Raw genomic sequence first — 114,392 nt, forward strand, 5'->3', positions numbered from 1 at the left:
ATAATGCCTTTGTTGGGGGCTTATCCTCAGAGGCGCTTATCCGCATTGAATTTAATGGCAACAGGACATATGAGGCTGAACGCTTTGATATGGGCGCACGTATTCGTGAAGTAGAACAAGGCCCGGATGGGTCAATCTGGTTGCTGGAAGATGGGCCAAATGCCAACTTACTGCAACTCCAGCCTAAAACATAGCGGCTTAAGTTTGATGGGCCGCTACCCTGCATTAGTCTGATTGAGTGTGGCGGCTTAAAAATATCGTTAAAGCTGGTTTAAGCAGTTGCTTTCACATGCTGCAAGAACTGCTGGGTTGGGGTTTGAAAATAAATATCAAAACTGGCACTCACTGTTTGATCTGCCTGACTGAATTTTTTAAAAATGGTCGTGAGCGGCGCAATATAAGTATTCATCCACTCACTTGTAGAGCGACATTGCTGCGGATTGCGTAAACTTTGCTGCAAATGTATAAGCTCCTGATAAATTGGGCTGATGTCCTCATTAAATACGAATAATTCCATGGTCATCGGGTCGATTGCATTGACCACAATATCTTCTGCAAATCTGCCCACCGTCTTTAGGCGAATGCCTGAACCAGTAAAACAAGAATAAAGCAGCCGGGTTTTTTCAAGTTGTGCATGCTCACCAATCTCCAGACGCCTTGCATCACAGGCATCACGCAATAATGCAGGTAATTGCTGAGGATTATTACTTTGTTGAAAAGATTTAAAAATTCGTTCAAGTGTAAGGCTTTCACCCGTACCAGTTATTATGCCCTGCTGCCAGAAACGGATTTTTTGTAAGGTATCGGCATGGCGACTCTCAGCCAAACTGTTTTCAATTGTCATGCGATTGTCGGCAGCCACTACTACACTGTCTTCAAGCTGGATTGCAATAATAAAAGTCATTTGGTAAAAATTCAGAGTTTGGTTAGAATGCGAACTAATTTGAATAATGCATCATAATTAAAGATAAGGCCAATAAGATGAATCAACAGCCAGCCTTCAATAGTTTGGAGATTGCCACGCCTGTATTAAGTGCAGGCGGCTCACAAGTCAAAATCAGTGCTAAAGGCATTGAAGTGATTACTGGCGGCAAGTTTGAAGCCAAAGCCGGGCAGCATCAGTTTTTGGGCGGGGAGAAAATTGATATTAGCGTACCAGTATTACCGAAATTTCAGAATAAAAACTGGATTGCTCTGGAGCATCTGGATGCAGATAACCGGCCATTTGCTAATCTGGGCTATAAAATATTCTTTGAAAATAATCAGACGATAGAGGGCAAACTTGATCAGCAAGGTAAGGCTTATCATGAAAATGTGCCGGAGCAAGCCATAAAAGTAGAATATGAGGAAAATACCACAATTAAAGATGAGCCTTGGGATACTTATGATTCTGTACTGGCTCAACTGAATAAGTTTGAAAAATAAAATGATTAGTAAAGTGATTACAAAATGACAGATTTTTTACCCTCAAAGAAAGACTTATTAAATGCATTAGCTTCTATTGCCGCACCTGTTAATAAAGCAATTCAAAAAGGTCAGGAAACGCTTGAGGATATTGCTGAATGGTTATGGGTAGTTATTCAGGGAGATTTTGCCGAGGAACAAAGCACTGCACAAATTGCCACAGGGACAGTTATTTCAATGATTCCCTTTGTGGATCAGATCTGTGATGTACGTGATCTTTGTGCGAATTGCATGAAAATTAAGGAAGATATTAATAATCCTTGGGTATGGGTTGGTTTAATCCTCACCTTAATTGGTTTATTTCCTGTTTTGGGTTCACTGTTTAAAGGCATTTTTAAAGTCATTCTGGCACCTGTGCGCCGTTTTATGCTGCGGCCTGCTACCAAAGCGCTTCAGTTTACAGGGGGCAATATTTATAAAATGGCTGAACCCGCCATTGAAAGCGGAATTACCGAGCTAAATAAATTTCTAGCCCGTCCAGCTGTTAAAAAAGCTATTAAAAGTAAAGGCATTACGAATATTTATAAATCCATTGCAACTAAAATTCGTGAAGTAAAAGCAGTTATTTCTACAAAAGAGTTGCTAAGTGTTTTTGACAAATTACTGGGTTATCTTAAGGAAACCGTTAATTTTATAGATAAATATGCCAGTCGCGGGGTGGGGATTAAAGCAAAAAATATGCTGAAAGACGTGGTTGAGATAAGAAATCTAGCCAATCAAAAGCTGGGTACATTTTTAAAACCAATACAAGATTTTTTAGAAAAGCTGGCAATCAGAATAGATAGGGAAAGTGATCAGGCTTTTAAAGCAACGACGAACGTGAGGAATTTGACGCAGTTTAGAAGAGTTTCCGAAGCCGAAGAGTTAGCAGCATTTAGAAAGAATAAACCAAATTGGGTATATAAAAAGGTGAAAGGACGTACGTTACCTTTTGAACCCGCAAAAGTAAATCCTAAAACAGCAGTGACACCTTTTCATCCTGATCTTAGTGATACGCAGCCTGCTTTAAAAAGCGGTTATGAGCATCCTTTAAAAAGCAAGTACAACACCTTTGCTGAAGGTTTAATTAAGGATAGAGTGTTTCACGAAGGTGAAGTTTTGGTAAGAGTTGTAGCACCAGGAAATTTAGATAACAGTATTTGCTGGATGAGAAAATCCGAGTTTTTAAAATTAAAAAGTCGTGAAGAATGGCGTGATAAATTTGCGGTTTGGGCGAAGTGGAACACGAATGGTGAGTACCTTGAATACACGGTACCTAAAGGAAAAAAGCTTTATGCATGGGAAGGCCCCGCTGCCTCTCAGCAAGAGGCTGAATTTTATTTAAGAGGTGGTGGCATACAAATTGTTTTAGACCCAGATGACCTTATTTCATCGGGCTTAAGTAAACGTAAATTAACCGGTTGGGGCTATGGTACAGACTCGTCGATTGGTGAATTCTCCGTGGTTGGTGTGCCTACATTACAGACCAATCTAGGAGATTATAGTTTGGCTCCGCGCTTAGAGCATAAACCTCAGACTACAGGACATTAAAAACAATGAAAAATTATAGCATTAACCCGAAAGAAGCCTATTTATTAGAGCAGTTTAGTTCCCTACAGTTTTTTGAAACCATGCGAAATAACTATCATCTTTTTTTAGATGGTTTGGAAGAGTTATTTGAAATTTATATGCATAACTTACCTTATAATTTACGAGATTTACCATTACCAGAACAGGCTGATATTAACTGGGGTGGGACTGTCTTGCCGAATTTGCGCGGTACTATGGATCGGATTAATTATGCGTATGCCAAAATCAAAGCAGGCGATTTTACTTATTTAGATTGTGTTGGAGAGATTCGTTCCAATGATAAAGGTTTAAGTGAGTTTTCTCCGCACTGGATGGATGATTTACCCACAGATAAGGTTTGGCAAACTTTTGATTATTATTCGAAAGCAAAGCAGTATGCTTCGATTATTGAATATACATATCCCACATCTTGGAAGAAAGACTTCCTTGCTAAAGAATTCCCCAGTTTAAGTCTATTTAGTAATATTGATATAGAGTTGCCAGCCTCCTATCCAATTTATCGCATTAATCCTGAGATAAAAATTAAAACAGGAGAAAAAGTAGTTCAAAAAGGTATATATATCTGTGAAGAATTAGACATGGGCTTAACATTTATTGCATTTAGTCCGGAGAAAGATAATGGTTTAGCACCTGAATACACTCGTCGAAATTCTGAGACGGGTGAAAATATGTACTTTGAAACTATGTGGACTTTGGTTGAACGAATTGCCGATGAAGGGGGATCTACTGAAACTATTCAGGCTGAAAACTTAAAAGGTTTTGGCGGAGAGATTTGCCCATACTCAGGCCAGTGGTGGAGTCCTGCTAATCAATCAGAAAAACGTTATTTTGAGCAAGGTGATACTTTTCCTAAACTGAAAAACAATTTCTGGGGTAAAACCATTTGGTATCTGGAAGTGACCAATCAGATTAAAGATTAAAGAGCAGAATATCCAACTATCTCAAAAACTAATAAAAGGAATATCATGACCAATATCGCATTGTTTGATTTTGATGGCACCATCACGCAGAGCGATACATTTACACCGTTTATTTATACAGTGGTCAATCCCAAGCGACTCAGATGGGGCAAGCTAGTATTATTGCCTTATATCTTGGGATACAAACTGGGACTTTTATCAGGTTCAGTAATCAGGTCAAAAATCTTTAAATTTGGATTTCAGGGAGCTGATGCTGCGCTGTTACGCAAAGCCGGCCTTGAGTATAGCCAGAATGATCTGCCACAAGTGCTTCGCCCGAATGCTATGCAGCAGATTAACTGGCACTTGGCGCAAGGCGATAAAATTGTAGTGGTTTCTGCGTCAATGGATGTGTATTTAAAGCCTTGGTGTAAATTACATGGGCTGGATTTGATTTGCAGCGAAATAGAAGAAAACCACGGTATGTTGACAGGGATGTATAAGCATCAAGATTGTAGTGGCATCATCAAGAAAAACAGAATACTTGAAAAATATGACCTCTCTGATTTTGAAGAGGTCTATGTTTATGGCGATACCATTGAGGACAGGGAAATGCTGTCACTGGGCAGCAAACGGTTTTATCAATGGCAAGAAGTAGGCAATGATTTTTTTGTCTGAAATATAGAATAAACGCAGGCTGGGCATTGTACCCAGCAGGTTCATGCGTAACTTACTTCACCAGTCGCATTGACAAATCAATGGCTTTCACATCCTTGGTCAAGGCACCCATGGAAATATAATCCACGCCAGTTTGCGCCACTTCACGCAGGTTATGCTTGCCAATATTGCCTGAGGCCTCCAGCTTGCAGCGCCCAGCCACGTGCTTGACAGCATCTGTCATTTGCTGGTTGCTAAAGTTATCCAGCATTACAATGTCAGCACCCGCAGTAAGCGCCTGATCCAGCTCATCAAAGGTTTCTACTTCCACCTCCACGGGCTTGCCGGGTGCAATCTGATGTGCAGCCGCGATTGCCTGCGCAATACCACCCGCGGCCATGATGTGGTTTTCCTTAATCAAAAACGCATCAAACAGGCCAATGCGGTGATTTTGTCCACCGCCAATCGCCACGGCATATTTTTGTGCAATCCGCAGGCCGGGCAGGGTTTTGCGGGTATCCAGCAATTTGGTATGCAGGCCATCAAGCAGCACCACATATTCAGCCACCTTGGTTGCCACAGCAGATAAGGTCTGGATAAAGTTCAGGGCCGGGCGCTCGCCAGTCAGCAGGCTACGGGCATTGCCTTCTAGCTCTAGAAAAGCCTCGTTGGCCTTAAGCTGCGCGCCTTCAGCATGCAGCCAGTTGAGTTTAACCGCTGGATCAAGCTGTTCAAACAGGGCATTGACCCAAGGCTGGCCTGCCAGCACCATGTCTTCCCGGGTGATTACGACAGCCCGCGCCTGTTCATGTTCGGGGATCAAACAGGCAGTAATATCACCCGTGCCGATATCTTCATTTAAGGCCTGATTAATATTATGTGAAATCGCGCATGCAAGCAGCTCAGAAGAGATCATATCGCCAACCAGAAATTTGAATAAACTAAGATAAAACAACAAATATTCGTGTAAAATCGTGACCGATTATACATAATTCAAGCGTTAAAAAACTCGCCAAGAATCGCCAAACAAGTATATAGTAAGCGTTCAAGGATCGATAACTGTATTAGTGTGTATGGCCATGAGTAGTCAAAATCAGATACCGAGCGGATCTGCAATATTGCTGCGCTTTAGTGACATATTGCGCCCTCAAGTGCTTGCATATTTTCAAACCAGATTTCAGTCGTTTCTTGCTGAGCTGCCTTCCTATCTGATGACAGCATGTGAAGGAATACCTGATGGTCAGCAACAGGCCTATCTGGACATTATTGTATTATTGCGCCATCGCCGTGATGAGATCAATAGTCAGGTTACCGGGCTGTTCAATGAAAAATGGCAAAACTTCCAGCAACTGGCGCATCAGCCTCAGGAGCAAGGCACGCCTGCGCCTGTCATGTCGCTGGATTCCATTGCACTGGTAGGTTCTGACGAGCTTGAACTGAATGTTGTTATCGAAACCTTATCCACCCGTTTGCTGCATCAGGCCGATCAGGTTATTACTGATGCCTTTAACCGCCTGAGCGCTTTGCTGCCTGCCCTGAAATATGCTGACCAGTTGCCTTTTCATCCCAAGGTCTTATTACACTTGGTGCCGGAGTGCTTTGGTGACAATAACCTGACCATCCTGCAAAAAACTGTCTTGCTGCGGCAGTTTGCCACGCTGTTGGACATGCGCGAAGTAACTGCCCTGGTGAGTAATGCACTGGAGCAGGCGCAAATACCTGTGCCGGTTGTTGCTACCCGGGTGAGTGATGACAGTAGCTTTATTGAGGAAGAAGAACCCGATCTGGTGGATGTGCTACGTGATATCCGTGACCTGAACCAGAAAAATGCAGGTAGCGGCTCGGCAGATGGCAGTGGTAATGGCAATACCAGCGGGCAGGTGACTGAACTTAATACCGATCCGAATTCACCGTTGCTGCAAACCACCACCACAGGTGGCATTGTGGTTGATCCGGCGCGTCTGGTGCAACAGGCTCAGCATTTTGCCCAGATTAGCCAAAGTGTGGCCAGTGTACCCTTAATGCCACAAAACATTTTTCCGCTGGCGCAGGAACAACTAATTGCCACCACCGAGCTGATGACCCGCCTGAGCAAGTTGCAGGACATCCAGCCGCTCACGCCAGTGGCCGTGAATGCCGATATTCCTTCCGTGGCTGAAGTACGTGAGCACATTCGCGGACAATTGCAAAATGATGAAGACACCGTTGAGCTGATTGGCCAGAAAGACACCGATATCATCAATCTGGTATCGGCCATGTTTGACTATATTCTGGATGATCAGGATTTGCCGACGGCCATGAAGGCACTGATCGGTCGCTTGCAGATTCCCATGCTGAAAGTTGCCTTGCTGGATGACCAGTTTTTCAAGACTGAAAAACATCCGGCCCGCTTGCTGCTCAATAGTCTGGCCAAGGCCGGGGTAGGCTGGGATGAAAAAGCACCCGCATCGGACATTCTCTATAAGAAAATTGAAGAAACCGTTTTTAAGATCCTGACTGATTTTACCAGCGACATGAGCGTGTTTACCGAGTTGCTGGAAGACTTCAACAAGTTTTATGAAGAACAGCAGGCACGCATTGCCCTGATAGACCAGCGTACCCGTGAGGCAGAAGAGCGCCGCGCCAAGGCTGAACTGGCGCGCAGTGAAGTGCAACTGGTGTTAAACCAGAAGCTGACTGGCCGCCGCCTGCCCATGGCAGTGATTCGCCTGTTGCAGGAAGGCTGGCGTCATGTGCTGTATTTGTCCTTCTTGAAGGATGGCAAGGATGCAGAATCATGGCGGCAGGCGGTGAAGGTGGTGGACGCGTTAATCTGGTCGATGATGCCGGTTAAAGAAGATCCGGCATGGCTGGAACGCTTAAAAAGTGTGGCGCCCAAGCTGAGCAACAGTTTAAAAAAAGGACTGTCTTCGGTCAATTTTGATCCCATCAAGTCTGAAAGCCTGCTGCGTGAAATTGACCGGGTGCATCAGGAAACCATTGATGGCCTTGAAACACCCGTGGTTGAAGTGCTGACCGAAGATCAGGATGTGCGGGCTGATGGCGTAGATCGGATTGCAGTCGATCAGGCAGTGAGCGGCTCAGCCAGTGACTTCAAGAGTGTGGTGTTGCCCAAATCGGAACTGGTGGATTTGTACCAAGGCGAAACTCTGCCTGCCAGTGACAAGTATGTACAAATGGTCAAGCACCTGAAAGTGGGGGCATGGATTGAGTTTAGTGCCACCGATCAGCTGGAACGTCACAAGCTGGTGGCGCGTATCCGCAGTATGGAAAAGCTGATTTTTGCCAATCGGCGCGGTATTAAAGTGGCTGAAATGTCACAAATGCATCTGGCGGTTGAGCTGAGTCAGGGCCGTGCCCGTCTGGTCGATGACCAGCCACAGATTATTGACCGTGCCCTGCAATCAGTGGTGGGCGGCCTTAAACAACTCACCGCCTAACCTGTAAAGTCATTCTTACTTTTATTTTAATCAATGAGGTATTGCATCAATGGACACTGGCACTGACCATGACGCATTACCTTTTCCTGCTTGGTCACCCTTGACGATTAATCCGGATGGCTGGTTGCAAGCTTCCTGCCCTGATAGCGGCTGCCCGATTTCAATCCGGCATGTGGTCTCTCCCAATTTTAACCCACGCCCTGAGCAGGCCAGCGTCCGCCTGATTGTGCTGCACAATATCAGCCTGCCGCCTGCCCAGTTTGGTGGCGGTTATATTGAGCAGTTTTTTCAAAATCAGCTTGATGCCAATGCCCATCCGTATTTTCAAACCATCCATGAACTGAAAGTATCAGCGCATGTGCTAATTCTGCGTACCGGTGAAATTATCCAGTTTGTGTCATGCAATGACCGGGCCTGGCATGCGGGACGCTCCAGCTATCTGGGCGTGCCGGAATGTAATGATTATTCGATCGGAATTGAGCTGGAAGGCACCGATGATCAGCCATTTACTGATGAACAATATGTGGCTGTGATTGCCGTTATTCTTGGTATTCAGCAGGCTTATCCCCACACCCGGCAGCATCTGGCAGGGCATTCTGATATTGCACCCGGCCGCAAGACTGATCCGGGCCAGCATCTGGACTGGCAGCGGATTCGTCGGTCCATCGCCACTTATTATGCGGATGCCTTATAGGAAAAAGCCAAGGGGCAGCTATAGCTACTATCCAGTCAGCTACTGTCCAGTTTGAAATTTGAAAAATAGACGTTTAAAACGAAAAACACCACACCGGTAAAGTGTCAGGTAAAGCCATTAACGTTAATGGGTTATGCTCACTGTACTGGGCTGTTTTAGCAAGGAAGTTATTTTGGAAAAGAAGCTATTTTAGAAAGGAAGCAATGCGATGCTCTATGCCTGCCAGCGATTGCCCGTACCCGGTGTTGCACCGGAAGATGTGGCTATTTTACCCAGTGGCGAGTTGGTGACTGGCCTTGCTGATGGCCGAATTTTCCGGATTAATGCCACCACAGGGGCCAGCCAGTTAATTACTACGCTGCAAGGGCGGCCTCTTGGCATTGAAGTGCAAAATGAAAACCATCTGATTGTGTGTGACGGCCAGTTGGGTCAGTTACTGCGGGTCAACATCTCCACGAGTGCAGTGCGGGTACTGGTGGATCAGATTAATGGCAAACGGATACGGCTGTGCAACAATGCCAGCATTGCCCGTGATGGCCGGATTTTCTTTAGTACTTCATCACAGCATCATGCCGTAGATGAATGGCAAATGGATCTGATTCAGCATCCCATGAGCGGGGCGCTGCATTGCCTATACCCGGATGGTCATGTGGAAACCCTGCTAGACAAGCTAGCTTTCGCCAATGGTGTGACCCTGTCGTCCGATGAATCCATGGTGCTGGTGGCAGAAACCGGAAACAATCAGGTGATGCAGATGAATATTGTGTCAAAGCATGCCAGCCTGTTTAGTGCACTGCCCGGCGTGCCCGACAATATGTCCACGGGTCAGTCCGGCATCATCTGGATTGCAATTCCCAGTGCCGCTGACTGGCGCCTGCACTGGCTAAAAAAATTGCCTTATGGCATGCGGACAGGCTTGGCTCATACGATTGGCCGCCTGAACATGCCAGTGAAGCGACATGCACAGGTGCTGGGTTATAACGCTCATGGCAGGCTGGTGCATAATATTGAAATCAACCCAGCTGACTATCACATGATTACGGGCGTGCGCGAACATGCAGGCAAGCTATTTTTAAGCAGTTTGCATGAAGATGCCATTGGAATTGTGCAGTTATAATCCCGAATTGCTGCAGGCAGGTGATTGGCCAGTCACTGGTAAATAGTCACCTGCAAGGTTAGCGTGAATTAAAACACTGCCAGCGCAGCGATATTACAACGGCTGCTGTTAATTTCATCTACAATAGCGCATTTTTAGTCAGCAGTTGCTTGGGGATATGGCTTTGTGGCGCTCGACCTTTATTTTTAGTGCAATGACCATGCTGTCGCGTATTCTGGGCCTGGTCCGGGATATGGTCTTGCTGAATGTATTTGGCGCAGGCGGGGTATTTGATACTTTTGTGGTGGCCTTTCGCATTCCTAATTTTTTCCGTCGCCTGTTTGCCGAAGGGGCATTTTCACAAGCCTTTATTCCGGTACTCACCGAATATAAAACCCAGCGCGCCCATGCCGAAGTTCAATTGCTGATCAGTAGTGTGTCCGGTACGCTGCTCACCATTTTAATGCCGCTGACCATTATTGCGCTGTTTGCAGCTCCCGCCATCATGTATGTGTATGCGCCGGGCTTCCATGACAACCCGGAAAAATTTGGCATTGCGGTTGAGCTGTTCCGGCTGACCTTTCCCTATTTGCTGTTTATGTCGCTGACGGCTTTTTCCAGCAGTATTCTGAACAGTTATGGTTCATTTGCCAGCACGGCATTTGCCCCGGTTTTGCTCAACATTACCCAGATTGCAGCAGCGTGGTGGTTTGTTGATTTTTTTGAAGGCAAGCAGCAAATCATGGTGCTGGGCTGGGCGGTGCTGGTGGCAGGTATGCTGCAACTGGCGCTGCAAATTCCCGAGCTATGGCGTAAAAAATTGCTGGTGCCACCCAAGGTAGACTTTAAGCATGAAGGCGTAGAGCGTATTTTACGCCTAATGCTGCCCGCCCTGTTTGGCGTATCGGTGACGCAAATTAACCTGCTGCTCAACACCATCTGGGCATCTTTTATGCAGGATGGTTCGGTGTCGTGGCTTTATACTGCCGAGCGTATGACTGAACTGCCGCTGGGCCTGATTGGCATTGCCATTGCCAGTGTAATTTTGCCGTCACTGTCAGCCCAGCATGCTGAAAAGAACCATGAAAAATTCCGCAACATGATTGACTGGGCGGCGCGGGTGATCATGCTGGTGGGCATTCCATCCAGCCTAGCCATGACTGTGCTGGCCGAACCCATGATTCAGGCGCTGTTCCAGCATGGGGCGTTTAGCGTGCGTGATGTAGAAATGACGGCATGGGCCTTACGCGGCATGTCGGGTGGGATTCTGGCCTTTATGCTGATTAAAATCTTTGCGCCCGGTTTTTACGCCCGGCAGGACAGCAAGACCCCGGTAAAAATCGGCCTGATTTCAGTGTTTGCCAATATGCTGCTTAACGTGGTACTGATTGGAACATTTAAACTGATGCACTGGGATGCTGCCCATATTGCACTGGCCATTTCTTCAACGGGATCAGCGTTTGTCAATGCAGGCCTGCTGTACTGGTACTTGCATAAACAGCAGGTGTATCGCTTTGGCAGCCACTGGAAAAAGATCTTTGTGCAGTACGGATTTGCGAATGCTGCCATGGTGGCTGCCCTGCTGGCAACGATACAATTTTACAATGGCGATGTGTCGCAATGGATGCGCATTATTGAGCTGCTGGCCTTGTGTGCGCTGGGTGCGCTGGTGTATGGCATTGCGCTGTTGCTGGCCGGATTTAGACCGCGCCAGCTGCGCCATGACTAGATTCATGACTCACTTTTGCCAAACTTTATTTTTAACAGGATGAGGTAGCCATGACCTTACAAACCGAACTTGAGCAGCGCTTGCAGGCTTTATCCCCTACGGAATTGCTGATTGAAAACGAGTCACATGGGCATGGTGGCTATTTTCCTGGCAAGGAATCACACTTTAAGGTGGTGGTGGTGAGCAGCCAGTTTGAAGGCTTGCGGCTGGTACAACGGCACCAGAAAGTGTATGGCGCGGTGGGTGATCTGATTGCACCCAGCCGCATTCATGCACTGGCCATTCACGCCTATAGTCCGGATGAATGGACGGGTGATGCACCAGACAGCCCGCAATGTGCGCATCAGCCTAAATCCTAAATTTAAACAGCATATTCAGGCAATTGCTTTAAAAAACCTTTACTTTAAATAGCCAAAGCGCGACCTATCACGCAATGAAATAAGAGGACATGGGGTGGATTCACACTTAATTTTAAAAATTATTCACATGACCTTCGGCAGTCTGGCGCTGATTACCTTTTTAATCCGTGCTGCCTTGCTGTTCCGTGTACCGCAAAACCAGCCCGGAAAAGCAGGCCGTATTGTGCTGGTGGCCTTGCAGCATCTGTCCTTTACCGTGCTGATTATTACCGGCATGGTATTGTTATACCAGAACCAGTTTGTGGTGCAGCCATGGTTTTATGGCAAGATCATTTTATTTGTGGTGATTTTATCGGCTATCATCAAGGCGTTTAGCAAACGGGACATGAGTCTGGCCCAGCGTAAGGCGGGTGCTTTTGTGGCGGCGGTTGCCTTTGCCGGGTTGCTTACGCTGGTGGTGTTGAAACCTGATTTTTCCGGTAACGCGGCTTCCCAGCAAATTGCTCAGTCCGCTGCTGTTGACCCGCAAATTCAACCAATGCAGCAAAATCAGTTAACCAGCACGACTGTTAGACAGTCTGCAACAAATTAGCCTGACAAATAAACTAATCTCAGAATCAGGCAGGCCAGCTTTCATTTAAGGGGAAAACAAATGCGTCGTGTAGTATTTAATCAAAAAGGTGGTGTGGGCAAGTCCAGTATTACTGTCAATCTGGCAGCGATTAGTGCAGCCCGTGGCAAGCGCACACTGGTGATTGACCTGGATTCGCAAAGCAATTCCAGCCAATATTTGCTCGGTGAAAAAGCCACCTATGGCCAGAATAATCCGGTGCTGGAACCCAATATTGAAACTTTTTTTGATGAAGTATTAAATGCCTCGCAAGGCAAGGGCCTGATTGGCTCGGCGCTGGGTTCCATTCTGAAAAACAAGGAACGCGGTCTGGATGCAGTGATTCACAGCACGCCATTTGACAACCTGTTTGTGATTCCTTCCAGCCCGAATCTGGGCGCGCTGGAGCATCCGCTACAAAGCAAGCACAAGATTTTTAAACTGCGCGATGCCTTAAATGAACTGGCTGGCCAGTACGATGAAATTTTTATTGATACGCCGCCCGCCTTTAACTTTTTTACCCTGTCGGCATTAATTGCAGCGGAAAAAGTGATTATTCCATTTGACTGTGATGTGTTTTCCCGCCGTGCCCTGCAAACCCTGCTGGAAAATGTGGTGGAAACCCGCAGTGACCATAATCCGGCGCTTGAAGTAGAAGGCATCGTGGTGAATCAGTTCCAGAGTCAGGCCAAGCTGCCACAGCAGGTGGTACAGGAACTCAAAGACGAAGGGCTGCCGGTGTTTGATACCATGCTGCCAACCTCGGTGGTGATGAAGGAATCGCACCAGAAAAACCAGCCACTGATTCATTTAAATGTAGATCATAAACTCACACAGGCTTATGTGAACCTGTTTGATGAAATCAGCAAGGCTTAACGTGAGCTGTTTAAACTAATGGGAAGGAGTGTGCCATCGTGGCTTTAAAACATCGGGCTTTACCACATCATGTTTTATCTTTGGGCGTGCTGATGGCCAGTGTGCTGGTGATGACTGGCTGTGCCTCTAGCGTAAAGCCCATGTATGTGTCACCTACCCAGTATCAGGCGCTCAACTGCGCCCAACTGCATGCTGAATATGGCCGCATTGCGCAATATATCCAGCGTGGCGTGAGCAGTCCTAAAACGACAGGTGTTGGGGTAGGCTTGGGTGTGGGCGGTATTTTTGGCCGTGGCGGTGGCTGGGGTATTGGCCCCAGTGTGTCCGTGAATATGGGCCAGTCGCAGCGCACGCAAAATTCCGAGCTGTCCCGTGTGCTGGGAGAGCAGGATGCCATTGCACAGGCGGCACAGTTTAAGGGTTGCCCGATTATGGCCGCCATTAAAAAGTAACAGGATAAAAGATTTAAATTATAAGAAGCCGGGTAAATTGTCCGGTTTTTTTCAACCCTGATGCAGACACAGCCTGTCGCGCTGAATTTCCCCTGCCTTTTAACCCTGCTTTAAATCTTGTTAAGCTAAAAATCATCATTACTGCCCAGCAAAATTATCATCATGTCTGAACGCATCCGCGAAAAACTGCAAATTCTGGCCGATGCCGCCAAATATGATGTGTCCTGTTCATCCAGTGGCAGTAACCGCAAAAACACTAGCAAGGGCGGTGGCCAAAAAGGTGTGGGGGACACGGGTTCCGGTATTTGCCATACCTATACCGAAGATGGCCGCTGTGTGTCGCTGCTGAAAATCCTGTTTACCAACGTGTGTATTTTTGACTGTGCCTATTGTGTGTCACGCCGCAGCAATGACATCAAGCGCGCTTCGTTTACCGTAGATGAAGTGGTGCAGCTCACCATGAATTTTTACCGGCGCAATTATATTGAAGGCTTGTTTTTAAGCTCGGGTATTTTTAAAAACGCTGATTACACCATGGAACGCATGCTTCAGGTGGTGAAAAAACTGCGGCTGGAAGAACATTACAACGGCTATATTCATTTAAAAACCATTCCCGGCGCTAGTGAGGCTTTGATTCAGGAAGCCGGACTGTATGCTGATCGCATGAGCATTAATCTGGAAATGCCCACCGAAGCCGGGCTTAAATTGCTGGCACCGGAAAAATCGCATGCCGAGGTGAAGCATGATCTGGGCATCGTGCACCGCAATATTGTGCAGTTTAAACAGGATCGCAAGCTCATTCGCAGTACACCAAAGTTTGTTCCCGCAGGTCAAAGCACGCAAATGGTGGTAGGTGCAACCGCAGATACGGATAAGGATGTGCTGTTGCTGGCTGATCAGTACTACAGAAATTTTCAGCTTCGGCGCGTGTATTATTCGGGCTACATTCCCATCAGTCACGACCAGCGCATGCCTGCCATTGGCACACTGCCGCCCTTAATCCGGGAAAACCGCCTGTACCAGACCGATTGGCTGCTACGTTTTTATGGTTTTGGCGTGCAGGAAATTGTCAATGAACAGCATCCCAACCTTGAGCTGGAAATTGATCCCAAGCTGGCTTGGGCCTTGCGTAATCCGCATTTATTCCCCATTGACATCAACCGGGCCGATTACCCGATGATTTTGCGGGTGCCGGGCATTGGGGTGAAATCAGCGCGCAAGATTGTACAGGCGCGGCGTTTTGGCAAGTTGCATAGCGATCAGCTGCAGCGCATGGGCGTGGCCTATAACCGGGCACGACATTTTATCCGCTGTGCAGATACGCCATTTAGCCTGCGCAATCCTACGCCTGAACAAATCCGCAGTAGCATTCTGGCGGTGGCCAATTCCAAGTATGCCGCCACCCTGTCACCACAGTTGCAGCTTGGCTTTTAAGTCATGTGTTTTCAAGTGCTAGCATGATTAGCTATATTTTTGATGGCAGTTTTGCCGGATTGTTATGCTGTATCTTTCGCGCCTATGCCTTTAAGGAAAAACAACGGCTTAAGAACGGGCAGCTGCGGATTTATTGTGAAAAAGACTTTCAGCCAGAACTGTTTGCACAGAGCTTAGGTGCATGGGGTTCGGATGAACGAGGCCTAGAAGAACAAGGCAGGCTGGCCGAAGAAATTACCATTATCAGTAATGACGCCAATGCCAAACGGGTGTGGACGGCCTTGTGCCAGAAAACCAATAGCAATTTTAGCCGGCAGTTTTATTTTAGCTATTTGTCCGAGCAGGCCACCACCTTTCAGCATCTGTTTGAGCTGGCCTGCTATGTATTTGACCATCAGGATGCGGTGCATGCGAATTATGGTCATCCGGCGGTATTGAGCGTTACGCAAATGGCCAAAAGTGTTAGCCGGGAAAAACATCGCATGGAAGCATTTGTGCGCTTTAAAAAAACCAGCGAGGGCATTTATTTTGCGGTGATTAGCCCGGATTTTAATGTGCTGCCGTTGATTGCGCCGCATTTTAAACGGCGTTACGCCGACCAGCACTGGCTGATTTATGATGAAAAACGGCACTATGGCCTGTTTTATGATTTAAAGCAGGTGCATGAAGTGCGGCTCTCCAGTGAAGCCAATAAATCCATGATTGAGCAGGCCCGGCTCACTACCAGCAGCATTACCCTGGATGCACAGGAAGCGCTGTATGACCAGCTGTGGAAGGATTATTTTAAAAGCACCAACATTGTTGAGCGCAAAAACCTGAAACTGCATATTCAGCAAGTGCCGCGACGCTACTGGAAATACTTGAGTGAAAAAAACTAGACAAAGTGCATCAACCCACAATAAACCAGCAGCCATTAGTCAATGGTTTTAAGCCAGTAAGCAGGTTTAATCCAATTGCTTTAAGCAAAATTTAAGCTGGCGCTTTTACCGTTTGCGCACCCCAAGATATGGCATTAAACGGCAATGGCAATCACCGCAACCCAATATTCCAAAACATTCTGGCTGTTTAATACTGCTGGATTGCTGGCCTATGCGCTGCTGCTCATTCAATTTTTTCCGGTCAATGGCGTGCTGGATCACTGGTTAATTGCCCCGTGGGTGGATAGCACAGGCCGCTTTTTTGAGCGTGATAACTGGTGGCTGACTCATATTGCCCATCATGGGGTCAAGAATGTGATTATTGGCCTGATTGTTATACTGCTGATTCAGTTTATAGGCAGTTTTTACCGGGCAGGTTGGCGTCATTATCGCTTGCCAAGCGGCTACGTGCTGATATCGGCCTTATGCACCACCACACTGGTCGGACTGCTTAAATCACAGTCTGGGCATGCCTGTCCGTGGAGTCTGGTGCAAGTACAACAGCATCATCTGGTCTGGCTGGATCATTTATCCAAGGCCGGTCATTGCTTTCCCGGTGGGCATGCGTCTGCCGGATTTGCCCTGATTGCGCTATTTTTTGCGTATTGGCAGTCGCAGCCGCATAAGGCACGCTATTATTTGCTGGCGGCGCTGCTGCTGGGTTTTGCCATGGGCTGGGGGCAAATGATGCGTGGTGCGCATTTTTTAAGCCATAATTTATGGACACTATGGGTGGCATGGGCCGTAAATCTGGGCTTATGCGCTATTATTCAAATGTATGCATGGTACGCTCAGCAAAGGCAGAACCCTCAGTTAATAGGGCAGGCTCACCTTAACCATTAAGCCACCCAGCCGTGTTGACCGACAAAATTCCAGCGAGCCGCCCAGATGCTGTACCGCGTTTTTTACAATGGCCAGCCCTAGCCCGCTACCGACAATGTCCTGATGGGCCTGTGGCAGGCGCACGAAGCGTTCAGTCAGTTTGGGGTAATCGGTGGTTGCCACCCCCGGGCCACTGTCCTCCACACTTAAATAAACCCGGTGTGCATCTTGAGTTAAGCAAATGGCAATTTCACCATCTACTGGCGTGTACTTGATGGCATTGTCGATAATGTTAAACAGGATGGATTGCAGTTGCACCGGATCGGCGGCAACCTGAAGCTGGGTAATACGGGTATCCAGACCCAGCTCAATCTGTTTTTTGCGGGCACTCAGCATTAATTGTTCAATCACAAAATGAACCTGTACCACCATATCTGTTAGCGGTTGCGGGCTGGCAGGCTGGGCTTCCTGATGCGCCAGTGTCATCATTTGTAGCACCAGATGCTGAATGCGCTGTAGACCCTGCGTTAAACTGGAAAAGTTGCGATCCTGCGTTAATTCAGCTGGCAGGGTTTTTTGCAGGACTTTAAGTTGCAGATTGAGGGCAGTAATGGGTGAGCGCAGTTCATGGGCTGCATCGGCAATAAACTGCTGCTGTTGCTGCTGTGCCTGTTCAATGCGCGCAAACAACTGGTTAAATTCATCAATGGCCGGCTTGATTTCCAGCGGTAAATGCCGGGTATCAATCTGGGTTAAATCACCATGGCTGCGTGAGGCAATGGTACGTTGCAAGGCATCGACTGGCCTAAACAGGCGGCGAATCAGCAAGCCCAGTCCCAGCACCAGAAAAGGCACCAGCAGTACATAGGGAATCAGCATGCTCAAGGCCAGTTCCTGTGCCAGATGACGCCGCACTTTAAGCTGCTGGCTAATCTGGATTTGCCGGTCTCGGAGCGGCAACACAAAGACTTTCAGTTCCCCGCGCGATGAATGCACAAGCTGAAAATGCGCAGTAGTCTGACGGGACAGGCGAATATGATCCGGGTCTTCGCTCAGGGTCTGCCTATGCTGGACTGGCTGGTCAGACAGCGGATAAGTCCAGATATCAATAAAGACATCGGTTTCATCATAGCGGTGGTTGGGCCGAAAAGCAGAATCCAGATGGTCAATGGAGGTTTCGGCCAGAAAATAAGCCATTTCCTTCATTTGCTGATCCAGAATTTCCTGGGTTTCTTCCAGCGCAATCCGGTAGGCTGAATAGCCCAGCAGCAAAAACAGCAATACACTAAAGGCCGTCAGGCTAATCAGCAGCTTTTGCCGTAGCGAGCGCTGCTGGGGTGACAGGATGCGAAAGGCAGGCAGCACTAGGGGCATAACGATTAATCCGGCTTAATCAGAGGGCTGGTCAATACAATAGCCGATTCCACGCACGGTACGGATAAAATCCTTGCCCAGTTTTTGCCTTAAATGATGAATGTAGACTTCAATGGTGTTGCTGCTGACGTCACTTTGCCAGTCATACAGTTTTTGTTCCAGATGGCTTTTGGAAAAAATCTGGTGCGGATGCATCATCATGGGTTCCAGAATGGCCCATTCCTTGTTGGACAGCTCAATTTCCTGTTCACCCTTAAACAGGCGATGCGTGGCCGGATACAGGCGAATCCCGCCAATCTGGTAATAATCCTGCATGGCTGCCGGGCTGGTACGCCGCAACAAGGCATGAATGCGGGCAATCAGTTCCTCAAAGTCATAGGGCTTGACCAGATAGTCGTCTGCCCCCTGATTCAGGCCGCGTACCCGGTCTTTTAGGGTATCGCGTGCGGTAATGATCAGCACGGCAATCTGGCTGTCACTATGAATACTGTCACTGCGAATACTGTCATTACGAATACGACGCAGCACCTCCATGCCTTCCAGCTCAGGCAGGCCCAGATCCAGCAGTACCAATTGATAATCATGCCGTGCCAAGGCATCCATGGCGGCCAGCCCGCTACGCACCCAGTCGACGTTAAAGCCTTCATGCTGAAGCAGAATCTGGGTGGATTCGCCAATCATGGGGTCATCTTCAACAAACAGTAATTTAATCATCAGCGAACCTATGCGTGGCACAGTGACAGCATGTTGAACTGCGGATCAATGACCCGGGTATTAATATGTAGCACAGACAGCAGGGTGGGGAACAGATTATCCTGACTACGCGGCAGGCCTAACTGCTGTTGCAGGCAGGGCACCAGTGTGGGCTGTTGCTGCTGCCACGCCTTGGAAAACCACAAAATCATGGGAACGTGGGTTTGCTGGCTGGGTGCCAGTACATACGGTGCGCCGTGCAGGTACAGGCCATGTTCACCAGTTGATTCGCCATGATCGGAAACATACCACATGCCGGTTTGAAAGCCAGTTTGCTGTTTTAAACGGGAAATCAGGCCAGCCAGAATGTGATCGGTATAGACAATGGTATTGTCATAGCTGTTGATCAGGCTGGCATGGTTGCAATTCTGGATGGCATTGGTATCGCAGGTGGGCACAAATTTCTGGAATGCCGCTGGATAGCGCTTGTAATAGGCTGGGCCATGGCTGCCCATCTGGTGCAGCACAATGAGCTGGTTTGCTGGATGCAGCTTATTTGCCAACTGCTTAAGATAAGCATCCATACTGGCCAGCAGGATGTCATCATAGCACTCGCCATTATTGCACCAATGCTCCTTGTCTGACAGTGGCAGGCCAAAGCGGCTTACCCGGTCACAGGTTCGCTTGCAGCCCGAATTGTTGTCAATCCAGGTGACTTCATAGCCTGCACGCTTGGCAATATCCAGTAGACCCTCGCGATGGCTGGCCAGTGAGGCATCATAATGCTGGCGCGGCATGCCAGAAAACATGCAGGGCACCGACACGGCTGTTTCAGTGCCACAGGACGCCACGCTGGAAAAGTTCAGCACATCCAGCTTGGCCAGTTCGGGGTTGGTGTCCCTGTGATAGCCATTCAAGCTAAAACTTTCAGCCCGCCCGGTTTCTCCCACCACCAGCACCATAAGGCGCGGCAAGTCAGTGGCAGTGCCTGTCATTGTAGTGCCCGTCATTTTGGCATCAGTGCCATAATGCAACAGTGGCTTGTCTTCCAGCCTGAAGTAGTGCTTGCCGTAACTCAGCAGCCCGCTAATGCTATTATTGGGATTGAGTTTTTCCTTTAAATTGCGGTGTTCGCGGAACATCGGCGCATACTGGCCATAATAGGTAAATACCAGCCCTGCAATAATTGCCAGTGTGGCCACGCAGGTCAGCAGCTTTTGCAGCAGCACAGTTTTAATAGAAGCTTTGGGCAACCTGACCTGCCAGATCACCAGCAGGGGCAAAATAATGGTCAGCACGGTAAGTTGGGCAGCACGCCAGGACACCAGATCCAGCATCTCATGCAGATCGGTTTGCATCATGTTCAGGATTTGGCCCTGATTAATATCAATGCCCAGTTCCGACACAAAATAATTGCCCATGGCACTGATCACCACCAAAACACCTGCCACCCACTTGGCATTAAAGCGCCAGCTCAGCAATTGCAGCGCAAACAGGTAATAGGCAAAGATAATCAGGCCGGTTGCCAGCAGGAAAATGGCAGCCGCACGCCCATGATAGGACGTTAAGCCAGCAATCGCCTGATAAAATGGAATATTCACTACACTGGCCAGCCAGAAAGCCACCAATGCATTGAATTGCAAGACGCTGAGAGCAACCGAAAGCTTGAACGTGCGGGAGCGGTGATAAGGAAAATCAACAAACATGGCCAGATCATAAGTGTCACAAGAATGGCCTGCACAGTAAGCAGCCTAGCTTAAATTTAGCTTAAGGAATTTTGCCCACGCAGCCCTGAACATAGATTAATGGTCGATATAAAGCTGCAACAACGCGCAGATTTTTTAAATGGCCTGCCTGATCATTCTATTGATGCAATGCGTCGTCATTATTTTTGCAGTAGGAAGAACAGGCCTGATTTTATACAGTGTGTGCACCAACCATAAATACCTATTAAACCTGATTCTGGAGCACTATATGTTTAATCCCAATGTTTTGCTGGCAAACCTTATTCGTCAACCTGCACTGGCAGCTATCATTCAATTGCTGGCACGCCTTGCGCTTGCCGCCATTTTTGTGAGTTCGGGCTGGAGTAAACTCAGTGATTATGCAGGTACTGTGGCCTATATGGAGGCCATGCAGGTGAGTGGCAGCCTGTTGCCGCTGGTGATTTTTGCTGAACTGGGCGGTGGGCTTGCCATTTTACTGGGTTTTCAAACCCGCGTGGCTGCACTGGGTCTGGCGGTGTTTAGTATACTGACGGCTTTGCTGTTTCATGTCGGGGGCAGTGATGCCGCCCAGCAATACAACAACAGTATCCATTTTATGAAAAATATTGGGCTGGCAGGTGGTTTTCTGGCGCTGATGCTGCTGGGTGCAGGCCGCCTGAGCCTTGACCATTGGCTTGAAAGAAAATAACACCATTGATAGCAGCGATGATTTTGGTAATACAGCGGCTTGGAGTAAGTGGGTAGCGTCGCTGATTTAGTGTTTGGGTTGATGTGTTTTAACACCCAGCCAACTAACCTGATAGCCGGCCTGCTGTAATGCTCGCGTTGCTTTCATCGTTAAATACAGCAAAATCAGGGTATTAATAACAGGAACAAACTGGGCAATCACGCTAACAAACGTGGTGATGCTATTAAAGCGCAAGCCACGTGCCATTAAAAAAATACCAAAAATGGATAGCATAAAGGCAAGGCAATACAGGTACAGCACAACATCCTGCAATAGACCGGTAGTTTGGGTCAGTCCTCTGCTCAGCAACAGTGCCAGTTGCAGCCCAATGGCATACATCGCCAGCTTCCGGCCACGGCCTGCAAATTGAAGCTGTGCCTGTTGGGCTTCCTCACGCGCTTTGCTCAAACTTCTGGCTGCCGGATTGGTTATTGATGCACTAGACACAGGATGGACAGCTTGATCTGGAGCAGGGACGGATGCCGGTGGGTTAATTGCAGCCTGCTTGTCTGTAGCGCGTTTGTTTGCAGAGCGCTGGCTTGCAGCGCTGTTATTTACAGAATCGTCAGTTGACATGCTTCATTCCTGCGCTGGAGCAGCCGGACAATGCTGCGGGTTAAATGCCTCGGACAACAGCACAAACTGATTGCGGTTTTGCAAAATCAGCCGGAATGAAATGTATTTTTGCACAAAAATCTGGCGGATTTCCGGGGTATAGGTGTTGCAGATAATGTCCTGAAAATGACGTGATACATAATTGGCCGTATTGTTGCCATCGGCATACTGAAAATCGTTAAGCTGGTTATCGGTATAGGTAAAGCTGATCTGATTGTGGCCATGCTTGGCAATGTCCGGCAGATTAACGTCTTTGGCATCCGTCATTTTTGCCAGTGCCTTATGCTGGTTTAAATACGCCAGAATGTCTTCAAAAGAAGCTGGCAAAGCAGAGGCTACATTCGGATTGCTGGCATTGGCCTTTGATGCAGTTGCGCTGTCCACAGGGTCCACCGGGACAGGAGACACAGCCTGTTTATGAGAAGAGCTGGCCATTGGCCAAAATGCCTTGAGCAGTGCAAAGGGAATCAAGGCAAGCACTGCCGCCACCAGCACATAGCGCCGAACATCCATATTCTTAACGGTTTGCAGCATAATCAGGCTGCCCTGTAGGAAGATGGCTTAACATGACAAAATTACAGCACGCCGTCCAGTAGGCGAGCCTTAATTTTTTAATCCATTGATTAAAAGCTATTTTTTAGTGGGCGTTGCACCCTGCCAGCGACTGTCCTGCAAGCGGGCAGTTTCCTGTTCACGCGCATTTTGTGCCGGGTTATAAAACCGCTTGCCCTGCAATTCAGGGGGTAAATAAGTTTGCGCTACAAAATGATTGGGGAAATCATGCGCATATTTATAACCCGCGCCATAACCCTGCTGCTTCATCATTTTGGTTGGGGCATTGCGCAAATGCAGCGGTACAGGTAAATGTGAGGTTTTTTCAGCAGCAGCCAGCGCTGCATCAATGGCCAGATAGGTGCTATTACTTTTGGCACTGGTGGCCAGATACACTGCCGTTTGCCCCAGAATAATCCGGCATTCGGGATAACCGATGGCCTGCACTGCGCGAAAGCATTCACCGGCCAGCAACAGGGCATTCGGATTGGCATTGCCAATGTCTTCACTGGCCAGAATCAGCATACGGCGTGCAATAAATACCGGGTCTTCACCACCCTTGATCATGCGTGCCATCCAGTACAGTGCGCCATCTGGGTCACTACCGCGCATGGATTTAATAAACGCCGACACAATGTCATAGTGCTGCTCGCCACTTTTGTCATAGCGGGCAATATTTTGCTGGGCGCTGTTAATCACCAAATCATTGTCAATAATAATCGGTTCAACCGCCTGTGTGCTAATCACCAGTTCCAGCAGATTCAGCAGCTTGCGCGCATCCCCAGCCGCCAGTTGCAGCAGGGCATCAGTTTGTTTTAGCTCGATGGTTTTTTCTTTTAAAAAGGCATCCTGTGTGAGTGCCCGCTGGATCACCTGCAATTGTTCTTCAACCGTTAGCGATTCCAGCACATAGACCTGACAGCGCGACAGCAATGCACTATTTACTTCAAATGACGGATTTTCAGTGGTGGCGCCAATTAAGGTAATCTTGCCTTTTTCCACCGCCGCCAGCAGCGCATCCTGCTGTGACTTGTTAAAGCGATGGATTTCATCAATAAACACCACTGGCGTGCTGAGTTCGCCACCCTGACCAATCAGCTCGCGCAATTCCTTCACGCCGGTACTAATGGCGGACAGGCTAATAAATGGCCGGTCTACCGCTTCGGCCAGCAATAAAGCCAGCGTGGTTTTGCCGACGCCCGGTGGCCCCCAGAAAATCATGGACGGCAGGTTGCCCTGATCAATCATCTTGCGCAAGGGCGCCTGTTCGCTTAGCAGGTGTTGCTGGCCAATCACTTCAGACAACTGGCGAGGACGGATGCGTTCGGGCAGGGGAATAGCTGGGTTCATAATGGTAATTTGAATTAATTTATAGTCAATCATAACCAATTTTAAAGGGCTGTCAGCCAAAGCCCGCTAAAAATGATGATGAGTTGCGTAGAATTTAAGTATCTGGTTTTAAAAAGAAGTAAATGGTCAGAGAATTTAAGGATGCTGAATCCGATACAATTTTAGGGCAATGAGGGTGAGCGCCAGCCAGAAAATATAGGAAATAATAAAATTAGTTAAAACAAACTCATCCAGATGAATAAACAAAAGATTAAATGGATTCATTGACACACTGCCCACTGGAGAAATAATACCATCCACGACATACGGCATGGGAAAACCTGCTGCTGCAACCTGACAGCCCTGTTCACAGTCCATTGTACCGGGACGGCTAATTTGTACTTGTGTAGGAACCAGCAGGGACAAATAGGTGAGTAATAATGCAACCAGCATCTGTAGAATGAGTTTAAATTTTTTCATGTGGTCTCTATATTAATTAGGCTAAACATAGCAACTATTATTGCGCTGTGCTGATAAATCAACAGGATAAATATTTCTTAAGATATACTGGGTAAAATATTAAAACGAATCGTTAAAATAAAAATCACAATCAAGAATTAAGCCCAATTTTGCTAATCGTTCAATGGTCTGTGCCGGAAAAAAACGTTTATGTGGATTGCTCATATAACCTGAGGCTGTAATGCCAAATTCAATATGATAATCCTGCGCCATTTGCCAAAGTTGTGCCTGCTGGCTTTCTAATAAATTTAATAAGGCTTCTACATGCTCAACAATGCAGGCAGTTGCTGGCAGACCGGATTTAATTTCAATTCTACTGATGGTTTGATAGATCGGTTGCTGGCGCACAGGATCATAGCGTTTGATATCCCCTTTGCTATATTGTTTTTCACTGGGCAGGTTAATCAGGGCTTGCAACTGTTCACTGTGATATAAGGCAGAGCTAATGTAAAAACTGGCTTGTTCACCGGCCTGATGCGGGATTAAAGCAGGTGTCAAAACTCTGGTATAGGGAAAGTCATGACCATCATCCGCATCTTGGTAACCATGCACATGCAATGCTGTATTTAACCGTGCCAAAAGCCGGATATTTTCACGGCTTAGATAAAAGCCTGCATTCTGGGAGTTTGCACCATGCGTCACCACATGCAGGGTACGCTGTAAGGTAGCAGGCATAGTGTTGAGTGTGACCGTAAGATGTTTTAGGGAAGCCCACCAGAATTCAGCGTTATCCAGTTCCAGCAAACCCAGATTAATCCGGATACACATGCACTCAAACTGATAACGGTCTTCGGCAATTTCTCCAGCATTCCATCCTTCTGCCCGTCGTAATTGATAGTGTTCAATCAGTTGTAAGGCATCCCCTTCGCCCGTAATCGTGAGGTAACCATATTGATAAGCCAGCTGATTGTCTGACATCTTATTATCCTTAAGGAAATTATTGTTTTTTATGAGTGATGCAAAAACTAGCGTACCCAGCGCACGACATATTCCTCAATGTCATCGGGGTCAATATCGTGTTCGGAAATACAGCGCCCAGCCGCAGACTTTTTGGCAGGAATATCCGATTGCGCCTTGCCGGTAATTAGCGGATGCCAGTCCGGCAAATCCAGCCCCAGTTGCACGCGCTTATAACCACAGCTTGCCGGTAGCCAGTTCAGTTGCGGCACCAGTTCAGGGGTGAGTTGCAGGCAATCCGGCACGAACTGCTTACGGTTGGCGTAGTTGCTGCACTGCGCCGTTTTTGTATCCAGTAGCTGGCAGGCCACTTTGGTATACACCACTTGTCCGCTGTCTTCATCTTCCAGCTTGACCAGGCAGCATAATCCACAGCCATCACACAGTGCTTCCCACTCGGCAGCATTTAACTGCTCAAGCGAATAATGCTTCCAGAACTGCGAACGAAGTAGGGACATGGCTGGTGCTAAAAAACAAGTGATAGGATGAAAGCACAGTATAACATAGCCTTAATTGGGCCAACTTACCTCTCTTATTTAATCACGCAGCACTTGCCCGGTAACAATATCCCTGATTTTGCTGGGGGCAGTACTTTGACCCAGTGGCCCATCTAGCACAGCCAGTTGCTCACCAAAATAATTTACAATCTCTGTGCGGTTTTTGGCAGGTTGCAACCCTGCCGGATTGGCACTAGTGGAGACAATGGCCCCGCCAAAGCCATTGCAAAGTTGACGTACCACTGGATGCGTGGTTACGCGAATAGCCACACGGTCATGCTGGCCGCTGATCCATGCAGGTACGGCTTGCGTTAACGGCACCAGCCAGGTGCTGGCCTGCTCTTGTTCAGTAATATCCCAGGATTGCTGCATTTGGGCAATTTGTGCTGCACTCAAACCTGTCAAAAACGGTTCAGCCTGTTCAAGGCTGGCCGCAATCAAAATTACGCCTTTTTCGATAGGACGATTTTTCAGCTGTAGAATTTGCTCAAAGGCTTGCTGGTTATAGGGATCACAGCCCAGTCCCCATACGGCTTCAGTGGGATAAGCCAGCACCTGCCCGTTATTAAGGGTTTGAATCGCCTGTGAGAGATCAAGCTGCATGATAAGTACCTTGCTTATTTTAATATTGGCTATTTTAAATAAGACTGGTTATAAAAGATAAGATGGCGCTTGCAGAATTTAAAGCGGTTCTCGTTGGTGTATCACCTTTTTTTATAGAAGCGTGCAAAGACGCTACACAGATATTACTCAATATAAAATATTAGCTTAAAAATCTATTGGCGACAGCGCTGGTATAAGCCGCCTTGCTGCACTGCAAAACCCAGCAATTCCATTTCCATCAGGTGGCTGGTGAGTGTAGCCACATCAATACTGCTGCTATCGACCAGATCATCCAGACTGATGCCCACCCAGTCCAGTGCCTGATAAACCGGTTGTAAATGCGCTGGAAGCTCCAGGGTAGACGGAGCGGTAGACAAAACAGCACGGGACGCCATTGACGTAACTGGCTCAATGCTACTGTCTGGAAAGAGGGCGTTGGAATCATTTTGTGCAGGATTGTTGTCAGTGAGCGTCGTGGTTTGCTGATTTTGAACGTGATGTTGTTCCTGGCCCTGTTCCTGATGATGCCAGCGGCGTGGCAAATCCAGTTCATCTACAATTTGCTGCGGATCATCAACCAGCAGGGCGCCTTCACGGATAAGCTGATGGCAGCCCCGGCTTTGTTCATTATAAATATGGCCGGGAATGGCAAACACCTGTCGGTTTTGTTCCAGTGCGTTTTGTGCGGTAATTAATGAGCCGCTTTTCAGTGCAGCCTCAACCACCAGCACACCCAGTGATAAACCGCTGACAATTCGATTACGCTTTGGAAAATGATAGTCACGGGCTGGGGTGTTGGGCATGAGTTCAGAAATCACCGCCCCGCCAGATTCTATAATTTGCCAGTACAAGGCCTGATTGGCGCTGGGATAACACAGATTAATACCCGTACCCATTACGGCAATGGTCTGGCCCTGACCTGCCTGCAATGCACCCCGATGCGCACTGGCATCAATGCCGTGTGCCAAACCACTGGTGATCACAAAACCCTGCTGTGCCAGCGCATGGGCAAACTGGGCCGCAATCTGGTGGCCAGTTTGGCTGGGTTTGCGACTGCCCACCATGGCGATTTGCGGCTGATTCAGCTGGTGAATATTGCCGCGCACAAACAAAAAAGCTGGTGGGTCAGGAATATGCTTGAGTTGCTTGGGATAATGAAGATCATTTAGTGCTAAGACATGATCCTGCACATGATTCAGGCTGCGAATGGCTTGTTCAAATTGGGTGGCAAACGCGGGATTTTGCTGCCATTCCTGTAGCTTTTTGGGATGGGCATGATGCAGCCGTAAGGATTGCCATGTGGTTGTAGCAGCACGCAAGGCTTTATCGGCACTACCAAAATGTAGCATGAGCGCCTTAAAGGCGCTCACGGAATGCTGAACCACAAACCACAGGGCCAGCTCATCAACCAGTCGCTGCGACCAGTGAATTGCCATGATTTAGCCCTGTTTAAAGCTGGTCGCTAATATCGCCCAGTGGCGAGCGAATTTCATCATCTGCCTTAATGGGCAGCTCGCTTTCCAGCACAATCGCATAGCTCACCCGGTTAAACGAGCGGAAAATCATGGCCAGGCCAGTGCGTTCACTGGGGAGCTGGATTTTTTCACCGGTTTTGGGATCAGTCGTAATCTCACCACGCTTGTACACGGCAAATACCTGACCCGGCGCAGCCCCATCGGCTGTTCCACGGTCAAGCGCAATCACACTGTTTTTGCCAGCAGAACTAATGGAATCCAGAACGCGGATGACCCGGCCACCGCTGGCGACCTGATCCGGCTGAATCGGATAAAATGTATTAGGCAGTGGCGTGGTGTCTTCCAGCATCACCCGGTCGCCCTTGCGTACTTCACCATCAAAGCTGCGGGTTAGTTCAATGGTGGCAATATCACCATTAATGGCCGTAATCGTACCGGAAGCCACCTGACTCAGCTCACGCCCCAGATTTTCGACCACTTTATTGTTGCGGGTGACCACATAATCGGTGCCTTCGCGATAGACACCATACTGCTGGCCAATCACCAGGCCTTGTCCACGTACATAAACCGACTGGCCAACGGCTGCAATCACGCGATTATCGCGGTTGCCCAGAACATATGGCGTGCCTTCAATCTCGTCAAGGGTGACCACACGGCTGTGCTTAAGCCAGTGTTGAATGCTGGACAGGGAAATAATTGGGATCGCCAGATCCAGTGATTGCACGCGAATCTGTGGTTCCAGCTTGACTACCGGCAGGCCAGTATCGCTCATGCGGCGTTCAATTCCGGCACAGCCATCCCCTTCATCACGGCCCACCACGGTACGGCCATTGATCAGGCAGATTAGCAGGCGGTCACCCGGATAAATCCAGTGCGGATTTTTAACATGACGGTTCACGGCCCAGATTTCCGGCCAGCGCCATGGCTTGCTTAAATAACGGCCAGCAATATCCCACAGGGTATCGCCTTTTTTGACAATATAAACACTGGGTGCATTAACGCGCAGGCTAGGCGGTGTGCGATTGGGTGAATCAGCAAAAGCAAAATTCGGGATTGCAAAGGCAACACCAACGGCCAAGGAAAGCGCCAGTAATCTACTTGTGATTTTGCCAGTAGTTTCGGCAATTTGATGCTGAGTGGCAGCAGGTTGTTGTGATGTTTTCATGTGCTTGTTAGAGGCCATATTCATGAACAATACTGTTCTCATTATGATAATCCCTAATACTGAGCGATGTACTTTGCGCTATACTATAATACTGCAAGCATAGCCCAATGAAGCGCTCCCCCCGTGACTGGTTTACAATAAGCGTTTATTGAAGCGAAGTCCAGCCGCTTTAACCTGAGAATGAGTACTGCATGGCACTTTTACCAATTTTAAATTTTCCGGATCCGCGTTTGCGCACCAAGGCCAAGCCGGTTGATGTGGTTGACGACCAGATCCGCACACTTGCTGCCGACATGCTGGAAACCATGTATGCGGCGCCGGGTATTGGACTGGCGGCCTCACAGGTAGACCGTCATATCCAGCTGATTGTGATGGACCTGTCGGAAGAAAAAAACCAGCCGATGGTGTTTATCAATCCCAAAATTACGCCGCTGACCGAAGACACCCAGCCGTATGAGGAAGGTTGTCTGTCGGTGCCGCAGATTTTTGACAAGGTTGAACGTCCGGCGCGGGTAAAAATTGAGGCGCTGGATCTGGATGGCAAAACTTTTACACTGGAAGCTGATGGCTTGCTGGCGGTATGTATTCAGCATGAAATGGATCATCTGGATGGCAAGCTGTTTGTGGATTACCTGTCGCCCTTAAAACGCCAGCGCATCCGTGAAAAAATTGCCAAGGCTGAGCGCATTCGTGAAAAAGAAAAAGTAAAGGTGCGCCGCTAGCGCTTCCTCTGGTTTAAACAACATTTAAAACAAGCGCTGCTTTATAGATAGGTTTATAGAGTAGCGCTTTTTAATGTATAAATTTTCATTTTTATAACTACAATAAAATCACCTGTAACCTGTTTTCATCAGCTTAATCCATCATCTAATCACTGTTAAATCAACTTATTAAGTACCAGTTAAGCCCTGCCATATAGCCGCTTGCGCTAAAATGCTATAGTGCTTGCAGCTATAACAGGGGCTGGCTTATCCCTTCACCGCCATCAGAAGCATGCTATGAAAAAGAAACGCTATGAAAAACTGGCTGAAGACATTGCCGCACTCATCCATAGTGGCGTGCTTCAGGCGGGTGAGCGCGCACCTTCCATACGCAGTGCCTGTGCCTCATGGAATGTCAGCCCGGCTACGGTGTTTAAAGCATATTATTTGCTGGAAAGCCGGGGCTTGATTCAGGCGCGGGCAAAGTCGGGCTATTATGTACTAGCCCAGCCAAAAGTCGTAGTGTTAACTTCTAATACAGTGACTACGCTATCCAAAAAAAGCGCTGTGGCTGTAAATACCCCAACCATTGTGCAAGTCAGTGATCTGGTGTTTTCACTACTGGAATCGGTGCGTGACCGCAGTATTGTGCCACTGGGTTCGGCATTTCCCGACCCGGTGCTGTTTCCGGTACAACGGCTGGCCAAGTCGGCTGCGCATGCCTTGCGCTTTGTGCAGCCAGAAACTCTGGTAACTGACATGCCGCTTGGGGTGCTGGACTTGCGGCGGCAAATTGCACAGCGTTATGCCTTGGCGGATGTGTTGCTTTCGCCGGATGAGGTCATGATTACGACCGGAGCGATGGAAGCATTAAATTTATGTTTGCAGGCCGTGACCAAGCCCGGTGATTACGTGGCGATAGAATCGCCTGCGTTTTATGCCAGCTTGCAGGTGCTGGAACGCTTGCAGCTTAAGGCCGTGGAAATTCCAGTGGATGTACAAGGCATGGATATTGATTTGCTGCAACAGGCCTTGACGCAGTATCCGGTTAAAGCCTGCTGGTTGATGAGCAGCTTTCAAAATCCTACGGGTGCCAGCCTAAGTGATGCCAAAAAACAGCAACTGGTAGAACTGCTCACCGCGCAGCAAATTCCTTTAATTGAAGATGATGTCTATCACGAATTGTATTTTGGCAATGTTGCGCCCAAACCCGTTAAGGCTTTTGACCTTGAGGGCTGGGTGATGCACTGTTCGTCATTTTCCAAATGTCTGGCACCGGGTTATCGGGTAGGCTGGGTGAGCGCCGGGCGCTTTAGCCAGCAGGTACAGCGCTTAAAACTGATGACCACCATTTCGCCGTCTATTCCAGCGCAAGCTGCACTGGCGGATTATTTACAGCATGGCGGTTATGATCGCCATTTGCGCAAATTGCGCCAGCATTTACAGCAGCAGTATCAGGCCATGGTTGAGGCGATTCAACGTCATTTTCCGGCAGATACGCAAATTTCTGCACCTGACGGTGGCTATTTTTTGTGGCTCACCTTAAATCCGGCCATCAATAGCTTAAGCCTGTTTCAGCAGGCACTGGCAGCGGGAATCAGCATTGCGCCGGGGCCAATGTTCTCAGCCAGCCAGCAGTTTGGTCATTGTCTGCGGCTTAATTATGGGGCACTGGCGCTTGAAGACATTGAGCCTGCGATTAAAAGGTTGGCTGGATTGATTGAAAGTAAAAAATTAGCAGGAGCTTTCAATTGACCTATGTATCTGAGGTATAAAGCCAGCTTTTAGTATATTTACAACAGACCGAGGTGTAATAAGCTGAATTTCATCTCCAAGCCTTAAATTGCCCTCAATTCTGGTATAACCATCAGCTGTCCATAGATAATATCCGTTATGCCAGTTTAGAAGCGGCCGATTTTCATGTTCAAAGAAAGCACCAACTGGCAGTTCGACAAATGGATAAAACTGATTTTTGCCTATTCTTTCCTGATGCAGCCACTTATCAATTTCCGAAATAGAAATACGGGTCAATTCAGGATGAGGCCAATTTACCTTAAGCCATAATTGCTTAAACACATTAAACCTTTCTCTTTGGCATTCCGCACAAGGTCGATGCCCAGCAGCCAGCGCAGTAGCTTCATCCAGAAAAAATAATTCTGAATAATGATTTGGAGAAAAGACTTTGCGTTGTCGACCTTTAAAATCGAGTTGACAAATTACCCAAGCCTTATGCGCATGGGTACGAATAATTTGCTGTTGATCATTATGTAAAATGCCGCGATTACCCAGCCAAAAACCACGTGTATTAATAGCCAGTAAGTTACCCCAAGGATCTACACGATTTTGCAAAGGCATGCTGTACTCTTGATTTTATTAATCAGTGATTTAAATGATGGGTTTAAAGATTTACTTCCGATTCCGTCCATATGCATCATGGCTGGATACCCATTCATTCGACACAATGGCCGAAGCCAATGACAGCTCACCACACAATACCGTAGCAGCAATAATTTCGGCCAGCTTATATGCCTTGCCAGCGCCGTAGCAATCCATGGCTTGCAGACATTCGCGCTGGGTGGGCAAGCCAGTGCCACCACCATAAGTGGCGACAATCAGCGATGGAATAGTCACCGACATATAATAATCGCCATTGTCCTTGAGTTCGGTGTAAACAAAACCGGCACTGGATTCGGCCACATTGGCAATATCCTGCCCGCAGGCCAGAAACACCGCTGCCACGCCATTGGCAAAGTGCGCGCCATTACTCACTGAACCACACATGAATGCACCCAGATTGGACAAGCCGCGCTGATACATTAAATCCTCAGCCGTACAGTGCATGATCGGTTGAAACAGTTCGGCAGGAATAGTGATTTCCGCCACCACGCGCTTGCCACGACTATGCAGGTTGTTTACCGCCGAGTGTTTTTTGTCCGTATCAAAGTTGGCTGCCAGCGTAAAGTGCTCTAAACCGGGTGGTTGCTGCGCCAGAATCCACTGGCAGGCGGCATGGGTGGCCTTGGATACCATATTTTGCCCGGCGGCATCACCCGTGGTCATGTTAAAGCGCAACCAGCGCATCTTGCTGGCGGCATATTGTTCAATATCGCGCAGCTTGCCGCTGCTAGTAGTGGTTTCGGAAGCGGCTTTGATCTCTGCAAAATGGGCATCGACCCACTGGCCAAAATCGCGGGCGGCACGGGCATCCTTAAACACAAATACGGGCGCACGCTGCATGGCATCATCAATCACGGTGGTGGTAATGCCACCTGCTGCACGGGTCAGGCTCATGCCGCGGCTATAACTGGCCACCAGTGTGCCTTCGGTAGTGGCCATGGGCACATAAAACTCGCCTTGCGCATATTCGCCATGTACGAGCAATGGCCCAGCAAAACCCATTGGCACCTGTACAATACCGCTAAAACCTTCAATATTGCCGGGCAGGGCTTCGGGTAGAATGGAGTATTGTCCGGTATGATACAGCGAGTGACCGCTGTTGTTTTCAACCACAGTACGGCGTGCAGCAGCCATGTCATGCGTGTAATCATTGCTTTTATTGCGTGGCAGTTTTTCCAGTGCCATGTTTTTGTCCTTAATTTTTAATCAGTGGCTCAATGCATAAACCCGGTTATAAGTGATCTCAGCGAGCCTGACAAGCTTTGATTTCGTGATCAAGGTTGCATTCTATTCAGTTTTAAAATTTTCATTAATTTTTTTAATTGTCGTCATTAAAACTGTTGTAACAATGAACCATAGGCTAATGGCGATTATTCCTAAATGAACGGATGTGGTTTTTGACGAATCTAATGCTTGCATATCGCTGTAAGTGAATATGGTCAGTCCTAGAAGCAATGCGGCAGATACAGCAGTTAAAGCAATATCAGGGCGACGACTTAGCAGGATAAAGGCTATAAACAAACATGGATTGGCAAGCCATGCAAAATTTCCATCCAGTATAGTAAGCCATCCTAGCAAAACAAATATCCAGCCCTGTTCAAAGCTTTCGTGTTTAGGATAAATAAATAGAGGCAAGTCGCTTATGAGTACATAGGGAATCATCAAGAAATAGCAAAACAGGAGATGGTGATTGCGGGTTTGTAATAAGCCAAATGTCCTTTTCATTATTATGATATCTCAACTTTATTAAATGAAATCAAAGATGACAATACAGTCACCTTTGATTTTACATCGTTTTAGTATTAATTACTGATAGGCAAACTGGGCAAAAAAGCGGAATGCTCCGGCAATTGCACCCATCGCCAGCACGCCCAGTACCCACAAGCCCACAAACCATAACAGTTGGCGTACTTTGCCTTGTGCCGGAGCAGGCTTGGTTTCAGGAACTTGCTTACCTGGATTCATGGCGTACTCCTCATTGCGCATTAATGATAGCCTTCGCTGCCCACATGGATTTTGCCGCGAAATACCCAGTACGACAGCGCGGTATAGGCCAGAATAATCGGAATTAAAATTGCTGCGCCTACCAGTGTAAACGCCTGACTGCTACGCGGTGCCGCGGCATCCCAGATGGTAATGTTGGGTGGAATAATCATTGGCCACAAACTAATGATAAAACCGCTAAAGGCAATGAAAAACATGAGCAGGGCATAAATAAATGGTCTGGCCTGTTGCTGTTTCTGGCAGGCACGCCAGATGGCATAGGTACACCATAGCACTAGAATAGGCACAGGCAGGAAGTAAAAAAATTGCGGCATGCTAAACCAGCGTTCGGCAATGGTGGGATTATTGAGTGGCGTCCACAGGCTGACAATCCCAAAAATCACCAGTAGCGTCAGTCCTAGCTTGGGCATCAGGTGGTACATCTCCTGTTGCAAGTCATGACTGGTTTTCAGGATCAGCCAGCCACAGCCCAGCGCGGCATAGGCTACCAGCACCCCAATGCCGGTAAACACGGAAAATGGGGTGAGCCAGTCAAACGCGCCGCCAGCAAAACGCTGGTCAACAATGGTAATGCCCTGAATATAAGCACCCAGAATGATGCCTTGCAGCAGTGCAGTGGCAATGGAACCGCCAATAAAGGCCATGTCCCATAAATGCTTGGTACGGTTGGCCTTAAAGCGGATTTCAAAGGCAACACCACGGAAAATCAGTGCCACCACCATTAAAATAATGGGCAGGTATAGCGCCGACAGCACCGCTGAATACACCAGTGGAAATGCAGCAAACAAGCCAGCACCGCCCAGCACCATCCAGGTTTCATTGCCATCCCACACCGGAGCCACGGTGTTCATCATGACATCGCGTTCCGGCTGCTGGGGAAAAAATGGAAACAGGATGCCAATACCCAGATCGAAGCCATCCATCACCACATACATCAGCACGCCAAAGGCAATAATGCCAGCCCAGACCAGTGATAAATCCAGCATGATTAGCGCTCCTCATCTGATGGCAGTTTGCGGGGGTCAGTGTTGTCGGTACTGTTGTTAGCCTCTGTTGAGGCGTCAGGTGCTGAGGGACGCGGGGAGGGATTGTCAACCGGTGCCTCATCGGCAGCAGTCACCGGACGCATCGGCGTTTTGAACTGGCCGGGGCCGCCGGTTTGCTGATCCTGCGCCAATGGCTGCGGCCCTTGGTTGAGCAATTTCAGCATGTAATAAATACCCACGCCAAATACCACACAATACACCACCACAAAAATGATCAGGGTCAGGCCCACTTGTTCGGCACTAACCGGAGATAGCGCATCCTTGGTCCGCAGCACGCCATACACCACCCATGGCTGGCGCCCAACTTCGGTGGTGATCCAGCCAGCCAGCAGGCTCACAAAACCGCTGCCGCCCATCAAAAAGGCAAACCTATGGAAATTCCGGCTGTCATACAGGCGATTCTTGAGGCGTAAATACAGGCTAATAAACCCGAGCAAAATCATCAGCAGGCCAACACCCACCATGATTCGGAAACTCCAGAACACAATCAGGCTGTTGGGGCGATCTTCGGGGGCAAATTCTTTTAAACCTTTGATCTCGCCTTCTAAGGAGTGCGCCAGCAGCAAACTGCCCAGATAAGGCACACCGATGGCATATCTGGTTTCTTCAGCCTGCATATCCGGAATGCCAAACAGCAGCAATTCCATCGGTTCATGCTTGTTGGTTTCCCAATGTCCTTCAATGGCTGCCAGTTTGGCCGGTTGGTGCTCAAGGGTATTTAAGCCATGCTGGTCACCAATTACAGCCTGCAAGGGCGCAAGCACCGCAATCAGCCACAACGCCATGGAAAAGGTTTTTTTAATCAGCGCATCACGGCGGCCCTTGAGCAAATGCCAGCCGCCCGCACCGGCCACCAGTAACGCAGCAACCAGAAAAGCCGCCACCACCATGTGCGCCAGCCGGTACGGGAAGGAGGGATTAAACACAATAGCCCACCAGTCCACCGGAACAATCCGGCCACCTTCAATGGCAAAGCCCTGCGGTGTTTGCATCCAGCTATTACTGGACAAGATCCAGAAGGTGGAAATACAGGTGCCAATAGCCACCATCAGTGTGGCAAAAAAATGCAGCTTTGGCCCCACCTTGTTCCAGCCAAACAGCATGATGCCCAGAAAGCCGGCTTCCAGAAAAAAGGCGGTCATCACTTCATAGGTCAGCAAAGGACCAGTAACTGCCCCGGCAAAGCGGGAAAACTCGCTCCAGTTGGTGCCAAACTGGTAACTCATCACCACCCCGGACACCACGCCCATGCCAAAGGCCACGGCAAAAATCTTGATCCAGAAAAAATACAGATCACGATAGACCGGATTTTTGGTTCTCAGCCACGAGGCTTCCAGCACTGCCAGAAAACTGGCCAGTCCAATGGAAATGGCCGGAAAGATAATATGAAAGGATACGGTAAAGGCAAACTGTATCCGCGCCAGCTCAAGCGCCGTTAGGCCTAAAGTCATGCTGCCTCCGCAATGCTAAAAATCAATTCATCAAGACCAGAATATAAAAGTCAAAAAATACAGATTGAAATAAAAATTACAGTATTTGTATTTCAATCCATACCGCACACTAAAATAATCAGGCTGGCGTGTCCTGACTATTTAAACCATGCCTGTTTAAATGATGTTTAACCGATTTATTAAAATCAGGCTGTTAATTTTTGTTTTGCATTATTTAATTATATAAGTGGGCTGATGAATAAACAGGATCAGCTGGTATAAATAAAAGCAGATCAGTTTAAATTGATTAAATTAAAACTGTTTAAAAATAGACAAATTTTTTTTTGCGGTTAAACTAGGCTCACTTGATAAATCATGAGATGGTCGTGCAGCGACAACAGGTCGGCTTAATACTGGGTTTAATGGCCTGGTGTATGCAGCTGGTGGTTTTTGTCCAGCCATTTTTACCGGGTCATAGCGTACCTGGTTTTGGCGTTTGCCAGATCATTATCGATGCGTTTAGATACTCTCCTTCTGAACAGGCTGCTTCCCACACGCAAGGCCAGTCGCATAGCCAATCCGGACATATGCTGGCTGTTCAAGCTCAGCAATCTCAACAGCATCAGTCCCAACAGCGCCAGTCAGCTCAGCATTATTTACTTCAACATCATTCGCCTCAACATCAGCATACAATGGCTGATGCGATGGCTGGGCCAGCAACGCCAGTCCATACGGTAGATCATCACTTTAGCCATTTGTCCTGTGGCTTTTGCACGCTGTATGGGCACGCTATTCCACCGCCTGATTTGCAGCCCTTCTGGTCTGCTGCTGCCCTAACGGTTTATGTCACTTTACCGCGCTTTTACTATGCTGCGATTCCAGCCTTAACACCTGATTATATTAATCCGCAAAGTCGTGCCCCGCCGCCTGATTATATTGCCTAGCGGTATCACTAAAATTTTATTTAAATAAACTGCCTTTTATAATGAATATAAAAGGCATGGGTTTTATTGATTAAATTTTAGGACTCAAGATTATTGGTTAATATATTCTGGATTAATGATGACTCATTTTAATCAGCCGAGCAGCGCTATATCTTTATCAAATGTGACAGTTTTAAATAGCCCTGCTTTAAAACTGTCAACCATGACATTATCAGTGGCCTGTATTGTTTATGCAGGATTTCATGGCAATCTGGCTCATGCTGACACCTCACCTGCGGCTACAGATAATGTGGTCACACTGCCATCTGATCAGGTTGCAGCATCGGACGAACTAGGCAGCCCTACGTCATCTTCAGCCATTCCAGATTGCCATCACGAAAGTGTGCACAGCGGGCATACAGGTCAAAACTGCGAGCTGGCCCCAATTGTGGTGACGGCCAGCAATCCGCAAAACACGCAGGCGTATCTGATTCAGGCTGATCCCAAGCAGCCGATTCAGCCCGTGCCTGCCACCGATGGTGCTGATTATCTCAAGCACATTGCCGGTTTTAATGCCATTCGCAATGGCGGCACCAATGGCGATGCGGTGTTTCGCGGCATGTTTGGCTCACGCCTGAAAATACTAACCAACGGCAGCGAAATGCTGGGTGCCTGTCCCAACCGGATGGACGCGCCAACCTCGTATATTGCACCGCAAAACTTTGATGAAATTACCGTGGTTAAAGGCCCACAAACGGTACTGTTCGGTGCGGCATCAGCAGCCACTGTAAACTTTGCCCGTACGCCTGAACGCCTTGAGCAAGACACCATTACGGGGCAGGCCAGTGCCACCGTCGCATCCAACCAGCGCTTTGACAATGACATTGAAACCATTTTGGGCAACCAGCAGGGTTCCATTCGCCTGAATGCCAATACTTCACGGTCGGATGATTACAAGGATGGCAATGGTAAAAAAGTACCAGCCAAGTGGCGCAAGTGGAATGCAGACCTGAGCGCCACCTATACGCCAACCGAGGACAGCTGGATTGAACTAAGCGCGGGCAAGGGCGATGGCGAAGCCCGATATGCAGGCCGTAGCATGGATGGCAGCCAGTTTTTACGCGAAAGTGTGGGCGTGCGCTTTGCCCAGAACAACCTGTTGCCGTGGCTGCAAAAACTGGAAGGGCAGGTTAACTACAACAATGCCGACCACATCATGGACAATTTTACCTTGCGCACACCCAGCCCAATGGATATGGGCGGTGAACACGATCACGATTCTGGTGCAATGGACGGTATGGACGATTCGGAGGACATGAGCATGGGCAGTATGGATTCGGCCATGGCAATGGAACTGGCACGCAAAACCATCAGTGGCCGTCTGGCAGCTACCCTGAACTGGCTGGATTACACCCTGGTGAGCGGGCTTGATGCCAGTCACAGCGAACACAAGGGTCGTATGGGCGGGCAATATACCTATAAGGATGCAGTATGGGACAAGGATGCCGAATTTGAACAAACCGGAATTTTTGCCGAACTCAGCAAGCCATTAAGTGATAACCGCAAAATCATTACTGGCCTGCGCATTGACCAGCATGAGGTCAAATATCTGGCCCATGATGCTGCCACCAATGCCTATCCTACACCTTATGGCAAAACCCGTCGTGAAACTCTGCCCAGCGGGTTTGTCCGGCTGGAAAACCGTTGGCCTGACCAAAACCTGAATGGCTATGTGGGTGTGGGTCATGTAGCGCGCATGCCGGATTACTGGGAGCTGTTTAGCCCGGTGCATAGTGGTAGTTCCAGTGCCTTTCTGGGTATCAAGCCGGAACAGACCACCCAGCTGGATCTGGGCTTAACCCATCATGCCGGGCCGTGGAATAGCTGGATTTCTGCCTACGCGGGCCAGATCAATAACTTTATCCTGATCAGCTATCACCAGCATGCAGGCCACGCAGGCAATAGTGCTGGGGCCAAAAATATTGATGCCAGCATTGCCGGTGCAGAAGCCGGAACAAGTTATCAATTCACGGATAACCTGACTGCCGACCTCAACGTGGCCTATGGCTGGGGCCGTAATGAGACTGACAACCAGCCATTGCCGCAGATTGCGCCACTGGATGCGCGCATTGGCCTGACCTACCAGCAGGATCGGTTAAGTGTGGGCACCTTGCTGCGTCTGGTAGACCGGCAGGATCGTGTGGCGCTCAATCAGGGCAATATTGTGGGCTATGACCTTGGCAAAAGCAGCGGCTTTGGGGTGTTTTCAGTCAATGCTGCCTATCAGTTTAATCCCCTGCTAGGCCTCAGCATTGGCGTGGATAACCTGTTTGATAAGACCTACAGTGAACACCTGAACCGTGCGGGTAATTCAGCCTTTGGTTATGCCGCTACCGAAATCATCAATGAAATGGGGAGAAACTTCTGGGCAAAAGTAACGATTAAGTATTAATTGCTGTCGTGTCATCAGCTTGTCCCACAAAATAAATAAACTGGCAAGAGGCCGCGAAAGTATTGAAACGGTGCAGGGAAGGCACCGTTTTTGCCTCTGTAAAAGCAGTGGAAAAATGCTGTTAAAAATGCCTGAAAATTGCTGGTCAAAGGTCTTGTAACGCTGCATAAATACAGGCAAAATCCGCGCTTTACAGGCTGTGTTCTAAAACACTTGAGGCAGCGTGTTAAGATAGTTAAATGATTCGTTAGTACTGTGTTGTTTTACTTGAACCTTTTAAGTAAACCCGACATAGTAAAAACTCTTCGCGGCCTAACCATTGGCTACTTTTTGTTTTTCTAATCGCCGAGTTAAATGCCCATGCGCCTTGAAAACTACTGTTCACCCGAAGAATGGGAAAAGATTCAGGAATTCTCCAAAGACAAGGAGACTCCATTCCTGGTGGTGGACCTGGAAGTTATTCGCCAAAAATATCAGGAACTGGCGACCTGTTTTCCGACTGCCAAAGTGCATTATGCCCTGAAGGCAAATCCGGGCGCTCCAGTGGTTAACCTGCTGCGTGAACTGGGTTCAAATTTTGATATTGCATCCATTTTTGAACTCAACCGCGTACTGGAATGTGGTGTAGAGCCAGACCGTATTTCCTACGGCAACACCATCAAAAAAGCCGCGCATGTGAAGTATGCTTATGACAAGGGCGTGCGCCTGTTTGCCACAGATTCCAAGGCAGATTTGCAAAATATTGCGGATCAGGCGCCGGGTTCCAAGATTTTTGTGCGTATTCTGGTAGAAGGCGGTGAAACGGCTGAGTGGCCATTGTCACGCAAGTTTGGCTGCCACCCGGACATGGCGATTGACCTGTTGGTACAGGCGAAAAATCTGGGTCTGGTTCCTTACGGCATTTCATTCCATGTGGGTAGTCAGCAAAAAGACATCGCGGTATGGGATGCAGCACTATCCAAAGTTAAATACATGTTTGACTGGATGAAGTTTGAAGAAGACGTTAGCCTCAAGATGATTAACATGGGCGGTGGTTTCCCGGCCAACTATATTTCTGAGGTTAACCCGATTCAGATTTATGCCGAGGAAATCCTGCGTTACCTGCATGATGACCACGGTGATGACCTGCCGGAAATTATTCTGGAGCCGGGCCGTTCACTGGTGGGTGAATCAGGTGTGCTGGTGTCTGAAGTGGTGCTGATCTCCCGCAAGTCGCGTACTGACTTGAATCGCTGGGTATATCTGGATGTTGGCCTGTTTCAGGGCTTGATTGAAACACTGGGTGAAGCGATTAAATATCCAATTTATACCCCAAAAATGGAAGAAAAAGTTCAGGAAGGTACCGTGGTACTGGCTGGACCTACCTGTGATTCTACCGATATCATGTATGAAAACTCGCACTACCAATTGCCACTTAATCTGGCAGTGGGTGATCGGGTTTATTGGTTAACTACAGGCGCTTATACCAACTCGTATTCTTCGGTTGAGTTTAATGGCTTCCCGCCTTTAGCTACCTATTATCTGGATTAATTTCCTGTAATGTTAAAAAGCCGTGTCGATTGATGCGGCTTTTTTTATGGAGATTTTTCATGCAGCCGTAAAAATTAAAGTATTTACTCTAAAAAAGTAGCATAATTAAAATTCTAATAATAAGGAAAGGATGCAACATGACTCAGTCGGTCTATGATTTTGTCATTATCGGTGGTGGTTCAGCAGGCTGCGTGCTGGCTGGTCGCCTCTCGGAAGACCCCAATGTGTCGGTATGCCTGCTGGAAGCAGGAGGCAATGGCAACAACTGGATGGTCAATACGCCTGCTGCTGCGGTGCTCAGTATTCCCACGCGCCTGAACAACTGGGCCTTTGAAACCATTGCCCAGCCCGGCTTAAATGGCCGTAAGGGTTATCAGCCCCGTGGCAAGGGACTGGGCGGTTGTTCAGCAATTAACGCCATGGTGTATGTGCGTGGTCACCGCGATGACTACGACCAGTGGGCGGCACTGGGCAATACCGGTTGGTCATACGATGAAGTATTACCCTACTTTAAAAAATCCGAGCACAACGAGCGTATTAATAACGAATTCCACGGCCAGCATGGGCCATTGAATGTAAGCGACCTGCAAACTGACAATCCTTTGCAGCAAACCTACTTGCAGGCTGCCGAGCAGGCAGGTTATCCCTTAAATGATGACTTTAATGGCGCCACGCAGGAAGGGCTGGGCGTGTATCAGGTGACCCAGAAAAATGGTGAGCGCTGTAGTGCTGCCCGTGCTTATTTGCTGCCGCATCTGGGCCAGCGTCCCAACCTGCACGTGATTACGCAGGCGTCGGCTACCCGCATTTTAATTGAAAACAACCGCGCTACTGGCGTTGAATACCGCCAGCAGAAAAAACTGCATACCGTGCAGGCACGCTGTGAAGTGCTGCTGTCCGCCGGGGCGTTCCAGTCGCCACAAATTTTAATGCTGTCCGGCATTGGCGCGCGTGCCGAGCTTGAGCAGCATGGCATCAAGGTCGTGAAAGACTTGCCGGGTGTGGGCAAAAACCTGCACGATCACCCCGACTTTATTTTTGGCTATAAGGTTAAACTGATTGGCGGTACGTTTGGCCTATCACCTGCGGGCACGTTTGACCTGATGAAACAACTGCGTCTGTATCGCAGCAATCGCCGTGGCCTGATTTCTACCAACTTTGCCGAGTGTGGCGGATTCTTAAAAACCCGGCCTGAGCTGGACAAGCCCAACCTGCAACTGCATTTTGTGGTGGCACTGGTGGATAACCATGCGCGCACCATGCATGGCGGTCATGGCATTTCCTGTCATGTGTGCCTGCTTAATCCGCGCAGTCGCGGTTCGGTGCAAATTAGCGGGCCAAGCATTGATGACCCCATCCTGATTGACTTCAAGTTTCTGGAAGATGAACAGGACATGCAGGACATGGTGGACGGTTTTAAGGTCACCAAAAAACTGATGGATGCTCCGGCATTTGCCCCCATCATCAAGCAGGATATTTTTTCCGGGCATGTTAAAACCGATGACGACATTCGTGAGTTACTGCGCCAGCGCGTTGATACCGTGTATCACCCGGTCGGTAGCTGCAAGATGGGCATTGATGGCATGGCCGTGGTTGATCCCGAGCTGAAAGTATACGGCATTGATGGCCTGCGTGTGGTGGATGCCTCGGTAATGCCGAACGTGGTCAATGGCAATACCAATGCACCGACCATTATGATTGCAGAAAAAGCGGTGGACATGATTCGGGCAAGCCATCAGGCGCGATTTGCTGATGATGCGGATAAAGTGAGCATTGCGGAAGTGGTGTATGCCTGAGTATTTTTATCTGGTAGCTGTCACTGCAAGTACCCGGTAAACGGCATGATCACTGCGGTGCGGGATGATTGACCATCCGGCACCGGCAGTTCTTTATTATTCAATATATAAATGTTCAGTAAACTTCTTCCAAAAGTATGATTTCGCCATGGTTCGACAAGCTCATGCCGAGGCCTGGTCGAAATGGTCGACGGCAAGTTAAGCAATTATGAAAGAAGTCTATTGTGTCAGGCACATTTTAAGGCAAAGCACTCAGCACAAACAATTCGTTCAAGCCTTGTAATAGGGTTAATCCTTATTGTAATAGTTGGGTCGCTGGATACGGTACAGGCCGCAATTGCCAGAAAACAGGTAGGCAAACAGACAGGCAATCATGGCATAAATGGCAATGGATGAGCCAAACAGCTCAATCGCCAGCACAATCGAGGTCAGGGGCGCTTTGCTGGCACCAGAAAAAATCCCCACCAGCCCCAACCCGGCCAGCAGTGAAAAAGACACCGGTAAAATCAGGCCCAGCGCATTGCCCAGTGTGGTGCCGACAAAAAACAGCGGGGTAATTTCTCCTCCCTTAAAGCCCGAGCCCAGCGTTAAGGCAGTAAACACGGTTTTGTATAAAAAATCATAGACCGGTTGCGGCATATAAAAGGACGACACAATAGTGCGTACGCCCAGACCGTTATAGTCGGTATTACTCACCAGCAGGGTGAGCAGCATAATCAGCAGGCCGCCAAGCATTGGCCGAAATGGCATATAGCGGATATAACGCTTAAACACGGCACTCACTGCGTGAATGGATGCAATGAACAGCCGCGCTGCCAGCCCAAAGCAAATCCCGGCCAGCATTACGCTTAGTACGGAATTTACCCCAAGGTCTGGAATGGCCGAGATTTTATAATATTCATGCGGATGCACAATATGAAACCAGTGCGGTACCTGTGACGCCACAATGGACGATAAAAAGCACGGAAAAACTGCCGAATAGCGCAAGCTGCCCAGTGCAGTAATTTCCAGCCCAAAAAATGCCCCAGCCAGCGGTGTGCCAAAAATAGAGGCAAAACCGGAGCCAATGCTGGCAATTAAAAAAATCTTGCGGTTATCCGGATGCACGCGAAACAGTTGGGCCAGATGATCGGTAAGCGCACCGGACAGTTGCACCGCCGGCGCTTCACGTCCGGCAGAGCCGCCAAACAGCTGGGTTAAAATGGTGCTTAAAAACACTAGGGGGCTCATGCGCTTGGGAATAAATGCGCGTGGCTGGTGAATTTCATCAATCAGCAAATGCGTGCCTTTTTCAATGGGTGTACCCAGCCGGTAAAATAGGTAACCCATGGCCAGACCCACCAGCGGCAGGCAAAAAATCAGCCAGTGATGGGTGGTTCTGACCAGCGTGGACAGATCAAAACACATGTAAATCAGGGTGGACGCCACACCGGACACCAGCCCGATTAACAGTGAGGCTGCCAGCCAGTAAAAGGTATAGCGAATAATTTGACTGTACTCAGATGAGGGAAAAATTTTCATGTATCAGTCAAAAATCCTTAGGGCTTGGCCGGCATGTTTATGCTCGGGATGGTTGAGCGCATGGGATGGGATGAGGTTTAGGGTTATCATACTCTTAAAAGTAACAAAATATTTGGGTTAAACGTAGGACATTGGTTTAATCCATGACGTTTTAAAGCCGGTAAACAAATGGTTGTTGCCGGTAACCACGCTCTGTTAAAACTAAAGCTGACTGTACGGATGCTGGAAAAATGGTGTTAATAAAACGCAGCTAGCCATACATTATTCTGATTCCGTCGAATAAAAATTGTACAATCCTTAATCATCAATAGGATTCATGTTAAACTGAGCGGTTCTCACGTTTGCTTTATTTCTTTGCCTGGAAAATGCCAGCCTGTTTAGCAAGCCCGTTTTATTGCGCAAGTCCAATTTGCCGTTCAAAGAGCCGCCAGCATGTCTACCGCTTATAAAGATATTGATACCCCAACCCGGTTGTTTGATTACAACAAGCATTGGGCATCATGTTTTGAGCCTGCCCCATTTTTGCCAATGTCACGTCTTGAGATGGATGCATTAGGCTGGGATGCGTGCGACTTTATTATCATTTGCGGTGATGCCTATGTGGATCATCCGTCATTTTGTTCCGGTATTATTGGCCGAACACTGGAAGCGCAGGGCTTTCGGGTAGGCATTATTGCCCAGCCGGACTGGACATCGGCGGAAGCATTCAAGGCATTGGGCAAGCCAGTGTATGCCTATGGCGTTACCGCTGGCAACATGGATTCCATGATTAACCGCTATACGGCTGACCGCAAGATTCGCTCGGATGATGCCTATTCACCGGGCAATGTACCCAACAAGCGCCCGGATCGTGCAGCGATTGTTTACTCACAGCGTTGCCGCGAGGCTTATCCTGACGTGCCAGTCTTGCTGGGTGGCATTGAAGGCAGCCTGCGCCGCATTGCCCATTATGATTACTGGTCGGACAAGGTGCGCCGTTCCATTTTAATGGATGCCAAGGCCGATTTATTGATGTATGGCAATGGCGAGCGTTCCATTGTAGAAGTCCTGCATCGCTTAGCCAAAGGCGAGAACATCAAGGATATTACCGATGTTCGTGGTACGGCATTTATTTTAAATAAAAACGGCAAGCAGGCCAAAAAAGACTTTATTGAAATTGCCAGTAATGATGTCGACAGTATTGGCCGGGTTGATCCAATTATTAATCCCTATGTCATGACTGAAGATCTGGAAGGCTGTGACATTGAGCAAAAAAAGGATTCCGTTAGTCAGTATCAGGGTTTTGTCAAAGAACCGGTTGCTAATCCCATTATCCGCGAAGGCACCCAACTTGATGCTGATACGCAAATCGTGCAACTTAAAGTAGCGCCCAGCAAAGCCATTAAACACAAGCTGCCACCGCGTGAGTTATCGGTCATTCGCTTGCCGGACTTTGAACAGGTCGCCAATGACCCGGTGCTGTATGCACATGCCAACCGGATTTTGCATCTGGAAACCAATCCCGGCAATGCCCGTGCCTTAGTACAACGGCATGGTGACCGTGATGTATGGATCAATCCGCCGCCGATTCCATTAACCACCGAAGAAATGGATTATGTGTTTGACCTGCCTTATGCGCGTTTGCCGCATCCGGCCTATGGCGATGCCCGCATCCCCGCCTTTGACATGATCAAGTTTTCAGTCAACATCATGCGTGGCTGTTTTGGTGGTTGCACCTTTTGTTCGATTACCGAACATGAAGGCCGCATTATCCAGAACCGCTCAGAAGAATCCATTTTGCGAGAAGTGGAAAAAATCCGTGACACCGCCCCGCAGTTTACCGGGGTGATTTCCGACTTAGGTGGCCCAACAGCCAACATGTACCGGTTGGCCTGTAAAGACCCGCAAATTGAAAAAAACTGCCGCAAGCCGTCCTGTGTATATCCGGGCGTGTGTGACAACTTGCATACCGACCATGCGCCGCTAACCCAGCTTTACCGTAAGGCGCGTGCCATTAAGGGCATCAAGAAAATCCTGATTGGTTCCGGCCTGCGCTATGACTTGGCGGTCTTAAATCCTGAATATGTGCGTGAGCTGGTTACCCATCATGTCGGCGGTTACCTCAAAATTGCGCCGGAACATACCGAAGAAAATGCCCTGTCCAAAATGATGAAACCGGGCATTGGCACCTATGACCGCTTTAAGCAAATGTTTGACCGCTTTAGCAAGGAAGCCGGCAAGGAACAGTATCTGATTCCCTATTTTATTGCGGCGCATCCGGGCACGACTGATTACGACATGATGAATTTGGCCATCTGGCTGAAGAAAAACGGGTTCCGTGCCGATCAGGTCCAAACCTTTTATCCAAGCCCGATGGCCACCGCCACCACCATGTACCACACCTTAAAGAATCCGTTGCGTAAGGTATCGCGCCATTCTGAGACGGTGGATATTGTCAAAGGTGAAAAACGCCGCCGCTTGCATAAGGCATTCCTGCGTTATCATGATCCCAACAACTGGCCATTGTTGCGTGAAGCCCTTAAAAGTATGGGCCGTAGTGACCTGATTGGTAACAGCAAGCAGCATTTGATTCCGACTTACCAGCCACAAGGTACGGAAGGCGAATACAACTCAGCCCGCAAGAAAAACTCCAGTGTGGCAGGCGATTCGCAAAAACGTAGTGGTTCCCAGCCACGTAGTACGGCATCAAGCCAGCCCAAGCGGCCGCAAAAAGGGCAGATTCTGACCCAGCATACCGGTCTGCCACCACGCGAGCAAAAGGACAGCCCACAGGACAGCAAAAACCGTCCGGCCAGAACCAAGCAAAGAGCGCGTTAATTTCCAGCGCAAATCTAAAAAAGGACTCCAGTGAGTCCTTTTTTACGGTCTGGATTTAGGGGTTGGGCGCAAAAGCTGCCTGAAAGCTGGGACGCTGTTTTAGATGATCGGTATAGCGTAAAATTACGGGATGCGGTTCAAGGCGCTGAAAGCTAAGCATATACATCAGATGTGAGCCAACAAACACATCAGCAGCAGTAAATTGCTCGCCACATAAATAGGGATTTGCTTCGCTTAAGCCACTGATTAACGCATTCAAGGCGGTTTCATAGTTGCCATAACCCACAAAACCTTCCTGTTCTTTGGTTGGTATAGCACCCAGTACCTGATCGGTGGTGGCCATTGACCACGGGCCAGCCACCATAAAAAACCAGCGATAATACAGGCCACGCTTGGGGTCATTCAGTGCAGGAGCCAGACCTTTTTCGGCATATTTATCCGCCAGATAAGCACAAATGGCCGCTAATTCATAAATTACCACCTCGCCATCCACCAGCGCGGGTACTTTGCCAAACGGGTTAATCGCCAGATATTCGGGTGCTTTCATGCTGGTGCCATATTCCAGTTGCACCCGCTCACAATCAATACCCAGCTCTGCCAGCATAATGTCAACCACGCGGCTACGTGATTGCGGATGGGTATAAAATGTCATTTGGCTCATTGTTGGTTTTCCTTGCTGTTGTTGTCTGTCCTGCATCATAAGCTGTAGTTGTGTCAGTTTCTGTCAGTAGCAATCGTAATGCGCTGGCTGATGCACCATTGTTTAAATAACTGTTTTTTATACGATGGATAATATTCATCAATCACTTTGCAGGCCTGTATCCGATCCAGCCGGAAATGCCGGAAATCACTGCGCAGCTCACACCAGGCGGCCAATATCATCTTGTCGTTAAAATAACCAATAGTAAATGGCCAGACCATGCGCTTGCCTTGCTGTCCGGCTTCATTTTCATAATCAATATGCAGCTTTTTTTGCTGGCGAGTGGCTAGCCGGATGCACGCCACAATGTCCTGATTAACGGGCAGCCACTGATTGATGGCATACAGCGTAGTTTGCTCAAACAGGCGCTGCTGCGGTTCAGGCAAGACGGCTTGCAGTTTGGCTAGAATGGACGTTGCTGCCTGTTTTAAGGGATCATCCGGTAAATGCGCCACCCAGCGCGTACCCAGAATCAGGGCTTCAATTTCGTTTTCAGTCCACATCATCGGGGGTAGGAAAAAACCGGTTTGTAGCTGAAAACCCAGGCCAGCTTCGCCAGCAATATTGGCACCCTGATTTTTAAGTGTTTCAATATCGCGGTAAATGGTGCGCACACTGACATCCAGCCGATGAGCCAGCGTTTCCGCAGTGACCGGAAAGTGATGTTCGCGCAGGAGTTGCAGCAATTGAAGCAGGCGCTGGCTACGGTTCATGGTGTGTATATAAGGGCAAAGAATAAAATGAACGGTTATAGCATTGTTTTCCAAGAATTTAGAAGGCTATTCTGATTTATTGGCAATCCCATAATTAAGGCCATTACCGCTGGACAGTTACTTATGGACAGTAAATCAACCAGCCATAAAAATGAAAAAATCCCAAAAGGGATATAGAAAAATGAGTTTGGGGTTTTAATCTGAATCTGATTATCGCGTGTAGTAATCGATAAAAATTAGCCAGTTTTTTAATTGCTTAGTGTCATTTTATTTAAACACCAGCTTACGCACTAGGCCAGGGCACAAGTGGTAAGACTGGTTAATTGCGCCTGATAAAATTTCTGGCGTTGCTGCAATTCCTGAATGCGCTGCTGCAGCGTATGGCGGGATGCCTGCTGATGAAATTCATTCAGCTTTTTGTTAAGTATACGGATTTCCTGCACACAGCGGACTTGTAGCTTATACAGTCTTTCCCGGTATACTTCCGGATTTTCAGCCTTGGCCAAATGGCTGGATACATCAATACTCATGATTCACCTCTTTAACAATTGCAGGGTTTTTTTGAGCTTTATTTTTAACAAAGACGTATGACGTTCTTGTGACAGCCTGCAAAATCAATTCAGGAATTGCGAGCCGAAGTGTAAAAAAATATCACCAGCCAGTTGCCCAATTTCAACCAAGCCCGTACAGCCGCCTGCATGAATTGCGTCACAATCAACTTAGTGAACATCCAGTATTTCCGGGAGATCGCCCATAATGCAGGCCAAAAGGTCAGTCAGCACTGTACAAGCTGCCAAATCCGCCACAAGTCACGTGCCGCACCGTGCTGCACGGGTACACTCAAACAGCTTTGATTACAGTCTGGACTTTAAGCAAATTGATTTTCGCCAGCATCCTGAACTGTACCGGGTGGGACGGGGTGAGCAGGGCGTGTTGCTGGTGGAACCATATAAGTCAGAGATTTTGCCGCACTGGCGCTTTGCCGATGCGGACAAGGCGCGGCTTAGCAGTGAAAAGATTTTTGAGTTGTTTTTAAATTATCTGGACAATGATGACTTTGTTGGGGCCGACATGGCGCGCAAATTCCTGCAAATGGGCTATACCCGGGCGCGGCGTTATGCCAACCATAAAGGCGGTAAAAAATATGATGGCCCGGTGCCGGATGACAAAAAAGGCTTAAGTGGTGCTCATGGCCGTGATGAATTGCCGCGCACGCCGGAAGACCCAGTCAAGGCAGCCGCTGCACAGATTTTTAAGGCCAAGTGGGATGAAGCTAAAGTCCATCCTCGTTATATAAAGCTTAAAGAAACATTTCAGCAAATGATCCAAAACGCCTAGAACAAATAAGGGCATTTTGCGATGGCTTTCACAAAAAGGCTTGATTCTGGTGCAACAGTTTTCTGTGGTTTATCTATCAAATTAAATATTTTTGAGTAATAGATATATTAAACAAATAGTTAATTAATAATAGATTAAAACTCTTAATGAAAATCAGGTCACAAAATCCTGCTTAAGTTTGGCTTACTTATTGCTTCAGGGTAATAAGTTCAATAAGGAAAAAGGGGTCACCCGGTTTTGCGGCCCGGTAAGCCTTTTAATGCCAGCCATGCTTGAGGAAACAATAGAGTGAAAAACAGTTTTGGGCACAATGATTATGTGAATGCGGAATTTTTTTCATTGGCCAGCCAGTTATATGTGCGCTTGCGCCGTCAGCAGGGGCGGGTGATTGACAGTGTGTATATGACCCAGAACCCGGATTATGCCCAGGAAATCCTGCGGCTGGCGCGAACTGATGCCGATGCCGACATGGCAGGATTAATCCAGCGTCTTGAGCGGTTTGTGCCAGCTGCGGTCACTGGCATTCCTGTATTACAGGAGAGAGTGAGTCGCGCTACTGAACAGGGAAGCAGTGCCTCAAGCGTGCAGTTGTCTGCCGGGATTGAAGACAAATATGCACAGCAGGAAGTGCCGCACCATTATATTGGCGCGTTGCGTTAAGCCTGTAAACCTTGTGATGCTGGTTTAGGATGATTCAGGTAGGCCCACTTCCGCCTGTTCCTGTCGTTTGCATTGTTTGTCTTCCGGCTCAAGTTGCCAGAAAATCCAGGTGGCAGCCATGGTCATGGCACCCATGCAAATAAACGTGGCATGGAAAGCACTCAGCACCTGGGTTTGATTATGCAAGGTCTGATAATGCGCCGTAAACCCGGACAGGATTGCCCCGGCTGCTGCCACCCCTAAACTCATGGACAGCATCATGATCATTGAGAGCAGGCTGTTGCCGCTACTGGCATGGCGCTGTTCCAAATCTTTTAAGGTGAGGGTATTCATGGCGGTAAATTGCACCGAATTAAACATGCCAAACACAAAGAAATGAATGGCTTTTAACCAGGTGGGCTGGTCGGCAGGAATCAGCGCAAAACTGGCAATGCCCAGACCCACAATTAAAGTATTGCTCACCAGCACGCGCCGGTAGCCAATGCGCTGGATTAAAGGCGTGATAATCCGCTTGACCGTCATGGCACCCAGAATCAGGGGCATCATCATCAGGCCAGCTTCTACCGGGCTATAGCCCAGCGCCAGTTGCAGCATCAGCGGCATTAAAAAAGGAATCGAACCGCCGCCAAGCCGGGCAAACAGGTTGCCAAAAATACCAATACTAAAGGTGCGGTTTTGAAATAGGTCGGCCCGAAACAAGGCATTGCTGTGTTTGTGCGCATGAAAACCATAACCCACCACTGCGGCAATGCCCATGATCAGCAAAATCAGCATGACTGCAACCATACTATGATCGGACAGGCCATCAAGCGCCAGCGACAAACACACCATGCCCACCACCAGCAATACATAGCCACTTAAATCAAAGCTGGGAACAGCCGGATTTTTTAATACTGGCATCACGCGCAGGGTTAACAGCGCCCCAATAATGCCAATGGGCAGGTTAATCAAGAAAATCCAGTGCCAGCTGGCCACTTCCACCAGCCAGCCGCCCAGTGCCGGACCAACCAATGGGCCAATCAAACCCGGAATGGTAATAAAGCTCATGGCTGCCAGAAACTGGGCACGCGGTACAATCCGCAAAATTGCCAATCGCCCAACCGGCAGCAGCATGGCACCGCCCACGCCCTGCAATACCCGTGCTGCAATCAGCTGGTTAAGGCTTTGCGACAGGGCACAAAATAACGATGCCAGTGAAAAAATCACAATGGCACCCAAAAAGGCATAGCGGATGCCAATGCGGTCTGCCAGCCAGCCACTGGCCGGAATCACTGCGGCCACCGACAGCACATAGGCCACCACCACCGATTGCATTTGCAGCGGACTTTCTCCCAGATTATGCGCAATGCTGGGCAGGGCGGTATTTACAATGGTGGAATCCAGCGACTGCATAAAAAAGCCCAGCGCCACCAGCCACAGCAGGGTTTTATAATCAGGATCAACCTTGATCGGCGACTGCACTGGCTGACGCGAAGACGCAGCAGGAATAGAATTGGCCACAAGCTACCTCACAGGCAACGGGCTGAAGCAAAGCCAGCTCAAATCAAACGAAATAAAAACAGGAACAATAGGGGCAGCGATATCCTAAGCAACTAGTCCCCATAGCAGCTAGGCCCAGTGTAAAGGCTACAGCAGCCTTGGGCTGTAACAAGCTGTTGTATGATGATAAGTTTTGCTTGATCGAAGCTTTAATCGAACAAAGTTTGGTTCAATTAAAGCTTTATTCGATTTAAAGCCTTACTAAAAAACCTAAGCTGTCTGACTTGTGCTGTCCCTTGCAAAACTAAAGTACAATCAGCCCAGTGTTGGATTGAACCGAGATAGCAATGACTCCGGCCTGCCGCCTGCTAAACCAGCAGAAAATCAGCTACAGTCTCCATGACTATGAGCACGACCCTGCCTGTAGCAACTTTGGACTGGAAGCCGCCCAGAAACTCAACCTGCCGCTGGAACAGGTGTTTAAAACCCTGCTGGTGACTGATGACAAACAGTTTTATGTCACCATTTTGCCAGTCAGCCATACCTTGAACCTGAAAAAAGCGGCACAGGCACTGGCTTGCAAAAAACTGCATCTGGCTGATATCAAGGATGCCGAACGCATTACAGGCTATCTGGTGGGTGGCATTAGTCCGGTAGGCCAGAAGAAACGCCTGACCACCCTGATTGATGCCTCGGCGCAGTCATTGGCAATCATGTATGTCAGTGGCGGGCGGCGCGGGCTGGATATTGGTTTAAAACCACATGATTTGGCAGCCGTCATTCAGGCGCGTTTTGCTGATATTCTGGATGAGCATTAACGTCCTTCGACAGGCTCAGGAACCGCCCTTCGGTGGTTGATGAGCCTACCGAACCACAAGTCAGGAACCGTGTCGAACGACGGTTGCTGAGCTTGTCCAACCACAGCAAAAGAATCCAACCATAATTTTGCAAGCCTTCTACTCAAGGAAAATTCCAATTGAACTTAAAAAAATATTACTGGGCTTACTTTGGCCTTTATATTCTGTTTAATGTGATTTTATTGGCAATCAGCTTTTTTATTAATTTTGGCAGTAGCCTGTCGTTTTTGACGGCTTTTATTGCTGCTATTACTACCGGACAACTGTTTGTTAAAGACCAATTTAGAGCGCCCAATCCCGCTGAAAAAAAGCGGCTGCTCTGGGCATCACTGGCCATCAGCTGGGACAGTTCACTGGTGCTCACGCTGGTTGCACTGTCATTCATGGCATGGGCTGGTGAAAATATGGCGTTCTTAAGTCAAACCCTAAGCTCAGGCATTGGACTTACCATTATACTGATTGTGTTGATCATTTTGTTCTTAATCAGCTATGCCATGATCAGCTGGGCCTATGGCGGTATGGCACGCATGCTTGCGGCTAAAATCAAAAAAAGCTGATGCCAGCCAAGCGCATGCCATTTTAAATCTGAGCTGTGCTTACACATGCTCGGTTTGCAGGCTGCCGGGTTGTTGCGTGGCAAGCTGGATGGCCTGCATCACTTCCTCGACAGTCTGGCATACCACCACCTTGGCACAATGTTCAGGGCTTAAAAATCCCTCATTCACCGCATGCGCCAATTGGTCAATCAGGCCCTGATAATAGTTTTGCACATTAAACAGCACGATGGGCTTGCTGTGCTGCGCCAGTTGCCCCCAGGTTGCAACTTCCAGAATTTCTTCAAACGTGCCAAGGCCACCGGGCAAGGCAACAAAAGCACTGGCACGCTCTGCCATCATGGCCTTGCGCTCGTGCATGGTGTCCACCACATACAATTCGGTGAGTGTGGCATGGGCAATTTCGTTTTGCAGTAAAAATGCCGGAATTACACCCACCACTTCACCACCATGTGCCAGCACAGTATCGGCCACCTGACCCATCAGGCCAATACTGGCGCCACCGTACACTACACCCAGATTGTTTTGGGCCAGTTGTTGTGCCAGTAAAATGGCCTGTTCACGGTAAACCGGCTTGTTGCCAGCACGTGAGCCACAATACAAGGCCACTAATGGCATGGTGGTTTTCATGCTCATGGCATGGCTAGGTTTTTCAGCATTGGGTTTTTCAGTTGGTGTATTAGAAGATAAGCCAGTATGGGGCTTGGCATAAGGCTCAGTATTGGGATTTGAGCCGAGATAGGAAGACGTTGCTTGATTCATTGTTTCTCGTGATCCATTCATAGGAATGACCAGTTCCTTATAGCGGAACTGTCATGTCAGTAAAGCTTTGCAAGGATAAGGATTATAATGACCCGCCCAGTGCCTCTATGGCACCCCTTGTCATGGCAGAGCTTGTCCATGAGGGACGGCCATAACGGGCGCGGCTTATAGCATGATGATAGCGGGTAATGATGCAAGTTTTGAGTGGCGCTTTGCGTGCTTTTGCAGCGTTTTACAGGGCTTTATTTATTGTATTGCTACGATTCGTCAATGAGTCATAGATTGGGTGTAACATGGTGCGCTTAAGCATTTGCTGGTTTGCATTTAATTAATGATTCTGTAGTGAATAGCTTGCTATCTAATTAACGAATTCCACTCAGTTAAGCTTTAATTTTCCTGCTAATAAAACGTAGTTAAAAAAGGATTAAACCCAAAAACCACCTGAAAAAAATAGGTTAATTATCTTTTAAATGTTTTTTAATCAGCTTCTTATACCAGCCAAGCATTTTAAACCAGCCGGGCACTCACTAGCACATAATGAACAAGTCCCTGTTTAGCCAAAAATGCACACAGCCGGGCAGTCATTTTAATTTTAAGCCAGTCTGCTTTTGCAGCCACTGTCAGAATTTCTGGCGGGTCGAGCTGCTGAATATAGCGGGCAAACCCTGTAAAAACTTCGGCGTCAAGCACTTGCAGGCGGATGTCGGTAAAGCCTGCTTGCTGTAAGGTTGTTCTGATTTCATCATTTTTCAGCAGGTTTTGCGCAGGCACATAAGCCAGGTTGAGCAGCTTTAGCGTGAGGGTTTGATTTAAAAGCGAGGCTTGTGGCCAGTCATTACTTTTGCTTAAAGTGGTAAAGGCAATTCGTCCCTGTGGTTTGAGTGCAGCCATGTTGACGGCCAGAAAATCACTAAAATGGGCGTGGTAGGCGGCATCCACACAAACTATGGCATCAAAGGCATGGTTTAAACGCTGATCCGGTAGCGGCAACTGGTCAAATGCGGCCTGATAAATGCCATCAAGCTGTGGCAAGTTTGCCGCCTGTATGCGTGCAATGCAGGCAGGCTGGATTTCAAACGCGCTCAGGTGCCCAATACCAAACTGCTTTGTCCAGTAGAGCAAGCTGGCGCCTTGTCCACAGCCCAGATCAAGTACATGGTCATTGGCTTGCAGGCCAGCTGCCAGTCCCACTTGCTGCGCCAGTTGTGCACAGGCAACCTGATAATCACTAGTATTGTGCCAAAAGCCCAGATTACTCCATGCCAGCAGGTTCGGGTCACCCAACAGCGTGCTGGCAATGGCAAAGCGGTGCTGGGATAGCTGATGGTGTGATAAAGCGGGCAGCCATTGTTTAAGCTGCTGGGCAAGGATAGGTTTGAATTTGTTTTTCATGGATAGGCCTGTCAGCGTGCCAACCCCTGCGTTTGCACCAGTAATGGCGCTTTACCGGCAAAAGCCGCCGTAACGCCCAATTGATTGGCCACCCACATGGCCGAAGTAACAGCAGATTCCAGAATAGGCAGGCCTTCACACGACCATGAGCCACAAAAGAACACGCGCTGGCCGGGCTGCTGTTGCAATTGCTGCAACTGGCGCACCAGTCTGGTGGTGTGTTGATCCACAATGGCCCGGGTGAGTTTAACCCGTGAAATCACCAGTTCGGGTTCGGGTTCAAATACCGGATTCCAGGTTTGAAATACTGGCGGCTTGCCGACCAGCGTTGGTTCAATGGCATTAATCCAGATACTGAACATTTGCTGGCTAAACTGTCGGTTCATGCTGTAGTTGAGTACTGTCCAGTCTTTGCGCTGAACAGGCATAAAGCGGGTATCACGGTGAATCACCAGTTCGCCACGATCAAACTGAAACTGTTTTAAAACCGCCAGCTCAGGCGCAAACTGCTGTGCATCCACAAAATCCAGTTGGGTAGTAGGCGTGGCGACAATCACATAGTCATACAGTCCCTGTTCACCGCGTGCATTGCGCACCAATACCTGCTGGCCCTGTTGCTGCACTTGCTCCACTTTAGCGCCGCTAATGCTGGGAATATCCTTGATTAACGCATTCACCAGCGCTGGTGTACCGCCCTGCATGCGCAGCAAAGGCTCGCCATCCAGCAGTTTTTCCAGAAACGCCAGCAAAGGCTTGGCCGGCCAGCGCGCAATATGTTGTGGCTCACAGGTGCAAATGGTGTTGACCACAGGCAGCACCGTGCCATACCAAAATAGCGGGTCAAATGAATGTAAGCTGGCAAACTCAGCCAGACTCATATCCTGATGGGGATGCTGCTTAAACTGCTTGAGTGCTTTTTTAAGTTGCAACAATCCCTTAACCAGCTTGAGCGTATCGCGGTTAATAAAGCGTAGGCTGGCCGCAGTGGGCAAATTGCCCAGACGGGTACGCTGGCTTTTAAACCATGGCGTCAGGCGTGGGGAACGGTCAATTTCTCCATCCAGCCAGTTACATGACATGAAAGTATTCACCCGGAACACGGGCACCTGCATGTGGCTGGCCAAAGCCAGTGTATTACGCCACAGTGAGGGATTCATAACCCGTAGCGGGGCATCAATAATGCCGCCATCCAGCATTACCGTATGGCTATCCATGCCGCGTCCATTCAAGGCTTCATAAATAGTCACCGCAAAGCCGGCATCTTTCATCAGGCGTGCTGCAGCAAGGCCTGCCATGCCGCTTCCAATGATTGCAACGGTTTTTGTCATGTGGCTTTTCGTCATGTTGAATCGTCAGTTCCAGGGTCAGTGGCGTCAGGTAAAACAGGGTGCCACAGTGCCTTAAAATAAGGCGAAAGTCCATGACTGGCGTGACATCCAAGCCCGGCAGGAAGTGGTCAGGACAGCGGCAATTAACCCATAGTTTGGCCAGCGGATTCCTTGCAACAAACAGCCCTACAGCTTAACCCTAACTTAATTTTGAGGATTTATAAGTACATAGCTTTATCGTTCACATGATTGGTAACATAATTTAATGAAACCTGTCGGAAAAAACTTAATGAAGCTGGCGTAAATCCTGCTTTATACTGCTATCACTTTTGGTCAGAAAATTTTTCTTATGAGTAGTGGTTGTTGTCCCTTGGCACCCTATAGTCCTGATGACTTATCTCTCCTTACTTCCTGCCGGGCCTGTCGCATGACGCTGTCATCCAGCGGGTTTACCGATTGCCATAACAAGATAGCTACTGGGTACAGTATTCAGGAGGCTACATCATGATGTTTGAATGGATTTCTGACCCGTCCGCCTGGCTTGGACTTGCCACGCTGGTCATTCTGGAAATTGTGCTGGGTATTGATAACCTGGTGTTCATTGCCATTCTGGCCGAAAAATTACCTCCTGAGCAACGCAACAAGGCACGCCTGGTTGGCCTTGGGTTAGCGTTACTCATGCGCTTTGTGCTGCTGGCGTCCATTGCCTGGATTGTCACCCTCACTGAACCGCTGTTTAACATCATGGGTTACGACTTTTCCGGGCGTGACCTGATCCTGATGTTTGGCGGTGTGTTCCTGTTATTTAAGGGCACCATGGAGTTGCATGAGCGGCTGGAAGGCCGACAGGCACCCAAGGAAGGCAATGTAGTGCATGCCGCTTTCTGGGTGGTGATTGCCCAGATTGTGGTGCTGGATGCCGTGTTCTCGCTGGATAGTGTGATTACGGCAGTGGGCATGGTGCAGCATTTGTCCATCATGATGATTGCCGTCACCATTGCCATTGGCATCATGATGCTGGCTTCCAGACCGTTAATGACATTTGTGTCCAAACATCCAACGGTGGTGATTCTTTGTCTGGGCTTTTTGATGATGATTGGCTTTTCGCTAATTGTCGAAGGCTTTGGCTTTCATATTCCCAAAGGCTATTTGTATGCAGCAATTGGCTTCTCGGTCATTATTGAAGCCTTTAACCAGACCGCACGCCGCAACCGCGAACGCCTGATTACCACCAGTGACCTGCGTGAGCGCACCGCCGATGCCGTCCTGCGCCTGCTGGGTGGCAAGCGTACCGATGTAGAACCGGTAGAATTGGGTGAAACTGCCGATGTACTGGCCAAGGAATCGCTGGCCAATGAAGTGTTTACCCCGGAAGAAAAAGGCATGATTCATGGCGTGCTCAGCCTTGCTGAACGTCCGGTCAAGTCGATCATGACGCCGCGCCCTGATATTGAATGGATTGATCTGGAAGAAGATGAAGAATCCATTCGCCAGCAAATCATGAACATGAATCACTCAAGGCTGCTGCTGGCGCGTGACAATCTGGACAATCTGGAAGGGATTGCCCTCAATCACAACCTGCTGAACAACTATCTGGAAACCGGCAAGCTGGGGGTGGAACAGGCCTTGCGTCAGCCACTGGTGGTGCATGAAAACATCAAGGTACTGAGCCTGATGGAACAGTTGCGTCAGGCGCCGTTGCAAATGGCCATTATCCTCAATGAATATGGCTCAATTGAAGGGATTGCCACACCCATTGATATTCTGGAAGCCATTGCCGGTGAATTTCCCGATGAGCATGATGATGACGACTGCGAAGTGCAGCTTGAGGACGGTTCGTGGATTGTTGATGGTTCCAGCGACATCCGCCGTGTTTCCCTGCTGACTGATGTGGATCTGGTCGATGATGCCGAGCAATATTCCACGCTGGCTGGCTACCTGCTGCTACAACTGGGTCACTTGCCCGAGCAGGGAGAAAAAGTAGTGAGCGATGGGCTGGTATTTGAAATTATTTCGCTGGATGGCCGCAAAATTGAGAAGGTGAAAATCCAACCTTCTAGCGGTATGGAAGATCTGGCCAACGACCAGTAGGACAAAAATATAAGCCAGTAGGCCTGTTGCTCAGGCCATACTGGGCATTAAATGGCGATGTAGCCAGCGCATGCCTTTTGGCGTAATCAGGACTTGTGAGCGAAATCCGGTTTCACCGGTACTGTGGGTAAATTCTACCGGACGCTGTACCAGTAGTCCGGCATTGAGCTTGTCCTGATAGCCCAACCAGTGTTTGGCGGGTTTATAGATCAGCTTTAAGGCATGCAATTGTTGAATAAAGGCCTTGGGTGCTATGCCAAAATACTTGGCAGCCTCGGTTAAACAAATAGAGCGATCAATCAACGCCTGCTTTTCCTGCTGAAACAGGGTGAGCTGACGATAATAATCACCATTGGGTAAACTCGACATGAAAAACCTCGTTTGGTTGAAAAAAACATCATGCAATTACTACTTTGACCAAGCGCTTCAGGCAACTCAATCCGTATTAAGTTCTTTATATATTAGGGTGTTTAAAAAATAATCAAGCTAATAACCATGAGTTAATTAACATATAAATCAATGGAATATGTCTTAAATTTTAACTAAAACACCACTGTCATATAGCGTAGACCCAATGAATTTAAATTAGATAAACTACAAAACAACTAAGGTAATTTTAGTAAATTTTTATAATTCTCAGCAGCTGAGAAAACCTAATTCAAGCAATAACTTAAGCTGAGTAATGACATGACAAATCACTATAGCCGAATGGTCTATGCCAGTAAGGCCACTTTTAAACCCTTTAAAGCAGGTGACAGCATCGACAAGGACGTGAAGGACATCCTGACCACTGCCCGCCGTGAGAACAAAAAAAATAATCTGGTGGGCGCGCTGTATTATGGCAATGGCTGCTTTTTTCAGTGTCTGGAGGGCAACCAGCAGGATATTGACCAGCTTTATGCCAAGCTGGAAAAAGATCCACGTCATCACGAGCTAAAGGTTTTATCACTTGAGCCAGTTGAACAACGCAGTTTTTCATCGTGGGAAATGAAATACGCCACCATTGACCGTGAAGTACGGGCCTTTTTAAGAACCCATCAGATGGGCAAATTTAACCCCTACCGCTTTAGCCCTGAAATGACGGCTGAACTGGTTGGGTTGCTGCAACAGGCTGATGAAAATGCTGGGGAATTCCATGAGCCAACTGCCCGCCAGCCTGAGAATCGCGGCGTTAGTATGACAGTATTCTGGCTCACCAATATCATTAGCATTATTGCCACCGCCATCATTACCTTATGGCTGGTGCAGGCTTAAATAACAGTCATTGATTGAGGCGCATCTGCTTGAAAATGAGGCTTTTGCTCGCCACCATTTTCAAGCAGGCCATGCTCTAGGTACTGTACGCTGTAGGGTGCCCGAACAATAAGCTTTTCTCCAAACCAGCTCACACCAAATTTATCAATTGGTATCTTTTGGTTAGAAAACTGCAAAGTAATCAGCTATCGTCGAAAAATCTGTATAGGGTGAAAGTCTGGACTGGACTATATGGGTAAATCGAGATGAGTGAACAAACCCCAGATCAACTGATCCGTATGACGTATGTGAGTAAAGCAACTTTCACACCGCTGAGTGACAAAAACGAAGGTTACGATAGAAATGTGATCAATATTTTAACCACCTCCCGTCGCCAAAACCGGAAAAATAAATTGGTGGGTGCGCTGTATTTTGGCAATGGTTATTTTTTTCAATGTTTAGAAGGCACTAAACAACATATTGATGCATTATATGCCAAGCTGGAAAAGGATGAGCGTCATACTGAGCTAAAGGTATTATCACTTGAGCCAATTGAAAAAGTCACCTTTTCATCGTGGGAAATGAAATATGCAGCTATTGACCAGGAAGTACCATCCTTTTTAAAAAGCTATGGATTAGATAAGTTTAACCCCTATCATTTTACGCCAGAAATGACTGCTGAGTTAATCAATATACTGCAAAAAGCCAGTGAAGGTCTGGCAGAGGCCTAGTTAAAAAACTGATAAGACAGTCGACTCAACGAACAATATAGACCTTACCATGACCATATTCTGGCTTAAATAAAGCGCGGGCTTTTGCCTGCTGGCAGGTTTGCGCGAAAGTTCGTAAAATTCACTTTTTGCATTCACGGGTATGGATATGGCACTTGAATGGGCTTTAGCCTTTATTGGGCTGGGAGCATTTGCCGGTTTTATGGCAGGCTTGCTGGGTGTGGGCGGTGGCGGCATCATGGTGCCATTACTCACCACCATTTTTCTGGCCATGGGCCTTGCGCCGGACAATGTGGTGCATCTGGCACTGGGTACTTCTATGGCTACTATTGTGACCACCTCGTTTTCCAGCATGCGTGCACATCATGCCAACGGCGCAGTGCTGTGGGACATCGTCAGACGTATGGCACCGGCAGTGATTGCAGGAACGTTTCTGGCAACCTTTATAGCTGCGCAAATTCCATCGTTATACCTTGCCATATTCTTTGCATTGTTTATGGGCTATGTATCCATTCAAATGTTTTTAAACAAGAAACCCAGCCCCAGCCATAAGCCTGCGTCCAGTGCCGAGTTGCTGGGTGTCGGGGCGGGGATTGGTGCAATTTCAGCACTGGTGTCCATTGGCGGCGGTTCGCTCACAGTGCCATATTTAAGCTGGCGCAATATTGATATCAAAAAAGCCATTGGCACCTCGGCAGCAATGGGTTTGCCGATATCCCTGGCGGGTGCATGTGGCTATTTGCTCAACCATGATGCTGATCTGGCCACAATTCCCTATACGATTGGCTTTGTCTACTGGCCTGCCGTGTTGCTGATGTCAGTATGCAGTTTCTTTACCGCGCCACTGGGGGCAAAACTGGCGCATCGCTTGCCAGTTGCTACTTTAAAGAAAGTATTTGCCATACTACTGATGCTGCTGAGCCTGAAAATGCTGACTGCCTTACTGTAACGGCGTTGTTTTAATCACATTGTTTTAATAGATTTTTTAATAAGAACTTTATTTTGCTTAACGCTGAGAACACTTTTGCAAAATTAAAGATCAATAAAAAAGCGGTGACTGTCTCAAATGCTGGCTGAAACAGTACACCGCTTTTTAGTCAGTTTTAAGCCTGATTTAGGCCTTACAGCCGCATTTCAATACCCTGATTGGCCAGATATTGCTTGGCTTCCGGAATGGTGTGCTGGCCAAAGTGAAAAATGCTGGCAGCCAGTACGGCATCAGCACCGCCCTGCAAAATACCATCGGCCAAATGCTGCAAGTTACCCACGCCACCTGAGGCAATGACTGGAATATTGACGCTGGAGGTAATTTGCTTCATCAGACCCAAGTCATAGCCTGCCTTGGTGCCATCAGCATCCATACTGGTCACCAGTAATTCACCAGCGCCCAAGCCTGCCATTTTAATTGACCATTCTACCGCATCAATGCCCGTGGGCTTGCGGCCACCATGGGTAAAGATTTCCCACTTGTTGTCGCCCACTTTTTTGGCATCAATGGCCACGACAATGCATTGCGCACCAAAACGGGCCGAGGCTTCACCCACAAACTCGGGGGTAAATACCGCAGCCGAGTTAATGCTGACCTTGTCCGCTCCGGCATTGAGCAACTGGCGAATGTCTTCCAGCTTGCGCACGCCACCACCCACGGTTAAGGGCACAAACACGCTTTCGGCCATGCGCTCGACAGTACGGTAAGTGGTATCACGGCCATGATGGGTGGCAGTAATATCCAGAAAAGTAATTTCATCTGCGCCCTGTTCGTTGTAGCGCCGCGCGACTTCCACCGGATCACCGGCATCGCGGATATCCACAAACTGCACACCTTTGACCACACGGCCGTTATCAACATCAAGGCAGGGAATAATACGTTTGGCCAGCATAGCAAGTTCCAGTCAGGGCAGGAGAGTGGATGAAAGATGAAATACATGAACAGGCACGCACAATAGCGCCATAACACGTTATTCTAGCGGTTGTATTTCAACGGCTATATTCTAGCAAATTTGACAGGCAAAAGCGTGCAGGCAGGGGATTTATGTCAGTTTATACCACCGTGGCACTGGAACAAGTACAACAGCTGGCTCAGCATTACCAGCTAACGCTCACTGGCCTTATCCCCATTCAGGCCGGAATTGAAAACACCAATTATTTTGTGCACTTGGACACGCCGCAGCAACTGGTACTGACCATTTTTGAGGAAATGAGCCTCAATGACATTCACGAGCTGATTCCGCTGCTGGAGTATCTTAAACAGCAAGGCCTGCCGGTTGCTGCACCACTGAGTGATCAGGCCGGACAGGTCATTCATTTTATCCAAACCAAGCCTGCACAACTGGCACCCCGCCTAATGGGCCAGCCGCCCATGCAACCCACTGTGCGGCAAGTGAGTGGAATGGCACGCACACTGGCCCGTTTGCACCTCACCTTGCGCACCTATCCGCTGCACCGCGACAACAATCATGGACAGGTCTGGTGGCAGCATAGCCGTGATGAACTCATGCCCAGTTTAACGCCAGCAGACCAAGCATTATTAATCCAGAGTTTTGTGCAGTTTGAAGCCGCACAGCAGCAATATCCGGAGCGTCCCTGTGGCCTGATTCATGGTGATTTATTCCGTGATAACACTCTGTTTGATGGCAATACCCTGACTGGGCTGCTGGACTTTTCTGAACTGGCCTATGATGAGTGGTTACTGGACATTGCCATTTGCCTGAACGATTTTTGCAGCCAGTGGCCAAGCGTGGTACTGGATTTGGCAAAGGCGCAGGCATTTATTCAGGCCTATCATCAGGTGCGCCCCTTAACCCGGGATGAGCAGCAGGCCTTACCTGTTTATCTGGCCATGGCTGCTTGCCGTTTCTGGCTATCCCGCCTGCAAATTGCCGCACGTAACCAGTTAGAGGCCCGCAGCGGTGAGCATATTTTGCAAAAAGATCCTGCCGAGATGCGTGCCATGCTGGCGGATCGATTACACTCGCCACTTACAATTAATGGGTTGGAATAAACAGGCATGCGTTATCAGGGACAAGTTATTGAATGGCATGATGACAAAGGCTATGGCTTTATTCAGCCTTTGAATCCGGGTCAGGGTGAAAATAGAATTTTCCTGCATATCAAGTCATTTTCACAGCGTGGGCCGCGTCCACTGGCAGGTGCAGTGCTGGAATATGAAGTGATACAGGATAGTAAGGGCCGCCTCAATGCCCAGCGGGTGAGTTATGTGCGTCGTCAAAACAAGGCAAAATCAACTGACAAAATAGCTGACACTTTCTTGTCAAAGTCCTTGTTGCCATATCGGCAATATCCGCGACAGTGGCGCGGCTGGCTGATTACGCTGTATCTGGCATTTATTGTGGCCTTAGGATTAACCCGGCAATTGCCATTGTGGTTTATGGTAATTCCGGTGCTGCTCAGTTGCCTGACCTATATGCTGTACGCTATGGACAAACAAGCTGCACAGCAGGGCAGACGCCGCATTCCTGAAAAAAACCTGCATGTGCTGGCACTATTGGGCGGATGGCCCGGTGCATTGCTGGCCCAACAAAAACTTCGGCATAAATCGGCCAAAACCGAATTCCAGCAAGTATTTTGGGCAACTGTAGCGCTTAACTGGGTTTTGACCGGATTATTAACACTGCAAATAATTCAGCAGTTTTTTGCATTATTTTAAAACCTTAGTTTAAATATCAAAGACGTATCACACGACCTTAATCCAACAAAGGCACCCTGAAATAAGGTGCTTTGTTATGGCTTGGCTAAAGTCTGATGACTAAGGCTCTGGCCTATGAGCTTGCCTTGAAGCGCAGGCGATAGGGACTAAGCGTACCGGGCAGCGGCAATTTGGGGTTTAACCGTGACGACAGCAATTCCAGAGAAGAAGATTGCAGTAACTCGGCCAGCATGTTGCTGGTAAGCAGTAACACCAGATTGCGCGCCGGGCATATGGCAGGCCCTTCACTAAACGGCAACAGCGGCCACTGTTTGGCAATAGCCGTGTTTTGCTGATTCAGCCACACTTCAGGTGCAAAGATATTGGCATAGGGCAGGTATTCATCATCACGGTGCAGCAACGGGGTATAAATAATCAGGCCGGTTTTTGCAGGCATAATGCCATTTTCCCACACTGTATCGCTCATGCTTTGCCGCAAGATAACCGGTGTAGTTGGCCAGAGGCGTAAGTTTTCCAGAATACAGGCACGCAAATAAGGCAGGTATTGCCGCGCCGAACCGGTATTGGCCTGTAGCTCTGCCTGTGCTTGTGCAGCTTGCTGCGGATGTGAGGCCAGCAAGGCCAGTGCCCGGAACACCGTCATCCCAGCGGGGTCAAAGGCAAATAGCCAGTGCGCTACCTGATCCGCCGGTGCGGTGGCGGCATCCTGTGGCATGTTGGCGATTAGCGCAGCAAGGCTGGGTTCTGGCGCTGACCCTGATTGTGCAGCCAGTTGAATATAATGATTAATCCGGGTGTGCAGCTCTTGCTGTAATGCCTTGTTGCGTGGATACATAAAAGCCCAGTTGGCATGGCCGCGCAGTTTATTTACCAGATGCGTCAGGTGCTCATCATCACGCGCTGCGCTGCCAAACACCACACGGCGTACAATACGGAACCAGCAACTGGCAAAACGTGTCCAGTCCAGTTGCTGTTTATAGCCCAGACTATCCAGTAACTGACTGGCTTCCTCATTAACTACCCTCATAAAATGATCTGCCAGCCGGTGTACCGGCAATGCAGTATCCAGTACGGCTTCATTAAAATGCCGGCGCTTGCTACGCTCAGGATCTTGCGAAATCAGTACCCCATCCGGCTGAAAATGCGCCAGTGCGGCATGTTTTTCTCGGCTATCAGTCGCAAAGGGCTGATGGGTTTCCTGCAACACGCGATGCACATGTTCCGGCATAAATACCAATGCATAGTTAATGCCTTTGGGCAGGCGCAGTAATAGCGGATCATTGCCATACTTGTTGCGCAGCTTTTGCATATAGCGTACCGCATGTTTATCAAGACCCAGACTTTCTGCAATGCCAACCATGGCAGGCCGTCGAATAATCACCCCTTTGGCCCAGGTTGGCCCCAGTACCTGAGCAAAAACATTAATGCTTTCCAGTAAAGTGGCGTGCGGCAGGGTATTTGTAGTGGTCATTGCCTGAGCGTCGGCCATAGCATGCTCCTGTTGTTTTGGATATTGCATGCGCTCTACCTTAAAACAAAGGCCAGTTTAAAAGCGCGATAGGATAAGTTGGTTTTATGCTAATGGATGTTACGGGCTAAATTTAATCTCTAAAATTATGTTATTTCTTTAATGATTATTTCTTCTACACTATTGGATTTTGTCCAGACCTGAATCTGTAAAGTCTGGCCATGCCACGCATAAACAGCTCTACCAAAATCAAAATCGCCCATGTTCTGGAACGGGCCAATATCTTGAATAAGCTGATCAATGGATTTTGTTTTTAGCACTGACGATTTTAAAACATAGTTTCGAAGTACTTCATCACTGACAGTACAGCAATCTGATTGAGGGCTTGGTGCTGAAGGTGGAATAAATTTACTCCAGATATTAAGTAATAGAATAGCAATAATGAATATTACAAAAATTGTCAGGTTACAGATCATTGTTTTTATCTTAATAACTATTAATTAGAAAATTAATGTAATTCAATCAATAGCATAGGCAGCCCTTAAGACTGCCTGTAGGTTTCAATACACTGACAACTAAAAATTGCCAGCCGCATGCTTTTTAATGGTTAAACGTGCTCTTCATCCAGCAGCAATTGCGCATCACGCAGGTTCAGGCTGCCTTCATAAATGGCTCGGCCAGTAATGGCACCCAGAATTCCTTTTTGGCCTTTCAGCAGGCGAATATCTTCAAGGTTGGTCACACCACCAGAAGCAATAATCGGCAAGCCACAGTAATCTGCCAGTTGCACGGTTTGCTCTACGTTAACGCCCTGCATCATGCCATCACGCGCAATATCGGTATACACAATACTGGACACACCGGCATCGGCAAAGCGCTTGGCCAGATCAGTTGCCTTGATGTCCAGCACATTGGCCCAGCCATCGGTGGCCACCATGCCGTCTTTGGCATCAATACCCACAATAATATGCCCGGCAAATTCCTTGCAGGCCTGTTCCACAAACTCAGGCTCTTTGGCCGCCTTGGTGCCAATAATTACAAAGGAAACGCCCGCTTCCAGATAATGGCGAATGGTGTCCATCGAACGAATGCCACCACCAATTTGAATGGGCAGTTCAGGGTGTGCGTCGGCAATGGCTTCCACCACATTTTTATGGATTGGCGTACCAGCAAATGCGCCATTCAGGTCCACCAGATGCAGGCGGCGTGCGCCTTCATTCACCCAGTGCGTTGCGGTAGCCACAGGATCATCTGAAAATACCGTATCATCTTCCATGCGGCCCTGTTTTAGACGCACGCACTTGCCGTCTTTTAAATCAATTGCTGGAATAATCAACATGGCTTTAGCAAACCTTTAGCACCAAGAGTAGCGGGCAATCATAGCAAAAAAATAATATAGCTTCGATGATTGATTCTATGTAATCCAGTTTTTAATCAACGCCGTTAAAGCAAAAAGCTGCACTCAATAGCAATAGTGCAGCTTTCTATAGCGCAGGGTTTATGACTTCTGCATAAACTAAAACACAATGCAAACCATTAGTTTGTCACTGGGTCGTACTGCTGGCTGATGATGAAACCGGTGGGGCGTATGAAGCATTCTCCATAGGTTGCGAGTAACCAGATTCCTGAGCTGTCTTAGCACGTTCTACGTAGCTCTGGTAAGCTGGAATCGCAATAGCTGCCATAATACCCAGCAAGGTAATGGGCACAAGAATAATGTAGATCCAGCCCAGCACTTTTTCCCATCCTTGAGTAATACGTGGTAAGCCATAATTGTTGGCACCCAATGTGCCTTTGCCAATTGAGAGGTAAAGCATAAAAAATAAGTTGATTAATGGAATAATAAGGAGCAAGGAAAGCCATCCAGTCTTATTCATATCGTGCAAGCGGCGAATGGTAAATATGATATTCAAGTAAAGCAGCGCAATATAAAGAATAACAAATATAATAATAGCAGTTGCTGGGAAGCCACCGAGTAAACCTGCTGTAGATTGCATAGGCTCACTTGGCGTAAATATGGCTGCGGTTATTCCAAAAACGACATAAAAAATAATGGTAATTATGAATAACCATGCAAAAAATGATAAACGCCCAAAACGACCATTTGCATTAAATACACTGTCAGTTCTGGGTATGGATAAATCAGTTAGATGAATATTATTGGACATATATTTCCTCATTTTTTTAAATAAATTTATTGCAAGGTGATGGTTTCAACAAGCTTAGCTAACATACTCTAATCTTGTTAAAACTACATGAATAGCTCAAGAAAACAGTCGAATAAACCAGACTAAAAATTTATATGGTTTTATCAGGCAAACACGCTATTTTGATTTAAAAATATAGCGATAAAAAAGAACAACTAGATATTCCACTCCACAAAGTTCTTCAGCAGTTGTAATCCAACCGTGTGGCTTTTTTCCGGATGAAACTGTACTGCAAACAAATTGTCTTGGCTTAAGGCGCAGGTAAATGGCTGGCCATAATCACAGGTTGCGGCTGCAATTTCAGGATTTTTAGGTTGCACATAAAAGCTGTGTACAAAATAAAACCGGCTGTCTTGCGCAATATCACGCCACATGGGGTGAGCAGGATCATGCTGATGTACCTGATTCCAGCCCATGTGCGGTACTTTTAGGCCAGCCTGATCGGGGAAGCGCAGCACCTCACCCTCAAAAATACCCAGACAGTTCACACCGCCATTTTCCTGTGAATGTTGCATCAGGGCCTGCATGCCCACACAAATGGCCAGTACTGGCTTATTAAACACGGCCTGTTTTACCGCTTCATCCACGTGCACTGCCTGCATGCCTGCCATACAGTCGCGCATGGCACCCACACCGGGAAACATGATCTTGTCAGCGCGTGCAATCACCTTGGGGTCATTGGTCACATCAACCGTAGCACCCACAAACTCCAGTGCCTTGGCCGCCGAGTGCAGGTTGCCCATGCCATAATCCAGCAAGGCAATACGTGTTCTGGCTTGGCTCATTTACAGGCTACCTTTGGTCGATGCAATCGTGCCTGCTGCACGCGGGTCCAGCTCGCAGGCCATGCGCAGCGCACGGGCAAAGGCCTTAAATATACTTTCAATCTGGTGGTGACTGTTTTTACCTTTCAAATTATCCAGATGCAGGGTCATCAGGGCATGGTTGACAAAGCCCTGAAAAAATTCAGAAAACAGGTCAACATCAAAAGTGCCAATGCGTGCGCGGGTAAATGGAATATCCATAAACAAACCGGGCCGCCCAGAAATATCGACCACCACACGCGACAGTGCTTCATCCAGCGGTGCATAAAAATGCCCGTAACGGCGAATGCCTTTTTTATCACCCAGCGCCTTGGCAAAGGCCTGACCCAGCGTAATACCGCAGTCTTCTACCGTGTGGTGATCATCGATTTCAAGATCGCCCTTGCACTCAATATCAATGTCGAACAAGCCGTGGCGTTTGATTTGGTCAATCATGTGGTCTAGAAAAGGCACACCGGTATTGAGCACCCCTGCACCAGTACCGTCCAGATTGACGCGTGCGCGGATTTGCGTTTCACTGGTATTGCGCACCACTTCACTGACACGTTCTGCCATCGACAAAGCTCCTGAAAAACATTAATTATAACGTATTCTCTGGCGGTAGGGTGAAGCCTTTGCTAGAGTTAATTCATTCAAAAAGACCAGTGGGAGGCTGCTATGCCAATTACCGTTCACGCATATTCTGAGCTTAATGATGAAAACCTGCGCTCACAGCTTAGCCGGCTTTATGAAACCAGCCCTGAATTTGGTGATGGCGATGATGCCGTACAACAGCTGGAAACAGCCATGCAGCAGGGCAGCCTGATTTATACGGCTGAGTTTAACCAGAAAATTATTGGTGCCGTGTGGGTGAGTGGGCAGGATGATACCCGTCTGGTGCATTATGTGGTGGTGCATCCGTCCAACCGTGGCCGTGGCGTGGCCGAGCGCCTGATTGAAGGCGTGTGCGATACCGAGGAACAAAAAGGCGTCAAGCACTTTAAGCCGGGCTGTGGCGCAATTCACCGCTGCCTGTCGCATCTGGGCAAGATTTAATCTGTAAAGCGGCGTTCTGTTTAAAAAAGAGGCATAAGAATGCTTTTTAAGGAATAGCACTTGACTTGACCCGCCTATTTCTATTTAATTCACACCCATCGGCGCGATAGCTCAGTCGGTAGAGCAACGGATTGAAAATCCGTGTGTCGGCGGTTCGATCCCGCCTCACGCCACCATATGCGTAAGACCTGCACTCACATGCAGGTAGAAAACCCCTAAAGCTACAGGCTTTAGGGGTTTTTTGTTATGCATTGCAAATAAACCAATAATTGGATTTTTTATAAGGCTTTAATCTTCACCGGTTAAGCGTTTTTTAATTTTGTGCAATGTGCTGACCTCAGCCTTGGGATCAACCGGCTGCTTGCGCACCAAAGGCAATCCTACGCTGACTTCAAGGCCACCATCAGGATGATTGCGCGCATTGACATAACCGCCATGCAGCTCGGCAATCCGCTTGACAATCGCCAGTCCTAAACCACTGCCTTGTGTGGTTCGGGCACTTTCACCGCGCACAAATGGCTGCATGAGGGATTCGATATCGTCTTCATCCACGCCGCTACCGCTATCACGCACAGTAATGATGATATAAGCCCCTAACAGGCTGGCAGACAGGTAAACAGGTTCTGCACCATAGCGCTTGGCATTATTGACCAGATTGCCAATCATGCGTTTAATCGACAGGCTGCGCAGGCAAATTTGTGGCAATAGCTGCGGTTGATAAATAATTTTCAGTGGCTTGAACTGAACAATAATTTCCTGCATCAGGGCATTAATATCGGTAATCTGTTCTTTTTCATCCGAGCCATCGCGCATATAAGAAATAAACTGGCTCAGGATGGCATCCATATCATCGACGTCATAAATTAACCCTTGCTGCAAGTCTTCATCCGGCAACAGCTCGGCAGTCAGGCGAATACGGGTGAGTGGGGTGCGCAAGTCGTGTGAAATCCCGGCCAGCATGATGGTGCGTTCCTGTGCGGCCTGTTGCAAGGTACTAATCATATGGTTAAAGGCCGAATTCACCTGTCGGATTTCAATGGGGCCGTGATTGGTTTCCAGATAAGGTGCCTTGCCGGTCTGGGTAAAATCGCGGGCGGCATTTTGCAGGCGGCGTAACGGGCGGTTAAGCTGGCGTACCAGGGTCAAAATAATAATTGAGCTAACAAGCGGAATACCTAGCAGCCAGCCCAGAATCAGCTCGGCACTATATTCGGCATAAAAATCCAGCGGTTCGCGTACCCAAGCCTTGCCCAGCGATGGATAATAAATCCAGATTTGTGGCGAAGGCTTAAATTCAAAATATACGGTCACAGGTTCATTAAGTTCCCGTGACAGTTCCTTTTCCAGCCGTCCGGTAAAAAACTCGGCAATCAGTTTTTCGCGTGGCGTGGGAAATTCACTGGGTTCGCGGATGATTTGCACACCTACCCGCTGTTCCAGCCAGTCATGCAGGTCAAAGGCAAACGGATCTTCATTCACTTGCAGTTCGGTTTGTTCCAGCAGGTCCAGCTCAATGGCCAGATAGCGCGCATGCTGGCGGATTTCGGGCAGGTATAAGGTGCGCCAGAAAAAGGCCAGCGACATGAACAAACTAAAAAATACCACACCAGACACCAGTACCGTGGTTCGCATGGCGGTGGAGCGTGGCTTGATTTTATCCAGAAATAGTTCCCAGCGGGTGCGCGGGCGAGGCTGATAAGGCGCTTCCAGCTCAAATGCCGTTTTTTCGCTATTTTGATGACGCTGGTTAGTAGTTTTCTGAGCGTATTGTGGCAAGATTTGCCATCCTTTTTATAAATTTCCGGATTGAAGCATTAGGATTCAATCCGGAGTATTGCCCGGACTTTTAATACTCCGGCTAAAACAGGTGATGCGTCTGGCTTATTCTGCACCATCCGGCACAAACACGTAGCCTACACCCCAGACAGTCTGGATATAACGGGCACGCGCCGGATTTTCTTCAATCAGGCGACGCAGGCGTGATACCTGAACATCAATAGAGCGCTCCATGGCGCCCCATTCACGACCACGCGCCAGATTCATGAGTTTGTCACGGGTCAAGGGTTCACGCGGATGCTGTACCAGTGCTTTCAATACCGCAAATTCACCCGTGGTTAATGTGACGACCTGACCTTCGCGCGTGAGCGTGCGGGTAGACAAGTCCAGTGCCCACGGGCCAAAGCTCACCACTTCAACCTGCTGGCTGGGCGCGCCGGGAATTTCACGCACCTGACGGCGTAGCACTGCACGGATGCGTGCTAGTAATTCATTGGGGTTAAAGGGTTTGGGCAGGTAATCATCAGCACCGGCTTCAAGGCCTGCAATACGGTCACTGTCACTGCCACGGGCAGTCAGCATGATAATCGGTGTGTCGATATTGGTATTGCGCAGGCGTCGGCAAATGCTGATGCCATCTTCGACTGGCAACATGAAGTCCAGCACAATCAGGGAAAATAATTCACGTTGCAACAGACGATCCATCTGCGTGCCGTCGTGTGCCGTTTTGACCACAAAGCCCTTGTCTTCCAGAAAACGCTGTAGCAGGGTACGCAAGCGGACATCATCATCAACGACCAGAATTCGTTCAACCCGGTCTGCTTCAGGGCGTAGGAGTTGCTCTTCTGCAGGCACAACGAGACTCATGTTTGACTCCTTTGTGGATCTGTAGCCCAGATCCGGTAATTTTATAAATGCTGTTAAATACTGAGTAATTGCTTACATTTAGGGCAAGATGAGTAAAAATACAAATAGATTCAGGCAATAGATACCAAATATATACAGGTTAATCTACTAAAATCATCATAATTCCGGGCTTTGCAGCAAACCCGTTAAAAAAAGGCCAGATTTCAAGCAACTAAATCCAAAATAGTGCTTTTTTATGACATTAAAACAGCCTTGGCAGTTCATGAATAAAATTTAATAAAGCATATTCAATTCAAGAGTACAGGACGTATAATCGCCACTTTCATTTTTGTCGTGGAAACGATGTATGACTGAGCTGGTTCAACAACTGGCAAGCGAGCTTGCGGTTCGTCCTGCCCAAATTGAAGCGACCATTCGCTTGCTGGACGAGGGTGCCAGTGTTCCCTTCATTGCACGTTATCGCAAGGAAGTGACTGAAGGACTGGACGATACCCAGTTACGTCAGCTGGAAGCACGTTTAATTTATTTACGCGACCTAAATGAACGCCGCCAGAAAATTATTGATTCGATCCGCAGTCAGGACAAGCTCAGCGATACTCTGTTGGCCCGCCTGAATGCTGCGGATAGCAAAACTGCGCTGGAAGACCTGTACCTGCCGTATCGTCCCAAGCGTACCAGTAAGGCAGCGCTTGCCCGCGAAGCTGGCCTTGAGCCCTATGCGCTAAAAATCTGGCAGGAAGACATTGACCCTGAAGCGGCACTGGCTGGTTTTGTTCCTGCAAGTGGCACTGAAGAGCGCTATCCTGATGTAGCCAGCCAGCTGGAAGCCATTCAGCATATTCTGGTGGACTTGTGGGCAACCCGGCTGGAACTCACCGAACCGCTCAAGCAGGGCTTTGCAGCAACTGCCCAACTGGTCAGCCGTCTGGCTGGTGAAGAAAAGCGCGAAGTCGGCAAGAAATTCCGTGATTATTTTGAGTCCAGCGAAAGTCTCGCCAAAGTGGCCAATCACCGTTTGCTCGCCATGCTGCGTGGTCGTCAGGAAAATGTGTTGACCCTAAAAGTGGACGGTGAAGATGCCCCACGTTTGGCCGAAATTTTTGCTGATTTGCAACTCAATGAGATGCAGCCGGAATCACGCCAGCAATTTTTAAAACAAAGTGGCGAATTGCTTTGGCTGGGCAAGTTGCGCCCGCATTTTGAACATTCACTGCTGACAGAAAAGCGTCTGGCTGCCGAAGCCGATGCGATGAAAGTGTTTGCAGAAAACCTGCGGCATTTGTTGCTGGCCGCGCCCGCTGGTGGCCGTTGCACGCTGGGGGTTGATCCAGGCATCCGTACCGGTGTTAAGCTGGCAGTCGTCAATAGTGCCGGTGATGTACTAGCACATAGCACCATTTATCCATTTGCCCCGAAAAATGACACCGAAGGCGCGCTGGCCGAGCTTGAACGCCTGTGCCGTGAGCATCAGGTGGATCTGGTGGCGATTGGCAATGGCACGGCCAGCCGTGAAACCGAAAACCTGCTGGGTGAGCTTGCTAAAAAGCATCCTGAATTAAACCTGACCCGCGTCACCGTGAGTGAAGCAGGGGCATCGGTTTATTCAGCCAGTGAACTGGCAGCGCAGGAGTTGCCTGAACTGGATGTCAGTATTCGTGGTGCGGTATCCATTGCGCGCCGTTTGCAGGACCCACTGGCCGAGCTGGTGAAAATTGATCCTAAATCCATTGGTGTTGGCCAGTATCAGCATGATGTGAACCAGACTGGACTGGCGCGCACACTGGATGCAGTGGTGGAAGACTGTGTGAATGCGGTGGGTGTTGATGTGAATACCGCATCGCCTGCCTTGCTGTCGCGCATTGCCGGTTTAAATAAAAACATTGCCCAGCAAATTGCGGATTATCGCCGTGAACATGGCGTATTTAACAATCGCCAGCAATTGAAAAAAGTACCACGCCTGGGTGATCGTACCTTTGAACAGGCAGCAGGCTTTTTACGTATTCAGGATGGCGAAGCGCTGCTGGATCGTTCAGCGGTGCATCCGGAAAGTTACCCACTGGTTGAAAAAATTCTGGCCAAATTGGGCAAGAGTCTGGAGCAGGTGCTGGGCAAGGCGGATGTATTGTCCGGTATTAACGCCGAAGAATTTGTGGATGAGCAATACGGTTTGCCCACGGTGCAGGATGTGTTGAATGAATTGTCTAGACCGGGACGTGATCCTCGTCCTGAGTTCCGTATGCCCAAATTCCGTGCGGATATTCAAAGCATGCAGGACTTAAACGACAATCTGGCCAATAGCACCCTGGTACTGGAAGGCGTGGTCACCAATGTTACCAATTTTGGTGCATTTGTTGATATTGGCGTGCATCAGGATGGCTTGATTCATGTGTCTGAGCTCTCCAGCCAGTTCGTGAATGACCCGCACAAAATTGTCAAACCCGGCCAGATTGTTCAGGTGCGGGTAATGAGCGTGGATGCTGAACGCAAGCGCATTAGCCTGAGCCTGCGCTTGAATCCGGAAGAAAAGCCGGAACGTGCGCCGCGTTCATTCAACAATGAGCAACGCAAGCAAGCCAAACCTGCAACCAGAAAATCCGGTGAGCATACGCCGAAGCGTCAGGATAGACCATCAGGCAAACCGCATGACAAGGCTGCCAAGCCCAGTGAGCCAAAAATTGGTGGACTGGGTGCCTTGTTGCTACAGGCCGGTGTAAAAAAATCGGGTTAAGCTAAAAAACCCGATAGCTTGATTCAAGGCTAAATAGTCTGATGAAAAGCCGGATACCTTGTCGACGTTATGTCAGGGTGTCTGGCTTTTTTCGCTTTAATTGCTTGCGCAGAATAGTCATTAATCGACAAACAGGTCTTTGGCCAGTCTATCTGTATGTTCTGGCGAACAGGCATAATCGGCCAGATTGGTAATACCTGCCAGTTTAAGGGCTTGTTCATCCAGCAGGCTTTGGCCAGTCATGTGACCACAGGCACCGGTAATCAGGCTATAGACGGCATCAGCCATGATGTCCGGCTTGCGACTCATGTGTTGTGCTGCCTCATGTCCAATATTCTCGCTTACTGCTGCGGTATTAATCAGGGTAGCTGGCCATAAGGTATTGCAACAAATTCCATCTGCCTTTAATTCTTCAGCCAGCCCCAGGGTGAGCAGGGTCATGCCGTATTTTGACAGCGCATATGGCCCATACAGGCCCAGCCAGTGTGCTGACAAGTTAATGGGCGGAGCAAAACTGATGATATGAGCTTGCCCTGATTGTTTCAGATAGGGGATGGCTGCTTTAGCGGCAATAAAGGTTGCGCGGTGATTAATCGATTGAATCAGGTCATATTTTTTAAGATCAGTGTGTTGGATATTGCCCAGATGAATCGCCCCGGCATTGTTAATCAGCACATCAAGCCCGCCAAAATGTTCAGCCGCCTGATCAATGGCTTGAGTAAGCTGTAGTGCATCGCGTACATCAACCTGTAATGGCAAAACCTGCGCGCCAAGCTGACGAATTTCTTCAGCAACAGTATAAATTGAGCCGCCCAACTTTGGGTGCGGTTCGGCAGATTTGGCAGCAATTACAATATTGGCACCAGCCTGTGCACACCGTAATGCCACAGCCCGGCCAATGCCACGGCTGCCTCCGGTAATAAATATCGTGGTGTTGTCCAGTGGTTTCATGGTTTAGCATTCCCTGTTTGATATAAAAAATAAGCCTTAGCTGGCAATATAGGCCGGATGGTTTTTTTCAGGTTGAATGACCTTATGGCCCTTTTTACCAAACGTGGCCATATAATTTAACTGGGCCTGCCGTCCGCGCCGTTGCTGCCAGGTTTTAAGCACAGGAAGCCGGCGTTGAATGCGGTAACTCATAAGATTTTGTGGAATCAAGAATGCCGGAAACCAGGGCAGCACATATTTGGGCAAGCCCAGTTGCTGCATTTTTTGTGCACTTAGGAACAGGCGGGAAATGCTTAGGTGCTTATGATAGTCATAATGCCTTTGCAGGGTTTGCCAGCGTTTAAATTCCTTTTCCAACGGCTCTTGCGACAAGGCTGACCCCAGGGCCTGACTGGTCCAATCCGGTGCAGCTTGAGTGAATAAGCTCTGATAAAGCAGGATATGGCCATCCCGTTCGCAATCTACCAGCCAGCGTGGATCGACCCCCATCAGCCAGCCCAGATATTTCCAGAAATGCATGACAGCTTGTGATTCCTGTCGGGTTGGCACAATGCCCAGACCACGCAAGCCCAGCAGGAACAGGCTACAAAAGGCCAGATTGGTTGCTGCCATGTCGATCTGGCAAATGGGCAAACCCCAGTGCTCTGCATTCCACTCCGGCTTGCGGTGCAGGTTACGGCGTACCAGTGCATGAATCAGCCGGACATGGATTGTGGATTTAAAGCCGGCGGAAAACCGTTCCAAGCCTTGAGGAGCAGTGCAATCCATCCACCATTTACTGGTTTCAGCCAGCCGCTGGGATGCTCCCTTGTTTAATGCGCCAGTCATCACCAATGCCTGATTAAAGCCTGCCAGTAAATAGCCACCCATCAGGGCCAGATCGCGCAACACATAATTGGCATTCAGGCCAACAGAATGCATAAACGCAACGGCCTGCTGCAACTGTGCCTGATCCAGCCAGTCGGGTTGGGTTTCCACATGGGCAAAAAATTGTTGCAGAAGGTCAGGGCAATTCTTAATTGATGCAGTGCCTTCATGCAGCGCTTGTTCAAACAACTGCTTGCGCTGTCGGGTATTGTCCTCAAACAGCCAGTCCACCAGGGCATCCATCAACGCATCGCCCTGCCACAAGCCATCAATTAACTGCTGATACTGCTGTTCAGTCATCATAATGGGCTGTTGCAGTAATTTTTCCAGCAATGCCAGCACGGGTAAAAAGCGGCGAGTGTGCTGAAAGCTTTTTGCCCGCTTGGGCACTGGGCGTGATTCGAGCGTGTTCATCGGGAAGGCCACGATAAGAAAAGGATGGGTTTTATCATAATGCGAATAATAATTCATATACAACTCGCATTTATTTTTTAAGAATTTAGCTTATCAATTTACTGTTATTTAATGTTTTTATGAAAATAAAAAAGCTGTATGGCAAATGAACACCATACAGCTTTCATGTTTGATCTAGTCAATAATAGTAAAAAACCAGATTAAATGCCTTAAAACTGTTTTTTTACTAATTGGTTAACTTACCAGTGTTCACCTGGAACCAGACGGGCGAAGGCACGTTGCGCCAGATTCAGCTTGCCTGCTTTTTTGCTCTTACTGTCGCCAACGGCTGCTGTAGAGCTTGGGAACAACTGATAACCGACTGACATCACAAAGTCATTGAACTTGGGCACCAGCGCATAGCTGACCGCAGCAAAGGTACCCACTTTGGTGGCAATGCTCTTTGGCTTCTTGATAATGGCCTTTGCCACCATATCTGCCGCTTGTTCAGGCGACAGGGTAGGCACATATTTATACATTTTGGTAGGCGCAATCATTGGCGTGCGCACCAATGGCATATAAATAGAGGTTAACTGAATGTTATGGGCATGCACTTCGGCAGACAGGCAGCGGCTAAAGGCATCCAGTGCCGCCTTGGACGCCACATAAGCAGAAAAACGGGTGGCATTGGCCAGCACACCAATGGAGCTGATATTAATAATATGACCGTTTTTGCGGTTAATCATGTGAGGCAGCACGCTCAAAATCAGGCGCACGGCACCAAAGTAATTCAGCTGCATGGTGCGTTCAAAATCATGGAAGCGCTCAACGGATTCTTCCACGGCACGGCGGATCGAGCGCCCGGCATTATTCACCAGAATGTCAATATGACCGACTTCAGCCAGAATTTTCTGGGCACATTCATCAATTGACGTCATGTCATTGAGGTCACAAGGAAATACGGATGCCTTACCGCCAGCCTGTTCAATTTCCTGTTTCACTTCTTCCAGTTTTTCACGGGTACGCGCTACCAGCAACACGTGGGCACCTGCACCTGCCAATTGCTTGGCAACAGTTAAACCGATACCACTGGAAGCACCAGTAATCAAGGCAACTTTATCCTTAACCACTTTGGGTAACATCTTTTGAATCTGGCTGGCCATATTTAAGTCTCTTTCAAAAAAAGCAATATAAAAAATTCCAGGCATTTATGTAGTTTTGCCTAAATATATAGTTATAAAAATTTCAAAAAAAATATACACCTTTCGTCGGATTAAAATTTAACCTTTATATAATTAAGTAATTGATATAAATATAATTTAATTATTAATCCTAGAGTAATTATTCTAAAAAATTGTACAAAAAATAATCGAGCCTTTACTCTATTATCTAAACTACATACATTTTTAATACGTATAAAAAATAAACTACTTTAAAACGTTACTTTATAAGCTGCCAAGGTGAAGTGTAAAAGTTTGCTCCCAATAAAATTATGGCATTGCGCAGTTGCTTTACATGAGTTTTGCCAGAAATCCGCTATACTATGCGCCAAATTTGTTCCAATGCTTTTTGTTCAGCGTTTTTATTCTAGCGATTTAAGTGTGGTGAAGTGATTTTCACTGCAAAGAAGTAATTTAGGAGTCCTACGTGGCCCAATATATTTATACCATGAACAAGGTATCCAAGCTGGTTCCGCCCAAGCGCGAAATCCTCAAGGATATCTCTTTATCGTTTTTTCCGGGTGCCAAGATTGGTGTGCTGGGTCTAAATGGTGCCGGTAAATCAACCTTGCTGAAGATCATGGCGGGTGTTGACAAGGATTTTAATGGTGAAGCGCGTGCCCAGCCCGGCATCAAGATTGGCTATCTGGAGCAGGAACCGCATCTGGACCCGGCCAAGGATGTGCGTGGCAATGTTGAAGATGGCCTGCGCGAGCCGCTGGATGCACTGGCACGTCTGGATGAGGTGTTTGCCGAATATGCCGCCGAAGATGCCGACTTTGATGCATTGGCCAAAGAACAGGAAAAGCTGGAAGCAATAATTCAGACCTGGGATGCCCACAACCTGAATAACCAGATGGAACAAGCTGCTGATGCCTTGCGTTTGCCAGCCTGGGATGCTGATGTCAACAAGCTGTCCGGTGGTGAGCGCCGCCGTGTGGCACTGTGCCGTTTGCTGCTGTCCAAGCCCGACATGCTGCTCCTAGACGAACCAACCAACCATTTGGATGCCGAGTCCGTATCGTGGCTGGAACGCTTCCTTAAAGACTTTGCCGGCACCATTGTGGCCATTACCCACGACCGTTACTTCCTCGATAATGTGGCCGAGTGGATTCTGGAACTGGACCGTGGTCATGGCATTCCGTATCAGGGCAACTATACCAACTGGCTGGAACAGAAAACTGCCCGTTTAGAGCAGGAACAAAAGCAGGAAGAAGCTTTTGCCAAAGCCCTGAAACACGAGCTGGAATGGGTGCGCAAGAATGCCAAGGGCCAGCAGGCCAAATCCAAGGCACGTATTGAGCGCTTTGAAGAGCTGAACTCGCGCGAATTCCAGCAGCGCAATGAAACCGCTGAAATTTATATTCCGCCTGGCCCCCGTCTGGGTAACAAGGTGATTGAAGTTGAAAATATCAGCAAGTCCTTTGGTGACCGTTTGCTGTATGAAGGCTTAAGCTTTAGCGTTCCACCAACTGGTATTGTAGGTATTGTTGGCCCCAATGGTGCCGGTAAAACCACCCTGTTCCGCATGATTACCGGTGAAGACAAGCCGGATACTGGATCAGTGAGTGTGGGTGAAAGCGTCAAGGTGGCCTATGTTGGCCAGATGCGTGACACACTCGACCCTAAAAAAACCGTCTGGGAAGAAGTATCTGACGGGCTGGATATTATTACCATTGGTGAATACTCCACACCGTCACGTGCCTACATTGGCCGCTTTAATTTTAAGGGTCAGGATCAGCAAAAACGCGTTGGCGAGCTGTCCGGTGGTGAGCGTAACCGTCTGCAACTGGCCAAGACCCTGCGTCAGGGCGCTAACGTCATTTTGCTTGATGAACCATCCAACGATCTGGACGTTGAAACCCTGCGTGCGCTGGAAGAAGCCATTCAGGTTTTCCCGGGCAGCGTGCTGGTGGTTTCGCATGATCGCTGGTTCCTTGACCGGATTGCCACGCATATTCTGGCGTTTGAAGATGAAGGCCCGCAGTGGTTTAATGGCAACTATAGTGAATATGAAGCCTACCGCAAAAAAATGCTGGGTAACGATGCCGGACCAAAGCGTGCCAAGTACAAGAAAATTGGTGGCTAGAAGTATCTAGTGACCAATATCAGGAAAAGGCGCCCAGTTGCGCCTTTTTTAATTAACCAACATAAGAGAAAGTTTAATTAGTTTAGAAAATATCGGGGTATTTACAGATGAATATTAGTTTAATGATAAGAGCGGCTTTACTGAGTGTGCTTATGTTAATGGCCAGCCAAATTGCTATGGCACGTGAGTTACTGACCGAAGATCAGCTACGCCAGGTTGCTGAAAACGTAGCGACTAACAATCAATATGGGCAGCCTATTAATTATTTACAACGAACTGCTGAGCAGGATAAGGACAATAAACTGCAACGCCAACCAGTCGTATTTACAGGGCGACAGTCAGCATTACTCAGTGGACAAACTACCCCGGCAATTGTAGCGGAAGAAAATTATCGTGACCGGTTGCTCTCGGGTGCACTCCTGTATTAAAGAAGTTATATGTGGATCGTTTAACCTGTGTGGTTAGCGTTCTGATAAAACGCTAGTTAAAGTTCAGGTTTTTATACAACTACAGGTTTATGTAAACAATTATTATATTTATCAGTGAAATGATAAGCGGCGTAAATTTAATCATTGCTTGTTTTATACTCGGTTTAAATCAACTTTAACGGGTGAGACATAAAAATGATTAAGCCGCGATTAATTTACCTGTCTAGTATGGGATTATTGCTGGGTAGTACCTTATTTTCTTCTTTGGGCTATGCAGCCACCGAACTGTCAGACCGTGCCTTGCGCCATGAAACAGAAGCCAATCCAGCTCAGGCCAATGTTGCAGATGTGCTGGATTGTCCTAAAGACATGCGTGAGGCAGAATGTACCCGGTTGCAATATGAGCGTTATGCCAATCAGACCGATCGCTCTTATAATGAATTCTTGAAGAATGAAACCACCAACCCGCTACGTAATCGGGTCATTAAGCAGCCTTTATTAACCCAGCCGCTGGACAATCCTAGTGCGCCAGCCGAGCCACGTCCTAATCTAAACAATATGCTTAATCAGCTCAAAACATTGCCTGATCGTTTGCCGCCAACCAGTATTGGTACACAGCCCTAGCCAGAAATCCTCTAATCAGGCAACTGTGCGCTTATTCGCAGCTTCTAAATAAAGTGTAATATTGTATAGCTTTTCTAAATGATTGGCGCTATAATGCGCCACGCACTTATTTCCGTTCATCGCCTGAACATCTAATTGATTTACGATTGCGCGTTTACAGTCCTCAGGATGACTATTCTTCGCGCCTCTCATCTTTAGTCAGTCTACACTGACCATCTTTTTCAGGCTGCTGCCGTAAGCTGTTGTGCGTATATTGCATCGTCTTTGTAAGCCTAAGCCCACTGACAAGAGTCAGATCTCTGCTTTGCTGCCTGATGCCGATGTCTATTTTATGACTTTATTGGAGCGCCCAACATGGGGCGAGACTCTCTATGAGCAACACTTTTGCTGATTTTCCTTTAGCTGAACAATATCAAAAAGCCCTGAACGATCTGGGCTTCACTGCACCCACCCCTGTGCAGGCTGCAGCTATTCCTGCCGCATTAGACGGTAAAGACCTACTGGTATCTAGCCAGACCGGTAGCGGTAAAACCGTTGCCTTCCTGTTGCCAACCTTGAATCCTCTGGCAACCACCAATCAATTGCAGTCTGCCAAAGACCGCATGAAATCTGTAACTGCACCACAAGTACTGGTGCTGTGCCCAACCCGTGAATTGGCTCAGCAAGTTAGCCAGGATGCGATTGCACTGGTTCGTCATGTGCGTGGCCTGCGCATTGCGACCATTGTAGGCGGCATGCCATTTGGAAAGCAAATTGCCCAGTTAAAAGGCGCACAAGTTGTTGTGGCTACACCAGGCCGTTTGCTGGATCTGGTTAATCGTCGTCAATTGAGCCTGCATGAAGTAGATGCGCTGATTGTTGATGAAGCAGACCGCATGCTGGATCTGGGTTTTTCCGAAGACCTTGAAGCCATTAGTGATCTGGCGGCCAACCGCAAGCAAACCCTGATGTTCTCTGCAACATTCGCTGACCGTATCATTCGTCTTGCTGAAAAGATGATGAACGAGCCTGAGCGTATTGCAATTGAAACCGGTTCAAGCACTAATGTGGATATTGAACAAACCCTGCACTGGACTGATGGTTTTGAGCACAAGAAAAAACTGCTGGCTCACTGGTTAAGCGATGAAACCATGGATCAGGCAGTTGTATTTGCCAGCACTCAGGAAGATACCGATATGCTGGCCGAAGAGCTGGCTGAAGCGGGTCATCAGGTCGTTGCCCTGCATGGTGCCATGCCACAAACCGTACGTAACCGTCGCATCAAGAGCCTGCGTGATGGCCGTGCACGTGTACTGGTTGCCACTGACGTTGCAGCGCGTGGTCTGGATGTTCCCGGTATTAGCCATGTCATCAACTTTGGCTTACCAATGAAAAATGAAGACTACGTACACCGTATTGGCCGTACCGGTCGTGCGGGCCGTAGTGGTCGTGCCATTACGCTGGCACTGCACCGTGAGCGCGGTAAAATCCGTGGTCTGGAAGAATACCTGAGTGCCCGTCTGGCTGTGACCGAAATTGCGGGTCTTGAGCCAAGCCCACCACCAGAGCGTCCACGTGGTGCTGGTCGTGGTAATGGTAATGGCCGTGGTGGCCGTCCGGGTGGCGGTGGCCGTCGCTTTGAAGGCGAATCCCGTTTTGGTAGTGGCGAGCGTCGTCCATTCAACCGTGATGGTGCTGATCGTTCAGATAGCCGTCCAGCACGTCCGTTTAACCGTGATGGTGGTGACCAGCGTCGCAGCTTTGGCAATAGCGAAGGCGGTGAGCGTCGTCCGTTCAACCGTGATGGTGCTGATCGTTCAGATAGCCGTCCAGCGCGTCCGTTTAACCGTGATGGTGGTGACCAGCGTCGCAGCTTTGGCAATGACGACAATCGTGGTAACCGCGTAGACTATCGTAGTGAACGTCCAGCGCGTTCATTTGGCAATAGCGAAGGTGGCGAACGTCGTCCATTCAATCGTGATGGCGACCGTCCAGCGCGTCCATTTAACCGTGATGGTGGTGACCAGCGTCGCAGCTTTGGCAATAGCGAAGGTGGCGAACGTCGTCCATTCAACCGTGATGGCGGTGAGCGTCGTTCATTTGGCGGTGATCGTTCAGATAGCCGTCCAGTGCGCCGTGAATTTGGTGGTGAGCGTAGCTTCGGTGCTGAGCATACTCCAAATGTTGAGCGTAAAACCCGCCGTTTTAAAGAACAGGCTTATGCCAACAAGGCACGCGCCAATAACCATGATGACTAAGTTCGTCATGGTTTAATGACCAGATGACCTTATTCTAACCTGCTAATTCATTGTATTATTTTAGCAGGTTGCCTAAAAAGCCGGTACTGTGCCGGCTTTTTTGACATCTGTACTTCGCGCAATCTTTTAGTGCTGATCCTGTGGTTAGCCAGATTTTTGCATCTTGTTCATGGTGGCAATACGCTATACTATGCAGCAAATAGCAGGGCACAAAATAGCAATGCGTTATCCAGCGGATTGATGAAATTGGTAAAATGCTAACAAGGAAAACAAATGCCTTATCTTTTTGTATTTTTAGTCGGTTTAAATGCGGTTTATTTGGGCTTTCAGCTCTTAAAGGAAAAAGAACCGTCAGTATTGCCCGAATTTAATATCCAGCAGGCTGAAGTCTACCCGGAAACCATTCAACTGGTGGAAAAGTAATAACTTATTCTTCACCATTCAAAGCAGCTTGCCTTAAAACAAAAGCACTACGTTCCCTACTTATAGTGCGATATAAAGTATGCTAAAGTTGTTTTTTTAATATTTTGTTACGGATTATTGTGCGCATGGTTAATCCCCAAAATCGGACACAAGATTCGCATACGTTAACCGATGATTCATTAATCGAAGTCAAAGATCTGGTTTTTTACCGCGGTGACCGTCCTATTTATGATGGCGTAAACATGCAGTTCAGGCGTGGACAGATTACCGGCATTATGGGGCCTTCCGGCACGGGTAAAACTACCCTGCTGCGCCTGATTGGCGGGCAGCTTGTACCCGACAGTGGGAAAGTATTATTTGAAGGGCAAAATATTGCCAGCCTTGGCCGTCAGCAACTGTTTAAAGTGCGCGCCCGCATGGGCATGTTGTTTCAAAGTGGCGCCTTATTTACTGACATGACAGTATTTGAGAATGTGGCCTTTCCATTACGGGCGCACACCCGACTGCCTGAGCACCTGATTGCCGAGCTGGTTGGCCTAAAGCTTGAGGCAGTGGGCCTGCGTGGCACTGAACAGCTCATGCCGTCAGAGTTATCCGGTGGTATGAATCGCCGGGTAGCGCTGGCCCGTGCCATTGCGCTGGATCCTGACCTGATTATGTATGACGAACCCTTTGCGGGACAAGACCCAATTGTGATGGGCGTATTGACTCGCCTGATCCGTGCCCTGCGTGAAGCACTGGGGCTTACTACCATTATTGTATCGCACGATGTAGATGAAACCCTGTCGATTGCTGATTATGTGTATGTGGTGGCAGAAGGCAAAATTATGGGTGAAGGTACGCCTGAACAGCTAAGAGCCTCGCCATCTGCTTTTGTACAACAGTTTTTAAATGGCTATGCAGAAGGCCCGGTCGAGTTTCAATATAGCCAAACTCCCTATCTGGCAACATCTCCAATGGGAGAACCTACATGAACGCGGTGCAGCATCTTGGACGTGCCGTCATTGAGCGGATTGAAGGTATTGGGGCAGCGCTGCTATTACTGCTGCGTACCTTGCTGGCCGTGCCATCGCCCCGGGGTTTTGGCCTGTTTGTCGAGCAAATGTATCGGGTGGGGGTACTGTCCCTGCTGATTATTAGCGTATCCGGCCTGTTCATTGGACTGGTGCTGGGCTTGCAGTTGTATTCCATTTTAATTCGGTTTGGCAGTGAGTCGATGCTGGGCACTGGTCTGGCACTAACCTTGTTACGTGAGCTGGGGCCAGTGGTAGCAGCCCTGCTGTTTGCCGGACGTGCCTGTTCCAGTATCTCAGCAGATATTGGCTCAATGAAAGCTTCTGAACAACTGTCCAGTATGGAAATGATCGGGGTTGATCCCCTGCGCCGCATTGTTGCGCCTCGCCTGTGGGCAGGTATTGTCAGCTTGCCCTTACTAACCATTATCTTCTCGGCAGTGGGAATTCTGGGTGGCAAGTTTGTTGGCGTGGACTGGCTAGGGGTGGATGAAGGCTCTTTTTGGTCCAGCATGCAGGGTTCGGTGAGCTTTAGTGAAGATGTCATTAACGGCATTATTAAAAGTATTGTCTTTGCAGTGACCTGTACCTGGATTGCAGTGTATCAGGGCTATGCCTGTGACCCGACGCCAGAAGGCATTGCCACTGCCATTACCCGTACTGTGGTTTATTCGTCCCTGTGTGTGCTGGGACTTGATTTTGTTTTGACTGCGGTCATGTTCGGAGGATTGTCATGAGGACACGAAGCAGTGAACTCACCGTAGGCATTTTTGTAATTGTAGCGGCCATTGCGCTGTTCTTTCTGGCCATGAAAGTTAGTGGACTGTTGGGCAGCAATTATGGAGACACTTATACGCTAACCGCACAATTTAACAATGTTAACGGTTTAAAACCGCGTGCTAAGATTACCATCAGTGGCGTAACCATTGGACGTGTCACAGATATCCATCTTGACCCTAAAACCCTACAGGCAGAAGTGGTGATGGAAATTGACAGTAACGTCAAGACCATTGATGACGATGCCTATGCCATGGTGGCCACTAACGGAATTCTCGGTGAAAAATATTTGAAAATCGTGCCTGGTGCCGGTGAAAAGTACTATAAGGCAGGTGACAGGATCACCCAGACCCAGGGTTCCATGGATATTGAAGATTTGATCAACAAGTTTATTACCGGAAATGCTGGTGCCAACAAGACAGCATCAGCAACGCCTGCGGTACAGGCGCAACCGGATGGCTTTGCAGAAGGGTTTTAGGCCATTTTGCAGAACATAATTTTCATCAGGCAGTACTGATTGCAATATTGCCTTACTCAATGAGAGGAATAACATGAAATTTAAAGCATTGCCAACCACATTAAGTGCCAGCATGCTCGCAGCCATGGTTGCCAGCACCAGTGTGCAGGCTGCACCTGAACCTGCCCCAGTATTTGTAAAACGTATTTCTGATACGCTGGTTGACCGTCTGGTCAAAGAACGCGCCAATTACCAGAAGAATCCGGCAGTGCTCAACACCATCGTTAAAGAAAATATTGAGCCGTATGTTGATTTTGAAGGTTTTGCCCGTGGCGTCATGGGTCAGTATTATCGTCAGGCAACGCCTGCCCAGCGCACTACCTTTACCCAGACCTTCCGTCAGAGCCTGATTCGGACCTACGCCAAGGGTCTGGCTGCCTATAACAATGAAAGCTATAGCATTCGCCCGTTTACGCCGGGTCGTGATCCCAGCAAGGCCGTAGTGAGCATGGACTTTAAAACCAGTAATGGCACTATTCCAGTCACTTATCAGTTGATTCAAAGTGGTGAAAGCTGGAAAGTGCGTAATGTGTCGTTAAATGGCATTGATATCGGGCTTACCTTCCGTAACCAGTTTTCCTCAACAGTGCAAAGCAACAAGGGCAATCTGGATAACGCCATTAAAAACTTTACCCCATCTGCTGATGCGGCAGGCAACCGTTAATGGTGGGGGCGCAGCTTAAAGTTCAGGATCAGGTGATAGCCTTAATGGGTAGCATTGAATTTGACAATGCTGCCTCGGTCTATGCACAGGGCTTAAAGCTGTTAAAGCAGCAAAATCACTGGCCTGTATATCTGGATTTATCTGGTTTGAAATCGAGTAATAGCATTGCGCTGGCAGTGTTTGTACAGTGGCTAAGGCAATGTGCAACCGGGCAGCAGTTTTATTTGCAGCATGTTCCACAAAAAATGCAGGCTATCATTCAGGCATCCAATTTACAGGATGCCTTTGGTTTAAAGGCATGATTTTAAAATACTAATAAAGTCTTATTCAATTATTAGACAAAGAGTTGGTATTAACCAACTCGTGCTCGTTTTGGATTTTCCAGTTTTCTGATTTTTGGTATGTCTTGTGCCAGCTCAATTGAAGTAGCGCGCATCATCAGTGGCTGAATCAGCGGAGAGCTTAGCAGGTTAATCACCTGACGGGCTTTTACTGTGTTTTTACGGGCTGGATTGATATAACCACGCAAAATAATTTCTTCATTGGAAATATAGACAAACTGGTCGCCTGGGCGGAGCCACTTGTCCAGTGTTACTGCGCACTGTACCTGCTTATTACGGGCCATACGCCATGCAGCCAGTGAATCACCGGCAGTTACCAACCGTGTGTTGGCAGGAATATTGGGAACATTCTTAAGAAAAATACTGCCGACCCGGCTGCTTTTGGGCGGTACAGCAATGGTGCTGACTTTAGCCTGAAACAGCGTATCCAGTAAAGTCACCCGCTTGGGTAGTGGATTATTGGGACACCACAGGATAACCTGACTGGCAGCAATGATTTGACTGTTATTTTCCAGAAACTGATTAATTTTTGGCGTACCGTAAGCCGGATTTTCAATAAAAATGACCAGATCAGAGCTAACAGTTTTTTTGTTAAATTCAGTATATAAATCAATATTTTGGCGTGGAGAAATTTCAATATTCATCCCCAGCTGTTGAGACAAACGCGGTTTGAGTGATTCCAGTACTGGCTGAAAACCCTGACTAATGCCCACGCGCAAGGTTTCAACCGCATGCACAGGCGTAACCGACAAAGCGAAAGCAAGCGATACTACTTTTGATAATTTCACTTTGAAACCTTTATGTTAATTTTATGTTACTTATTGTAATCGCATTTTAGCAAATTACAAACATTAAATTCTGTAAGCAATCTAAATCCACTTTTTAGCACGAAAATAAATTAAAGGTCCAATAAAAAATAACAGCACGATAAATATCACCAAGAAGAAACTGTAGTGTCCGTGGGCAAATGGCAGGCTTTCAGTGTTCATGCCATAAATGCTGGCAATCAGCATTGGCGGGGCAAGCATGCTGGGTAAAATAGAGAAACGACGGATCGTGTCGCTTTGCTCAGTGTTAATAAATCCTGACGTGGTATCGAGCAAGAAACGTACTTTTTGATACAAAAAAGTATCGTGCTCAACCAGTGAGCGCACGTCTTCGGTCAATTCCCGTACATCAACATCATAAATATGGCTGCCCAATGCACGAGGACGGCTGAGGAAAGTAAGCACACGGCGCAAGTCGATCAGGCAAAGCTGGGCCTTACCTAACACATCTTCCTGCTGGGCCAGCCGCGTTACCATGTCATCCAGATCCAGTACGTTTTCGCGATGATGATTATTGAGTACTTCAGTAGAATATTTTTCGAGGTCGCGGTGCACGTCCTCTAAGATATCCGCCAGTTCATCCACCTTGGCTTCCAGCAAGCCCAGCAAAATCCAGATTGGGTCTTTGTAGTCAATGTCATAATCATTGCGGCGGGCACGGGCGCGAAAGGCACGAAACGACACCAGTTTTTCGCCACGCAGGGTATACAGCCGTTCCTTGCTTAAAATAAAGGCAACGGTTTGTGCGGTGGCTAAAATATGACTGTTGTCTTCGTCTTCATTATCCGCCTGCAGGCTTTTATTTTTGGACAAAAAATAGGTGCTGATATGCAGGATGCCATCATCATCACGATAGTAGCGGGCTGAAGAAGAAATATCTTCCAGGGAGCGAATGGTCGGCAGGGTTTGGCCATAGGCGTCTTCTACCCACTGCTGTTCTTCCTGCGTGGGGGCAATCAGGTCAATCCAGACCAGCTCCTGCTCGAGGTCAAAACCACCCCGGACGGTGGTGTCCTGTAAGCTGCCGCGCTCGGTGGCAAAAAAAGCTTCGAGCATACGATAAGCTCCCTTGCGCGAAAATAATGATCAGTTAAACAGCGCCTAAACCTGGCGCCTATTCTATTCATCTATTTGAATAATGGGCAGGGGGCAAGTGCGGTTTTTACCAAAAAATCTTGCCATTTCGTCCATTTCTGCCGGAACCCATCCTGAGCGTTATGCCCGTGCAATCACCAGACTCTGGATCTGCTGTACCCCTAGATTATTTAGTTGCTGCTGCATGGCAGCCAGGGTACTACCCGTAGTCATCACATCATCAATGATCAGGATTTTGTGATAAATGACCCGGCACTGATCAGTATTGATATAGAAGGCATTCTGCAAATTAATGAAACGCTCCGTCTGTGACAAACCTTGCTGGGGAGGCCTGTGATGACGGTTCAAGGGCTGCCACAGCGGAATTTGCCACATTTTGCTTAATTGCTGAGCCAGTAACAGGGTGGGATTAAAACCCCGTGTGACCAGTTTTTCGGGTGAACTGGGCACAGCCACCAATGCCTGTACAGCAGGTTTAGGCATTTGCAGCAAAATATCATGCAGTATGGGTAACAATTCCAACCGCTGCTGGTATTTATACTGGTGAATCAGGCGATCAACCGGCCAGACATAATGACAGGCCGCCTGTACGGAATGCGACATGCTTTGATTGGGCAAGCTGTGATGAGGCAAGCTGTGATGAGAGCATGCAGTGGCTTGCAATAACCACGGCAATTCATGCCAGCAGTTGGCGCATAAACTACGGGCAGCTGCGGCGGGATAAAACTGACACAGTAGGCAAGCCGACGCATGACCTTGAGCTAAAGATCGTATCGCCTTGATCAGGGTTTGCATCAGGGCTTAAACGTAGGCATAGCGCGGTGCTTCTGGCAACCAGCGCTGGAGTAGGGGTTCAGCCAGTTCGGTATGCTGCCTTAAGATCAGGGCAGCAATACGCTGTGCCTGTGGGAGCAGATATTCATCCCGTTGCAGGTTGGCCAGCCGAAAACCCAGCAGGCCAGTTTGTCGCGTTCCTAGAATTTCGCCCGGACCACGCAGCTCAAGGTCTTTTTCGGCAATCACGAAGCCATCAGTACTGGCACGCAAGGTAGCCAATCGCTCAGTACCGTTTTCAGACAACGGTGATTTGTACAGCAACACACAAAAACTGGCGGTACTGCCACGACCCACGCGACCACGGAGCTGGTGCAGCTGCGATAGTCCCAGCCGTTCAGCATTTTCAATAATCATCAGTGAGGCATTGGGCACATCGACACCCACTTCAATCACAGTGGTGGCAATCAGCAAATGCAGTTCATTATTTTTAAAGGCACGCATGACGGCCTGCTTTTCTTCCGGCTTCATGCGGCCATGTACCAGTCCCAGCTTTAAGTGCGGTAAGCGTTCCGACAGCTCGGCAAAGGTATCTTCCGCTGCTTGTGCATCCAGACTTTCCGATTGTTCGACCAGCGTACACACCCAGTAGGCTTGCCGGCCTTCAGTACAGTTGGCTGCAACCCGTGCAATCACCTGTTCGCGTTTTTCAAATGGAATAGTGACGGTAGTAATAGGGGTACGACCTGGTGGCAGTTCATCAATAATGGAAGTATCCAGGTCACCATAGGCACTCATGGCCAACGTGCGCGGGATAGGCGTTGCCGTCATTACCAGCTGGTGCGGGGTAGTGCCTGCATTGCCTTTTTCACGCAAAGCCAGCCGCTGGTCAACGCCAAAGCGGTGCTGTTCATCAATAATCACCAGGCCAAGCTTTTTAAAAGCCACATTGGCCTGAAACAGTGCATGGGTGCCAATCACCAGTTGCGCCTGTCCGGTTTTAACCAGATGTTCAGACAGCTCGCGTGCCTTGCCTTTTTGCTTGCCGGACAGCCAGGCAACCTGAATGCCCAGTGGTTCAAACCACTGGCTAAAGTTAATAAAATGCTGCTCAGCCAGAATTTCGGTGGGTGCCATCAGCGCCACCTGCCAGTTACTTTCCAGCACATGACAGGCAGCAATGGCGGCAACCAGCGTCTTGCCTGCGCCCACATCACCCTGTACCAGCCGCAACATGGGCTTACTGTGTTGCAAGTCCTGTAGTATTTCTGCACTCACGCGCTGCTGGGCATTGGTGGGTTTAAAGGCAAGGCCGGCTAGCAGTTCCGTAATCAGTTGCTGGCTTGGCTGAATAACAGGCGCTGCAATAGATTGAATATAGTGCCGACGGGTGAGTAGGCTAATTTGGTGCGCCACCAGTTCCTCAAAAATCAGCCGCTGCTGGGCTGGATGGCGGCCCTCGCTGAGGTCAAAGACATTGGCATCAACTGGCGGCTGATGGATATAACACAAGGCGGCCTGCATGTCATAGTGCTTCACGCACTGGCTCGGCAAAAGTTCCGGCAGATGCTGTGAGTAATGTTTTAGGGCCTGATCGACAAACTGGCGCAGCTTGGCTTGCGTCAAGCCTTCGGTGGTGGGATAAATGGCGGTCAGGCGCGAGGCAGGCAGTGGTTCATCCGGACTGACGAACTGGTATTCGGGGTGATACAGCTCTAGGCCACGTGCGCCTACACGCACTTCGCCAAACACCCGCACGCTGCTGCCCACCCGGAATTTTTCCTTTAATCCCTTATACACCTGATAAAAGCGCAAGGTGATCTTGCCCATGCCATCACTGATTTGAATGGCCATGGAAGTTCGCTTGCCCGGTGGAAAGTCAACCGACTGAATGGTGCCCTGCAATAGGGCTGTTTTGCCCACAAACAACTGGCTCATGGGAATGATGCGGCTGCGGTCTTCATAGTCGCGCGGCAGGTGAAATAGCAAGTCGACCGGCGTGTAAATATGCAGCTTGGCCAGCAGTTGTGCGGCAGCTTCCCCTACACCCGATAAGTCACGAACAGTTATACTCATGCGCAAAGTGTAATGGCAGTTTCTTAAAAATGCATGTGTTGATTATAGGGCTGGGCAATATTGGTAGCCTGCTTGCGACAAATCTGGTCGCTATGGGTCATCAGGTGACAGGGATTAGCCGTAGCCCACGATCTATTGCCGAGGTCAATGCCATTGCCCAATCCGTTCAGCAACTGAATCTGGCTAAAGTGGCTCCCGTAGACTGGGTTTATGTGGTTCTGTCTCCAGATGACAGAACAGCAGACAGTTATCGGCATGTGTTTATTGATAGCATTGCACCCTTACAGCAAGCCTTGAATACGCATCCGGTACAGCGAGTGGTTTTTATTTCTTCCAGCAGTGTCTATGGCAGTGGTCAAGGCGAGCGGATGGATGAAACCACGTCGCCACAGCCGGACACGCCCACGGCACAGGTATTGTGGCAAGCTGAACAGCACTGGCGCAAAGTTTGGGGCAACCGATTAACTGTGGTGCGGCCCAGTGGAATTTATGGGCCCGGACGATTGCGGCTAATTGACTGGGTTAAACAGGGCAAGCCGGTCAAGCTGAACCAGTGGACGAATCGGATCCACAGTGATGATCTGGCAGGGTTTCTGGCTCATCTGAGCACCTTGATAGAACTGGCGCCACTTTATCTGGCCACCGACCAGCAACCCAGCTTGCAACATGAGGTATTGGCATATTTGGCCCAGCAGTTGCAGGTTGAAAACGTAACGACACTTGAAGCACCCGTGAGCGGAAAGCGGCTGGCGAGCCAGCGTCTTGAACAAACGGGCTACCAGCTACAATATCCGGATTACCGGCAGGGTTATGCCATGATACTGGCATTATCTTGTGAAAACAGGCATTAAGCGTTAATTGGTAAAACAAATACCTGCACGGCAGTTTGACTATTTTTTTGATAAATATGGGTGGTTTTGGCACTTGCAATGTGAATGGTTTTGGTTTCTGATTGGGGGTTAGCAATAGTATCTTTTTACCATTGCTAACAAATGACAGGATTCGTCCCGGGTAAACCTTGACTCCGGCACTGGAAGCCGGACTAAAAAGGTCGAAGAAATAGTGAGTGGCAAGGCAGCCCGGGATACTTTCAATACTGCGTGTAATGGGCTACACGGCACAACAAGATAGGGAATGGCTATCATGGATAAAAAAGGTAAAACGTCAGTAAAAAACTTGCTATTACTGACAGGACTTCTGGGGTTAATGAGCACTGCCAGTGCACAAACTATTTGCGCATTTGATCTTGGCGGGGCGTCGGGCGACAACTACGCCCTGATGAAAGATTATGTGCTAACGGTTAAAAAATGGAATGTTGACATTACCCTAAAACCCTATAGTAATGAAGGCGCTGCCTTACAGGATTTTAAGTCCGGCCAGTGTGATGGACTGGTGGCAACCAGTTTTGTGACCCGTAACTTCAACAGCTACACAGGGTCAATCAATGCCATTGGCGCTATTCCTAGCAACGTCATTGCCCGTAACCTGCTCATGCTGATGGGTAATCCCAAAGTGGCAAGTGACATGGTGGAAGGCGATTATGAAGCCGCCGGAGTCATTCCGATTGGCTCGGCTTATCTCACCACCAAAGACCGTACCACTAATACGCTGGCTAAAATTGAAGGCAAGCGGATTGGCGTGCTGGAAGTTGATCCGGTACAGCGCCGGATGGCCATCAAGGTGGGCGCCAAGCCAGTACTGATGACCATTGACAATGCCGGTAACAAGTTTCAAACCGGTCAGATTGATATTTTGCCAGCACCCAGCATGGCCTTTACTCCTTTGGAGGTGTATCGCTCCATGGGATCTAATGGCGGGGTGGCACGGTTTCCTTTAAGCTTTATGTCACTCAATCTGATTTTAAAGAAAAATGCCTATCCTGCTGGGTTTGGCCAGAAAAGCCGTAGCTGGTTCTCCAGTCAGGCACCACGCCTGATGAGCAAGGTTGCCCGTGATGATGCCAGCGTTCCGAGCAAGTACTGGTTCGATATTCCCAGTGAGGATCAGGTGGGCTATTTACGTATTTTACGGCAGATGCGTATTGAATTTGTGCAAAATAAGACTTATAACCCGCGCATGATGAGTCTGTTAAAACGCTTGCGTTGCCAGCAGGATGCCACCAATTATGAGTGCGCCCTGAAAGACGAGTAACCGCAGGATTCATAACAGAAAAAGGATAAATAATAGTTATAGCGAGGGAAAATGAATTTTTTTCAACGGAAAGATCAACGGGTACAAGCCCTGAAAAACAGGGGGTTTGTAAAGCTGGCCTTGTTATCGTTGCTGTTGTCGGGCAGTGCTATGACCACCAGTGCACAGGCTCAGACCCTGTGTGTATTTGACCTGAGTGGCACTTCTGGCGATTACTTTGCGTTTATGAAGGATTATGCACTGGCTGCCCAGAAGTGGTCAGTCATGATTGACCTGAAAGCCTATAACAAGGAAGAAAAGGCAATCAATGATTATAAGCTGGGCAAGTGTGATGCAGTCAGTGCCACCAGCTTTAGCACCCGTGAATTTAACAAGTTTACCGGTTCCATTAATGCCGTGGGTGCCATTCCCAGCAATACCGTAGCACGTAACCTCCTGCTCTTGCTCGGCCATCCCAAACTGGCGCCTGAAATGGTGGAAAATGGCCATGAAGCCGTAGGGGCTATTCCGATTGGTTCTGCTTATCTCACCATTAAGGACCGCACGGTGAGTGACCTGATCAAGATTGAAGGCAAGTGGGTGGGTGTGCTGGCCAGTGATCCGGTACAGCGCCGCATGATTGAGCAGGTGGGCGGCGAACCGGTACTGATGGCAGTGGATACGGCAATTTTAAAGGTGCAGGACCCCAAAGTGGATATTGTGCCATTGCCCAGCTATTCCTTTGAAGCATTTGAGCTATACCGCGCATTGGGCAATAAGGGCGGCATTGCACGCTTCCCCATTAGCTTTATGACCATGAATGTGATTGCACACCAGAATGCCTTTCCCAAAACCTTTGGCGCACAAAGCCGGGCATGGTTTGCAGCACAGGCACCGCGCCTGATGAAGAAAATCCAGTACTATGACAACAAGGTGCCAGCGCGTTACTGGTTTGATATTCCTGCCGACAATCAGGTGGCTTATTTTCAGCTGATCCGCAAAATGCGCCTCGAATTTGTACAAAACCAGACCTATCATCCTAAAATGATGAATCTGCTCAAGCGCTTGCGTTGCCAGCAAAATCCACAGGAGCCGGAATGCAAGACCCGCGATGAATAACTTGTTGCTATAACAATACCTAAAATTTTAGGTCAGACATAAAAAAATCCCCTTGCTGAGATAACAGGGGGATTTTTTTATGACATGAAAGACAGGTTATTTACTGCGCTTGCGCCGGGATTTCTGTTTTTCCAGCGCGGCAATGGCAGCAATCACTTCTTCATCACTAAAGTTGGTGATGTGCTGCAAATGATTCATGGTGTCTTCATCCAGCACCAGACGGGCATTGTCTGCCATGTTAATCAGGGTTTCGTCAAAGTACAGTACCTGATTTTCATCCAGACGGATATAGCCCAACTGGGTCAGGGCACCAATAAAGCTCTGGAACAAGGTTTTATCAAAGAACTCGGGTGAGTTAAATTCATACAGCACTGACAGGCGCTGACCAAGCAGATGGCTTAAATCCTCAATCTGCTTGGCAGTCACCCGGCCAGAACCGCGCTGGCGCAGCAAGGCCAGCGTCATAAAGTAGCGTTCCAGACTTTGCTTGACCGGCGTGGCCAGTACACCAAGCTGGTTATAGCTTTCACTGTTGGGTGCGGGGCTATACAGGGTTTCGCGGCCATCATCCATAATCAGCTCACAGCCAATCAGGGCTTCGACCACATGGTCAATCACGTCCGGCAGGTGATCTGCTTGCCATTTCAAAAACAGCTCGGCTTGCAGGAATGGATACAGGGTCTGAATCACACTGTTGATGTCTTCCCGGGTGATCTTGCCATTGTGTTGCACCAGCGAGGCAATCAGGGACGGCAGGATAAACAGGTGCAGGATGTTGTTGCGGAAATAGGTGAGGAGCACGGCCTGATTGTCTTCAATGGCAATAATATCGCCTAGCACATGATGCACGCGCTTGATCAGTTTGAGCTTTAAGCCATAGCCAATGATTTCCCGGCCCGGCAGGGAAGTGACTTCAACCCGCTCATCATAGGGCGCCATTTCTGCCAGACGGCGATAGGTGTCCAGTTGCTTGATGCAGACTTCTTCATCCAGCGCATGCTTGGGCGTGGATAACAATACCAGCGACAGCAGTGATACCGGATTAATCACGGCAGCCCGGTTAATGTTCTGCATGATTTCCTGCGCGACCGCATTCACCGCAGCCGATGCTTCTTCTGGCAAGGGTTGCTCATTACTGGTCAAGCGGATCTTGTCAGCATTATGCTGTTCCAGCATCTTATCCAGAAACACCGGCTCGCCAAAGCTGACATGCACCTTGCCAAAAATCCGCTCAATCTTGCGCGCGGCCTGAATCAGGCCAAAAATTGATTCGGCTTCTTTAGGCTTGCCCTGCATTTCACCCACATAGGTGCCGCCTTCCATCAGGCGCTCGTAGCCAAAATAAGTGGGAATAAACACCACTGGCTTGCCACCACCCCGCAGCTTGCTGTGAATGGTCATGGCCAGCATGCCGGTGCGCGGACGCAGCAGGCGACCCGTGCGCGAACGGCCGCCTTCAATAAAGTATTCCAGCGGTGTGTTACGCACCAAAATGCTATGCAGGTATTCCTTGAGCACAGCACTATACAGCTCAAGCCCCTTGAACGAACGACGGATAAAGAAGGCACCGCCACCGCGCAGGAACTGGCCCAGCAACGGCAGGTTCAGGTTGTCACCGGCTGCAATGTAGGGAATCATCAGGCCGCGCTTGTAAATCACATACGACAGCAACAGGTAATCAATGTGGCTGCGGTGGCAAGGTGTATAAATGATTTCATATTTTTCGGCCAGTTCGCGCACAGTCTGAAAGTGATGTACTTCAACCCCGTCATATAGCTGCGTCCATAGCCATGCCAGCCCGCGTTCAAACACCCGCACGCTGGATGGGGAGTAATCAGAAACAATTTCATCCAGATAGCCCGCCGCCATTTGCTCAGCCTGCGCTGGCGTAATGTTGCTGCGGATTACTTCCTGCTTGAGCGCATTTTGCACATCACGCGACTGGATCAGCCCACTCACCACATTACGGCGATCCGATAAATCCGGCCCTAAAATGACTTCACGCTGCTTGGCCAGATATTCGGTCAGGTTGCTGACAATATACGTGGCTGGGGCAAGGTTGGGATATTTCACCAATGCTTCATTCAGCATCTGGCGCAGTGAACGCGCTTCATGGAATTCCAGATAAGTCTGGCGGCCATGTACGCCAATATTGACCAGTTGCTTGAGCGCACTTGGCGTTGCCCAGGAATCAGTGACCAGCAGCTTGAACCAGGATTCTTCCTTTTCCGGCGCGCGGCCCCACAGCACCGTCACGGGAACTAGCTGAATGTCCAGTTCTGGATTTTTTTCCAGTGCTTCAATCAGCCTGAGCAGACGGGGTGGAAAGGTATAGTTATTGGGATAAAAATTATTGCGCTGGGCCCGTTGCTGCAAAAACAGAATGGAAGCATCTTCATTTAGCAATGGACTGTCCATGCTGTCCAGCGCTGGCGGCAATTCCAGGCGGCGGGTTTCACTGTCCAGCACCAGTGCATTGCTGCGTGAATAGTTTTGCAGGATATAGCAGACCAGCTGGCTGGACGTTACCCCATTTTCAGCTTCTACAGCAGCGGCAACCCCAGCAGCAGAAAGCTCCTGCGCTTTTATCGCGGTGGAGAGCTTATCGGTTGCCCCGGATTCACCCAAAAGCTGCGGAGTGACAAAGGTGCTTAGCAGCTTGCCGGAAACCCGACGATACATCTGGGAAAAACTATTTTTCTTTGCCATTCACTCATCCTGCCTGCTGATTTTGCTGGTTTCTGGTTCTGCTGTTAATGTTGCCTGTTTAAGCAATGCATTTGTTGACTGCGCCTATTATTACCCAGCGCTGAACAAAAAACCTTGACCGTTTGCATAAAATTTGCCGATAAAAGGCGCAATAACACACAGTTACTACCGGGCTTGCCCATTTTAGCACTGCTCAAGCATGCCACAAGCCATTGCGCCATCACATTAGCGTTTTGGATAACGTACTGGTTAAGGTAGCGCTGATTATGGAGAAACATGGAAACCACCACAAAGGCCATAGCGCTGATGCCGTTGCCCCAAACCGCCCTGCCATAACAACAGTACTGCTAAAGTGATACGCAGTTGCTAGGCTATTTTTAATAAACTGATCTTTATAGAGTAATTCTACAGATGATCATGGTCTTTTATGATGCCGCCACTTACGCCCACTTCAAGTCCCGCCAATGAAAAAAAACCTGAGCCGCTAGACAGCCCACGCGAGGTGCATTGCCTGCTGTATGACCGGGCCACTGGCAAGGCTGTGGGTGCAGTGGCGCTAGATCAGGTAAAGGCAACGTTGGCAGAACAGCCCGATTACTTTGCCTGGATTTACCTGCTGCGGCCGGAAAGTGAAGTTTTGCAGCAAATCAAGCAGGATTTTGGCTTGCATGAACTGGCCATTGAAGACACCACCGCATTATTCCAGCGTACTAAGATCGAGTCCTATGGCGATACGCTGTTTGTGGTATTTAGTACTGTAAGCCAGAATGCCCAGCAGGATAAACTGGAGTTTGGTAGCAGCAATATCTTCCTGACTGACCGCTATATTATTTCGGTACGCCAGAGTGATGCGCTGTGTGAAAAGCAGGTGGCCAGCCTGTGTGAAGCCAGCCCGCATCAGGTCATGTATGGCCCGGCCTATATTTTTTATGCGCTGATGAATTGTCTGGTTGAGCAATATCTGCCTGCCATTGCCCATTTGCATGATCGCTTGCAGGATTTGAAGCAAAATATTTTTACCGACAAGTTTCACCGGCAAACGCTGATTGACCTGTATGGGCTAAAGGAAGAGCTCACCAATTTTCATCTGGCTGTGGTGCCCACCAAGGAAGTGACCTGCTACCTGATTGCACACCAGTCGGTGGAACTGCTTGAGGTCATTCCCAAGGAAGTGATTCCGTATTTTCGGGACATTCAGGACAAGATTTTAAGCACGCTGGACATTATTCAAAGCCAAAGCGAAATGCAAAAATCAGCCATGGACATTCACATGGCACAGGTCAGCCTGAGCCAAAATGAAATCGTCAAGCGGCTGGCATCATGGGCGGCAATTCTGGCGGTTCCGACCTTAATTTCCAGTGTGTACGGCATGAACTTTGACAATATGCCGGAGCTGCACTGGCCGGCGGCCTATTTTATCGTGCTGGTAATTATGGTGGCTATAAGCTCATTTCTGTATTATCGGCTCAAGCAGATTAACTGGCTATAGCAGCAATTTTCTCATTTCCAATCCAGTTTGCTATACTGGACAGACGTTACTTTACAGTCATGTTTTTTGGCGGCATGCGGCCATAGTTATGTTTATGGTTAAAAAACATGAGTTATGACATGGGTTTATGATGAATCAATTAACAACCGAGCTGGTTGAGCTACTTACCCTCGAGAAGCTTGAAGAAAACCTGTTTCGTGGCATTAGCCGTAATATTGTGGGCAAGCGTGTGTTTGGCGGACAGGTACTGGGGCAAGCGTTACGTGCTGCGGCCATGACCACAGATCGCCCAGCCCATTCGCTGCATGCCTATTTCCTGCATGGCGGCGATATCAAGGCACCGATTATTTATCATGTAGAACATCTGCGTGATGGCAAAAGCTTTGTGAGTCGTCAGGTTAAGGCCTTACAGCATGGCAAGGTGATTTTTACCGCGCTGATTTCCTTTGCTCCACAGGAAGAGGGCCTAAATTACCAGACCTCTGAGCCGGAATATCCTGCGGCAACCACCCTCAAAACCGAGCAGGAACTCAAGGAATCCATTGTGAATTTCCTGCCGGAAAATGTGCGGGTCAATTTTATGCGCGAGCGTCATATTGACATGCGCTATGTGAGTGTCACCAATCCGTTTACCCCACAGCCGGAAGCACCCTCGCGTGCGCACTGGATGAAAACCTGGGACAGCCTACCGGATGATGAAGGCTTGCATCAGGCGATTGTGGCGTTTAGCTCGGACTTTGCCCTGATGGGAACCGGACTGATGCCGCATGGCATTAGCTTTATGACGCCTAACCTGCAAGCCGCCAGTCTGGATCATACCCTGTACTTCCATAAGCCAGTGCGTGCCGATCAATGGCTGCTACATGATATGGATGCCACGGTAACAGCCAGCGCCCGTGGCCTGAATTTTGGCCGCATGTGGCAAAATGGCGAGCTGGTGGTCAGCACCGTGCAGGAAGGCCTGATGCGTGTGCGGGAAACTGAAGAGCGCTAGGCGTCTATCAGCACTGCATGTTAAAAAGCCATTCTTGGGTTTATAAGAATGGCTTTTTTATTGTTTTTAAATAAACTTTATAAAAATTCATAGCAAAAAAATATTTTACAGGGTGCTGGATTACAGCCATTATGCTTTTGCATCCAGCCACCATCAATGAGCACCATGAAACTATTTAAGTCGTTAAATACGCAAATTTTTATTGCTGCTGTACTGGGCGTATTGTTTGGCTTATTACTCAATACACTGCCGGTTGAATCAGCTTTTCACAGTGCCAGCCTGTATGGACTTGGTATTGCCAGCAGTATTTTTATTGGTTTACTCAAGCTGATTCTGGTGCCACTAATCTTTACTTCGATTGTGGTGGGCGTATCCAACTTGCAGGCGCATGAGCATGGGCATCGCGTCTGGAAAGTTACAGTAATCTGCTGTTTAACCACCACAACGATTGCAGTAACGATTGGTATTTTGTGTGCACACTTATTTCAGCCGGGGCAAGGCTTGCACATTGACCTATTCCAGCAGGCGATGAGTGGCTTTGAGGCCAAGCAGCAGTTTTCTCCCTCTGAGTTTATTGGCCAGTTTATTAATGGCGTACTGGTGAATCCCTTTAAGGCCATGGCGGAAAATAATGTGCTGGCCGTGGTGGTGTTTGCCTTGCTGGTTGGTGCGGCACTGGTGGCTGGTGGCCCGCGCTATCAGGTTATTCATGGGTTTTTTAACCAGTCGTTTCAGCTTATTATGCAAATAGTTAGCTGGATTATGTGGCTGGCACCCCTTGGTATTTTTGCCTTAATGGCCAAACTGATTGCCAGCGAAAGTCTGGATGTACTGGGCAGCCTTGCCAAGTTTGCCGTAGTGGTGACTGGCAGTACCATTTTTCATGGTCTGGTGGTGTTGCCAGCCCTGTTATGGATTTTTGGCAAAATGTCCCCGCTAAGATTTTTCCGGGGAGCGCGGCCTGCCTTGATTACCGCATTTGCCACCAGTTCCAGCTCTGCCACCATGCCGGTGAGCATGCGCTGTGCCGAGCAAAATCTGGGTGTTAATCCGGGCGTGGTGGGCTTTGTGGTGCCGCTGGGTTCACAAATGAACATGGATGGCACGGCTTTATATGAAGCCGCAGCAGCGTTGTTTATTGCCAATCTGGTAGGACTGGATTTAAGCATTGGCCAGCAGGTGGTGGTATGCCTCACTGCCATGATTGCATCTTTAGGCGCGCCGGGCATTCCCAGTGCGGGCATGGTTACCATGATTATGGTGCTGCAATCGGTGGGCTTGCCAGCTGAAGCCGTGGCGATTTTATTGCCGATAGACCGTATTCTGGATACCGTGCGCACTGTGGTGAATGTGCAGGGTGACATGATGATTAGCGTGGTGGTGCAGCGTTTTTCCGGAATGAATGGATCGGCAACAGAAAGCACGCCAGCCGTTCAACCTCCGGCCTCCTCACTATCGGATTAACAGCTATTACCGTGCTGAGAAATCAGCGAGTTTTTCCAGTTGATAAATCGCATCGCTCAGGTCATCCATTTTTTGGCTTAGGATGGCCTGAGTACCATTAATCCGTGTTTATGAAAAATGTTCATCGTTGTGGCAAAAAATTCATAGAAATGTGGCATTAAAGCCACCAATATCATGATGTAATTCTGTAGTGAAGTAGCGCTGGATTTTTTAACAGTATTTTTTTTAATCATCAGGGCTTTTTCAGCTTCTGAAAATGTGGTGGCCTGCATGATTAACCTCGGCAATGAAAGGCAAACATTGAGTATAAACCCATGCAAACCGAAATACGCAGCTTAACAGCAGATGAATGTGATGCCGCTTACCGGCAGGCCGCGTATGCGCTTCTACAGGACAATGGCTGGTCGCAGCGGATTACCAGCCTTGAGCAGTTTGACGCCTTGGTGAATGCCTCGTCATGTAACTTTATTGCGCTACATGAGGGGCAGGTGATTGGTTATATTCGTGCCATAACCGATGGATTGTCGAATGGCTCTATTTCCATGCTGGTGGTTGACTCAGCCTATCGCAAGCAGGGCGTTGGCCGCGATCTGGTGCAAGCCGTTATCAATAGTGCACCTGGTGCAACCTGGGTATTGTGTGCAGGCCATGAAGGCTCAGCCAATTTCTTTGAGAAATTAGGCTTTGAAGTGTCCAGTATGGCAATGGAAAGGAACCGCAAGTCATAGATTTTCTAGATTTAAAACCTTAACAAGAGATGTTGTATGCGCTGGTTGTTTGTAGTGATTATGGTGACGTTGTTTGAGCTGTTTAGCTATGGCGCTGCACAGGGCTTGAACTGGGGCCTTGCCAGTATTTTAAGCCCGCAGTCTGCGCAATACCTGCTTTGGGGCGTGTTTGCAATCAGCAATGGGTTGCTGGTGATCGCCATCCTGCGGCTTTTCAGCCTAGGCCTTAAACTGGCTATGACATGGCTCACCTTATTATGGCTGGTGATTTTAACCACTGTGGCCGTGGCTGGCGTGAATGTGATTCTTCACTATAGCCTAAGTACCCTGTATCAACAGCCGTTTTACCAGAATTATGGTGTACTGCTAATGATGGCACTGGGCTTTGCAGGCTTGGTTGGTTTAAGCCTGTATAACGCCTATAGGCCTACTGTGCGCAGGTTACGCATTACTATTGATAAGCCTTTAAGCACGCCGCTACGCCTTGCCATGGTTTCGGATTTGCACTTAGGCCTGCTAGTGGGCAAACGTCATCTAGAGCAATTGAGCAATATTATCCAGCGTGAACAGGTGCAGTTATTGCTGATGCCCGGCGACATTATGGATGATGATATCAAGTACTACCAGGCCCGCCAGATGCAATCCAATTTGCAGCAACTGGTGAGTCAGGTGCCGCTTGGTGTGTATGCCACCTTGGGTAATCATGATTTGTATGGTAATCGGGCAGAAATCACTGACGCACTGCGGCAGGCCGGTGTGCAGGTGCTGATTGATGAAAGTGTGCTGATCAATAATCAGGTCTGGCTGGTGGGGCGGCTGGATGACATGGTAGGCAATCGCAAAGCCACCACGGAATTAATGCCAGCAAACCTGAATCAACCCATCATTGTCATGGATCATCGGCCCAGTGGTATTCATGAAAACAGCCAGTTACCCATTGATTTGCAGGTATCCGGGCATACTCATAATGGGCAGATTTTCCCGGCCAATTTTATTGTGAAATACTTAAATACCGTGGCGTATGGCTACGAGAAAATCCGCAATACCCATGTGGTGGTGAGTTCTGGCTTTGGCTTTTGGGGTGTGCCATTCCGCTTGGGATCACAGTCGGAAGTCTGGGTCATTGAGATGGTAGGGGAGAGTGAGCGATGATAAATGAAATAATATTAAAGTATTTATTTCATTTTTATACACTATCGTTTACTCATCCAGATCCTCATCACCTACTTCTGAAATATCGTCAATATTAATGCCTTTAAGTCCAACCGCATCCATATGAATATCAGGATGCAATAAACTGCTTTCCTGACTCTCTAAGGTATTATCCATCGGATTAATTGCTTTACCGTCTTCATCCACTACATAGTTCAGGCGGCCCGCCATCACCATGGCCAGTTCTTCCAGACCCAGCTTGCTTAACGATGAAAACAGCTGAATGGAAAAATCCAGCTTCATTTTTTTGAGTTCTTTTTTTACTTCCAGCAATACAGTGCTGGCTGGCCCACGGTTCAGCTTATCGGCTTTGGTCAGCAGGATATGCACAAATAAATGCCGATCTTTAGCCCATTCCAGCATCATGCGGTCAAAGTCCTTTAGGGGATGACGCACATCCATCAGCAACACCAGACCCGTCAGGCTTTTGCGTTCAATCAGGTAATTTTGCAGCTCTTTTTGCCAGACTTTTTTCATTTCTTCGGGCACGGCGGCATAGCCATAACCGGGCAAATCCACCAAACGCTGATCGGGATTGCCCAGGCTAAAAAAGTTGATCATTTGCGTGCGACCCGGACGCTTGGAAGCCCGTGCCAACTGATTTTGATCGGTAATACAATTAATGGCACTGGACTTGCCGGCATTGGAACGACCTGCAAAGGCGATTTCAAAGCCTGTATCCTCTACACACAAATTAAGCTTGGGCGCACTCATTAAAAACTCAGCCTTGCGTAACCAGCTTAAGGCACTGAGGGCATAGGCAGAGGTTGCCGTATTTTCTTTTTTGGCATAAGAAATCGGCTTGAAGTCATGACGCTGAAACTTGGGTATTCTGGCTTTAGGGCGCATAGTCAAACAGGGCTCTAATGATCTAGGAGAGTGTTATCTGAAACGGTATGAGGTGAGCAAATCATCTGGGTGCAGTATAAAGCCTTTTGCACTGCCTGTGTTTTTTCTTCGTGGCCTGTGATGGGGTAGGGACAAGGGTACTAAGAACCGACTTGATTTCTAGCAACTTAATTTCTGCCAGTACTATTGCGCCAGCATTAAATCCAGCACCGGAATGCGGTTATCGGCCTTGATAGCCTGTTGCAGTGGCGCCTTGATCATGTCTGCGAGGGTGTACTGATCCAGATAATTAAAAAACACCTGTAAAGCCTGATCCAGCGCGGGTTTGAGCGCACAAATGCTAATCAGGGTGCAGGGTGTACTATGACAGTCCACCAGCTGAATTTGCTGCTGGGTATTTTGTTCCAGCGTTTTAATGGCCTGACCCAGTCGGTATTCACTAGCCGGACGTGCCAGACTGATACCGCCACCCTTGCCGCGAGTGGTTTGTACCCAGCCCTGCTTGCCCATAAAATGCACCACCTTTACCAGATGGTTGTGCGATACCATCAGCTCTTCTGCCATCTCACTGATGGTAAAAGGCGTAGGACGGGGCGGCTGGGTCAGATAAATCAGTACCCGCAAGCCAAGATCGGTAAACCGGTTTAATTGCATGATTTAGGTACACAAGGGTAGAAGAGACAAAGAACAACACAGGTTGCTTAAAATAAAAGCAGGGTTAATCCTATCACAGATTAACCCTTGATCGCCGATAAACTAAATAAGCATTCTAAACAATCAGCTATTCAAATACAGTTGTACTTAATACCTGTAGCGCCTTAACAGTCCTTAGCTAAAATGCACACCGCCAGTGCCAAAGGCTTCACTATGGATTTGCTCGGGCTTGATGCCACGTGCCACCAGTGCCTTGTGCTGTTCCTGCATAAATGGAATCGGGCCACACAGGTAGTAATCGGCATCAGTTGGCAATTGTTCAGTCGGTAACTCTGCCAGATTTAGACGGCCCGCATAGTGATAATCCTGACCTAGTACATCACTGTCCTGCGGATGTTCATAGGCAGTCCACAGACTCAGATTTGGCTGCCGGGTTTTAAGGTCATTTAAATGCTGCTTCATGGCATGCACCTGACTGCCCCGGCAGGCATGAATAAAATGCACGGGTTTTGGCATATCCAGACTCACCAGATGATTGAGCATGGCAATCATGGGGGTTAAGCCCACACCGCCACTAATCAGCACATTGGTTTTGTGGCTGTCGAACAGAAAGAAGTTCCCGGTGGGTGCAGTTACTTCAATTTCATCATTTTCCTGCATGGCATGCAGAGTATTGGATACCCAGCCGCCAATTTTGTCACCCTGTGCATCTTCACGCTTCACGGAAATGCGCAAATGATCAGGACGCGGGCTATCCGACAGGCTGTACTGGCGGGGCTGCTTGTGACCCAGTTCCGGTACAGTCATACGCACGGAAATATACTGGCCAGCCTGATGCGGTGGGAGTTTGCCGCCATCGCTAGGGGTCAGATAAAACGAGGTAATTTCGCTACTTTCCTGAACCTTTCTGGCAATCTTGAACTTGCGCCAGCCGAGCCAGCTGCCCTGGGTTTGCTGATGTTCCTGATAAATCTTTTGTTCAGTTTCAATAAACACATTGGCCAGTTGTCCATAAGCCGCTGCCCATGCAGCAATTAGCTCATCTTCCATCGGCACTTTCAGCACTTCACTAATGGAATGCAGCAGGTTTTCACCCACGATATTGTAATCCGGTGCCTGAATGTTCAGGCTCACATGCTTGTGCGCCACCAGCTCAATGACTGGTGCTAGCACAGACGGGTCTTCAATATTTTCGGCATAAGCCAGCACCGCGCCTGCCAGAGCCTGTGCCTGTGCACCACTACGCTGATGCGCCAGATTAAAGGTTTCCTTTAAATTCGGGTTGTTGGTCAACATGCGATTATAAAAATAGCTGGTTAAGGCAACCCCGTGTTCACGCAATACAGGAACAGTGGCTTTAACAAGGTCTTTCTGGCTCTGGGTTAACATGGCAAGCATCTCTGGCTGTGCTATAAGATGTATATAAAATACATCTTATAAAATCCAGCTGTCAATCTTAAATTCCATGATTTTTTAGGTGTTTAATTTAATCAAATTAACTCATTGAAAAGAATGAACTAAATATTTTGTAATGCCTGCTGTAAATCAGCCATGAGATCATCAATAGCTTCCAGCCCAATGCAAAAGCGCACTAAAACCCCTTCATAATGATGGCCAAGTTGTCGCATGTGCTCCAGTTGATAAGGCATCACCAGACTCACCGGGCCGCCCCAGCTATAGCCCAGCTTGAACAATTGCAGGGCATCACAAAATGCATCCACCTGTTGCAGGGAAAATTCGGGTTTAAACAGCACGCTCATCAGTCCGGCGGCCCGGTTGCTTTCACCACACACCTGTTGCCAGAACGCATGTCCTTTAGCATCAGGCAGGGCAGGGTGAAGTACCTGTGCAAAACAATCCTGCTGGCCTAACCAGTTGGCCAGTTGCCGCGTAGTGTTATCTTGCTGCGCATAACGAAGCTGAATACTGGGCAGGCTACGAATAATCCGCTCGGCGTCATCACCGCCCACACCAATGCCCTGTAAGGCATGGGTACGTAGCATAGCCAGATGCAGGTTGCGTTGCCGGGTTACAATACTGCCCATCAGCACATCAGCGCCACCACTGGGATACTTGGTTAAGGCATGCACGCTAATATCGACACTCAGATGTTCTTCTGAAAAATCAAACGGGCAAAATGCCAGCCCGGCGCCCCAGGTGTTATCCAGTACGGTCAGCACATTGGCTGCCTGTGCCTTTTTCACCAAGCTCACCAGATCAGGAAATTCCAGCGTCACTGAACCGGCTGCTTCCAGCCAGATCAGCTTGGCCCTGGAAGAAGGCGTAAAGCTGCTGGCATCCAGCGGGTCATACAGGAAATAATCAATGCCAAACTGGGTTTTAAGCTGTCTGATCAAATCCTTGTTTGGCCCATATATATTGTCAGGTAGCCAGACCTCATCGCCCTGCTGTAAAAATGTAAAGTTCACCAGACTAATGGCAGACAAACCACTAGGCGCCAAAATGCAATATTCACCCCCCTCAAGTGCAGCAATACGATCAGCCAGCGCATAGGTGGTTGGTGTGCCATGCAGGCCATAGCTATAGTCGTAGTCATCCTGCCAGCTTCGGTTGCGCATAGCCTGTGTAGACTCAAAAAACACCGTAGATGCCCTATATACAGCAGGTTGAACCGACCCAAACTTTTGTGGCACCTGTTTTTCAGGATGAATCAAATGGGTAATACTGGAGCTAACAGGCCTGGAGGTAGTTTTAAGAGTATTGTTAGTAGTGGGGCTGGCAGGTGTATTGGTGTGGGCTGAATCCGTCATCACAAGTTCACAAGGCAATATTTGAGTCAACGCTAAATAAATAACAGGGTGCTGGCAAGGTCAACCCTGATTTATTTTTATCAGACAAAATAATTACCTGCATCAGCAGCGACTGCAATTTGGCAACGGTTTTAAAGGAAAAGATAACACAGTCATAAAATCACGCATGATTTAATGGCTGTTTAATAACGAGTTCAGCACACATACTGACTAGCCGGAGGTAAACTGATGCAGACAGCACTACGGGTCCATTATTTCCAGCATATCTTGCATGAAGGTTATGGCAGCCCGGAACATTATTTAAAAGAAAAAGGCGCAGTATTCAGCCATACCGAGTTTTTTGCACTGGATAAAGGCCAGCAAGCCAGCAACTTGCCTAGCACCGATGAGATTGACCTGCTGATCGTCATGGGCGGGGTGATGAGTGTAAACGATGAAGCCACTTATCCATGGTTAAAACAGGAGAAACAATGGATTCGGGAGTTCATAGCCAAAGACAAGCCAATCATTGGGTTATGTCTGGGTGGGCAACTGATTGCCAGTAGTCTGGGGGCGCAGGTTCATAAGAACAAGTATGAAGAAATTGGCTGGTGGTCGATTTTCAAGGTCGATGGAGCTGCCCAGCACGATCCATCACAGCATATTTTTGATTTTCCTGATGACCTGATTGCCTTGAGCTGGCATAACGAAACCTTTGAGTTACCTGAGGGTGCTGTATTACTGGCCGGCAGTGCAGCCTGTTCAAAGCAGGCCTATCAGTATAAGCACAATGTGCTGGCTTTCCAGTTTCATCCGGAAATCACGCCTGTTAATCTGGCCTTGTTTCTGGAAGAAAAGCCGGATATGGAAAACAAGGATGGGACCTATATTCAGTCATTCCATGAACTGATGGCTACTTCGCTGGATACCTTTAAGCCCGCAAACGAAATGCTCAACCGCGCCATTGATTTTGTACTGCAAGCCACTGCACAGGCACAAAGACTCAATTCTGTCAAAGCCGCTAAAAACAACGTTCAGCCCACATAAGTTTGCTTGCTTTTAAGCCAGTTTGTCCCTACAATAGCCAGCCTTCGAGAAACTTGGTTTTCTCAAGCGGCTGTGTTTTGCCTGTCAAAACCAGCCATGACAGTCGTGGCATCGTTCACGACCTTAGTGATTTTCACTGCCTTTGACCCTCAAGCTTGAGGCGCGTCAAGGGTGATTCTTTATTATTTGGCTTGGAGTAACTGGTATGGCTAACCAGAGAATCCGTATCCGCCTGAAGTCGTTTGATCATCGTCTGATTGATCAGTCTGCCCAGGAGATCGTAGAGACCGCTAAGCGCACTGGTGCGCAAGTTTGCGGCCCGATTCCGATGCCTACTCGCATCGAACGCTTTAACGTACTGACTTCCCCACACGTCAACAAAGACGCGCGTGATCAGTATGAGATCCGTACCCACAAACGCATGGTTGATATCGTACAGCCAACTGATAAAACAGTTGACGCGCTGATGAAACTTGATCTTGCTGCTGGTGTAGACGTACAGATCGCATTGGGCTAATCCTAGATTAGTTCGTGCAGTGTTAAGGCTTTCGGTAAGTTGATGCAACTAAATGCTTTTCTAAATAGCAAAACTGCTCAACAAGCCGCTTTTTAAGAGGTTAAACAAATGGCTATTGGTCTAGTCGGTCGTAAGTGCGGTATGACCCGTATCTTCACAGAAGCCGGCGTCTCCGTGCCAGTCACGGTGATCGAAGTCGATCCAAACCGTATTACTCAAATCAAAACACTGGAAACTGATGGCTACCAGGCTGTGCAGGTTACCACTGGCGAACGTCGCGAATCTCGCGTTACCAACGCCCAGAAAGGTCACTATGCCAAAGCGGGTGTTGCTGCAGGCCGTGTTGTGAAAGAGTTCCGCGTTAACGAAGCTGACCTTGATGGTCGTGAAGTTGGCGGTACTATCGGTGTGGACGTGTTCACCGTAGGTCAGATCGTTGACGTTACTGGTCAGAGCAAAGGTAAAGGCTTCCAGGGTGGTGTTAAGCGCTGGAATTTCCGCACACAAGATGCAACTCATGGTAACTCGGTTTCTCACCGTGTACATGGTTCTACTGGTCAAAACCAGACACCTGGTCGCGTGTTCAAAGGCAAGAAAATGGCCGGACACATGGGTGACGAGCGTGTAACCGTACAAGGTCTTGAAGTGGTATCTATTGACGCTGAACGTTCTGTTCTGGTGGTTAAAGGTGCTGTACCCGGTTCGATTGGTGGCGACGTTATCGTTCGTCCGACCATCAAGGCCTGAGGGATATTAACGTGAATCTGAAGACTGTTTCTGGTGCAGCTGTTGAGCTGTCCGACGTTGCCTTCGGCAGAGAATTCAACGAAGCCTTGGTACACCAAGTGGTAACTGCTTATCTGGCAGGTACTCGTCAAGGCTCTAAAGCACAAAAATCTCGTGCTGAAGTTTCTGGTGGCGGTAAAAAACCTTTTAAACAAAAAGGTACTGGTCGCGCCCGTGCGGGTTCTATTCGTAGCCCGATCTGGCGTGGTGGTGGTAAAACTTTTGCAGCCCGTCCTCAAGACTGGTCTCAAAAAGTAAACCGCAAAATGTATCGTGGTGCGATGCAATGTATCCTGGCTGAACTGGTTCGTCAGGAACGTTTGGTACTGGTTGAAGATATTGCTGTATCTGCACCAAAAACCAAAGAATTGCTTGGCAAACTAAACGACCTAAATGCAACTCGTGCATTAATCGTGACTGATGCTATAGATGAAAATCTGTATCTGGCTGCGCGCAATATTCCTCACGTTGACGTGGTGGATGCTGCTGCGGTTAATCCGGTTAGCCTGATCGCGTTTGATAAAGTTGTGATGTCCGTAAATGCTGCCAAGAAACTTGAGGTAGAACTAGGATGAATAACGCACGCTTGTATCAAGTCCTAAAAGGACCACACTACTCTGAAAAAGCTCAGGTACTGGGTGACACGCTTGGCGTTCAAGTGTTTAAAGTTGACGTCAACGCCACCAAGCTTGAGATTAAAAAAGCGGTTGAAACTCTTTTTGGTGTTCAGGTTGAATCTGTGAACACATTAAACCAGAAAGGTAAAACCAAACGCTTTGGCCGTACTGTTGGACGTCGTTCTGACAGCAAAAAAGCATACGTCACCCTGAAAGCTGGCCAGGATGTTCAAATGGCTGACTTGGGCGATACCGCTGAGAGCACAGCGGAGTAAGGACGAAAATTATGCCTATTCAAAAATGTAAACCAACGTCTCCAGGACGTCGCTTTGTAGAGAAAGTGGTTCATCCACATCTGTTCAAAGGCCGCCCTCTGGCTGCGTTGACTGAAAATAAGAAAAAAACTGGTGGCCGTAATAACAACGGTCATATCACCACACGTCACGTAGGTGGTGGTCACAAGCAGTTGTACCGTGTAATCGACTTCAAACGTACCAAAGATGGCATTCCAGCCACTGTTGAGCGCATTGAATACGATCCTAACCGTACCGCACACATCGCACTGTTAAAGTATGCCGATGGCGAGCGTCGCTACATCATCGCCCCTAAAGGCCTGAGTGTTGGTGATAGCGTACAGTCAGGTAATGATGCGCCGATCCGTACTGGTAATTGCTTGCCACTGCGCAACATGCCACTGGGTTCTACCCTGCATAACCTTGAGCTGAAAATTGGTAAAGGCGCGCAATTAGCACGTTCTGCTGGTACTTCTGTTCAATTGCTGGGTCGTGATGGTAGCTACGCAATCATCCGTTTGCGTTCTGGCGAAATGCGTAAAGTGCATATCGAGTGCCGTGCAGTTCTGGGTGAAGTTTCCAACTCAGAAAACAACCTGCGCTCACTGGGTAAAGCTGGTGCAAGCCGCTGGCGTGGTGTTCGTCCTACCGTTCGCGGTATGGCAATGAACCCGGTTGATCACCCGCATGGTGGTGGTGAAGGCCGCAACAAGGGTATGCATCCAGTAAGTCCTTGGGGTCAAAAATCCAAGGGTTATAAGACTCGTAGCAACAAGCGTACGACTAACATGATCATCCGTGATCGTCGCGTCAAGTAAGGAATTAGAATATGCCTCGTTCTCTGAAAAAAGGCCCGTTCGTCGATGCGCATCTGTTTGCCAAAGTCGAAGCTGCTGTAGCTGCCAACTCTCGCAAGCCGATCAAAACCTGGTCACGTCGCTCGATGATTCTGCCGGACTTTGTGGGTCTAACCCTCTCTGTTCATAATGGTCGTAACCATGTTCCTGTGATTATCACTGAACACATGGTTGGTCATAAACTTGGTGAATTTGCGCCAACCCGTACCTATCGCGGTCACGGTGTTGACAAGAAATCCAAACGGTAAGGTGTCAAAATGGAAGTAACTGCTAAATTACGCGGTGCGGCCATCTCGGCCCAGAAAGCTCGCCTGGTCGCTGACCTGGTCCGTGGCAAGCCGGTTGGACGCGCACTTGAAATTCTGTCATTCAGCAATAAAAAAGCAGCTGTTCTGGTGAAAAAAGCACTGGAATCTGCAATTGCGAATGCAGAACACAACAATAGCTTGGATGTTGATGATCTGAAAGTCTCTACAATCTATGTAGATGAAGGCATTACCTTAAAACGCATTCTACCGCGTGCTAAGGGTCGTGCAGATCGCATCAGCAAGCGTACCTGTCACATCACCGTTAAGGTAGGGGT

The 114,392-nt window shown here is 48.4% G+C and carries 112 protein-coding genes, 1 tRNA gene and 1 pseudogene (2 of these 114 running past the window's edge); 63 read left to right on the top strand and 51 right to left on the bottom strand.

Annotated features, from left to right (window positions below; all coding sequences use genetic code 11):
- Positions 1–194: the end of a PQQ-dependent sugar dehydrogenase gene (locus Q337_RS0114770; RefSeq protein ID WP_026472241.1), read on the top strand. It extends 958 nt beyond the left edge of the window; only the last 194 of its 1,152 coding nucleotides appear in the window; its start codon lies off the left edge, out of view; it ends in the stop codon at positions 192–194.
- A 77-nt stretch (positions 195–271) separates the two neighbouring features.
- Here Q337_RS0114770 and Q337_RS17990 read toward each other — a convergent pair whose 3' ends face one another.
- Positions 272–904, bottom strand: a complete 633-nt coding sequence (locus Q337_RS17990) for a hypothetical protein (RefSeq protein WP_051526931.1) — start codon at positions 902–904, stop codon at positions 272–274.
- A 77-nt stretch (positions 905–981) separates the two neighbouring features.
- Here Q337_RS17990 and Q337_RS0114780 point away from each other — a divergent pair, with 77 nt between their 5' ends.
- From Q337_RS0114780 to Q337_RS0114795, 4 genes are read left to right on the top strand one after another with little or no spacing between them, the layout of a single operon-like run.
- Positions 982–1,425, top strand: a complete 444-nt coding sequence (locus Q337_RS0114780; protein ID WP_026472242.1) for a hypothetical protein — start codon at positions 982–984, stop codon at positions 1,423–1,425.
- A 24-nt stretch (positions 1,426–1,449) separates the two neighbouring features.
- Positions 1,450–2,994, top strand: a complete 1,545-nt coding sequence (locus Q337_RS0114785; protein WP_026472243.1) for a hypothetical protein — start codon at positions 1,450–1,452, stop codon at positions 2,992–2,994.
- Positions 2,995–2,999: 5 nt separating this feature from the next.
- Entirely contained in the window at positions 3,000–3,953 is a 954-nt protein-coding gene (locus Q337_RS0114790) for a hypothetical protein (RefSeq protein WP_026472244.1), read from the top strand.
- Positions 3,954–3,998: 45 nt separating this feature from the next.
- Positions 3,999–4,610, top strand: a complete 612-nt coding sequence (locus Q337_RS0114795) for an HAD-IB family phosphatase (protein ID WP_026472245.1) — start codon at positions 3,999–4,001, stop codon at positions 4,608–4,610.
- Between the two features lie 52 nt (positions 4,611–4,662).
- On the opposite strand, the gene nadC is transcribed toward Q337_RS0114795, so the two are convergent.
- Positions 4,663–5,505, bottom strand: coding sequence for a carboxylating nicotinate-nucleotide diphosphorylase (nadC, locus tag Q337_RS0114800; protein ID WP_034280615.1), 843 nt, complete (start codon positions 5,503–5,505; stop codon positions 4,663–4,665).
- A gap of 163 nt (positions 5,506–5,668) precedes the next feature.
- Between nadC and Q337_RS18485 the strand changes: the two genes are divergently transcribed.
- The 11 genes and pseudogenes from Q337_RS18485 to Q337_RS18010 all read left to right on the top strand — a co-directional run bounded on the left by Q337_RS18485 (position 5,669) and on the right by Q337_RS18010 (position 17,039).
- A complete protein-coding gene (locus tag Q337_RS18485; RefSeq protein ID WP_169733774.1) occupies positions 5,669–8,029 on the top strand; it encodes a DUF1631 family protein in 2,361 nt (786 codons plus the stop codon).
- 49 nt (positions 8,030–8,078) lie between these two features.
- Positions 8,079–8,723 (top strand): 1,6-anhydro-N-acetylmuramyl-L-alanine amidase AmpD, encoded by a 645-nt coding sequence (ampD, locus tag Q337_RS18000; protein WP_084494882.1) that lies wholly within the window; start codon positions 8,079–8,081, stop codon positions 8,721–8,723.
- A 208-nt stretch (positions 8,724–8,931) separates the two neighbouring features.
- Entirely contained in the window at positions 8,932–9,840 is a 909-nt protein-coding gene (locus Q337_RS0114815; RefSeq protein ID WP_026472247.1) for an SMP-30/gluconolactonase/LRE family protein, read from the top strand.
- 157 nt (positions 9,841–9,997) lie between these two features.
- The gene (gene murJ, locus Q337_RS0114820; RefSeq protein WP_026472248.1) at positions 9,998–11,548 is read left to right on the top strand and encodes a murein biosynthesis integral membrane protein MurJ; all 1,551 of its coding nucleotides are present in this window, start codon (positions 9,998–10,000) and stop codon (positions 11,546–11,548) included.
- A gap of 50 nt (positions 11,549–11,598) precedes the next feature.
- Positions 11,599–11,907, top strand: a complete 309-nt coding sequence (locus tag Q337_RS0114825) for a BolA family protein (protein ID WP_026472249.1) — start codon at positions 11,599–11,601, stop codon at positions 11,905–11,907.
- A 94-nt stretch (positions 11,908–12,001) separates the two neighbouring features.
- Positions 12,002–12,385: pseudogene (locus tag Q337_RS18005) on the top strand (SirB2 family protein); the annotation flags it as partial.
- 174 nt (positions 12,386–12,559) lie between these two features.
- Complete coding sequence (locus tag Q337_RS0114835; RefSeq protein ID WP_026472250.1) at positions 12,560–13,393, top strand: ParA family protein; 834 nt, start codon at positions 12,560–12,562, stop codon at positions 13,391–13,393.
- A gap of 92 nt (positions 13,394–13,485) precedes the next feature.
- Positions 13,486–13,845 (top strand): hypothetical protein, encoded by a 360-nt coding sequence (locus Q337_RS0114840; protein ID WP_034280713.1) that lies wholly within the window; start codon positions 13,486–13,488, stop codon positions 13,843–13,845.
- Positions 13,846–14,007: 162 nt separating this feature from the next.
- Positions 14,008–15,279 (top strand): putative DNA modification/repair radical SAM protein, encoded by a 1,272-nt coding sequence (locus tag Q337_RS0114845; protein ID WP_026472252.1) that lies wholly within the window; start codon positions 14,008–14,010, stop codon positions 15,277–15,279.
- A 23-nt stretch (positions 15,280–15,302) separates the two neighbouring features.
- The gene (locus Q337_RS0114850; protein ID WP_026472253.1) at positions 15,303–16,157 is read left to right on the top strand and encodes a TIGR03915 family putative DNA repair protein; all 855 of its coding nucleotides are present in this window, start codon (positions 15,303–15,305) and stop codon (positions 16,155–16,157) included.
- A gap of 144 nt (positions 16,158–16,301) precedes the next feature.
- Positions 16,302–17,039, top strand: a complete 738-nt coding sequence (locus Q337_RS18010) for a phosphatase PAP2 family protein (RefSeq protein WP_084494884.1) — start codon at positions 16,302–16,304, stop codon at positions 17,037–17,039.
- Here Q337_RS18010 and Q337_RS0114860 read toward each other — a convergent pair.
- The 3 genes from Q337_RS0114860 to Q337_RS0114870 are packed head-to-tail and all read right to left on the bottom strand — an operon-like array spanning position 17,010 to position 20,791.
- Complete coding sequence (locus Q337_RS0114860) at positions 17,010–18,392, bottom strand: sensor histidine kinase (protein ID WP_084494885.1); 1,383 nt, start codon at positions 18,390–18,392, stop codon at positions 17,010–17,012. The genes Q337_RS18010 and Q337_RS0114860 overlap by 30 nt on opposite strands.
- A 15-nt stretch (positions 18,393–18,407) precedes the next feature.
- A complete protein-coding gene (locus tag Q337_RS0114865) occupies positions 18,408–19,106 on the bottom strand; it encodes a response regulator transcription factor (RefSeq protein WP_026472255.1) in 699 nt (232 codons plus the stop codon).
- A gap of 8 nt (positions 19,107–19,114) precedes the next feature.
- Positions 19,115–20,791 carry a phosphoethanolamine transferase gene (locus Q337_RS0114870; RefSeq protein ID WP_051526933.1) on the bottom strand — a complete coding sequence of 559 codons (1,677 nt, stop codon included), beginning with the start codon at positions 20,789–20,791 and terminating at the stop codon, positions 19,115–19,117.
- 268 nt (positions 20,792–21,059) lie between these two features.
- On the opposite strand from Q337_RS0114870, the gene Q337_RS0114875 reads away from it, so the two are divergent.
- Entirely contained in the window at positions 21,060–21,500 is a 441-nt protein-coding gene (locus tag Q337_RS0114875) for a DoxX family protein (RefSeq protein WP_026472257.1), read from the top strand.
- A 66-nt stretch (positions 21,501–21,566) separates the two neighbouring features.
- On the opposite strand, the gene Q337_RS0114880 is transcribed toward Q337_RS0114875, so the two are convergent.
- The 9 genes from Q337_RS0114880 to Q337_RS0114920 form a co-directional block, all read right to left on the bottom strand.
- Positions 21,567–22,115, bottom strand: coding sequence for a hypothetical protein (locus Q337_RS0114880; RefSeq protein ID WP_026472258.1), 549 nt, complete (start codon positions 22,113–22,115; stop codon positions 21,567–21,569).
- 3 nt (positions 22,116–22,118) lie between these two features.
- The gene (locus Q337_RS0114885) at positions 22,119–22,688 is read right to left on the bottom strand and encodes a hypothetical protein (RefSeq protein ID WP_026472259.1); all 570 of its coding nucleotides are present in this window, start codon (positions 22,686–22,688) and stop codon (positions 22,119–22,121) included.
- Between the two features lie 96 nt (positions 22,689–22,784).
- Positions 22,785–24,056, bottom strand: coding sequence for a replication-associated recombination protein A (locus tag Q337_RS0114890; RefSeq protein WP_407636793.1), 1,272 nt, complete (start codon positions 24,054–24,056; stop codon positions 22,785–22,787).
- Positions 24,057–24,191: 135 nt separating this feature from the next.
- On the bottom strand, positions 24,192–24,515 hold the full coding sequence (locus Q337_RS0114895; protein ID WP_026472261.1) for a hypothetical protein: 324 nt from the start codon (positions 24,513–24,515) through the stop codon (positions 24,192–24,194).
- 99 nt (positions 24,516–24,614) lie between these two features.
- Positions 24,615–25,472 (bottom strand): DUF4279 domain-containing protein, encoded by an 858-nt coding sequence (locus Q337_RS0114900; protein WP_026472262.1) that lies wholly within the window; start codon positions 25,470–25,472, stop codon positions 24,615–24,617.
- 47 nt (positions 25,473–25,519) lie between these two features.
- Positions 25,520–25,969, bottom strand: coding sequence for a YcgN family cysteine cluster protein (locus Q337_RS0114905; protein WP_026472263.1), 450 nt, complete (start codon positions 25,967–25,969; stop codon positions 25,520–25,522).
- 78 nt (positions 25,970–26,047) lie between these two features.
- The gene (locus tag Q337_RS0114910) at positions 26,048–26,614 is read right to left on the bottom strand and encodes an L-threonylcarbamoyladenylate synthase (RefSeq protein WP_026472264.1); all 567 of its coding nucleotides are present in this window, start codon (positions 26,612–26,614) and stop codon (positions 26,048–26,050) included.
- Between the two features lie 170 nt (positions 26,615–26,784).
- A complete protein-coding gene (gene dprA, locus Q337_RS0114915; RefSeq protein ID WP_051526934.1) occupies positions 26,785–28,047 on the bottom strand; it encodes a DNA-processing protein DprA in 1,263 nt (420 codons plus the stop codon).
- Positions 28,048–28,060: 13 nt separating this feature from the next.
- Positions 28,061–29,251, bottom strand: a complete 1,191-nt coding sequence (locus Q337_RS0114920) for a LysM peptidoglycan-binding domain-containing protein (protein ID WP_084494886.1) — start codon at positions 29,249–29,251, stop codon at positions 28,061–28,063.
- Between the two features lie 191 nt (positions 29,252–29,442).
- Between Q337_RS0114920 and def the strand changes: the two genes are divergently transcribed.
- Together def and Q337_RS0114930 are read left to right on the top strand one after the other, a co-directional pair.
- Positions 29,443–29,973, top strand: coding sequence for a peptide deformylase (def, locus tag Q337_RS0114925; protein WP_026472267.1), 531 nt, complete (start codon positions 29,443–29,445; stop codon positions 29,971–29,973).
- A gap of 276 nt (positions 29,974–30,249) precedes the next feature.
- The gene (locus tag Q337_RS0114930) at positions 30,250–31,707 is read left to right on the top strand and encodes an aminotransferase-like domain-containing protein (RefSeq protein WP_026472268.1); all 1,458 of its coding nucleotides are present in this window, start codon (positions 30,250–30,252) and stop codon (positions 31,705–31,707) included.
- On the opposite strand, the gene Q337_RS0114935 is transcribed toward Q337_RS0114930, so the two are convergent.
- The 6 genes from Q337_RS0114935 to Q337_RS0114960 form a co-directional block, all read right to left on the bottom strand.
- A complete protein-coding gene (locus Q337_RS0114935; RefSeq protein WP_026472269.1) occupies positions 31,687–32,307 on the bottom strand; it encodes a hypothetical protein in 621 nt (206 codons plus the stop codon). The genes Q337_RS0114930 and Q337_RS0114935 overlap by 21 nt on opposite strands.
- 51 nt (positions 32,308–32,358) lie before the next feature.
- Positions 32,359–33,534 (bottom strand): hydroxymethylglutaryl-CoA reductase, encoded by a 1,176-nt coding sequence (locus Q337_RS0114940; protein ID WP_034280618.1) that lies wholly within the window; start codon positions 33,532–33,534, stop codon positions 32,359–32,361.
- A gap of 102 nt (positions 33,535–33,636) precedes the next feature.
- Positions 33,637–34,011, bottom strand: a complete 375-nt coding sequence (locus tag Q337_RS0114945; protein ID WP_026472271.1) for a hypothetical protein — start codon at positions 34,009–34,011, stop codon at positions 33,637–33,639.
- Between the two features lie 144 nt (positions 34,012–34,155).
- A complete protein-coding gene (locus Q337_RS19405; protein ID WP_156935824.1) occupies positions 34,156–34,314 on the bottom strand; it encodes a DUF2474 family protein in 159 nt (52 codons plus the stop codon).
- Between the two features lie 20 nt (positions 34,315–34,334).
- Positions 34,335–35,339 carry a cytochrome d ubiquinol oxidase subunit II gene (cydB, locus tag Q337_RS0114955; protein WP_026472272.1) on the bottom strand — a complete coding sequence of 335 codons (1,005 nt, stop codon included), beginning with the start codon at positions 35,337–35,339 and terminating at the stop codon, positions 34,335–34,337.
- A gap of 2 nt (positions 35,340–35,341) precedes the next feature.
- Entirely contained in the window at positions 35,342–36,850 is a 1,509-nt protein-coding gene (locus tag Q337_RS0114960; protein WP_026472273.1) for a cytochrome ubiquinol oxidase subunit I, read from the bottom strand.
- Between the two features lie 365 nt (positions 36,851–37,215).
- Between Q337_RS0114960 and Q337_RS0114965 the strand changes: the two genes are divergently transcribed.
- The 4 genes from Q337_RS0114965 (at position 37,216) to Q337_RS18025 (ending at position 43,530) form a co-directional block, all read left to right on the top strand.
- The gene (locus Q337_RS0114965; protein ID WP_156935825.1) at positions 37,216–37,773 is read left to right on the top strand and encodes a DUF2946 family protein; all 558 of its coding nucleotides are present in this window, start codon (positions 37,216–37,218) and stop codon (positions 37,771–37,773) included.
- 202 nt (positions 37,774–37,975) lie between these two features.
- On the top strand, positions 37,976–40,204 hold the full coding sequence (locus Q337_RS18020) for a TonB-dependent copper receptor (protein WP_084494909.1): 2,229 nt from the start codon (positions 37,976–37,978) through the stop codon (positions 40,202–40,204).
- 360 nt (positions 40,205–40,564) lie between these two features.
- Positions 40,565–41,734: a type III PLP-dependent enzyme gene (locus tag Q337_RS0114975; RefSeq protein WP_228133156.1), complete on the top strand. Its 1,170-nt coding sequence runs from the start codon at positions 40,565–40,567 to the stop codon at positions 41,732–41,734.
- Positions 41,735–41,871: 137 nt separating this feature from the next.
- Positions 41,872–43,530: a GMC family oxidoreductase gene (locus Q337_RS18025; protein WP_051526936.1), complete on the top strand. Its 1,659-nt coding sequence runs from the start codon at positions 41,872–41,874 to the stop codon at positions 43,528–43,530.
- A gap of 288 nt (positions 43,531–43,818) precedes the next feature.
- Here Q337_RS18025 and Q337_RS0114985 read toward each other — a convergent pair whose 3' ends face one another.
- Entirely contained in the window at positions 43,819–45,051 is a 1,233-nt protein-coding gene (locus tag Q337_RS0114985) for a voltage-gated chloride channel family protein (protein WP_026472276.1), read from the bottom strand.
- Between the two features lie 432 nt (positions 45,052–45,483).
- On the opposite strand from Q337_RS0114985, the gene Q337_RS0114990 reads away from it, so the two are divergent.
- Complete coding sequence (locus Q337_RS0114990; protein WP_026472277.1) at positions 45,484–47,868, top strand: YgiQ family radical SAM protein; 2,385 nt, start codon at positions 45,484–45,486, stop codon at positions 47,866–47,868.
- A gap of 55 nt (positions 47,869–47,923) precedes the next feature.
- Here the strand turns inward: Q337_RS0114990 and Q337_RS0114995 are convergent, their stop codons facing one another.
- From Q337_RS0114995 to Q337_RS0115005, 3 genes are all read right to left on the bottom strand, one after another.
- Positions 47,924–48,529, bottom strand: coding sequence for a glutathione S-transferase family protein (locus Q337_RS0114995; RefSeq protein ID WP_026472278.1), 606 nt, complete (start codon positions 48,527–48,529; stop codon positions 47,924–47,926).
- Positions 48,530–48,582: 53 nt separating this feature from the next.
- Positions 48,583–49,281, bottom strand: coding sequence for a helix-turn-helix transcriptional regulator (locus tag Q337_RS0115000; RefSeq protein WP_026472279.1), 699 nt, complete (start codon positions 49,279–49,281; stop codon positions 48,583–48,585).
- Between the two features lie 290 nt (positions 49,282–49,571).
- Positions 49,572–49,811: a hypothetical protein gene (locus tag Q337_RS0115005; protein WP_026472280.1), complete on the bottom strand. Its 240-nt coding sequence runs from the start codon at positions 49,809–49,811 to the stop codon at positions 49,572–49,574.
- 226 nt (positions 49,812–50,037) lie between these two features.
- On the opposite strand from Q337_RS0115005, the gene Q337_RS0115010 reads away from it, so the two are divergent.
- Together Q337_RS0115010 and Q337_RS0115015 are read left to right on the top strand one after the other, a co-directional pair.
- Positions 50,038–50,619, top strand: a complete 582-nt coding sequence (locus Q337_RS0115010; RefSeq protein WP_051526937.1) for a DUF4385 domain-containing protein — start codon at positions 50,038–50,040, stop codon at positions 50,617–50,619.
- A 288-nt stretch (positions 50,620–50,907) separates the two neighbouring features.
- A complete protein-coding gene (locus tag Q337_RS0115015) occupies positions 50,908–51,279 on the top strand; it encodes a hypothetical protein (protein WP_026472282.1) in 372 nt (123 codons plus the stop codon).
- Between the two features lie 24 nt (positions 51,280–51,303).
- Here the strand turns inward: Q337_RS0115015 and mdtD are convergent, their stop codons facing one another.
- Positions 51,304–52,779 (bottom strand): multidrug transporter subunit MdtD, encoded by a 1,476-nt coding sequence (gene mdtD, locus Q337_RS0115020; protein ID WP_407636789.1) that lies wholly within the window; start codon positions 52,777–52,779, stop codon positions 51,304–51,306.
- Between the two features lie 326 nt (positions 52,780–53,105).
- Between mdtD and ybaK the strand changes: the two genes are divergently transcribed.
- Positions 53,106–53,576: a Cys-tRNA(Pro) deacylase gene (ybaK, locus tag Q337_RS0115025; protein WP_026472284.1), complete on the top strand. Its 471-nt coding sequence runs from the start codon at positions 53,106–53,108 to the stop codon at positions 53,574–53,576.
- A 158-nt stretch (positions 53,577–53,734) separates the two neighbouring features.
- Positions 53,735–54,172 carry an ABZJ_00895 family protein gene (locus tag Q337_RS0115030; protein WP_026472285.1) on the top strand — a complete coding sequence of 146 codons (438 nt, stop codon included), beginning with the start codon at positions 53,735–53,737 and terminating at the stop codon, positions 54,170–54,172.
- Between the two features lie 39 nt (positions 54,173–54,211).
- On the opposite strand, the gene Q337_RS0115035 is transcribed toward Q337_RS0115030, so the two are convergent.
- From Q337_RS0115035 to Q337_RS18030, 3 genes are all read right to left on the bottom strand, one after another.
- On the bottom strand, positions 54,212–54,805 hold the full coding sequence (locus tag Q337_RS0115035; protein ID WP_026472286.1) for an LOG family protein: 594 nt from the start codon (positions 54,803–54,805) through the stop codon (positions 54,212–54,214).
- A 633-nt stretch (positions 54,806–55,438) separates the two neighbouring features.
- Complete coding sequence (locus Q337_RS0115040; RefSeq protein WP_084494887.1) at positions 55,439–56,323, bottom strand: class I SAM-dependent methyltransferase; 885 nt, start codon at positions 56,321–56,323, stop codon at positions 55,439–55,441.
- 11 nt (positions 56,324–56,334) lie between these two features.
- Positions 56,335–57,651 (bottom strand): FAD-dependent oxidoreductase, encoded by a 1,317-nt coding sequence (locus Q337_RS18030; RefSeq protein WP_169733775.1) that lies wholly within the window; start codon positions 57,649–57,651, stop codon positions 56,335–56,337.
- 504 nt (positions 57,652–58,155) lie between these two features.
- On the opposite strand from Q337_RS18030, the gene Q337_RS0115050 reads away from it, so the two are divergent.
- On the top strand, positions 58,156–59,742 hold the full coding sequence (locus Q337_RS0115050; protein ID WP_026472288.1) for a TerC family protein: 1,587 nt from the start codon (positions 58,156–58,158) through the stop codon (positions 59,740–59,742).
- Positions 59,743–59,772: 30 nt separating this feature from the next.
- Here Q337_RS0115050 and Q337_RS0115055 read toward each other — a convergent pair whose 3' ends face one another.
- On the bottom strand, positions 59,773–60,111 hold the full coding sequence (locus Q337_RS0115055; RefSeq protein WP_026472289.1) for a phage antirepressor KilAC domain-containing protein: 339 nt from the start codon (positions 60,109–60,111) through the stop codon (positions 59,773–59,775).
- 318 nt (positions 60,112–60,429) lie between these two features.
- On the opposite strand from Q337_RS0115055, the gene Q337_RS18035 reads away from it, so the two are divergent.
- Positions 60,430–60,996, top strand: coding sequence for a BLUF domain-containing protein (locus Q337_RS18035; RefSeq protein WP_084494889.1), 567 nt, complete (start codon positions 60,430–60,432; stop codon positions 60,994–60,996).
- On the opposite strand, the gene Q337_RS0115065 is transcribed toward Q337_RS18035, so the two are convergent.
- Entirely contained in the window at positions 60,993–61,172 is a 180-nt protein-coding gene (locus Q337_RS0115065; protein WP_026472290.1) for a hypothetical protein, read from the bottom strand. The genes Q337_RS18035 and Q337_RS0115065 overlap by 4 nt on opposite strands.
- A gap of 69 nt (positions 61,173–61,241) precedes the next feature.
- Here Q337_RS0115065 and Q337_RS0115070 point away from each other — a divergent pair, with 69 nt between their 5' ends.
- Together Q337_RS0115070 and Q337_RS0115075 are read left to right on the top strand one after the other, a co-directional pair.
- Positions 61,242–61,706 carry a BLUF domain-containing protein gene (locus tag Q337_RS0115070; RefSeq protein WP_034280624.1) on the top strand — a complete coding sequence of 155 codons (465 nt, stop codon included), beginning with the start codon at positions 61,242–61,244 and terminating at the stop codon, positions 61,704–61,706.
- Positions 61,707–61,848: 142 nt separating this feature from the next.
- Positions 61,849–62,655 (top strand): sulfite exporter TauE/SafE family protein, encoded by an 807-nt coding sequence (locus Q337_RS0115075; protein ID WP_228133147.1) that lies wholly within the window; start codon positions 61,849–61,851, stop codon positions 62,653–62,655.
- 172 nt (positions 62,656–62,827) lie between these two features.
- Here the strand turns inward: Q337_RS0115075 and hisF are convergent, their stop codons facing one another.
- On the bottom strand, positions 62,828–63,586 hold the full coding sequence (gene hisF / locus Q337_RS0115080) for an imidazole glycerol phosphate synthase subunit HisF (protein WP_026472293.1): 759 nt from the start codon (positions 63,584–63,586) through the stop codon (positions 62,828–62,830).
- Between the two features lie 152 nt (positions 63,587–63,738).
- Here hisF and Q337_RS0115085 point away from each other — a divergent pair, with 152 nt between their 5' ends.
- Positions 63,739–64,707 (top strand): homoserine kinase, encoded by a 969-nt coding sequence (locus Q337_RS0115085; protein WP_026472294.1) that lies wholly within the window; start codon positions 63,739–63,741, stop codon positions 64,705–64,707.
- Positions 64,708–64,713: 6 nt separating this feature from the next.
- A complete protein-coding gene (locus Q337_RS0115090; protein ID WP_026472295.1) occupies positions 64,714–65,373 on the top strand; it encodes a DUF1294 domain-containing protein in 660 nt (219 codons plus the stop codon).
- A 112-nt stretch (positions 65,374–65,485) separates the two neighbouring features.
- Here Q337_RS0115090 and Q337_RS0115095 read toward each other — a convergent pair whose 3' ends face one another.
- The 6 genes from Q337_RS0115095 to hisB form a co-directional block, all read right to left on the bottom strand.
- Entirely contained in the window at positions 65,486–66,892 is a 1,407-nt protein-coding gene (locus Q337_RS0115095) for a cytochrome P450 (RefSeq protein ID WP_211253621.1), read from the bottom strand.
- Positions 66,893–66,987: 95 nt separating this feature from the next.
- A complete protein-coding gene (locus Q337_RS0115100) occupies positions 66,988–67,317 on the bottom strand; it encodes a hypothetical protein (protein ID WP_026472297.1) in 330 nt (109 codons plus the stop codon).
- Between the two features lie 131 nt (positions 67,318–67,448).
- Positions 67,449–68,180: a 1-(5-phosphoribosyl)-5-[(5-phosphoribosylamino)methylideneamino]imidazole-4-carboxamide isomerase gene (gene hisA / locus Q337_RS0115105; protein WP_026472298.1), complete on the bottom strand. Its 732-nt coding sequence runs from the start codon at positions 68,178–68,180 to the stop codon at positions 67,449–67,451.
- Positions 68,181–68,385: 205 nt separating this feature from the next.
- Positions 68,386–69,009: a DUF805 domain-containing protein gene (locus Q337_RS18040; protein ID WP_084494890.1), complete on the bottom strand. Its 624-nt coding sequence runs from the start codon at positions 69,007–69,009 to the stop codon at positions 68,386–68,388.
- A gap of 194 nt (positions 69,010–69,203) precedes the next feature.
- On the bottom strand, positions 69,204–69,833 hold the full coding sequence (gene hisH / locus Q337_RS0115115) for an imidazole glycerol phosphate synthase subunit HisH (protein WP_026472299.1): 630 nt from the start codon (positions 69,831–69,833) through the stop codon (positions 69,204–69,206).
- Positions 69,834–70,427 (bottom strand): imidazoleglycerol-phosphate dehydratase HisB, encoded by a 594-nt coding sequence (gene hisB, locus Q337_RS0115120; protein ID WP_026472300.1) that lies wholly within the window; start codon positions 70,425–70,427, stop codon positions 69,834–69,836.
- A gap of 102 nt (positions 70,428–70,529) precedes the next feature.
- Between hisB and Q337_RS0115125 the strand changes: the two genes are divergently transcribed.
- Together Q337_RS0115125 and Q337_RS0115130 are read left to right on the top strand one after the other, a co-directional pair.
- Positions 70,530–70,907, top strand: coding sequence for a GNAT family N-acetyltransferase (locus tag Q337_RS0115125; protein ID WP_026472301.1), 378 nt, complete (start codon positions 70,530–70,532; stop codon positions 70,905–70,907).
- Positions 70,908–71,007: 100 nt separating this feature from the next.
- Positions 71,008–71,083 (top strand) — tRNA-Phe (locus Q337_RS0115130).
- A gap of 112 nt (positions 71,084–71,195) precedes the next feature.
- Here Q337_RS0115130 and Q337_RS18045 read toward each other — a convergent pair.
- Both Q337_RS18045 and ompR read right to left on the bottom strand, forming a co-directional pair.
- The gene (locus tag Q337_RS18045; RefSeq protein ID WP_051526968.1) at positions 71,196–72,617 is read right to left on the bottom strand and encodes an ATP-binding protein; all 1,422 of its coding nucleotides are present in this window, start codon (positions 72,615–72,617) and stop codon (positions 71,196–71,198) included.
- A gap of 171 nt (positions 72,618–72,788) precedes the next feature.
- On the bottom strand, positions 72,789–73,550 hold the full coding sequence (gene ompR / locus Q337_RS0115140; protein WP_026472302.1) for an osmolarity response regulator transcription factor OmpR: 762 nt from the start codon (positions 73,548–73,550) through the stop codon (positions 72,789–72,791).
- Between the two features lie 346 nt (positions 73,551–73,896).
- Between ompR and Q337_RS0115145 the strand changes: the two genes are divergently transcribed.
- Positions 73,897–76,278: a Tex family protein gene (locus tag Q337_RS0115145; RefSeq protein ID WP_026472303.1), complete on the top strand. Its 2,382-nt coding sequence runs from the start codon at positions 73,897–73,899 to the stop codon at positions 76,276–76,278.
- Positions 76,279–76,398: 120 nt separating this feature from the next.
- Here Q337_RS0115145 and Q337_RS0115150 read toward each other — a convergent pair whose 3' ends face one another.
- The 3 genes from Q337_RS0115150 to Q337_RS0115160 all read right to left on the bottom strand — a co-directional run bounded on the left by Q337_RS0115150 (position 76,399) and on the right by Q337_RS0115160 (position 79,652).
- Positions 76,399–77,229, bottom strand: coding sequence for an SDR family oxidoreductase (locus Q337_RS0115150; RefSeq protein ID WP_026472304.1), 831 nt, complete (start codon positions 77,227–77,229; stop codon positions 76,399–76,401).
- Between the two features lie 36 nt (positions 77,230–77,265).
- Entirely contained in the window at positions 77,266–78,567 is a 1,302-nt protein-coding gene (locus tag Q337_RS0115155; RefSeq protein WP_211253622.1) for an oxygenase MpaB family protein, read from the bottom strand.
- A 182-nt stretch (positions 78,568–78,749) separates the two neighbouring features.
- On the bottom strand, positions 78,750–79,652 hold the full coding sequence (locus Q337_RS0115160) for an SDR family NAD(P)-dependent oxidoreductase (RefSeq protein WP_026472306.1): 903 nt from the start codon (positions 79,650–79,652) through the stop codon (positions 78,750–78,752).
- 484 nt (positions 79,653–80,136) lie between these two features.
- Here Q337_RS0115160 and ettA point away from each other — a divergent pair, with 484 nt between their 5' ends.
- The 10 genes from ettA (at position 80,137) to Q337_RS0115215 (ending at position 88,783) form a co-directional block, all read left to right on the top strand.
- A complete protein-coding gene (gene ettA / locus Q337_RS0115165; RefSeq protein ID WP_026472307.1) occupies positions 80,137–81,798 on the top strand; it encodes an energy-dependent translational throttle protein EttA in 1,662 nt (553 codons plus the stop codon).
- Positions 81,799–81,950: 152 nt separating this feature from the next.
- Positions 81,951–82,226, top strand: coding sequence for a hypothetical protein (locus Q337_RS0115170; RefSeq protein WP_156935827.1), 276 nt, complete (start codon positions 81,951–81,953; stop codon positions 82,224–82,226).
- A 195-nt stretch (positions 82,227–82,421) separates the two neighbouring features.
- Positions 82,422–82,850, top strand: coding sequence for a hypothetical protein (locus Q337_RS0115175; RefSeq protein WP_156935828.1), 429 nt, complete (start codon positions 82,422–82,424; stop codon positions 82,848–82,850).
- 371 nt (positions 82,851–83,221) lie between these two features.
- Positions 83,222–85,087 (top strand): DEAD/DEAH box helicase, encoded by a 1,866-nt coding sequence (locus tag Q337_RS18050; RefSeq protein WP_084494891.1) that lies wholly within the window; start codon positions 83,222–83,224, stop codon positions 85,085–85,087.
- Between the two features lie 273 nt (positions 85,088–85,360).
- Positions 85,361–85,510, top strand: coding sequence for a hypothetical protein (locus tag Q337_RS18885; protein ID WP_156935829.1), 150 nt, complete (start codon positions 85,361–85,363; stop codon positions 85,508–85,510).
- 125 nt (positions 85,511–85,635) lie between these two features.
- On the top strand, positions 85,636–86,484 hold the full coding sequence (locus Q337_RS0115195; RefSeq protein ID WP_026472310.1) for an ABC transporter ATP-binding protein: 849 nt from the start codon (positions 85,636–85,638) through the stop codon (positions 86,482–86,484).
- On the top strand, positions 86,481–87,260 hold the full coding sequence (gene mlaE / locus Q337_RS0115200) for a lipid asymmetry maintenance ABC transporter permease subunit MlaE (protein WP_026472311.1): 780 nt from the start codon (positions 86,481–86,483) through the stop codon (positions 87,258–87,260). The genes Q337_RS0115195 and mlaE overlap by 4 nt, the downstream gene beginning before the upstream one ends.
- Positions 87,257–87,778 (top strand): outer membrane lipid asymmetry maintenance protein MlaD, encoded by a 522-nt coding sequence (gene mlaD, locus Q337_RS18055; RefSeq protein WP_051526940.1) that lies wholly within the window; start codon positions 87,257–87,259, stop codon positions 87,776–87,778. The genes mlaE and mlaD overlap by 4 nt, the downstream gene beginning before the upstream one ends.
- A 73-nt stretch (positions 87,779–87,851) precedes the next feature.
- On the top strand, positions 87,852–88,481 hold the full coding sequence (locus tag Q337_RS0115210) for an MlaC/ttg2D family ABC transporter substrate-binding protein (RefSeq protein WP_026472312.1): 630 nt from the start codon (positions 87,852–87,854) through the stop codon (positions 88,479–88,481).
- Positions 88,481–88,783 (top strand): STAS domain-containing protein, encoded by a 303-nt coding sequence (locus Q337_RS0115215; protein WP_026472313.1) that lies wholly within the window; start codon positions 88,481–88,483, stop codon positions 88,781–88,783. Before Q337_RS0115210 ends, Q337_RS0115215 begins: the two co-directional genes overlap by 1 nt.
- 50 nt (positions 88,784–88,833) lie before the next feature.
- Here the strand turns inward: Q337_RS0115215 and Q337_RS0115220 are convergent, their stop codons facing one another.
- The 4 genes from Q337_RS0115220 to recG all read right to left on the bottom strand — a co-directional run bounded on the left by Q337_RS0115220 (position 88,834) and on the right by recG (position 93,594).
- The gene (locus Q337_RS0115220) at positions 88,834–89,610 is read right to left on the bottom strand and encodes a hypothetical protein (RefSeq protein WP_026472314.1); all 777 of its coding nucleotides are present in this window, start codon (positions 89,608–89,610) and stop codon (positions 88,834–88,836) included.
- 81 nt (positions 89,611–89,691) lie between these two features.
- Positions 89,692–90,705 carry a CorA family divalent cation transporter gene (locus Q337_RS0115225; RefSeq protein WP_026472315.1) on the bottom strand — a complete coding sequence of 338 codons (1,014 nt, stop codon included), beginning with the start codon at positions 90,703–90,705 and terminating at the stop codon, positions 89,692–89,694.
- A 159-nt stretch (positions 90,706–90,864) separates the two neighbouring features.
- Positions 90,865–91,539, bottom strand: coding sequence for a ComF family protein (locus Q337_RS0115230; RefSeq protein WP_051526941.1), 675 nt, complete (start codon positions 91,537–91,539; stop codon positions 90,865–90,867).
- Between the two features lie 6 nt (positions 91,540–91,545).
- Positions 91,546–93,594, bottom strand: a complete 2,049-nt coding sequence (recG, locus tag Q337_RS0115235; RefSeq protein WP_026472317.1) for an ATP-dependent DNA helicase RecG — start codon at positions 93,592–93,594, stop codon at positions 91,546–91,548.
- Between the two features lie 29 nt (positions 93,595–93,623).
- Between recG and Q337_RS0115240 the strand changes: the two genes are divergently transcribed.
- From Q337_RS0115240 to Q337_RS0115250, 3 genes are all read left to right on the top strand, one after another.
- Positions 93,624–94,445, top strand: a complete 822-nt coding sequence (locus Q337_RS0115240) for an NAD-dependent epimerase/dehydratase family protein (protein WP_026472318.1) — start codon at positions 93,624–93,626, stop codon at positions 94,443–94,445.
- A 355-nt stretch (positions 94,446–94,800) separates the two neighbouring features.
- A complete protein-coding gene (locus tag Q337_RS0115245) occupies positions 94,801–95,745 on the top strand; it encodes a putative solute-binding protein (protein ID WP_156935831.1) in 945 nt (314 codons plus the stop codon).
- Positions 95,746–95,796: 51 nt separating this feature from the next.
- Positions 95,797–96,843 carry a putative solute-binding protein gene (locus Q337_RS0115250; protein WP_051526942.1) on the top strand — a complete coding sequence of 349 codons (1,047 nt, stop codon included), beginning with the start codon at positions 95,797–95,799 and terminating at the stop codon, positions 96,841–96,843.
- 96 nt (positions 96,844–96,939) lie between these two features.
- Here the strand turns inward: Q337_RS0115250 and plsB are convergent, their stop codons facing one another.
- Positions 96,940–99,552: a glycerol-3-phosphate 1-O-acyltransferase PlsB gene (gene plsB / locus Q337_RS0115255; protein WP_026472321.1), complete on the bottom strand. Its 2,613-nt coding sequence runs from the start codon at positions 99,550–99,552 to the stop codon at positions 96,940–96,942.
- 427 nt (positions 99,553–99,979) lie between these two features.
- Between plsB and corA the strand changes: the two genes are divergently transcribed.
- From corA to Q337_RS0115290, 5 genes are all read left to right on the top strand, one after another.
- Complete coding sequence (gene corA / locus Q337_RS0115265) at positions 99,980–101,041, top strand: magnesium/cobalt transporter CorA (RefSeq protein WP_034280631.1); 1,062 nt, start codon at positions 99,980–99,982, stop codon at positions 101,039–101,041.
- A 130-nt stretch (positions 101,042–101,171) separates the two neighbouring features.
- Positions 101,172–102,035 (top strand): acyl-CoA thioesterase, encoded by an 864-nt coding sequence (locus Q337_RS0115270; RefSeq protein WP_026472324.1) that lies wholly within the window; start codon positions 101,172–101,174, stop codon positions 102,033–102,035.
- Positions 102,036–102,200: 165 nt separating this feature from the next.
- Positions 102,201–103,499, top strand: a complete 1,299-nt coding sequence (locus tag Q337_RS18060; protein WP_051526969.1) for a dicarboxylate/amino acid:cation symporter — start codon at positions 102,201–102,203, stop codon at positions 103,497–103,499.
- A 314-nt stretch (positions 103,500–103,813) separates the two neighbouring features.
- Positions 103,814–104,227, top strand: coding sequence for a GNAT family N-acetyltransferase (locus Q337_RS0115285; protein WP_084494892.1), 414 nt, complete (start codon positions 103,814–103,816; stop codon positions 104,225–104,227).
- Between the two features lie 36 nt (positions 104,228–104,263).
- Positions 104,264–105,379, top strand: coding sequence for a metallophosphoesterase (locus Q337_RS0115290; RefSeq protein WP_026472327.1), 1,116 nt, complete (start codon positions 104,264–104,266; stop codon positions 105,377–105,379).
- 48 nt (positions 105,380–105,427) lie between these two features.
- Here Q337_RS0115290 and yihA read toward each other — a convergent pair whose 3' ends face one another.
- From yihA to Q337_RS0115310, 4 genes are all read right to left on the bottom strand, one after another.
- Positions 105,428–106,288 (bottom strand): ribosome biogenesis GTP-binding protein YihA/YsxC, encoded by an 861-nt coding sequence (yihA, locus tag Q337_RS0115295; protein WP_051526943.1) that lies wholly within the window; start codon positions 106,286–106,288, stop codon positions 105,428–105,430.
- A 183-nt stretch (positions 106,289–106,471) separates the two neighbouring features.
- A complete protein-coding gene (locus tag Q337_RS0115300; protein WP_026472329.1) occupies positions 106,472–106,942 on the bottom strand; it encodes an Rrf2 family transcriptional regulator in 471 nt (156 codons plus the stop codon).
- 174 nt (positions 106,943–107,116) lie between these two features.
- Positions 107,117–108,331: an NO-inducible flavohemoprotein gene (gene hmpA / locus Q337_RS0115305; RefSeq protein WP_026472330.1), complete on the bottom strand. Its 1,215-nt coding sequence runs from the start codon at positions 108,329–108,331 to the stop codon at positions 107,117–107,119.
- A 128-nt stretch (positions 108,332–108,459) separates the two neighbouring features.
- A complete protein-coding gene (locus Q337_RS0115310) occupies positions 108,460–109,713 on the bottom strand; it encodes a PLP-dependent transferase (protein WP_084494893.1) in 1,254 nt (417 codons plus the stop codon).
- Positions 109,714–109,941: 228 nt separating this feature from the next.
- On the opposite strand from Q337_RS0115310, the gene Q337_RS18065 reads away from it, so the two are divergent.
- The 8 genes from Q337_RS18065 to rplV form a co-directional block, all read left to right on the top strand.
- Complete coding sequence (locus Q337_RS18065) at positions 109,942–110,739, top strand: type 1 glutamine amidotransferase (RefSeq protein ID WP_051526944.1); 798 nt, start codon at positions 109,942–109,944, stop codon at positions 110,737–110,739.
- A 205-nt stretch (positions 110,740–110,944) separates the two neighbouring features.
- Complete coding sequence (gene rpsJ / locus Q337_RS0115330; RefSeq protein WP_026472332.1) at positions 110,945–111,256, top strand: 30S ribosomal protein S10; 312 nt, start codon at positions 110,945–110,947, stop codon at positions 111,254–111,256.
- A gap of 108 nt (positions 111,257–111,364) precedes the next feature.
- A complete protein-coding gene (gene rplC / locus Q337_RS0115335; protein WP_026472333.1) occupies positions 111,365–112,003 on the top strand; it encodes a 50S ribosomal protein L3 in 639 nt (212 codons plus the stop codon).
- An 11-nt stretch (positions 112,004–112,014) separates the two neighbouring features.
- Positions 112,015–112,617, top strand: coding sequence for a 50S ribosomal protein L4 (gene rplD, locus Q337_RS0115340; RefSeq protein ID WP_026472334.1), 603 nt, complete (start codon positions 112,015–112,017; stop codon positions 112,615–112,617).
- On the top strand, positions 112,614–112,934 hold the full coding sequence (gene rplW, locus Q337_RS0115345; RefSeq protein WP_026472335.1) for a 50S ribosomal protein L23: 321 nt from the start codon (positions 112,614–112,616) through the stop codon (positions 112,932–112,934). Before rplD ends, rplW begins: the two co-directional genes overlap by 4 nt.
- Positions 112,935–112,945: 11 nt before the next feature.
- The gene (rplB, locus tag Q337_RS0115350) at positions 112,946–113,770 is read left to right on the top strand and encodes a 50S ribosomal protein L2 (RefSeq protein WP_026472336.1); all 825 of its coding nucleotides are present in this window, start codon (positions 112,946–112,948) and stop codon (positions 113,768–113,770) included.
- Between the two features lie 11 nt (positions 113,771–113,781).
- Positions 113,782–114,057: a 30S ribosomal protein S19 gene (gene rpsS / locus Q337_RS0115355; protein WP_026472337.1), complete on the top strand. Its 276-nt coding sequence runs from the start codon at positions 113,782–113,784 to the stop codon at positions 114,055–114,057.
- A gap of 9 nt (positions 114,058–114,066) precedes the next feature.
- A protein-coding gene (gene rplV, locus Q337_RS0115360) for a 50S ribosomal protein L22 (protein ID WP_026472338.1) crosses the window boundary here: on the top strand, positions 114,067–114,392 show its 5' portion. 4 nt of this gene lie beyond the right edge of the window; only the first 326 of its 330 coding nucleotides appear in the window; the start codon lies at positions 114,067–114,069; the stop codon falls past the right edge of the window.

Source organism: Alkanindiges illinoisensis DSM 15370, assembly GCF_000619845.1.
Lineage (GTDB): Bacteria > Pseudomonadota > Gammaproteobacteria > Pseudomonadales > Moraxellaceae > Alkanindiges > Alkanindiges illinoisensis.

What these genes read in the sequence shown, in the direction of transcription:
- Q337_RS0115170 (WP_156935827.1), top strand. Translation starts at nt 81,951, where the DNA reads ATGTTAATGGCCAGCCAAATTGCTATGGCACGTGAGTTACTGACCGAA.
- nadC (WP_034280615.1), bottom strand. Translation starts at nt 5,505, where the DNA reads ATGATCTCTTCTGAGCTGCTTGCATGCGCGATTTCACATAATATTAAT.
- Q337_RS0115240 (WP_026472318.1), top strand. Translation starts at nt 93,624, where the DNA reads ATGCATGTGTTGATTATAGGGCTGGGCAATATTGGTAGCCTGCTTGCG.
- Q337_RS0115285 (WP_084494892.1), top strand. Translation starts at nt 103,814, where the DNA reads ATGCAAACCGAAATACGCAGCTTAACAGCAGATGAATGTGATGCCGCT.
- Q337_RS0114930 (WP_026472268.1), top strand. Translation starts at nt 30,250, where the DNA reads ATGAAAAAGAAACGCTATGAAAAACTGGCTGAAGACATTGCCGCACTC.
- Q337_RS0114780 (WP_026472242.1), top strand. Translation starts at nt 982, where the DNA reads ATGAATCAACAGCCAGCCTTCAATAGTTTGGAGATTGCCACGCCTGTA.
- Q337_RS0115155 (WP_211253622.1), bottom strand. Translation starts at nt 78,567, where the DNA reads ATGAATTATTATTCGCATTATGATAAAACCCATCCTTTTCTTATCGTG.
- Q337_RS0114945 (WP_026472271.1), bottom strand. Translation starts at nt 34,011, where the DNA reads ATGATTCCCTATGTACTCATAAGCGACTTGCCTCTATTTATTTATCCT.
- rplW (WP_026472335.1), top strand. Translation starts at nt 112,614, where the DNA reads ATGAATAACGCACGCTTGTATCAAGTCCTAAAAGGACCACACTACTCT.
- Q337_RS0115035 (WP_026472286.1), bottom strand. Translation starts at nt 54,805, where the DNA reads ATGAGCATGAAAACCACCATGCCATTAGTGGCCTTGTATTGTGGCTCA.
- murJ (WP_026472248.1), top strand. Translation starts at nt 9,998, where the DNA reads ATGGCTTTGTGGCGCTCGACCTTTATTTTTAGTGCAATGACCATGCTG.
- Q337_RS0114815 (WP_026472247.1), top strand. Translation starts at nt 8,932, where the DNA reads ATGCTCTATGCCTGCCAGCGATTGCCCGTACCCGGTGTTGCACCGGAA.
- Q337_RS0115150 (WP_026472304.1), bottom strand. Translation starts at nt 77,229, where the DNA reads ATGAAACCACTGGACAACACCACGATATTTATTACCGGAGGCAGCCGT.
- Q337_RS17990 (WP_051526931.1), bottom strand. Translation starts at nt 904, where the DNA reads ATGACTTTTATTATTGCAATCCAGCTTGAAGACAGTGTAGTAGTGGCT.
- Q337_RS0115145 (WP_026472303.1), top strand. Translation starts at nt 73,897, where the DNA reads ATGACTGAGCTGGTTCAACAACTGGCAAGCGAGCTTGCGGTTCGTCCT.
- Q337_RS0114940 (WP_034280618.1), bottom strand. Translation starts at nt 33,534, where the DNA reads ATGGCACTGGAAAAACTGCCACGCAATAAAAGCAATGATTACACGCAT.
- Q337_RS0114870 (WP_051526933.1), bottom strand. Translation starts at nt 20,791, where the DNA reads ATGTTTGTTGATTTTCCTTATCACCGCTCCCGCACGTTCAAGCTTTCG.
- Q337_RS0114865 (WP_026472255.1), bottom strand. Translation starts at nt 19,106, where the DNA reads ATGATTAAATTACTGTTTGTTGAAGATGACCCCATGATTGGCGAATCC.
- Q337_RS0114825 (WP_026472249.1), top strand. Translation starts at nt 11,599, where the DNA reads ATGACCTTACAAACCGAACTTGAGCAGCGCTTGCAGGCTTTATCCCCT.
- def (WP_026472267.1), top strand. Translation starts at nt 29,443, where the DNA reads ATGGCACTTTTACCAATTTTAAATTTTCCGGATCCGCGTTTGCGCACC.
- hmpA (WP_026472330.1), bottom strand. Translation starts at nt 108,331, where the DNA reads ATGTTAACCCAGAGCCAGAAAGACCTTGTTAAAGCCACTGTTCCTGTA.
- Q337_RS0114795 (WP_026472245.1), top strand. Translation starts at nt 3,999, where the DNA reads ATGACCAATATCGCATTGTTTGATTTTGATGGCACCATCACGCAGAGC.
- dprA (WP_051526934.1), bottom strand. Translation starts at nt 28,047, where the DNA reads ATGGCAATTCACTGGTCGCAGCGACTGGTTGATGAGCTGGCCCTGTGG.
- Q337_RS0114890 (WP_407636793.1), bottom strand. Translation starts at nt 24,056, where the DNA reads ATGAACCCAGCTATTCCCCTGCCCGAACGCATCCGTCCTCGCCAGTTG.
- Q337_RS0114785 (WP_026472243.1), top strand. Translation starts at nt 1,450, where the DNA reads ATGACAGATTTTTTACCCTCAAAGAAAGACTTATTAAATGCATTAGCT.
- Q337_RS0114860 (WP_084494885.1), bottom strand. Translation starts at nt 18,392, where the DNA reads ATGCCCCTAGTGCTGCCTGCCTTTCGCATCCTGTCACCCCAGCAGCGC.
- Q337_RS0114790 (WP_026472244.1), top strand. Translation starts at nt 3,000, where the DNA reads ATGAAAAATTATAGCATTAACCCGAAAGAAGCCTATTTATTAGAGCAG.
- Q337_RS0115310 (WP_084494893.1), bottom strand. Translation starts at nt 109,713, where the DNA reads ATGACGGATTCAGCCCACACCAATACACCTGCCAGCCCCACTACTAAC.
- Q337_RS0114850 (WP_026472253.1), top strand. Translation starts at nt 15,303, where the DNA reads ATGATTAGCTATATTTTTGATGGCAGTTTTGCCGGATTGTTATGCTGT.
- Q337_RS0115100 (WP_026472297.1), bottom strand. Translation starts at nt 67,317, where the DNA reads ATGATCTGTAACCTGACAATTTTTGTAATATTCATTATTGCTATTCTA.
- Q337_RS0114995 (WP_026472278.1), bottom strand. Translation starts at nt 48,529, where the DNA reads ATGAGCCAAATGACATTTTATACCCATCCGCAATCACGTAGCCGCGTG.
- Q337_RS0115090 (WP_026472295.1), top strand. Translation starts at nt 64,714, where the DNA reads ATGCGTTATCAGGGACAAGTTATTGAATGGCATGATGACAAAGGCTAT.
- Q337_RS0114920 (WP_084494886.1), bottom strand. Translation starts at nt 29,251, where the DNA reads ATGAAAACATCACAACAACCTGCTGCCACTCAGCATCAAATTGCCGAA.
- Q337_RS0115175 (WP_156935828.1), top strand. Translation starts at nt 82,422, where the DNA reads ATGATTAAGCCGCGATTAATTTACCTGTCTAGTATGGGATTATTGCTG.
- Q337_RS0115225 (WP_026472315.1), bottom strand. Translation starts at nt 90,705, where the DNA reads ATGCTCGAAGCTTTTTTTGCCACCGAGCGCGGCAGCTTACAGGACACC.
- Q337_RS18485 (WP_169733774.1), top strand. Translation starts at nt 5,669, where the DNA reads ATGAGTAGTCAAAATCAGATACCGAGCGGATCTGCAATATTGCTGCGC.
- ompR (WP_026472302.1), bottom strand. Translation starts at nt 73,550, where the DNA reads ATGAGTCTCGTTGTGCCTGCAGAAGAGCAACTCCTACGCCCTGAAGCA.
- corA (WP_034280631.1), top strand. Translation starts at nt 99,980, where the DNA reads ATGATGCCGCCACTTACGCCCACTTCAAGTCCCGCCAATGAAAAAAAA.
- mlaD (WP_051526940.1), top strand. Translation starts at nt 87,257, where the DNA reads ATGAGGACACGAAGCAGTGAACTCACCGTAGGCATTTTTGTAATTGTA.
- Q337_RS18030 (WP_169733775.1), bottom strand. Translation starts at nt 57,651, where the DNA reads ATGACAAAAACCGTTGCAATCATTGGAAGCGGCATGGCAGGCCTTGCT.
- Q337_RS0115195 (WP_026472310.1), top strand. Translation starts at nt 85,636, where the DNA reads ATGGTTAATCCCCAAAATCGGACACAAGATTCGCATACGTTAACCGAT.
- Q337_RS18060 (WP_051526969.1), top strand. Translation starts at nt 102,201, where the DNA reads ATGAAACTATTTAAGTCGTTAAATACGCAAATTTTTATTGCTGCTGTA.
- Q337_RS18040 (WP_084494890.1), bottom strand. Translation starts at nt 69,009, where the DNA reads ATGTCCAATAATATTCATCTAACTGATTTATCCATACCCAGAACTGAC.
- Q337_RS0114935 (WP_026472269.1), bottom strand. Translation starts at nt 32,307, where the DNA reads ATGCCTTTGCAAAATCGTGTAGATCCTTGGGGTAACTTACTGGCTATT.
- Q337_RS18035 (WP_084494889.1), top strand. Translation starts at nt 60,430, where the DNA reads ATGACAAATCACTATAGCCGAATGGTCTATGCCAGTAAGGCCACTTTT.
- ybaK (WP_026472284.1), top strand. Translation starts at nt 53,106, where the DNA reads ATGACTCCGGCCTGCCGCCTGCTAAACCAGCAGAAAATCAGCTACAGT.
- Q337_RS0115160 (WP_026472306.1), bottom strand. Translation starts at nt 79,652, where the DNA reads ATGGCCAGCCAGATTCAAAAGATGTTACCCAAAGTGGTTAAGGATAAA.
- Q337_RS0115125 (WP_026472301.1), top strand. Translation starts at nt 70,530, where the DNA reads ATGCCAATTACCGTTCACGCATATTCTGAGCTTAATGATGAAAACCTG.
- Q337_RS0114895 (WP_026472261.1), bottom strand. Translation starts at nt 24,515, where the DNA reads ATGAAAAAATTTAAACTCATTCTACAGATGCTGGTTGCATTATTACTC.
- Q337_RS19405 (WP_156935824.1), bottom strand. Translation starts at nt 34,314, where the DNA reads ATGAATCCAGGTAAGCAAGTTCCTGAAACCAAGCCTGCTCCGGCACAA.
- Q337_RS0114835 (WP_026472250.1), top strand. Translation starts at nt 12,560, where the DNA reads ATGCGTCGTGTAGTATTTAATCAAAAAGGTGGTGTGGGCAAGTCCAGT.
- rplC (WP_026472333.1), top strand. Translation starts at nt 111,365, where the DNA reads ATGGCTATTGGTCTAGTCGGTCGTAAGTGCGGTATGACCCGTATCTTC.
- Q337_RS0115095 (WP_211253621.1), bottom strand. Translation starts at nt 66,892, where the DNA reads ATGCAATATCCAAAACAACAGGAGCATGCTATGGCCGACGCTCAGGCA.
- plsB (WP_026472321.1), bottom strand. Translation starts at nt 99,552, where the DNA reads ATGGCAAAGAAAAATAGTTTTTCCCAGATGTATCGTCGGGTTTCCGGC.
- rpsS (WP_026472337.1), top strand. Translation starts at nt 113,782, where the DNA reads ATGCCTCGTTCTCTGAAAAAAGGCCCGTTCGTCGATGCGCATCTGTTT.
- Q337_RS18885 (WP_156935829.1), top strand. Translation starts at nt 85,361, where the DNA reads ATGCCTTATCTTTTTGTATTTTTAGTCGGTTTAAATGCGGTTTATTTG.
- Q337_RS0114845 (WP_026472252.1), top strand. Translation starts at nt 14,008, where the DNA reads ATGTCTGAACGCATCCGCGAAAAACTGCAAATTCTGGCCGATGCCGCC.
- Q337_RS0115210 (WP_026472312.1), top strand. Translation starts at nt 87,852, where the DNA reads ATGAAATTTAAAGCATTGCCAACCACATTAAGTGCCAGCATGCTCGCA.
- Q337_RS0115075 (WP_228133147.1), top strand. Translation starts at nt 61,849, where the DNA reads ATGGATATGGCACTTGAATGGGCTTTAGCCTTTATTGGGCTGGGAGCA.
- Q337_RS0114905 (WP_026472263.1), bottom strand. Translation starts at nt 25,969, where the DNA reads ATGTCCCTACTTCGTTCGCAGTTCTGGAAGCATTATTCGCTTGAGCAG.
- Q337_RS18010 (WP_084494884.1), top strand. Translation starts at nt 16,302, where the DNA reads ATGGCAATCACCGCAACCCAATATTCCAAAACATTCTGGCTGTTTAAT.
- Q337_RS0115085 (WP_026472294.1), top strand. Translation starts at nt 63,739, where the DNA reads ATGTCAGTTTATACCACCGTGGCACTGGAACAAGTACAACAGCTGGCT.
- recG (WP_026472317.1), bottom strand. Translation starts at nt 93,594, where the DNA reads ATGAGTATAACTGTTCGTGACTTATCGGGTGTAGGGGAAGCTGCCGCA.
- Q337_RS18050 (WP_084494891.1), top strand. Translation starts at nt 83,222, where the DNA reads ATGAGCAACACTTTTGCTGATTTTCCTTTAGCTGAACAATATCAAAAA.
- hisH (WP_026472299.1), bottom strand. Translation starts at nt 69,833, where the DNA reads ATGAGCCAAGCCAGAACACGTATTGCCTTGCTGGATTATGGCATGGGC.
- hisA (WP_026472298.1), bottom strand. Translation starts at nt 68,180, where the DNA reads ATGTTGATTATTCCAGCAATTGATTTAAAAGACGGCAAGTGCGTGCGT.
- Q337_RS18020 (WP_084494909.1), top strand. Translation starts at nt 37,976, where the DNA reads ATGACATTATCAGTGGCCTGTATTGTTTATGCAGGATTTCATGGCAAT.
- Q337_RS18025 (WP_051526936.1), top strand. Translation starts at nt 41,872, where the DNA reads ATGACTCAGTCGGTCTATGATTTTGTCATTATCGGTGGTGGTTCAGCA.
- Q337_RS0115010 (WP_051526937.1), top strand. Translation starts at nt 50,038, where the DNA reads ATGCAGGCCAAAAGGTCAGTCAGCACTGTACAAGCTGCCAAATCCGCC.
- Q337_RS0115005 (WP_026472280.1), bottom strand. Translation starts at nt 49,811, where the DNA reads ATGAGTATTGATGTATCCAGCCATTTGGCCAAGGCTGAAAATCCGGAA.
- Q337_RS0115230 (WP_051526941.1), bottom strand. Translation starts at nt 91,539, where the DNA reads ATGCAAACCCTGATCAAGGCGATACGATCTTTAGCTCAAGGTCATGCG.
- rpsJ (WP_026472332.1), top strand. Translation starts at nt 110,945, where the DNA reads ATGGCTAACCAGAGAATCCGTATCCGCCTGAAGTCGTTTGATCATCGT.
- hisB (WP_026472300.1), bottom strand. Translation starts at nt 70,427, where the DNA reads ATGGCAGAACGTGTCAGTGAAGTGGTGCGCAATACCAGTGAAACGCAA.
- Q337_RS0115000 (WP_026472279.1), bottom strand. Translation starts at nt 49,281, where the DNA reads ATGAACCGTAGCCAGCGCCTGCTTCAATTGCTGCAACTCCTGCGCGAA.
- Q337_RS0114975 (WP_228133156.1), top strand. Translation starts at nt 40,565, where the DNA reads ATGCGCCTTGAAAACTACTGTTCACCCGAAGAATGGGAAAAGATTCAG.
- Q337_RS0114990 (WP_026472277.1), top strand. Translation starts at nt 45,484, where the DNA reads ATGTCTACCGCTTATAAAGATATTGATACCCCAACCCGGTTGTTTGAT.
- Q337_RS0115290 (WP_026472327.1), top strand. Translation starts at nt 104,264, where the DNA reads ATGCGCTGGTTGTTTGTAGTGATTATGGTGACGTTGTTTGAGCTGTTT.
- cydB (WP_026472272.1), bottom strand. Translation starts at nt 35,339, where the DNA reads ATGCTGGATTTATCACTGGTCTGGGCTGGCATTATTGCCTTTGGCGTG.
- Q337_RS0114900 (WP_026472262.1), bottom strand. Translation starts at nt 25,472, where the DNA reads ATGTCAGACAATCAGCTGGCTTATCAATATGGTTACCTCACGATTACG.
- hisF (WP_026472293.1), bottom strand. Translation starts at nt 63,586, where the DNA reads ATGCTGGCCAAACGTATTATTCCCTGCCTTGATGTTGATAACGGCCGT.
- yihA (WP_051526943.1), bottom strand. Translation starts at nt 106,288, where the DNA reads ATGCGCCCTAAAGCCAGAATACCCAAGTTTCAGCGTCATGACTTCAAG.
- Q337_RS0115050 (WP_026472288.1), top strand. Translation starts at nt 58,156, where the DNA reads ATGATGTTTGAATGGATTTCTGACCCGTCCGCCTGGCTTGGACTTGCC.
- Q337_RS0115070 (WP_034280624.1), top strand. Translation starts at nt 61,242, where the DNA reads ATGAGTGAACAAACCCCAGATCAACTGATCCGTATGACGTATGTGAGT.
- Q337_RS0115215 (WP_026472313.1), top strand. Translation starts at nt 88,481, where the DNA reads ATGGTGGGGGCGCAGCTTAAAGTTCAGGATCAGGTGATAGCCTTAATG.
- Q337_RS0115270 (WP_026472324.1), top strand. Translation starts at nt 101,172, where the DNA reads ATGAATCAATTAACAACCGAGCTGGTTGAGCTACTTACCCTCGAGAAG.
- Q337_RS0114840 (WP_034280713.1), top strand. Translation starts at nt 13,486, where the DNA reads ATGGCCAGTGTGCTGGTGATGACTGGCTGTGCCTCTAGCGTAAAGCCC.
- Q337_RS0115040 (WP_084494887.1), bottom strand. Translation starts at nt 56,323, where the DNA reads ATGAAAAACAAATTCAAACCTATCCTTGCCCAGCAGCTTAAACAATGG.
- Q337_RS0114960 (WP_026472273.1), bottom strand. Translation starts at nt 36,850, where the DNA reads ATGACTTTAGGCCTAACGGCGCTTGAGCTGGCGCGGATACAGTTTGCC.
- Q337_RS0114875 (WP_026472257.1), top strand. Translation starts at nt 21,060, where the DNA reads ATGTTTAATCCCAATGTTTTGCTGGCAAACCTTATTCGTCAACCTGCA.
- Q337_RS0115245 (WP_156935831.1), top strand. Translation starts at nt 94,801, where the DNA reads ATGAGCACTGCCAGTGCACAAACTATTTGCGCATTTGATCTTGGCGGG.
- Q337_RS18065 (WP_051526944.1), top strand. Translation starts at nt 109,942, where the DNA reads ATGCAGACAGCACTACGGGTCCATTATTTCCAGCATATCTTGCATGAA.
- Q337_RS0115250 (WP_051526942.1), top strand. Translation starts at nt 95,797, where the DNA reads ATGAATTTTTTTCAACGGAAAGATCAACGGGTACAAGCCCTGAAAAAC.
- Q337_RS0114885 (WP_026472259.1), bottom strand. Translation starts at nt 22,688, where the DNA reads ATGCTGCAAACCGTTAAGAATATGGATGTTCGGCGCTATGTGCTGGTG.
- mlaE (WP_026472311.1), top strand. Translation starts at nt 86,481, where the DNA reads ATGAACGCGGTGCAGCATCTTGGACGTGCCGTCATTGAGCGGATTGAA.
- Q337_RS0114985 (WP_026472276.1), bottom strand. Translation starts at nt 45,051, where the DNA reads ATGAAAATTTTTCCCTCATCTGAGTACAGTCAAATTATTCGCTATACC.
- ampD (WP_084494882.1), top strand. Translation starts at nt 8,079, where the DNA reads ATGGACACTGGCACTGACCATGACGCATTACCTTTTCCTGCTTGGTCA.
- Q337_RS0114880 (WP_026472258.1), bottom strand. Translation starts at nt 22,115, where the DNA reads ATGTCAACTGACGATTCTGTAAATAACAGCGCTGCAAGCCAGCGCTCT.
- Q337_RS0115300 (WP_026472329.1), bottom strand. Translation starts at nt 106,942, where the DNA reads ATGCAATTAAACCGGTTTACCGATCTTGGCTTGCGGGTACTGATTTAT.
- Q337_RS0115055 (WP_026472289.1), bottom strand. Translation starts at nt 60,111, where the DNA reads ATGTCGAGTTTACCCAATGGTGATTATTATCGTCAGCTCACCCTGTTT.
- rplB (WP_026472336.1), top strand. Translation starts at nt 112,946, where the DNA reads ATGCCTATTCAAAAATGTAAACCAACGTCTCCAGGACGTCGCTTTGTA.